The sequence below is a fragment of the Enterobacter cloacae complex sp. ESBL7 genome (genome assembly GCF_041679625.1).
Lineage (GTDB): Bacteria > Pseudomonadota > Gammaproteobacteria > Enterobacterales > Enterobacteriaceae > Enterobacter > Enterobacter asburiae_B.
In genome coordinates this window covers 1-114654 of record NZ_JBGORN010000001.1, presented here as the reverse complement: position 1 = coordinate 114654, position 114654 = coordinate 1, and the positions used below count along the sequence as shown (strand labels likewise).

The 114654-nt window shown below is 55.3% G+C and carries 109 protein-coding genes, 1 tRNA gene and 1 pseudogene (1 of these 111 only partly in view); 32 read left to right on the top strand and 79 right to left on the bottom strand.

The features are described 5' to 3' along the window. Positions 1 to 985 carry the 3' portion of a 1-deoxy-D-xylulose-5-phosphate synthase gene (gene dxs / locus ACERY3_RS00555; RefSeq protein WP_373224865.1) on the top strand. It extends 878 nt beyond the left edge of the window, so the window shows 985 of its 1863 coding nt (coding positions 879–1863); its start codon lies off the left edge, out of view; the stop codon is at positions 983 to 985. A 63-nt stretch (positions 986 to 1048) separates the two neighbouring features. Further along, positions 1049 to 2023, top strand: a complete 975-nt coding sequence (locus tag ACERY3_RS00550; protein WP_048992550.1) for an aldo/keto reductase — start codon at positions 1049 to 1051, stop codon at positions 2021 to 2023. Positions 2024 to 2085: 62 nt separating this feature from the next. Here ACERY3_RS00550 and thiL read toward each other — a convergent pair whose 3' ends face one another. The 5 genes from thiL to nrdR all read right to left on the bottom strand — a co-directional run bounded on the left by thiL (position 2086) and on the right by nrdR (position 5691). Next, positions 2086 to 3057: a thiamine-phosphate kinase gene (thiL, locus tag ACERY3_RS00545; RefSeq protein WP_221702718.1), complete on the bottom strand. Its 972-nt coding sequence runs from the start codon at positions 3055 to 3057 to the stop codon at positions 2086 to 2088. Between the two features lie 77 nt (positions 3058 to 3134). Further along, on the bottom strand, positions 3135 to 3554 hold the full coding sequence (nusB, locus tag ACERY3_RS00540; protein WP_006809908.1) for a transcription antitermination factor NusB: 420 nt from the start codon (positions 3552 to 3554) through the stop codon (positions 3135 to 3137). A gap of 21 nt (positions 3555 to 3575) precedes the next feature. Next, entirely contained in the window at positions 3576 to 4046 is a 471-nt protein-coding gene (ribE, locus tag ACERY3_RS00535; protein ID WP_006176874.1) for a 6,7-dimethyl-8-ribityllumazine synthase, read from the bottom strand. Positions 4047 to 4133: 87 nt separating this feature from the next. Further along, positions 4134 to 5237: a bifunctional diaminohydroxyphosphoribosylaminopyrimidine deaminase/5-amino-6-(5-phosphoribosylamino)uracil reductase RibD gene (ribD, locus tag ACERY3_RS00530; protein WP_373224864.1), complete on the bottom strand. Its 1104-nt coding sequence runs from the start codon at positions 5235 to 5237 to the stop codon at positions 4134 to 4136. 4 nt (positions 5238 to 5241) lie between these two features. Next, complete coding sequence (nrdR, locus tag ACERY3_RS00525) at positions 5242 to 5691, bottom strand: transcriptional regulator NrdR (RefSeq protein WP_008503337.1); 450 nt, start codon at positions 5689 to 5691, stop codon at positions 5242 to 5244. Between the two features lie 152 nt (positions 5692 to 5843). Between nrdR and ACERY3_RS00520 the strand changes: the two genes are divergently transcribed. Next, a complete protein-coding gene (locus ACERY3_RS00520; RefSeq protein ID WP_047061232.1) occupies positions 5844 to 6383 on the top strand; it encodes a DUF3251 domain-containing protein in 540 nt (179 codons plus the stop codon). Positions 6384 to 6649: 266 nt separating this feature from the next. Next, complete coding sequence (locus ACERY3_RS00515) at positions 6650 to 7513, top strand: nucleoside-specific channel-forming protein Tsx (RefSeq protein WP_033146490.1); 864 nt, start codon at positions 6650 to 6652, stop codon at positions 7511 to 7513. Positions 7514 to 7659: 146 nt separating this feature from the next. Here ACERY3_RS00515 and ACERY3_RS00510 read toward each other — a convergent pair whose 3' ends face one another. From ACERY3_RS00510 to queA, 7 genes are all read right to left on the bottom strand, one after another. Beyond that, entirely contained in the window at positions 7660 to 8340 is a 681-nt protein-coding gene (locus ACERY3_RS00510) for a YafY family protein (RefSeq protein ID WP_033144762.1), read from the bottom strand. A 14-nt stretch (positions 8341 to 8354) separates the two neighbouring features. Beyond that, positions 8355 to 8720 carry a VOC family protein gene (locus ACERY3_RS00505; protein WP_033144761.1) on the bottom strand — a complete coding sequence of 122 codons (366 nt, stop codon included), beginning with the start codon at positions 8718 to 8720 and terminating at the stop codon, positions 8355 to 8357. A 142-nt stretch (positions 8721 to 8862) separates the two neighbouring features. Then, positions 8863 to 9834, bottom strand: a complete 972-nt coding sequence (gene secF, locus ACERY3_RS00500; protein WP_033144760.1) for a protein translocase subunit SecF — start codon at positions 9832 to 9834, stop codon at positions 8863 to 8865. A gap of 10 nt (positions 9835 to 9844) precedes the next feature. After that, positions 9845 to 11692 carry a protein translocase subunit SecD gene (secD, locus tag ACERY3_RS00495; RefSeq protein ID WP_071789390.1) on the bottom strand — a complete coding sequence of 616 codons (1848 nt, stop codon included), beginning with the start codon at positions 11690 to 11692 and terminating at the stop codon, positions 9845 to 9847. 27 nt (positions 11693 to 11719) lie between these two features. Then, a complete protein-coding gene (gene yajC, locus ACERY3_RS00490) occupies positions 11720 to 12052 on the bottom strand; it encodes a preprotein translocase subunit YajC (protein WP_003859109.1) in 333 nt (110 codons plus the stop codon). A 22-nt stretch (positions 12053 to 12074) separates the two neighbouring features. Beyond that, positions 12075 to 13202, bottom strand: coding sequence for a tRNA guanosine(34) transglycosylase Tgt (gene tgt, locus ACERY3_RS00485; RefSeq protein ID WP_319875397.1), 1128 nt, complete (start codon positions 13200 to 13202; stop codon positions 12075 to 12077). 53 nt (positions 13203 to 13255) lie between these two features. Next, positions 13256 to 14326, bottom strand: coding sequence for a tRNA preQ1(34) S-adenosylmethionine ribosyltransferase-isomerase QueA (gene queA / locus ACERY3_RS00480; protein ID WP_023310550.1), 1071 nt, complete (start codon positions 14324 to 14326; stop codon positions 13256 to 13258). Positions 14327 to 14418: 92 nt separating this feature from the next. Here queA and acpH point away from each other — a divergent pair, with 92 nt between their 5' ends. After that, positions 14419 to 15000, top strand: a complete 582-nt coding sequence (acpH, locus tag ACERY3_RS00475; RefSeq protein WP_029741678.1) for an ACP phosphodiesterase — start codon at positions 14419 to 14421, stop codon at positions 14998 to 15000. A 251-nt stretch (positions 15001 to 15251) separates the two neighbouring features. Further along, positions 15252 to 15854: a peroxiredoxin gene (locus tag ACERY3_RS00470; RefSeq protein ID WP_014168840.1), complete on the top strand. Its 603-nt coding sequence runs from the start codon at positions 15252 to 15254 to the stop codon at positions 15852 to 15854. Positions 15855 to 15897: 43 nt separating this feature from the next. On the opposite strand, the gene ACERY3_RS00465 is transcribed toward ACERY3_RS00470, so the two are convergent. The 7 genes from ACERY3_RS00465 to phoB form a co-directional block, all read right to left on the bottom strand. After that, complete coding sequence (locus ACERY3_RS00465; RefSeq protein WP_319875396.1) at positions 15898 to 17283, bottom strand: DUF3999 domain-containing protein; 1386 nt, start codon at positions 17281 to 17283, stop codon at positions 15898 to 15900. Then, complete coding sequence (locus ACERY3_RS00460) at positions 17280 to 19877, bottom strand: DUF2339 domain-containing protein (RefSeq protein ID WP_319875395.1); 2598 nt, start codon at positions 19875 to 19877, stop codon at positions 17280 to 17282. Before ACERY3_RS00460 ends, ACERY3_RS00465 begins: the two co-directional genes overlap by 4 nt. A gap of 88 nt (positions 19878 to 19965) precedes the next feature. Then, complete coding sequence (gene malZ / locus ACERY3_RS00455; RefSeq protein WP_373224863.1) at positions 19966 to 21783, bottom strand: maltodextrin glucosidase; 1818 nt, start codon at positions 21781 to 21783, stop codon at positions 19966 to 19968. A gap of 139 nt (positions 21784 to 21922) precedes the next feature. After that, positions 21923 to 23296, bottom strand: coding sequence for a proline-specific permease ProY (proY, locus tag ACERY3_RS00450; protein WP_029739758.1), 1374 nt, complete (start codon positions 23294 to 23296; stop codon positions 21923 to 21925). An 81-nt stretch (positions 23297 to 23377) separates the two neighbouring features. After that, entirely contained in the window at positions 23378 to 24697 is a 1320-nt protein-coding gene (gene brnQ / locus ACERY3_RS00445; RefSeq protein WP_058841166.1) for a branched-chain amino acid transporter carrier protein BrnQ, read from the bottom strand. A gap of 409 nt (positions 24698 to 25106) precedes the next feature. Continuing rightward, complete coding sequence (gene phoR / locus ACERY3_RS00440) at positions 25107 to 26402, bottom strand: phosphate regulon sensor histidine kinase PhoR (protein WP_058841165.1); 1296 nt, start codon at positions 26400 to 26402, stop codon at positions 25107 to 25109. 21 nt (positions 26403 to 26423) lie between these two features. Beyond that, a complete protein-coding gene (phoB, locus tag ACERY3_RS00435) occupies positions 26424 to 27113 on the bottom strand; it encodes a phosphate response regulator transcription factor PhoB (RefSeq protein WP_008503265.1) in 690 nt (229 codons plus the stop codon). Positions 27114 to 27300: 187 nt separating this feature from the next. On the opposite strand from phoB, the gene sbcD reads away from it, so the two are divergent. Both sbcD and sbcC read left to right on the top strand, forming a co-directional pair. Further along, positions 27301 to 28506, top strand: coding sequence for an exonuclease subunit SbcD (sbcD, locus tag ACERY3_RS00430; RefSeq protein ID WP_373224862.1), 1206 nt, complete (start codon positions 27301 to 27303; stop codon positions 28504 to 28506). After that, positions 28503 to 31634: an exonuclease subunit SbcC gene (gene sbcC, locus ACERY3_RS00425; RefSeq protein WP_373224861.1), complete on the top strand. Its 3132-nt coding sequence runs from the start codon at positions 28503 to 28505 to the stop codon at positions 31632 to 31634. Before sbcD ends, sbcC begins: the two co-directional genes overlap by 4 nt. A 75-nt stretch (positions 31635 to 31709) precedes the next feature. Here the strand turns inward: sbcC and mak are convergent, their stop codons facing one another. After that, positions 31710 to 32615, bottom strand: coding sequence for a fructokinase (gene mak / locus ACERY3_RS00420; protein WP_023310541.1), 906 nt, complete (start codon positions 32613 to 32615; stop codon positions 31710 to 31712). A 123-nt stretch (positions 32616 to 32738) separates the two neighbouring features. Between mak and rdgC the strand changes: the two genes are divergently transcribed. After that, positions 32739 to 33653 (top strand): recombination-associated protein RdgC, encoded by a 915-nt coding sequence (gene rdgC, locus ACERY3_RS00415; protein WP_023310540.1) that lies wholly within the window; start codon positions 32739 to 32741, stop codon positions 33651 to 33653. A 48-nt stretch (positions 33654 to 33701) separates the two neighbouring features. On the opposite strand, the gene ppnP is transcribed toward rdgC, so the two are convergent. The 5 genes from ppnP to ACERY3_RS00390 all read right to left on the bottom strand — a co-directional run bounded on the left by ppnP (position 33702) and on the right by ACERY3_RS00390 (position 36338). After that, positions 33702 to 33989: a pyrimidine/purine nucleoside phosphorylase gene (gene ppnP / locus ACERY3_RS00410; RefSeq protein WP_008503270.1), complete on the bottom strand. Its 288-nt coding sequence runs from the start codon at positions 33987 to 33989 to the stop codon at positions 33702 to 33704. Between the two features lie 71 nt (positions 33990 to 34060). Continuing rightward, on the bottom strand, positions 34061 to 34738 hold the full coding sequence (locus ACERY3_RS00405) for an AroM family protein (RefSeq protein ID WP_008503271.1): 678 nt from the start codon (positions 34736 to 34738) through the stop codon (positions 34061 to 34063). 237 nt (positions 34739 to 34975) lie between these two features. Next, the gene (yaiA, locus tag ACERY3_RS00400) at positions 34976 to 35167 is read right to left on the bottom strand and encodes a protein YaiA (RefSeq protein ID WP_032638425.1); all 192 of its coding nucleotides are present in this window, start codon (positions 35165 to 35167) and stop codon (positions 34976 to 34978) included. Positions 35168 to 35211: 44 nt separating this feature from the next. Then, on the bottom strand, positions 35212 to 35736 hold the full coding sequence (gene aroL / locus ACERY3_RS00395) for a shikimate kinase AroL (RefSeq protein ID WP_039263897.1): 525 nt from the start codon (positions 35734 to 35736) through the stop codon (positions 35212 to 35214). A gap of 143 nt (positions 35737 to 35879) precedes the next feature. Then, the gene (locus ACERY3_RS00390) at positions 35880 to 36338 is read right to left on the bottom strand and encodes a YaiI/YqxD family protein (protein WP_033144747.1); all 459 of its coding nucleotides are present in this window, start codon (positions 36336 to 36338) and stop codon (positions 35880 to 35882) included. Positions 36339 to 36435: 97 nt separating this feature from the next. Between ACERY3_RS00390 and proC the strand changes: the two genes are divergently transcribed. Further along, positions 36436 to 37245 (top strand): pyrroline-5-carboxylate reductase, encoded by an 810-nt coding sequence (gene proC / locus ACERY3_RS00385; protein WP_023310536.1) that lies wholly within the window; start codon positions 36436 to 36438, stop codon positions 37243 to 37245. A gap of 14 nt (positions 37246 to 37259) precedes the next feature. Here proC and adrA read toward each other — a convergent pair whose 3' ends face one another. The 6 genes from adrA to ACERY3_RS00355 form a co-directional block, all read right to left on the bottom strand. Beyond that, a complete protein-coding gene (gene adrA, locus ACERY3_RS00380) occupies positions 37260 to 38363 on the bottom strand; it encodes a diguanylate cyclase AdrA (RefSeq protein WP_033144746.1) in 1104 nt (367 codons plus the stop codon). 102 nt (positions 38364 to 38465) lie between these two features. Beyond that, a complete protein-coding gene (gene psiF / locus ACERY3_RS00375; RefSeq protein WP_023334671.1) occupies positions 38466 to 38786 on the bottom strand; it encodes a phosphate starvation-inducible protein PsiF in 321 nt (106 codons plus the stop codon). An 89-nt stretch (positions 38787 to 38875) separates the two neighbouring features. Then, entirely contained in the window at positions 38876 to 40291 is a 1416-nt protein-coding gene (phoA, locus tag ACERY3_RS00370) for an alkaline phosphatase (protein ID WP_373224860.1), read from the bottom strand. Positions 40292 to 40390: 99 nt separating this feature from the next. Then, positions 40391 to 40651, bottom strand: coding sequence for an anti-adapter protein IraP (gene iraP / locus ACERY3_RS00365; protein ID WP_024906786.1), 261 nt, complete (start codon positions 40649 to 40651; stop codon positions 40391 to 40393). 210 nt (positions 40652 to 40861) lie between these two features. Next, a complete protein-coding gene (locus ACERY3_RS00360; RefSeq protein WP_029739748.1) occupies positions 40862 to 42076 on the bottom strand; it encodes a multidrug efflux MFS transporter in 1215 nt (404 codons plus the stop codon). A gap of 168 nt (positions 42077 to 42244) precedes the next feature. Continuing rightward, on the bottom strand, positions 42245 to 42928 hold the full coding sequence (locus ACERY3_RS00355) for an extensin family protein (protein ID WP_373224859.1): 684 nt from the start codon (positions 42926 to 42928) through the stop codon (positions 42245 to 42247). A gap of 103 nt (positions 42929 to 43031) precedes the next feature. Between ACERY3_RS00355 and ddlA the strand changes: the two genes are divergently transcribed. After that, positions 43032 to 44123 (top strand): D-alanine--D-alanine ligase, encoded by a 1092-nt coding sequence (gene ddlA, locus ACERY3_RS00350; protein ID WP_373224858.1) that lies wholly within the window; start codon positions 43032 to 43034, stop codon positions 44121 to 44123. Here the strand turns inward: ddlA and ACERY3_RS00345 are convergent. Beyond that, positions 44120 to 44347 (bottom strand): DUF2754 domain-containing protein, encoded by a 228-nt coding sequence (locus tag ACERY3_RS00345; RefSeq protein WP_033144741.1) that lies wholly within the window; start codon positions 44345 to 44347, stop codon positions 44120 to 44122. The genes ddlA and ACERY3_RS00345 overlap by 4 nt on opposite strands. A 249-nt stretch (positions 44348 to 44596) precedes the next feature. On the opposite strand from ACERY3_RS00345, the gene ACERY3_RS00340 reads away from it, so the two are divergent. Next, positions 44597 to 44896, top strand: coding sequence for a DUF2755 family protein (locus tag ACERY3_RS00340; RefSeq protein ID WP_008503287.1), 300 nt, complete (start codon positions 44597 to 44599; stop codon positions 44894 to 44896). Here the strand turns inward: ACERY3_RS00340 and ACERY3_RS00335 are convergent. The 3 genes from ACERY3_RS00335 to ACERY3_RS00325 all read right to left on the bottom strand — a co-directional run bounded on the left by ACERY3_RS00335 (position 44893) and on the right by ACERY3_RS00325 (position 47874). After that, the gene (locus tag ACERY3_RS00335; RefSeq protein WP_058841158.1) at positions 44893 to 45990 is read right to left on the bottom strand and encodes a DUF1615 domain-containing protein; all 1098 of its coding nucleotides are present in this window, start codon (positions 45988 to 45990) and stop codon (positions 44893 to 44895) included. The genes ACERY3_RS00340 and ACERY3_RS00335 overlap by 4 nt on opposite strands. 14 nt (positions 45991 to 46004) lie before the next feature. Further along, positions 46005 to 47225, bottom strand: coding sequence for a peptide antibiotic transporter SbmA (gene sbmA / locus ACERY3_RS00330; protein ID WP_033144739.1), 1221 nt, complete (start codon positions 47223 to 47225; stop codon positions 46005 to 46007). A gap of 115 nt (positions 47226 to 47340) precedes the next feature. Next, on the bottom strand, positions 47341 to 47874 hold the full coding sequence (locus ACERY3_RS00325; RefSeq protein WP_033144738.1) for an isochorismatase family protein: 534 nt from the start codon (positions 47872 to 47874) through the stop codon (positions 47341 to 47343). Positions 47875 to 48078: 204 nt separating this feature from the next. Here ACERY3_RS00325 and ampH point away from each other — a divergent pair, with 204 nt between their 5' ends. After that, positions 48079 to 49239, top strand: a complete 1161-nt coding sequence (gene ampH, locus ACERY3_RS00320) for a D-alanyl-D-alanine-carboxypeptidase/endopeptidase AmpH (protein WP_039263885.1) — start codon at positions 48079 to 48081, stop codon at positions 49237 to 49239. Between the two features lie 2 nt (positions 49240 to 49241). Here the strand turns inward: ampH and ACERY3_RS00315 are convergent, their stop codons facing one another. Then, on the bottom strand, positions 49242 to 49865 hold the full coding sequence (locus tag ACERY3_RS00315; RefSeq protein WP_033144736.1) for a helix-turn-helix domain-containing protein: 624 nt from the start codon (positions 49863 to 49865) through the stop codon (positions 49242 to 49244). Between the two features lie 95 nt (positions 49866 to 49960). Then, positions 49961 to 52735, bottom strand: coding sequence for an autotransporter outer membrane beta-barrel domain-containing protein (locus tag ACERY3_RS00310; protein ID WP_373224857.1), 2775 nt, complete (start codon positions 52733 to 52735; stop codon positions 49961 to 49963). 451 nt (positions 52736 to 53186) lie between these two features. On the opposite strand from ACERY3_RS00310, the gene hemB reads away from it, so the two are divergent. After that, positions 53187 to 54161, top strand: a complete 975-nt coding sequence (gene hemB, locus ACERY3_RS00305) for a porphobilinogen synthase (RefSeq protein WP_028017695.1) — start codon at positions 53187 to 53189, stop codon at positions 54159 to 54161. 127 nt (positions 54162 to 54288) lie between these two features. After that, complete coding sequence (locus ACERY3_RS00300) at positions 54289 to 56013, top strand: lysophospholipid acyltransferase family protein (RefSeq protein WP_033144733.1); 1725 nt, start codon at positions 54289 to 54291, stop codon at positions 56011 to 56013. A 69-nt stretch (positions 56014 to 56082) separates the two neighbouring features. On the opposite strand, the gene tauD is transcribed toward ACERY3_RS00300, so the two are convergent. The 7 genes from tauD to ACERY3_RS00265 all read right to left on the bottom strand — a co-directional run bounded on the left by tauD (position 56083) and on the right by ACERY3_RS00265 (position 63062). Beyond that, complete coding sequence (gene tauD, locus ACERY3_RS00295) at positions 56083 to 56934, bottom strand: taurine dioxygenase (RefSeq protein ID WP_373224856.1); 852 nt, start codon at positions 56932 to 56934, stop codon at positions 56083 to 56085. Further along, complete coding sequence (gene tauC / locus ACERY3_RS00290; protein ID WP_010427972.1) at positions 56931 to 57758, bottom strand: taurine ABC transporter permease TauC; 828 nt, start codon at positions 57756 to 57758, stop codon at positions 56931 to 56933. The genes tauD and tauC overlap by 4 nt, the downstream gene beginning before the upstream one ends. Beyond that, positions 57755 to 58522 (bottom strand): taurine ABC transporter ATP-binding subunit, encoded by a 768-nt coding sequence (tauB, locus tag ACERY3_RS00285; RefSeq protein ID WP_335279892.1) that lies wholly within the window; start codon positions 58520 to 58522, stop codon positions 57755 to 57757. The genes tauC and tauB overlap by 4 nt, the downstream gene beginning before the upstream one ends. A 10-nt stretch (positions 58523 to 58532) precedes the next feature. Next, positions 58533 to 59495, bottom strand: a complete 963-nt coding sequence (gene tauA / locus ACERY3_RS00280) for a taurine ABC transporter substrate-binding protein (protein ID WP_023293188.1) — start codon at positions 59493 to 59495, stop codon at positions 58533 to 58535. A gap of 610 nt (positions 59496 to 60105) precedes the next feature. Next, complete coding sequence (gene mmuM, locus ACERY3_RS00275; RefSeq protein WP_373224855.1) at positions 60106 to 61038, bottom strand: homocysteine S-methyltransferase; 933 nt, start codon at positions 61036 to 61038, stop codon at positions 60106 to 60108. After that, positions 61025 to 62425 carry an S-methylmethionine permease gene (mmuP, locus tag ACERY3_RS00270; RefSeq protein ID WP_023334652.1) on the bottom strand — a complete coding sequence of 467 codons (1401 nt, stop codon included), beginning with the start codon at positions 62423 to 62425 and terminating at the stop codon, positions 61025 to 61027. Before mmuP ends, mmuM begins: the two co-directional genes overlap by 14 nt. Positions 62426 to 62678: 253 nt before the next feature. After that, complete coding sequence (locus ACERY3_RS00265; protein WP_047061215.1) at positions 62679 to 63062, bottom strand: GFA family protein; 384 nt, start codon at positions 63060 to 63062, stop codon at positions 62679 to 62681. Between the two features lie 168 nt (positions 63063 to 63230). On the opposite strand from ACERY3_RS00265, the gene ACERY3_RS00260 reads away from it, so the two are divergent. Continuing rightward, a complete protein-coding gene (locus tag ACERY3_RS00260; protein ID WP_033144729.1) occupies positions 63231 to 64340 on the top strand; it encodes an AI-2E family transporter in 1110 nt (369 codons plus the stop codon). Between the two features lie 120 nt (positions 64341 to 64460). After that, positions 64461 to 66245: a diguanylate cyclase gene (locus ACERY3_RS00255; RefSeq protein WP_058842175.1), complete on the top strand. Its 1785-nt coding sequence runs from the start codon at positions 64461 to 64463 to the stop codon at positions 66243 to 66245. On the opposite strand, the gene ACERY3_RS00250 is transcribed toward ACERY3_RS00255, so the two are convergent. Then, on the bottom strand, positions 66242 to 66535 hold the full coding sequence (locus ACERY3_RS00250; RefSeq protein ID WP_071884809.1) for a hypothetical protein: 294 nt from the start codon (positions 66533 to 66535) through the stop codon (positions 66242 to 66244). The two genes, ACERY3_RS00255 and ACERY3_RS00250, sit on opposite strands and share 4 nt — an antisense overlap. 365 nt (positions 66536 to 66900) lie before the next feature. Here ACERY3_RS00250 and ACERY3_RS00245 point away from each other — a divergent pair, with 365 nt between their 5' ends. The 5 genes from ACERY3_RS00245 (at position 66901) to catA (ending at position 72143) form a co-directional block, all read left to right on the top strand. Then, positions 66901 to 67974 carry a catalase family peroxidase gene (locus ACERY3_RS00245; protein ID WP_047061213.1) on the top strand — a complete coding sequence of 358 codons (1074 nt, stop codon included), beginning with the start codon at positions 66901 to 66903 and terminating at the stop codon, positions 67972 to 67974. After that, on the top strand, positions 67971 to 68558 hold the full coding sequence (locus tag ACERY3_RS00240) for a cytochrome b (RefSeq protein ID WP_045143162.1): 588 nt from the start codon (positions 67971 to 67973) through the stop codon (positions 68556 to 68558). Before ACERY3_RS00245 ends, ACERY3_RS00240 begins: the two co-directional genes overlap by 4 nt. Before the next feature lie 400 nt (positions 68559 to 68958). After that, positions 68959 to 69453, top strand: coding sequence for a molybdopterin-dependent oxidoreductase (locus ACERY3_RS00235; protein ID WP_039263874.1), 495 nt, complete (start codon positions 68959 to 68961; stop codon positions 69451 to 69453). A gap of 17 nt (positions 69454 to 69470) precedes the next feature. After that, the gene (locus ACERY3_RS00230; RefSeq protein WP_373224853.1) at positions 69471 to 71402 is read left to right on the top strand and encodes a putative bifunctional diguanylate cyclase/phosphodiesterase; all 1932 of its coding nucleotides are present in this window, start codon (positions 69471 to 69473) and stop codon (positions 71400 to 71402) included. A gap of 63 nt (positions 71403 to 71465) precedes the next feature. After that, positions 71466 to 72143, top strand: a complete 678-nt coding sequence (gene catA, locus ACERY3_RS00225) for a type A chloramphenicol O-acetyltransferase (protein WP_373224852.1) — start codon at positions 71466 to 71468, stop codon at positions 72141 to 72143. A 377-nt stretch (positions 72144 to 72520) separates the two neighbouring features. Here the strand turns inward: catA and ACERY3_RS00220 are convergent, their stop codons facing one another. The 5 genes from ACERY3_RS00220 to ACERY3_RS00200 all read right to left on the bottom strand — a co-directional run bounded on the left by ACERY3_RS00220 (position 72521) and on the right by ACERY3_RS00200 (position 76848). Next, a complete protein-coding gene (locus tag ACERY3_RS00220) occupies positions 72521 to 73540 on the bottom strand; it encodes a Kiwa anti-phage protein KwaB-like domain-containing protein (RefSeq protein WP_373224851.1) in 1020 nt (339 codons plus the stop codon). After that, complete coding sequence (locus tag ACERY3_RS00215) at positions 73537 to 74160, bottom strand: hypothetical protein (protein ID WP_373224850.1); 624 nt, start codon at positions 74158 to 74160, stop codon at positions 73537 to 73539. The genes ACERY3_RS00220 and ACERY3_RS00215 overlap by 4 nt, the downstream gene beginning before the upstream one ends. A 250-nt stretch (positions 74161 to 74410) precedes the next feature. Beyond that, the gene (locus ACERY3_RS00210; protein ID WP_072139890.1) at positions 74411 to 75163 is read right to left on the bottom strand and encodes a KilA-N domain-containing protein; all 753 of its coding nucleotides are present in this window, start codon (positions 75161 to 75163) and stop codon (positions 74411 to 74413) included. 715 nt (positions 75164 to 75878) lie between these two features. Then, the gene (locus ACERY3_RS00205) at positions 75879 to 76394 is read right to left on the bottom strand and encodes a DNA-binding protein (protein ID WP_373224849.1); all 516 of its coding nucleotides are present in this window, start codon (positions 76392 to 76394) and stop codon (positions 75879 to 75881) included. Between the two features lie 34 nt (positions 76395 to 76428). Continuing rightward, positions 76429 to 76848, bottom strand: coding sequence for a hypothetical protein (locus ACERY3_RS00200; protein WP_373224848.1), 420 nt, complete (start codon positions 76846 to 76848; stop codon positions 76429 to 76431). A gap of 187 nt (positions 76849 to 77035) precedes the next feature. Between ACERY3_RS00200 and ACERY3_RS00195 the strand changes: the two are divergent. Further along, positions 77036 to 77438: pseudogene (locus tag ACERY3_RS00195) on the top strand (tyrosine-type recombinase/integrase); the annotation flags it as partial. A gap of 47 nt (positions 77439 to 77485) precedes the next feature. On the opposite strand, the gene ACERY3_RS00190 reads toward ACERY3_RS00195, so the two are convergent. The 3 genes from ACERY3_RS00190 to proB form a co-directional block, all read right to left on the bottom strand. Continuing rightward, positions 77486 to 77561: transfer RNA gene (locus ACERY3_RS00190), tRNA-Thr, on the bottom strand. 111 nt (positions 77562 to 77672) lie between these two features. Next, the gene (gene proA / locus ACERY3_RS00185) at positions 77673 to 78926 is read right to left on the bottom strand and encodes a glutamate-5-semialdehyde dehydrogenase (protein WP_039263869.1); all 1254 of its coding nucleotides are present in this window, start codon (positions 78924 to 78926) and stop codon (positions 77673 to 77675) included. A gap of 11 nt (positions 78927 to 78937) precedes the next feature. Then, positions 78938 to 80041, bottom strand: a complete 1104-nt coding sequence (proB, locus tag ACERY3_RS00180; protein WP_023310508.1) for a glutamate 5-kinase — start codon at positions 80039 to 80041, stop codon at positions 78938 to 78940. A 304-nt stretch (positions 80042 to 80345) separates the two neighbouring features. On the opposite strand from proB, the gene phoE reads away from it, so the two are divergent. After that, on the top strand, positions 80346 to 81398 hold the full coding sequence (gene phoE / locus ACERY3_RS00175; protein ID WP_033144705.1) for a phosphoporin PhoE: 1053 nt from the start codon (positions 80346 to 80348) through the stop codon (positions 81396 to 81398). A 150-nt stretch (positions 81399 to 81548) separates the two neighbouring features. Here the strand turns inward: phoE and crl are convergent, their stop codons facing one another. The 3 genes from crl to gpt all read right to left on the bottom strand — a co-directional run bounded on the left by crl (position 81549) and on the right by gpt (position 83815). After that, positions 81549 to 81950 carry a sigma factor-binding protein Crl gene (crl, locus tag ACERY3_RS00170; RefSeq protein ID WP_023310506.1) on the bottom strand — a complete coding sequence of 134 codons (402 nt, stop codon included), beginning with the start codon at positions 81948 to 81950 and terminating at the stop codon, positions 81549 to 81551. 57 nt (positions 81951 to 82007) lie between these two features. Then, positions 82008 to 83252, bottom strand: a complete 1245-nt coding sequence (frsA, locus tag ACERY3_RS00165; protein WP_048976530.1) for an esterase FrsA — start codon at positions 83250 to 83252, stop codon at positions 82008 to 82010. A 104-nt stretch (positions 83253 to 83356) separates the two neighbouring features. Next, on the bottom strand, positions 83357 to 83815 hold the full coding sequence (gpt, locus tag ACERY3_RS00160; RefSeq protein ID WP_010427903.1) for a xanthine phosphoribosyltransferase: 459 nt from the start codon (positions 83813 to 83815) through the stop codon (positions 83357 to 83359). Between the two features lie 260 nt (positions 83816 to 84075). Here gpt and pepD point away from each other — a divergent pair, with 260 nt between their 5' ends. Continuing rightward, complete coding sequence (gene pepD / locus ACERY3_RS00155) at positions 84076 to 85533, top strand: cytosol nonspecific dipeptidase (protein ID WP_318591727.1); 1458 nt, start codon at positions 84076 to 84078, stop codon at positions 85531 to 85533. A 76-nt stretch (positions 85534 to 85609) separates the two neighbouring features. Here the strand turns inward: pepD and dinB are convergent, their stop codons facing one another. The 8 genes from dinB to ACERY3_RS00115 form a co-directional block, all read right to left on the bottom strand. Then, the gene (dinB, locus tag ACERY3_RS00150) at positions 85610 to 86668 is read right to left on the bottom strand and encodes a DNA polymerase IV (protein ID WP_023310503.1); all 1059 of its coding nucleotides are present in this window, start codon (positions 86666 to 86668) and stop codon (positions 85610 to 85612) included. A 107-nt stretch (positions 86669 to 86775) separates the two neighbouring features. Then, positions 86776 to 86979 carry a (Na+)-NQR maturation NqrM gene (gene nqrM, locus ACERY3_RS00145; protein WP_023615899.1) on the bottom strand — a complete coding sequence of 68 codons (204 nt, stop codon included), beginning with the start codon at positions 86977 to 86979 and terminating at the stop codon, positions 86776 to 86778. Next, positions 86979 to 88202 carry an NADH:ubiquinone reductase (Na(+)-transporting) subunit F gene (gene nqrF, locus ACERY3_RS00140; RefSeq protein ID WP_048979301.1) on the bottom strand — a complete coding sequence of 408 codons (1224 nt, stop codon included), beginning with the start codon at positions 88200 to 88202 and terminating at the stop codon, positions 86979 to 86981. Before nqrF ends, nqrM begins: the two co-directional genes overlap by 1 nt. 10 nt (positions 88203 to 88212) lie before the next feature. Then, entirely contained in the window at positions 88213 to 88809 is a 597-nt protein-coding gene (gene nqrE, locus ACERY3_RS00135; RefSeq protein WP_008500255.1) for an NADH:ubiquinone reductase (Na(+)-transporting) subunit E, read from the bottom strand. 6 nt (positions 88810 to 88815) lie between these two features. Further along, positions 88816 to 89454, bottom strand: coding sequence for an NADH:ubiquinone reductase (Na(+)-transporting) subunit D (locus ACERY3_RS00130; RefSeq protein ID WP_033144701.1), 639 nt, complete (start codon positions 89452 to 89454; stop codon positions 88816 to 88818). Next, positions 89447 to 90241: a Na(+)-translocating NADH-quinone reductase subunit C gene (locus tag ACERY3_RS00125; RefSeq protein WP_033144700.1), complete on the bottom strand. Its 795-nt coding sequence runs from the start codon at positions 90239 to 90241 to the stop codon at positions 89447 to 89449. The genes ACERY3_RS00130 and ACERY3_RS00125 overlap by 8 nt, the downstream gene beginning before the upstream one ends. Then, a complete protein-coding gene (locus ACERY3_RS00120; RefSeq protein ID WP_048976534.1) occupies positions 90234 to 91469 on the bottom strand; it encodes an NADH:ubiquinone reductase (Na(+)-transporting) subunit B in 1236 nt (411 codons plus the stop codon). The genes ACERY3_RS00125 and ACERY3_RS00120 overlap by 8 nt, the downstream gene beginning before the upstream one ends. A 3-nt stretch (positions 91470 to 91472) precedes the next feature. After that, complete coding sequence (locus tag ACERY3_RS00115) at positions 91473 to 92816, bottom strand: Na(+)-translocating NADH-quinone reductase subunit A (RefSeq protein ID WP_319875335.1); 1344 nt, start codon at positions 92814 to 92816, stop codon at positions 91473 to 91475. 298 nt (positions 92817 to 93114) lie between these two features. On the opposite strand from ACERY3_RS00115, the gene dpaA reads away from it, so the two are divergent. Next, positions 93115 to 93855, top strand: coding sequence for a peptidoglycan meso-diaminopimelic acid protein amidase (gene dpaA / locus ACERY3_RS00110; protein ID WP_033144698.1), 741 nt, complete (start codon positions 93115 to 93117; stop codon positions 93853 to 93855). Here dpaA and ACERY3_RS00105 read toward each other — a convergent pair. Beyond that, complete coding sequence (locus ACERY3_RS00105) at positions 93826 to 94593, bottom strand: class II glutamine amidotransferase (RefSeq protein ID WP_319875333.1); 768 nt, start codon at positions 94591 to 94593, stop codon at positions 93826 to 93828. The two genes, dpaA and ACERY3_RS00105, sit on opposite strands and share 30 nt — an antisense overlap. Before the next feature lie 46 nt (positions 94594 to 94639). Continuing rightward, positions 94640 to 95218: a D-sedoheptulose 7-phosphate isomerase gene (gene lpcA, locus ACERY3_RS00100; protein ID WP_010427884.1), complete on the bottom strand. Its 579-nt coding sequence runs from the start codon at positions 95216 to 95218 to the stop codon at positions 94640 to 94642. Positions 95219 to 95457: 239 nt separating this feature from the next. Here lpcA and fadE point away from each other — a divergent pair, with 239 nt between their 5' ends. Together fadE and ACERY3_RS00090 are read left to right on the top strand one after the other, a co-directional pair. Beyond that, entirely contained in the window at positions 95458 to 97902 is a 2445-nt protein-coding gene (gene fadE, locus ACERY3_RS00095) for an acyl-CoA dehydrogenase FadE (RefSeq protein WP_029739697.1), read from the top strand. A 108-nt stretch (positions 97903 to 98010) separates the two neighbouring features. Next, positions 98011 to 98781: an amidohydrolase gene (locus ACERY3_RS00090; protein ID WP_217072203.1), complete on the top strand. Its 771-nt coding sequence runs from the start codon at positions 98011 to 98013 to the stop codon at positions 98779 to 98781. 51 nt (positions 98782 to 98832) lie between these two features. On the opposite strand, the gene ACERY3_RS00085 is transcribed toward ACERY3_RS00090, so the two are convergent. Genes ACERY3_RS00085 through ACERY3_RS00055 form a run of 7 tightly spaced genes read right to left on the bottom strand, consistent with a single transcriptional unit; the run spans position 98833 to position 106607 of the window. Beyond that, on the bottom strand, positions 98833 to 100434 hold the full coding sequence (locus tag ACERY3_RS00085) for a gamma-glutamyltransferase family protein (RefSeq protein ID WP_039263861.1): 1602 nt from the start codon (positions 100432 to 100434) through the stop codon (positions 98833 to 98835). A gap of 9 nt (positions 100435 to 100443) precedes the next feature. Continuing rightward, the gene (locus ACERY3_RS00080; protein ID WP_058842161.1) at positions 100444 to 101319 is read right to left on the bottom strand and encodes an ABC transporter permease; all 876 of its coding nucleotides are present in this window, start codon (positions 101317 to 101319) and stop codon (positions 100444 to 100446) included. A 2-nt stretch (positions 101320 to 101321) separates the two neighbouring features. Then, positions 101322 to 102263 (bottom strand): ABC transporter permease, encoded by a 942-nt coding sequence (locus ACERY3_RS00075; protein WP_058842162.1) that lies wholly within the window; start codon positions 102261 to 102263, stop codon positions 101322 to 101324. A gap of 18 nt (positions 102264 to 102281) precedes the next feature. Continuing rightward, entirely contained in the window at positions 102282 to 103796 is a 1515-nt protein-coding gene (locus tag ACERY3_RS00070) for an ABC transporter substrate-binding protein (RefSeq protein WP_373224847.1), read from the bottom strand. A gap of 2 nt (positions 103797 to 103798) precedes the next feature. After that, positions 103799 to 104881: an ABC transporter ATP-binding protein gene (locus ACERY3_RS00065; protein WP_058842163.1), complete on the bottom strand. Its 1083-nt coding sequence runs from the start codon at positions 104879 to 104881 to the stop codon at positions 103799 to 103801. Continuing rightward, on the bottom strand, positions 104878 to 105891 hold the full coding sequence (locus ACERY3_RS00060) for an ABC transporter ATP-binding protein (protein WP_023310488.1): 1014 nt from the start codon (positions 105889 to 105891) through the stop codon (positions 104878 to 104880). Before ACERY3_RS00060 ends, ACERY3_RS00065 begins: the two co-directional genes overlap by 4 nt. Further along, positions 105888 to 106607 carry a FadR/GntR family transcriptional regulator gene (locus ACERY3_RS00055; RefSeq protein WP_023334601.1) on the bottom strand — a complete coding sequence of 240 codons (720 nt, stop codon included), beginning with the start codon at positions 106605 to 106607 and terminating at the stop codon, positions 105888 to 105890. Before ACERY3_RS00055 ends, ACERY3_RS00060 begins: the two co-directional genes overlap by 4 nt. Positions 106608 to 107185: 578 nt before the next feature. Here ACERY3_RS00055 and ACERY3_RS00050 point away from each other — a divergent pair. Next, positions 107186 to 108388 carry a tyrosine-type recombinase/integrase gene (locus tag ACERY3_RS00050; RefSeq protein ID WP_373224845.1) on the top strand — a complete coding sequence of 401 codons (1203 nt, stop codon included), beginning with the start codon at positions 107186 to 107188 and terminating at the stop codon, positions 108386 to 108388. A gap of 157 nt (positions 108389 to 108545) precedes the next feature. Here the strand turns inward: ACERY3_RS00050 and ACERY3_RS00045 are convergent, their stop codons facing one another. Further along, a complete protein-coding gene (locus ACERY3_RS00045; RefSeq protein WP_262768481.1) occupies positions 108546 to 109778 on the bottom strand; it encodes a hypothetical protein in 1233 nt (410 codons plus the stop codon). A gap of 160 nt (positions 109779 to 109938) precedes the next feature. Here ACERY3_RS00045 and ACERY3_RS00040 point away from each other — a divergent pair, with 160 nt between their 5' ends. From ACERY3_RS00040 to ACERY3_RS00030, 3 genes are all read left to right on the top strand, one after another. Continuing rightward, positions 109939 to 110157 carry an AlpA family phage regulatory protein gene (locus tag ACERY3_RS00040; RefSeq protein WP_262768483.1) on the top strand — a complete coding sequence of 73 codons (219 nt, stop codon included), beginning with the start codon at positions 109939 to 109941 and terminating at the stop codon, positions 110155 to 110157. Positions 110158 to 110651: 494 nt separating this feature from the next. Next, on the top strand, positions 110652 to 111608 hold the full coding sequence (locus tag ACERY3_RS00035; protein WP_262768485.1) for a plasmid segregation protein ParM: 957 nt from the start codon (positions 110652 to 110654) through the stop codon (positions 111606 to 111608). An 11-nt stretch (positions 111609 to 111619) separates the two neighbouring features. Further along, complete coding sequence (locus ACERY3_RS00030; protein ID WP_262768487.1) at positions 111620 to 111979, top strand: plasmid partitioning/stability family protein; 360 nt, start codon at positions 111620 to 111622, stop codon at positions 111977 to 111979. Positions 111980 to 112182: 203 nt separating this feature from the next. On the opposite strand, the gene ACERY3_RS00025 is transcribed toward ACERY3_RS00030, so the two are convergent. The 5 genes from ACERY3_RS00025 to ACERY3_RS00005 all read right to left on the bottom strand — a co-directional run. Further along, complete coding sequence (locus ACERY3_RS00025; RefSeq protein ID WP_262768491.1) at positions 112183 to 112542, bottom strand: DUF2913 family protein; 360 nt, start codon at positions 112540 to 112542, stop codon at positions 112183 to 112185. Further along, positions 112439 to 112753, bottom strand: a complete 315-nt coding sequence (locus tag ACERY3_RS00020) for a Crp/Fnr family transcriptional regulator (RefSeq protein ID WP_373224844.1) — start codon at positions 112751 to 112753, stop codon at positions 112439 to 112441. The genes ACERY3_RS00025 and ACERY3_RS00020 overlap by 104 nt, the downstream gene beginning before the upstream one ends. Before the next feature lie 18 nt (positions 112754 to 112771). Further along, complete coding sequence (locus ACERY3_RS00015; RefSeq protein WP_262768493.1) at positions 112772 to 113092, bottom strand: Dabb family protein; 321 nt, start codon at positions 113090 to 113092, stop codon at positions 112772 to 112774. Then, on the bottom strand, positions 113058 to 113696 hold the full coding sequence (locus ACERY3_RS00010) for a hypothetical protein (protein WP_262768495.1): 639 nt from the start codon (positions 113694 to 113696) through the stop codon (positions 113058 to 113060). The genes ACERY3_RS00015 and ACERY3_RS00010 overlap by 35 nt, the downstream gene beginning before the upstream one ends. Positions 113697 to 114072: 376 nt before the next feature. Next, on the bottom strand, positions 114073 to 114654 hold a 582-nt coding region (locus ACERY3_RS00005; protein WP_373224843.1), incomplete at its 5' end, for a hypothetical protein.

Here is a 114654-nt window from a genome sequence, read left to right as displayed (position 1 = left end):
AGATCCGATCACCTTTCACGCGGTACCGAAATTTGACCCGTCCAGCGGCTGTCTGCCAAAAAGCAGCGGCGGCATGCCGAGCTATTCCAAAATCTTCGGCGACTGGCTGTGCGAAACCGCAGCCAAAGACAACAAGCTGATGGCGATCACCCCGGCCATGCGTGAAGGTTCCGGCATGGTGGAGTTCTCCAGAAAATACCCTGACCAGTATTTTGACGTCGCCATTGCCGAGCAGCATGCGGTGACGTTTGCAGCGGGCCTGGCGATTGGCGGCTACAAGCCCGTTGTCGCTATCTATTCCACCTTCCTGCAGCGCGCCTACGATCAGGTGATCCACGATGTGGCGATTCAGAAGCTGCCGGTACTGTTTGCTATCGATCGTGCGGGCATCGTCGGTGCCGACGGCCAGACGCACCAGGGCGCGTTTGATCTGTCGTTCCTGCGCTGTATTCCGGATATGGTTGTCATGACGCCAAGCGACGAGAACGAATGTCGTCAGATGCTGTTTACCGGCTATCACTATCAGGATGGCCCAAGCGCCGTTCGCTACCCGCGCGGCAATGCGGTAGGCGTTGAGCTGCAGCCGCTGGAAAAACTGCCGATCGGTAAAGGTCTGGTGAAGCGTCGCGGTGAGAAAGTGGCGCTCCTGAACTTCGGCACGCTGATGCCAGAGGCGGCTAAAGCGGCTGAAGCGCTGAATGCCACCCTGGTGGACATGCGCTTTGTGAAGCCCCTCGATGAATCTCTGATCCTGAGTATGGCTGAGACCCACGACGTGCTGGTCACGCTGGAAGAAAACGCCATCATGGGCGGCGCGGGCAGCGGCGTGAATGAGGTACTGATGGCGAACCGTAAAGCCGTGCCGGTGCTGAACCTCGGCCTGCCGGATCGCTTCATTCCGCAAGGTACTCAGGACGAAGCCCGTGCGGCGATTGGCCTGGACGCCGCCGGTATCGAAGCCAAAATCCGTACCTGGCTGGACTGACCCCTCCCCCTTTTCCGCTCCTGCTATGCTTAAACCCGGTGTTTAAACAGCAGGAGCGGAACCGTGCAATACACAACATTAGGAAAAACGGACCTTAAGGTTTCCCGACTTTGCCTGGGCTGCATGACCTTTGGCGAGCCCGATCGGGGAAACCACGCCTGGACGCTGCCGGAAGAGAGCAGCCGTCCGATTATCAAACGCGCCATCGAGGGCGGCATTAACTTCTTTGACACCGCCAACAGCTACTCCGACGGCAGCAGCGAGGAGATTGTCGGCCGCGCCCTGCGCGATTTTGCCCGTCGTGATGATATCGTCGTCGCCACCAAGGTCTACTACCCGGTGGGCGACCTGGCTGAGGGCCTTTCTCGCGCGCAGATCCTGCGCTCCATTGATGACAGCCTCAGACGCCTGAACATGGATTACGTCGATCTGCTGCAAATTCACCGCTGGGATTACAACACGCCAGTCGAGGAGACGCTTGAAGCACTGAACGACGTGGTCAAAGCCGGGAAAGCTCGCTACATCGGCGCGTCGTCTATGCACGCGTCGCAGTTTGCCCAGGCGCTGGATCTCCAGGCGCAGCACGGCTGGGCGCGATTTGTCACCATGCAGGATCACTACAATCTGATCTATCGTGAAGAAGAACGCGAGATGCTGCCGCTGTGCCATCAGGAGGGCGTGGCGGTGATCCCGTGGAGTCCGCTGGCGCGAGGCCGCCTGACCCGTCCATGGGGTGAAACCACGGCTCGGCTGGTATCGGATGAAGTGGGAAAAAATCTCTATGGCGGTACAGAAGCCAGCGATGCGCTGATTGCCGAACGTTTAGCCGGGATCGCCGACGATACCGGTGCAACCCGCGCTCAGGTGGCCCTGGCGTGGCTGCTGGGCAAGCGCGGGGTCGCGGCACCGATTATTGGAACGTCGCGGGAAGAACAGCTGGATGAGCTGCTGAATGCGGTGGATATCACGCTGACGCCGGAGCAGGTTGCCGAGCTGGAGACGCCGTATCAGCAGCATCCGGTGGTGGGGTTTAAGTAAGCTCCATCTTTGGTAGGCCGGGTAAGGCGAAGCCGCCACCCGGCAATACAGCGCGCACAACATCACGCGAAGTGATCGTACCCTTTCCAGTCCAGCGTAACGGGCGCACCGTCTTTTACAAACTTCAGCCCTTCGCTCTCCGGCATAATCTGACCGATGCAGGTAAATTTCGCGCCGAGATGCGCTAACGCCACGTCCAGCGTTCCACGGTTGAGCTCAGGCACCGTGAAGCACAGCTCGTAGTCTTCACCACCGGAGAGCGCCCAGCGCAGCGCCTGCTCAGGCTCTACATGGCGAAGCAGCTGCTCAGACAGCGGGAAGAGATCCAGGTCAACGCGCGCACCGACGCCGCTGGCCTTCAGGATATGCCCGAGATCCGAGATCAGCCCGTCAGAGAGATCGATAGCCGAGCTTGCCCGTTCGCGCAGCGCCTGGCCGTGCAAAATACGCGGCGTTGGCCGCAGATGGCGTTTCACCAGATATGCCGCGTCGTCAGCATCATCAACCGTTAAACGGTTCTGAAGGATCGCCAGCCCTGCCGCGCTGTCGCCCGGCGTACCGGTTACGTAGATCCAGTCGCCCGGTTTTGCACCTGAGCGCTTCAACGCGCGGCCGAGCGGCACGTAGCCGTGGATCGCCAGCGTCATCGACAGCGGACCGGCAGTCGTGTCGCCGCCAATCAGCTGCATATCGTAATAGCTAAGCTGCTCAAACAGCGCATCGCTAAAGGCTTCCAGCCAGGCTTCATCTACCTCAGGCAGGGTCAGAGCCAGCGTCAGCCACGCGGGATCGGCACCCATCGCCGCCAGATCGCTGACGTTAACCGCCAGGGCTTTATACGCCAGATCGGCAGGATCGATATCCGGTAAGAAATGACGGCCGCACACCAGGGTGTCGGTGCTGATTGCCAGCGTCTGTTTTTCGGGAATATTGAGAAGTGCACAGTCATCGCCAATGCCGGTTTCAACATCAAGACGAGAGGTTCTGACACGGTCGAAATAACGGGCAATCAGGGAGAATTCGCCGCATGCCATACGTTATGCCTCAGCAAATAAAAGAAAAAACCGGAGCCGCACTGCCCGTCAGGCAATGCAGGACTCCGGTTTGCGGATCACTTTTTGTGGGGACGGATCGCAGGTGCTGCTTTATCAAGTACGCCGTTTACAAACTTGTGGCTGTCTTCAGCGCCGAAGGTTTTCGCCAGCTCAATCGCTTCGTTGATGGCCACTTTATACGGCACATCATCACGTTTAGACAGCTCAAACAGCGCGATACGCAACACTGCTTTTTCCACCTGGCCCAGCTCTTCGAGCAGACGGGACAGGTATGGCTTCATCAGGCCATCGAGATACGCGCTATTAGTCGCCACTCCCGACAGCAGTTCGCGGAAGTACAGAACGTCAACGTCTTTTACGTCCTGTTCTGACAGGAACTGGTATTCAACATCAGCGATGTCGTTCTGGGACAACTGCCAGGAGTAAAGTGCCTGGACGGCACATTCACGGGCGCGGCGACGAGCAGCAGGTTTCACGGAATTCCCCTTACAAAAAAATCAGGCCTTGATGGCTTTCAATACATTGATCATTTCAAGCGCGGTCAGTGCAGCTTCTGCACCTTTGTTACCGGCTTTGGTGCCAGCACGTTCGATGGCTTGTTCAATACTTTCGGTGGTCAGCACGCCGAACGCGACAGGAATTTCAGCATCCTGCGCAACGTGTGCCAGACCGTTGCTTGCACCGCCCGCAACGTATTCGAAGTGCGCAGTGCCGCCACGAATAACGGTACCCAGCGCAATCACCGCGTCGTATTTACCGGTTTTCGCCAGCGCGCCCGCCGCCAGTGGCAGTTCGTAAGCGCCTGGAACCCAAACAACGGTAATGTTGTCATCTTTAACCTGGCCGATACGTTTCAGGGCGTCAATCGCACCTTCCAGCAGGCTGTCGTTGATGAAGTTGTTGAAACGCGCAATGGTGATGGCGACGCGAGCGTCCGGGGTAGCTACAGCAGCTTCAATAATGTTCATACTCTTCCTTTACGGGTTCATTTGGCCCCGCAGGGGGGCGGATTTTATCATAATACTTTGCGCACTGCTTCCCTATTTCAGGAGCAATTACGCTGTCGTTAAGTGGAGGCAGACATCCGGGCCTACCGGACGAATCTCGCTAAATTTGAGTTGCGGTGCGTCGGCCAGTTTTTCAAGGCCGGGCAGCACAAACAGGCCGCGCGCGTCATGACCTAAGAGTTTAGGCGCAACGTAAACAATCAGCTCATCCACCAGCCCGGCCTGTAAGAGCGCACCGGCGAGTGTTGGCCCCGCTTCAACCCAGATGCTGTTCACCTGCTGCTTGCCGAGCAGCATCATCAGCACCACCAGATCCAGATGACCGTTATGCTCCGGCACCATAATGCTGCGCACGCCTTCCGGCCATTCGCGCGTATCTTCTTTAGTGCGGGCAATCCAGGTTTCACCCGGCTGCTGGACGATGCGGTGCTCCGGCGTCACCCGGTTCTGGCTATCAATAATAATACGCAGCGGCTGGCGCAGGTTCTCCTGCGGGTACAGCGCCTGGGTATCGGCATTCAGCTCGTCCCAGCGCACGGTGATGGCCGGATCGTCAGCCAGAACGGTTTCACTGCTGGTGAGAATAGCATGGCTTTGCGCGCGCAGACGTTGCACATCGCGCCTTGCCTGTGGTGAGGTTACCCACTGGCTTTCGCCGTTTGCCATCGCCGTACGACCGTCCAGCGAGGCGCCCAGCTTGAGCTGAATATACGGGAACCCCGTGCGCATGCGCTTCAGAAAGCCTTTGTTGATCGCTTCCGCGTCCTGCATCATCAGCCCATGGCTGACGTCGATGCCTTCCTGCTGCAGGCGATACAGACCGCGTCCGGCAACCTGCGGATTCGGGTCCTGCATCGATGCGACCACGCGTGAAACGCCTGCCGCGATCAGCGCTTCGCAGCACGGCGGCGTACGCCCGTGATGGCTGCAGGGCTCCAGCGTGACGTAGGCTGTGGCGCCGCGCGCCTTCTCACCCGCCATGCGCAGCGCATGAACCTCGGCATGCGGCTCGCCGGCACGATAGTGAAACCCCTCCCCTACGATCTCGCCATCTTTAACGATAACGCACCCGACGTTCGGGTTGGGATGGGTGGTAAAACGACCGCGCTGCGCCAGCTTCATGGCTCGCGCCATGTAAATCTCATCCTGCATGAGCTTAATCCTGTAAGCGGGCGATCTCTTCGCCAAACTCTTTGATGTCTTCGAAGCTGCGGTAGACCGAGGCGAAGCGGATATAGGCAACCTTATCGAGCTTTTTCAGCTGCTCCATCACCAGGTTACCGATCATTTTGCTCGGCACTTCACGCTCACCCAACCCACGAAGGTAAGATTTTATGTGGTTTAACGCCATCTCAACGTCATCCGCGCTGACGGGACGTTTTTCCAGGGCCTTCAGCATCCCGCTGCGCAGTTTCTCTTCGTTAAACGGCTCTCGCACGTCGTTGCTTTTCACCACGCGAGGCATTACCAGCTCTGCAACCTCAAAGGTCGTGAAACGCTCGTTGCACACCAGACACTGCCGACGACGGCGTACGGATGACCCTTCGCCCACAAGACGAGAGTCGATGACTTTGGTATCCACAGCGGAGCAGAATGGGCAATGCATACGGTATCCCTGTTATGTGGTTAACTAATTTTCATTTTACCCTGATCTGGCCTGACAACAAAGGAAGAGCTTTTTGAGACAAAGGATCTATGTCTGACACGTCGAGGCTGGCTACCATTAAGGCGATCCGTTATTTCAAGGAAATAAACGCAATGACAAGACGTTACCTTAAAATTTTGCTGGTGGGGAGCCTCTTCACCCTTAGCGCCTGTGCACAGCAAACCGAAGTCCGCCAGATGAAACAGAGCGTGAAAACGCTCAATGCGGCGATGGACAAACTGAACAAAGAAACGGTGAAGATCACCCAGCAAAACGCGCTAAACGCCAAATCCAGCAGCGGGGTTTATCTGCTGCCGGGAGCGAATACGCCTGCGCGTCTCAATAGTCAGATTGGCACGCTAAAAATGTCTCTGGTGAATGTGGCGGCGAATGCAAATGGTACTCGCGCAACATTACGCATTCAGGGCGAGTCCAACGATCCGTTGCCCGCCTTCAGCGGCACCGTCGAATGGGGACAGATTCAGGGCACCACTGAGAGCTACCAGGAGGTGAATGTTAACAGTCAGCTGTTCACCGCACCGGCCAGCGTGCTGGCTCCGAGCGATGTTGACATCCCGCTGCAGCTTAACGGACTGACTCCGGATCGGTTAGGTTTTATCCGCATTCACGATATCCAGCCCGCCGCGCAGTAACCCCCCTTTAGCGGAGTGAAATGTCACTCCGCTAACATTTACATTTCGTATGGATTGGCAACATAAATGATTGCCGCTACAATCCCGCCCGTTTAAAGTACGCAAACGTGAACGCAATCGATTACGCGTGTGAGAGATATGTGAAACAACACATATTTTTGTGAGCAGGGATTCCTATAATAGGCACCGCAGAAACACGAAATATTTAGAAACGCAATTCGCGCATTTTTCACTCCCGGAAGGGAATTTCAATCAGTGGCATGATTATGAAAAACACATTACTCGCAGCTGGCGCTGTACTGGCACTCTCCTCTTCTTTCACTGTTAACGCAGCGGAAAACGATAAACCACAATACCTCTCCGACTGGTGGCACCAGAGCGTTAACGTGGTCGGCAGCTACCACACGCGCTTTTCTCCAAAGCTGAACAACGACGTCTACCTGGAATACGAAGCGTTTGCTAAAAAAGACTGGTTTGATTTCTACGGCTACATCGATATTCCTAAGACTTTTGACTGGGGCAACGGCAACGATAAAGGTATCTGGTCAGACGGTTCCCCAATGTTCATGGAAATCGAACCGCGTTTCTCTATCGATAAGCTGACGGGCACTGACCTGAGCTTTGGTCCATTCAAAGAATGGTACTTCGCCAACAACTATATCTACGATATGGGTGATAACAAAGGCAGCCGTCAGAGCACCTGGTACATGGGTCTGGGTACAGACATCGATACCGGTCTGCCTATGGGACTGTCCCTGAACGTGTACGCGAAATACCAGTGGCAGAACTATGGCGCTTCCAACGAAAACGAGTGGGATGGCTACCGTTTCAAAGTGAAATACTTTGTGCCAATCACTCAGGTTTGGGGTGGCCAGCTGACCTACATCGGCTTCACCAACTTCGACTGGGGCTCAGATCTGGGTGATGACAAGAACCGTACCAGCAACTCTATCGCGTCCAGCCACGTTCTGGCTCTGAACTACGATCACTGGCACTACTCCGTAGTCGCGCGTTATTTCCATAATGGCGGCCAGTGGAAAGGTGGAGATACCGTAAACTGGGGTGATGGTGACTTCACGTCAAAATCAACCGGTTGGGGTGGCTACCTGGTTGTAGGTTATAACTTCTAACCTGTTCGGGACTGTGCGGGCTGATGCCCTCACCCTGACCCTCTCCCACAGGGAGAGGGAACAAATATTAAAAACGGCAACATACGTTGCCGTTTTACTTTTACCTCGCCGCCGGGCAAAAAAAAGCCAGCTCAAGAGCTGGCTTTTTACTGCTTAACCTTCCGCAAAAAATCCGCCAGCGATCTGTCCGCACTCTCGCTAAACCGCCTCTCCGTCTGCACAATATTGAGGCATCGGTCGAGCCGGAAACAGCGATAGTCGTCGCGCCGTTCGCACCACGCCGCCAGCAGCCAGCGCTCCCCCCAGAAGAACAAGCCCAGCGGCTGAACCTCGCGCTTTGAGAGCTGTCCGGCTTCATCACGGTAATGCAGCGCCAGCACGCGCTGGGCGGAAATCGCCTGATGAATCCTGTCAAAATCGCTGCGGGAGTGGCTTTGCATGCAAAAATCCGGGGCGTAGATCCGCGTCTGCTCCGCCTTTCGACGACTCTCCTCGGACAGGATAGCCAGCACCTTCTCCTGAGCCGACTCCAGCTCGCGCGAAAGCGATTCCCCTCCCCAGGTTTTGAGCAGGCGAATCGCGACGATCAGCGCCTCTGACTCCTTATTTGTCAGCATCAGCGGCGGCAGGTCAAAACCCGACATCAGCCGATATCCGCTCCCCGCCTCACCTTCCACCGGCACGCCGGAAAGCGACAGATCGCGGATATCGCGGTAGACCGTGCGCTCGGACACGCCAAGCCGGTCCGCCAGATGCGCTGCCGTTGTCAGACGCCTGCCCCGCAGGATCTGCACAATCTGAAACAAACGGTCAGCGCGTCGGGTCATATCTTATTCCGCTCTCAGGCAGGTTGATGGAGGCCGACGCGGTTACCCTCGCTGTCGGTAAACAATGCGATAGTGCCAATGCCATGCGGCAGTTCCAGCGGGCCAAACACGCACTCGCCGCCCGCAGAGGCGATGCGATCGAGCGTGGCCGCCAGATTGTCAGTATGCAGGTAGATAATAGCGCCCTGCAAAGACGGTGTAACGCCGTCAAATTTTGCCAGCGCCCCGCCGGTATACGGATCCTCATGCGGGAAAACGGCCAGCTCCGCACAGTCCATTTTCTCGCGACGCAGCGCGAGCTGCATCACCGGCTCATAAAATTTGATGGCGCGATCCATATCCGCGACCGGAATTTCAAACCAGTTAATGACGCTTTTCATATATTCTCCTGCCTGTTGTTTGGGTTCAGAAGAAGTCTACGACAGGGCTCCTGACAGCATACTGTCAGGAGTGTTTGTCAGGAGCAGATAAAAAAAATCCCGGTCAACAGACCGGGATTTCGATAACGCGCTAAACCTCGCCTTACGGCAGAATGGACGGCTGATCCGCCCCTTCTTTCTCGACTTTCTGCTGGAGCAGGTGCTCGCGCTTCATGCCGAGTTTCAGTGCCAGAGCGGATGCGACGTAGATAGACGACGCCGTACCGATGGTGACACCGATCAGCATGGTCAGCGAGAAGCCTTCCAGTACCGGACCACCGAAGAGGAACAGCATCAGGATCACCATCAAAGTGGTACCAGATGTGATCAAGGTACGGTGCAGCGTCTGGGTCAACGACACGTTAAAGATTTCATACGGCGTACCGCGACGGATCTTACGGAAGTTTTCACGGATACGGTCAGATACCACGATACTGTCGTTCAGTGAGTAACCGATAACGGACATCAGGGATGCCACAATCGTCAGGTCAATCTCAATGTGGAACAGCGACAGTATGCCCATGGTGATCACCACGTCGTGCGCCAGAGCGATAACCACACCGGCCGCCAGTCGCCACTCAAAGCGGAAACCGACGTACACCAGGATGGAGATCAGCGCTACCAGCAGCGCCATCGCACCGGTCTGCGCCAGGTCAGCACCCACGCTTGGGCCGACGAACTCAATACGCTTGACCGCCGCGTTCTGGCTGGTTGTTTCGTTAATCACGCTAACAACCTTACTGCCCAGCTCCTGGCTGCCGTTGGCATCGTGCACCGGCGGCATACGCACCATGATGTCGCGGCTGCTGCCGAAGTTCTGCAGCAGCGGCTCTTCAAAGCCCGCTTTCTGCAGCGATTCGCGCATCTGGTCCATATCGACCGGTTTTTCCAGGGAGATCTCGATGACCGTACCACCGGTGAAATCCAGACCCCAGTTAAAGCCTTTCACGCTCATAATGCCGATGGACAGAATCAGCAGGAAACCTGAAATGCCGAAGGCCCAGTAGTCCCAGCGCATAAAGTCCCAGACTTTACGGCCGTGGTTCAATTGTTCAACAGTATATTCCTGTGCCACAACGCACTCCTCAGATAGACAGCTTTTTGACGCGCTTGCCGCCGTACAGCAGGTTCACGATGGCACGGGTGCCGACAATAGCGGTAAACATTGACGTTGCGACACCGATACCGGTTGTAATCGCAAAGCCTTTGATCGCGCCAGTACCCACTGCATACAGGATAAGAACCTTAATCAGTGTTGTTACGTTCGCATCGAAGATGGAGCTGAACGCGCCTTTATAGCCTTCGTCAATCGCCTGCTGAATAGAGCGACCGTTGCTCAACTCTTCTTTGATACGTTCGTTAATCAGTACGTTGGCGTCGACCGCCACCGCAAGGGTAAGAACGATACCAGCAATGCCCGGCATGGTCAGCGTCGCCCCCGGCAGCAGGGACATAATGCCGATGATCAGCACCAGGTTGGCGATCAGCGCGGAGGTCGCAATCAGACCAAACTTCTTGTAGAAGAAGATCATGAAGAGGATAGAGACCACCAGACCGGCCAGACACGCTTCCAGACCCTGCTGGATGTTTTGCATACCCAGAGTTGGACCAATGGTACGTTCTTCAACAATCTGAATTGGCGCAATCAGCGCACCGGCACGCAGCAGCAGGGAGAGCTGACGCGCTTCGTTCGGGTTGTTGATACCGGTAATACGGAAGCTGTTACCCAGACGAGACTGGATGTTGGCGATGTTAATCACCTCTTCCTCTTTCACCAGCACCGCACGACCGTTTGCATCTTTCTTGCCGCTGTCTTTGTACTCCACGAACAGGGTCGCCATCGGTTTACCGATGTTGTCCTTGGTGAAGTTAGACATGATGTTACCACCCGCGCTATCCAGCGAGATGTTAACCTGCGGCTGGTTGTATTCGTCCTGGCTCGAGGTGGAGTCGGTGATGTGGTCACCGGTCAGAATCACGCGTTTGTACAGCACAACTGGCTGACCTTCGCGGGTCTGTTTCACTTCGGAGTCACCCGGAATACGCCCTGCGGCGGCAGCGGACTGATCGACGTTGGAGTTCACCAGACGGAATTCCAGGGTTGCGGTCGCACCCAGAATCTCTTTCGCACGCGCGGTATCCTGGATACCCGGCAGTTCAACCACGATACGGTCAGCACCCTGACGCTGCACCAGCGGCTCAGCCACGCCCAGCTGGTTTACACGGTTACGCAGAATGTTGATGTTCTGCTGAACGGCATATTCACGCGCTTCTTTCAGACGCGCATCGGTCATCACCGCGCGCAGCTGGTTGCTGCCCTGAGAGGTGATCACCAGGTCACGGTGACGTTGGGTCAGGTAATCTACAGCCTGATCGCGCGCCGCGCTGTCGCGGAACGTGATGCTCATGCCGTAGTTATCTTCTTTACGCACGGTGGTGTAAGCGATGCCTTTATCACGCAGATCGCTGCGCAGGCTGTCGATATTCTGTTCCTGCAGCTTGCCGAGCGCGGTATCCATATCCACTTCCATCAGGAAGTGAACGCCGCCACGCAGGTCAAGACCGAGTTTCATTGGCTCTGCTTTCATCGCAGCCAGCCAACGCGGGGTTGCAGGGGCAAGGTTAAGCGCCACGACGTATTTGTCACCCAGCACGCCCATCAGCGCTTCGCGAGCGCGGAGCTGCGTGTCGGTGGTGTCGAAGCGAGCAAGAATTGCACCCTCTTCCAGAGCCACAGACTTAGCGGTAATTTTTTCTTCTTGTAACGTTTTCTGGACCTGGATCAGCGTTTGCTCACTGGCGGCGACACCGCGCGCGCCAGTGATTTGAACAGCCGGATCCTCACCATACAGGTTGGGAAGCGCGTACAGCAGGCCGACGAGAATCACGACGACCAGCATGATGTACTTCCACAAAGGATAACGGTTTAACACGGCAGTTCCCTTTGGGAAAAGTTGGGATTACAGCGCCTTCATGGTGCCTTTCGGCAGAACGGCAGCTACGAAGTCACGTTTGATGACCACTTCAGTGGTGTCGTTCAGGGCGATAGCAATGTAGCCGTTTTCAGCCACTTTGGTTACGCGACCCACCAGACCACCGTTAGTCAGTACTTCATCGCCTTTGGCAATGGAGTTCATCAGGTTTTTGTGCTCTTTGGTGCGCTTCTGCTGTGGACGCAGGATCATGAAGTAGAAGATCAGACCGAACACAACCAGCATCAGAATCAGAGACATCGGGCTGCCCTGCGCTGGAGCACCTGTTGCCGCTACCGCATCAGAAATAAAAAAGCTCATTCAAATTCCCTCATTATTAAAATTAATCAACGTTCAACGGTGGAACAACCCGCCCCTGACGTTGGTAGAAATCGGTCACGAAGCTCTCTAATTTACCCTCTTCGATAGCCTTACGTAAACCAGCCATTAAGCGCTGATAATAACGAAGATTATGAATGGTATTGAGACGCGCGCCCAAAATCTCGTTGCAACGATCGAGATGATGCAGATACGCGCGAGAATAATTGCGACAGGTATAGCAATCGCACTCGGAATCGAGCGGGCTGGTGTCACTCTTATGCTTCGCGTTACGGATTTTCACCACGCCATCGGTAACGAACAAATGGCCGTTACGCGCGTTGCGGGTTGGCATGACGCAGTCGAACATATCAATGCCGCGGCGTACGCCTTCAACCAGATCTTCTGGTTTACCCACGCCCATCAGGTATCGTGGTTTATCCGCCGGGATTTGCGGGCAGACATGCTCCAGAATGCGGTGCATGTCTTCCTTCGGCTCACCCACAGCCAAACCGCCGACAGCGTAGCCATCAAAACCTATCTCTACCAGACCTTTAACAGAGATATCGCGTAAATCTTCGTAAACGCTGCCCTGGATAATGCCGAACAGTGCATTTTTGTTCTGCAGCGAGTCAAAACGGTCACGGCTACGCTTCGCCCAGCGCAGGGACATCTCCATGGAGCGTTTTGCGTAATCCCAGTCGGCCGGATACGGCGTACATTCGTCGAAGATCATCACGATGTCAGAGCCGAGATCGTACTGAATCTCCATCGATTTTTCGGGATCGAGGAAAATCGGATCGCCGTTGATCGGGTTACGGAAGTGTACGCCCTGCTCGGTGATCTTGCGGATATCGCCCAGGCTGAAGACCTGGAAGCCGCCGGAGTCGGTCAGGATTGGGCCTTTCCACTGCATGAAATCGTGCAGGTCGCCGTGGAGCTTCATGATCTCCTGACCCGGACGCAGCCACAGGTGGAAGGTGTTGCCGAGGATAATCTGTGCGCCAGTGGCTTCTACTTCTTCCGGCGTCATCCCTTTTACGGTGCCGTACGTGCCCACAGGCATAAACGCGGGGGTTTCCACCACGCCGCGATCAAACACCAGGCGACCGCGACGCGCTCGGCCATCGGTGGTATCGAGTTCAAATTTCATTTTTTCTCCGACGTCAGAAAAACAGTCCAACGTTGTAAAACGGTGCCGCGGACTTATTCCCCGACACGCTCATTCAAAGCCAGCGGATTGTACGTGATAAACATCGCGTCCCCGTAGCTAAAAAAGCGATATTTTTGTTCTACCGCAGACTTGTAGGCCGCCATCGTATGCTGATAACCGGCAAATGCCGACACCAGCATAATCAGCGTTGATTCAGGCAGATGGAAGTTGGTCACCAGCGCGTCAATCACTTTGTACTGATAGCCCGGGTAGATAAAGATCTGCGTATCGCCAAAGAACGGCTCGATAAGATCGCTCTTCGCGGCTTGCGCGGCGCTCTCGAGTGAGCGCACGGACGTTGTACCGACCGCCACGACGCGGCTACCGCGCGCTTTCGCCGCCAGCACCGCGTCCACCACATCCTGAGGCACTTCGGCATACTCAGAGTGCATGATGTGATCTTCAATGCTGTCCACGCGCACCGGCTGGAAGGTTCCCGCGCCGACGTGCAGCGTCACGAACGCCATCTCCACGCCCTTCGCGCGCAGTTTCTCCAGCAGCGGCTCATCAAAATGCAGGCCCGCGGTCGGCGCAGCGACGGCGCCAGGCTTCTGGCTGTATACGGTCTGGTACAGCTCGCGGTCGGCCTCTTCGTCCGGACGCTCAATATACGGCGGCAGCGGCATGTGGCCGATGGCGTTCAGGATATCGAGCACCGTGCGTTCGTCATCGAACGCCACCTCAAACAGCGCATCGTGGCGCGCGGTCATGGTCGCTTTGATGCTCTCATCATCGCCCAGCAGCAGTTCAGCGCCCGGCTTCGGCGCCTTAGACGCGCGAATATGTGCCAGAATACGTTTATCATCGAGCATACGTTCGACCAGCACTTCAATCTTGCCGCCGCTGGCTTTACGGCCAAACAGGCGCGCCGGGATCACGCGGGTATTATTAAAGACCAGCAGATCGCCAGGGTTGAGCTTGTCGAGCAAATCGGTGAAAGTACCGTGCGTCAGCTCGCCCGTTGGCCCATCCAGTGACAGTAAGCGACAGCTGCTGCGCTCAGGCATGGGATAGTGAGCAATCAGGGATTCAGGTAGTTCAAAGGAGAAATCGGCGACGCGCATGACGTATACTCGTGACTTAAAAACAGGCGGCATAGTCTAGTGCTCACACCCTTTTGCTGCAACAACTAGCCGCCCCCGGACAAATAAAACGCATGAATTTTCTCGCTCACCTGCATCTCGCTCACCTCGCTGACAGCTCCCTGTCCGGCAATTTGCTGGCCGATTTCGTACGCGGCAACCCCGCTGAGGACTATTCCCCTGAGGTTGTCGACGGGATTTTCATGCACCGCCGCATCGACGTGCTGACGGATAAGCTGCCGGAAGTGACGGAAGCCAAAGCGTGGTTTCGCCCTGAAACGCGCCGCGTTGCGCCGATCACGCTCGACGTGATGTGGGATCACTTTCTGTCGCGCCACTGGGAACAGCTGTCGCCGGAGATGCCCTTGCCGGCGTTTGTGCGCTATGCCCACCAGCAGGTGTCGATCATTCTACCCGACTCGCCGCCGCGCTTTGTGAATCTGAATAACTACCTGTGGTCGGAACGCTGGCTGGAGCGCTATCGCGAGATGGATTTCATCCAGAACGTGCTGAACGGGATGGCGAGCCGCCGACCGCGACTGGATGCGCTGCGGGATTCCTGGTATGACCTGGATGAACATTACGATGCCCTGGAAGCGCGTTTCTGGCAGTTTTACCCGCGGATGATGGTACAGGCGAAAAACAAACAGCTTTAAATACACGTCATCCTTCAAGCTGCCTCTGCGTTGGCTACGTCTGCTCACCCCAGTCACTTACTTCAGTAAGTTCCCGGGGATTCCCAGACTTGCCGCCTTGATGCAACTTGAATGATTTTGTGTATAAAAATGACATTGATAGGTAAAAGCTGGCGGAACGATTGTCACCACCTCTTTGTCTTATCCATGAACACTCTCTATACTGGCTCGCGTTGCGTTCCAAATAACCTTAGTATCTACAGGAGAATCATATGGTTCTGGTAACTCGTCCGGCTCCGGATTTTACAGCTGCAGCAGTTCTGGGCAACGGTGAAATCGTTGAAAACTTCAACTTCAAACAGCACACCAACGGTAAAGCGACCGTTCTGTTCTTCTGGCCAATGGACTTCACTTTCGTTTGCCCGTCTGAACTGATCGCATTCGACAAACGTTATGAAGAATTCCAGAAGCGTGGCGTGGAAGTTGTTGGCGTCTCCTTCGACTCTGAATTTGTACACAACGCATGGCGTAACACCCCTGTCGACAAAGGCGGCATCGGTGCGGTGAAATACGCAATGGTTGCGGACATCAAACGCGAAATCCAGCAGGCTTACGGTATCGAACATCCGGACGCTGGCGTTGCGCTGCGTGGTTCCTTCCTGATCGACGCTAACGGCATCGTTCGTCACCAGGTTGTGAACGATCTGCCGCTGGGTCGTAACATCGACGAAATGCTGCGCATGGTTGACGCGCTGCAGTTCCACGAAGAGCACGGCGAAGTGTGCCCGGCTCAGTGGGAAAAAGGTAAAGAAGGCATGAACGCGTCTCCAGACGGCGTGGCTAAATACCTGTCTGAGAACGTATCCAGCCTGTAATCGGCACGGTTTACGAAAAAGGCCCGCTTATGCGGGCCTTTTTTTATGCCTTACGCTGCGTCTCTCGCCAGATGCGCCAGGCCATGCCCGCCAGCAGAATCACCCCCGCAATCAGCACGCCCCATACCAGCAGCGTGTTCATCCTGCTCTCCCGCTCGGCCGCAGAGGTAGCGGTCAGACGCCCCTCGCCGCCTAATGAGACATCATCCAGAATGTCGGCCTGCGGCAGGTTCGCCATATCATAAGTCTTGCGCAGGTCGGCCGGGATCAGCATGCCGGGCTCCACGCTGGCAGGCTTCGCGGCGCCGTTGCCCCAGGCGAGCACGTACGGCGCTTTCCCCTGCGCGTTGAACACCAGGTCATAGCGGTCGCGATGTCCCGTGACGCCCGGCAGGTATTCTGGCAGACGCGCATTCAGCGTCGTGATTTTCACGGCCTGCACCAGCCCCCCGTTAAGCGAAACCGGTGGCGACGCTTTTCCATCAAGACGGTAAAGGACCTCTTTCTTCAGAGGATGCCATGCGTCTTTTTCCGTACTCCGCCACGCGATCTCCACGGGAAGGACGCCATCGCCATTCAGTGAGATACTGATAGCACTCAGCGGCTGCGGGCGCGCCCAGTGCCATTGTGCTTCGCTTGTCGATAGCTGCTCCCCTTCGCCCTCAAGGTCGATAGCTTCCGGGGCTGCCTGCGCAGGTGCGCTGATGGCGTTTACGCCGGTCAAGGTTATCCCCTGGCTCTGCGCATTCAGCACCACCATGAGATAGCGATTCGCATCGGGAGATAAAACGGTATCGGTATCGATCCGATCGAGCTTAAGACGGTCCTGGCCGCTGACGACGTCCAGCAATGGCATATCCTCGCGCAGGGTATACCAGCGCTTAAGATCCTCGCTGTAATAGACCGACGCCGTTCCCTGCCACGGCGTCTGCGGGGTATTCCAGAGCAGCTGCAGCTGGGATATAGCGATCTCGCCCGTCGCCTGTTCCGGCAGGGTCAGCAGATAATGTTGCCCGGCTGCGGCGGCTTTTTGCCCCTCCAGCACAATCTCAACGCCGCTTCCGGAACGAAGCAGGATCTTATCGCTATCACCGGATCCTCGAGAAGCCGCTAGCGGCGAGGCGTCCAGCGGGAAAAGGCGCAGCGCGGTGGATTGCGCTGGCACCTGCGGACGCGTCGCGCTGACCAGGCTGAAGGGAACCGCCTCGCCCGACTGGTTAAAGACGCGGACATCATGCAGATCCGGCGACGTGCTTTGCTCATAGACGGCGAGCGGCAGCATCACCCGATACCACTGGGAAGGAACAGACGTATCCAGTGAAAGACCAAAGGCATAGTCCCGGGGCGATTCCGTTTGTCCCTCGTCGCAGAACGCCGGGCCGGAAAGCGCCAGCAGCGCGGTACAGGCTACCGCTTTCATCCATTTCATTTTTCATCTCCTGTTTTGGGCGGTAGCGGTGAGAAATACCCCACGATCAGAACCAGTATCGCCACGCCGATAAACGCCACCGCGCGCGACAAACCGCCTCCGCCCGCGCTGTCAACCAGCATCAGTTTAACCATCACCACGCCCAGCAGCGCGGCACCGCAGAGCCACTCCTGCCGGGAAGCCCGACGGGTGGCATGGATCATGACCACCAGCGCGCTCAGCATCCAGAACAGGGCAAAACTGGTCTGTATAAGCCGCGAATCCCACAGCGATGCCATATTCCAGGCCACGTCGCCGTACCAGGCCAGGGCGCGCATCAGCGCACCGTTAAGCCACCAGAAGCCAAACGCCATCATCGCGACGGCAGGCCACGGGCGGGCCTGCAAGAGCCACGCCGGGTAGTAGCGATCCACCGCCCGATAAAAGACCACCAGCCCCAGCAATGCGAACGCCGCGCCTTCCTCAAGCGGGTTTATCAGCGGCAGCCAGGTCTGGCGATAGACCACGCCGTCCTGGAAATTGGTCACCACCAGCAGTACCAGCAGCGCCACGACCGCGGGGATCGGTGCCAGGCAGGCGTAGAGCGCAGGCCACTCCCGGAACGGCCACCCGCGACGCCGTACGGCTGCAGAGAGCCCTATAATTACCCCGCCGCCTGCTGCCATCGCTACTCCGCTGCCCCAGGCCGCCATGCCCCACGGCAGCGATCGGGCAAACCAGTAAAGCTCCGCAGCCAGCGCCAGCAAAATCATCCAGAACAGCGACAAATGCAGCCCCATCGCGATGCGCGGCGGGAGTCTTTCACCGTCGCGCCGCAGCAGCATCAGCGCGGCAGGAAGCGCTACGCACCAGGCGAGATTTGACCAGCCGGCGGCAACGATCTGCTGGTGCCAGAGCTGATAACACACCATCAGCAGCATAACCGGCCACAGCAGCCATTTGCTGGCATCCAGCTCCCGCCACGCCAGACGAGCAGCCGCCTGCCGCCAGCCCCAGACCGACGCCGCCGTCAGCGCCAGCACGCCCGCCAGAATCGGTAATTCCTTCGTCAGCGCCAGCCGCGACGCGCCCAATAGCGCCACGAGCCAGAACAGCAGCCCGCCTGCCAGCAGCGCCCGGCTGACCGGCAGAAAGAGAGCCCGCCACAGCCAGGCCGCAGCCAGCCAGCAAAGGCTGAGGATGGTGAAGATCAGCAGCAGGCTCAGGGACGTAACGCCGTTCGTTTGCGCCCATAGCGCGCTGCCGAGCGCCAGCACCAGCAGCGCCGTCCCGCTATAGCTCATGCGACGCTGGTTCTGCTGTACGCCCAGCCAGAGGATACCCAGCCCTTCCAGCGCCCAGGCCATCGCCGTCCAGCGCGCCGACAGCGCCAGCGGAATGGCGAGCGTGGCAAATCCGCCGCCGATGGCCAGCGCCGCCATGACCAGCGGTCGTCCGAGGGAGGGATAGCGCCGCAGCGCAAGGAACGCGAGGGTAAGATAAAATGCGCCGTAGCCCAGCGCGCTCAGGGCCGGGCCATACACCCAGTGCCGGGTCATGCCGTACTGCATCCCGAAACCGATCAGCGGCGGGGCAAACAGCAACACGCCGTCGATAATCTGCTTCCCTTTCTCCTGCGCCCGCAGCGACAGCGCCACGCTCAGGACGCCGAATATCAGCGTATTGGCAATCAGGAACAGCTGGCAGATCCAATAGTCTTCAGGCTGGTAGTCATTCAGCCCCCACAGGCCGCCCACGCCGAACGTAAACAGCAGCCCGAGCAGGTTCAGCTCGCGCCAGTGCTGCCAGATGCTGATAGCGAGAATCCCGATGGAAAGCAGGAGATAGAATGAGAACAGCGCCACAAAGCTGCCGCCCCCGGTGGACAACAGCAGCGGCGCAAGATACCCGCCGAGGCTCGCCAGCATGGCCAGGCTCAGCGCTTTCTGCAACACGGCCAGCCCAACGCTCGCGGCGCAAATCACCACCAGAAGCGCAAAGGCCAGCGTCATCGGCAGCATTTGCCAGAGCCGGAATGCGCCAAACACCGTCAGGTAGAGCACGCCGGTCGCCCCGCCCTGGAGGATCAGCGCATAGACACGCTGCTTATGCCGCAGCCGCCACCCGACCGCCAGAAGCACGATGGCAAAGAGCGCCGTTGCCACGAGGCGTAGCTCAAGCGGGAACAGGGAATGTTCCACGGTATAGCGCAGCAGGAATGAAAGACCGAGGAAGAGCAGCAGGATCCCAAGCTTCGCCAGCGGATTACCCTGCATAAACCAGCGCACCAGCGACGTCAGGATGCCGCCAAAGGCAGAAGGCTGTTTTGCCGCAGGCGTCGGGGCCGGAGCGGGTTCTGCCACGGCTGCGGGAGTATCGGAACGCCAGGGGTCGACAGGCGCGGGAGCATCTTCAACCACTGGCGCGGTAGGCTGCACGGGCTCCGGCGCGCTTTCAGGTACGTCGCGCTGCTCAAGCGCCTCAATGCGCTGGCGTAGCCGGGCGATCTCCTGTCGCGCCGCCGTACTTCGGTTAAAGCCGATAACCGCAAGCACGGGCGCAACCACCAGCGCAAATACCAGGAACAAACAGCCAAGGATGTAAAGCTCGTCCATGTTTCCACCTTCACCGTAAACGATCCGTTAAGATTGACACAAATAGTTGCATTTGCGCCATCTTAAAAGGTGGAAACATTAGCAGGTCTTAACTGCCGAACCAGATCGTCGCGGATACCGCAGGCAGCGCCAGCACGCCGTCCTGTATCGTCGCCTTGCCCTCTTTACTCTTCCACGCAGCCACCTTCAGCAGCGGTGAATCATCCAGCACCACTTCGCAGGCCTCGCCCCGGTTAACGGCCACCAGCACGCGCTGCTGATTGTAGACGCGAGCAAACACCACGACGTTATCGTGGGCATAGACCACCTGACAGCCGCCGTAGCGCAGTGCGAGACTCTGCTTACGCAGCTTCGCCAGCCGCTGATACAGGCTGAACAGCACCTTGTCCTGCTTCTCTGGCTCCCACGGGAAGGTTTTGCGGCAGAACGGATCGTTGTTGCCGTCCAGCCCCACTTCGTCTCCATAATAGATGCACGGCACGCCCGGCCAGGTGAAGAGCCAGGTCACCGCCAGCGGCAGACGCGCCACATCCTTGCCGAGCAGGGATTTAAAGCGGGCGGTATCGTGGCTATCGAGCTGGTTGAACATCCGCAGCTGCTGCTGATGGGACAGACCGGCGCGATAGTTCTCCATCCACGCCATGCAGGTTTCAGCGTCGATATGATTCGGATCGTAGGAGATGTCGGTGTTAGCGAGGAATCCCCACAGCGGGAAGGTAAAGCCGCGATAGTTCATCGCCGCATCTTCAGCATCGTTCTGCAGCCACTGGCGCGCGTCGCCAAAGTGCTCGCCAAAGACGAACGCCTCCGGCTGGGCCGCTTTCGCCGAGCGCGTAATCCCGGCGACGTGCTGAAGGTTATTCCGCGCTCCGCCGGCTTCACCGAGCATATGCACCACGTCCAGCCGCCAGCCGTCCATATTCCACGGCGCCTTCAGCCAGTGACGGACGATGCTGTCTTCACCGCCGTAGATTTCATTCACGAGCGTTGGCGACTGGAAATCCAGCTTCGGCAGGCTGGCGTAGCCCAGCCAGTCCAGCGCACGGCCCTCCTCGTTAAAGCTGTACCAGTCGCGCTGCGGCGAGTCCGGGTTATGACATGCCCCGCCCATCGACTGGTTATGGCGGTCAAACCAGGCGTGCGAATCTCCGCTGTGGTTGAACACGCCGTCCAGAATCAGGCGCATGCCTTCGTTTTGAGTGTTCTTGCGCAGGCGCAGCAGCGCCTCGTCACCGCCAAACTGCGCGTCAACGTGGCGATAATCTTCGGTATCGTATTTGTGCACGCTCGGGGCTTTAAACACCGGGTTGAGATACAGCGCCGTCACGCCGAGCTTTTTCAGGTACGGCAGCTTTTCGCTGATGCCGTCGAGATCGCCGCCGTAAAAAGTGGATCCACCCGCCTGCGCGGTTAACGGCTCGTCCCACGCTTTCAGGATAATGTCGTGGCCCGCCGCATGGTGGTGATAGATCTTATCCTGGTCGGCGGTGCGTTTTTCGCTGCGCGCAAAACGGTCCGGGAAAATCTGGTAAAACACCTGATCGTTAACCCACTGCGGGCCGTTATCCGGGTAATCGACCGCAAACTGCTCCAGCCGTGCGGGCGGGAAATGGCTAAACCCCTGCGGGGTAAACCACAGCTGGCGGTTATTCCACAAAAGCTTAAAGCTGTAGCGACGGCGCGGCTGCCCGCTATTCAGGTCGATATTCGCCCGCCACGCAGTGATCCCCGGCTGCGGCTGGCTGCGCAGCCTGTGCATTTTCAGGCCGGTCTCTTCGTTATCTATTTCGGCGCGGAGCGTCACGCGTTCAGGCTGATTTTCCCCCGCCAGCCAGAGCGTAATCACAAGGTTGTCTTTGTTTTGCTTAACAAATGGGGCAACCGGAAGGTGCCAGGCGTTTAACATCACGAATCCCCTCTGATGAAATTGACGTCACCTTGCCACAGGGTGGTTAAGGATAGCTCATCACGTTCGGGATTATTGGGGGAGGAGAAAGGAGGATGAGGCAAAATTCCCTCTCCCAAGGGGAGAGGGGAAAAGGATATTACTGCGCTTCCGCCAGCTGACGGTCACGGCGGCATTTAAACACCCACCCCACCAGCAGCAGGACGATCCACGCGCAGCCCACGTACAGGGAAATGCGGGTATCCGGATGGTAGCCAATCAGGGCAATGATAAACACCAGGAAGATCAGCCCGACGACGGTCGTCGCAACGCCGCCCGGTACTTTGAACTTCAGCGCTTTCGCCTCATCCGGCGACAGACGACGGCGGAACGCAATCTGCGACAGCAGGATCATAATCCACACCCACACCGTCGCGAAGGTCGCCAGCGATGCGATCACCAGGAAGACGTTCTCCGGCATGATGTAGTTCAGGTAAACCGAGAACAGCAGCGCCACGGTCATCACCACAACGGTTACCCACGGCGTGCCGCGGCGTGAAGTTTTGGCGAACACCTTCGGCGCACTGCCCTGCTCCGCCATGCCGTGCAGCATACGGCCCACGCCAAAGACGTCACTGTTGATCGCGGAGAGTGACGCGGTGAGCACCACAAAGTTCAGAATGCTGGCCGCAAAGGCAATTCCCATATGCTGGAAGGTCAGAACAAACGGGCTACCGTTGGTGCCGACCTGATTCCACGGGTAGATGGACATAATCACGAACAGCGTGCCCACGTAGAACACCAGAATACGCATCGGCACCGAGTTGATGGCGCGCGGAATGGATTTCTCCGGATCTTTCGCTTCACCGGCGGTAATACCGATAATCTCGATGCCGCCGTAGGCGAACATCACCATCTGCAGCGACATGACCATTCCGAGCCAGCCGTTGCTGAAGAAGCCACCGTTGCTCCAGAGGTTGTGAATACCGGTCGGCTGCCCGCCGTTGCCGATTCCCCAGATGATGATGCCGAAACCGGCCACGATCATGATGATGATGGTGGCGACCTTGAAGAAGGAGAACCAGAATTCGAGCTCGCCGAACACCTTCACGCTCATCAGGTTGACGGCGCAAATGATCAGCACCACGCTCAGCACCCAAATCCAGTGCGGCACCGCCGGGAACCAGACGCCCATATAGATGCCAAACGCCGTCACGTCGGCAATCGCCACAATCAGGATTTCAAAGCAGTAGGTCCAGCCGGTGATAAACCCGGCCAGCGGGCCGAGGTTTTCCTGCGCGTAGCGGGAGAAGGAGCTGGCGGACGGGTTGTGAACCGACATTTCGCCGAGGGCGCGCATGATGATATACGCCGCCACGCCGCCGATGATGTACGCCAGCAGAACGCTGGGACCGGCCATTTTGATGGCATCTGCCGAGCCATAAAAAAGACCGGTGCCGATAGCAGAGCCCAGCGCCATAAAGCGGATGTGGCGCGTGCTCAATCCACGTTTAAGTTTGTTAGTGCTTTCCATTTAAATCTTGCCATTCAACACGAAAAAAACAAAAAACCACGGGGCCTTAAGCCCCGTGGTTAAACAGTTTGTTGCCGTTGATTAATGAGCGTTCGATGCGACCTGACGCCCTGCAGCACGATCCCAGATAATCGCCAGAACCAGTGCAACAACGGTAGGCATCAGCCAGGCCAGACCCTGCTCGGACAGCGGCAGACGCTGTGTCCATGCCGGCAGTATGTGCGCGAAAGCTGATGCTTTAATCCCGTCAAGGATACCAAAAATCAGGCTGATAAACATGGCTGGCGCAATAATTCGTGAAGAGTTGTTCCACCACGGGCGAGTAAAGCTCAGCACCACCAGCACGATACACGGCGGATAAATCGCCGTCAGCACCGGAATCGAGACCTGAATCAGGTGGCTCAGACCGAGGTTTGACACCGCCATAGAGAAGATGCCGAGGATAAACACCAGGGTGCGGTAAGAAAGCGGCAGATACTGCGCAAAGAACTCTGCGCAGGCGCAGGTCAGGCCAACCGCCGTCACCAGACACGCCAGGAAAATCAGCGCTGCCAGCAGCATACTGCCCGCACCGCCGAAGGTGTGCTGAACGTAGGCGTGCAGGATAGCCGCACCGTTGGCGTTCTGCTCAACCAGCATGGCGCTGTCGGAACCCAGACGGAACAGCGCCAGATACAGCAGCGTCAGCCCCACACCAGCCATCAGGCCAGCCCAGATGGTATAGCGGGTCAGCAGACGCGCTTCGGTCACACCGCGGGAACGCGCGGCGTTAACGATAACGATACCAAACACCATCGCGCCCAGCGTATCCATCGTCAGGTAGCCGTTCACAAAGCCGTTGGAAAACGCGGCATTTTTATAGGCGTCCATCGCGTCGCTAATCGGGCCTGCTGGCCAGATGATGGCCGCTACCGCCAGAACAATCAGCGCCACGATTTTCAGCGGAGCCAGGAAGTTACCCACGGTATCCAGCAGCTTGCCCGGATAGAGGGAAACCAGAATCACGATCGCGAAGTAGATCAGGCTGTAGATAAACAGCGGCATCGCACCGTCTCCGGTCAGGGGAGCAATACCCACTTCGAAGGACACGGTTGCCGTACGCGGGGTCGCAAACAGCGGGCCAACGGCGAGATAGCAGACGGTTGCCAGCAGAACGCCCGCCACTTTGCCAATCGGGGTGCTGAGGCTATCCACACCGCCGCCGACTTTCGCCAGCGCGACGACGGTCAGAACCGGCAGACCCACGGCAGTAATCAGGAAACCAAACGCGGCGGTCCAGACGTGTTCACCCGCCTGTAAGCCAACCATTGGAGGGAAAATGATGTTGCCTGCGCCAACGAACAGCGCAAATGTCATAAAGCCCAGCGCGATGATGTCACGCGATTTTAAGTGATGGGTCATAAAACCTTACTGCCTGTGGATGTGGTGTTGAAAACATTGAGATTTTCGATATCCCTGATGGGACGATACAGCCGAAAATTTGCTCAATTTCAGCGGGAAATGCTCCCGTCCTGGCGTGGAGAAGAATAGTTTTTCGATTTACCACGCAAATACAGTCGGTCTGACAGTATCTGGGGCGCAATTTAAACGCTTATAACGTTTAAAGGCAAGGTGGGATCGTAAAACCAGAACAATATGCCAGCATGAAAATACACCTCAGAACAATACGCTATTTATAAGAAAAACCCATGGCTAATCATGCGAACAAAAAACAGTCAGCCGTATAAAATTCATCCGCGTTTCGCTTGACTGCAAAGCAAACGGGCCAGCAGACGCTGACCCGTGGAAAGGTAAAATGACACGCCTGCCGTCAGGCGATCTTTTTGGCAATTAATCGTTCCGGAATAACGAAACTGAAGCGGGTTCCTTTACCCAGCGTACTCTGAATATCGAGACGGCTTTCATGGTGATTCACCGCGTGTTTCACAATTGCCAGCCCCAGGCCGCTTCCGCCTGTCTGCCGGGATCGCGCTTTATCTACACGGTAAAAGCGCTCGGTCAGACGCGGAATATGCTCAGGCGCAATCCCCGGCCCGTTGTCTTCCACGCTAAACTCAGCCCCCGTTGGGGCATGATGCCAGCGCACCACGATATTCGTCCCCTCCGGCGTATGATTCACCGCGTTATACACCAGGTTGGAAATGGCGCTACGCAGTTCATCTTCGCTGCCCAGCACCTTCAGCGTATTGTCGACCTCAAAGGTCAGGTGATGCTTTTTGTGGCTTAACGTCTGCGCTTCACGCTCAACGACCCGCAGCATCATCGGGACATCAATGGTGTCATTTAGCGCGAGCGACGGCGCCGCTTCAATCTTCGAGAGTGTCAGCAGCTGCTTCACCAGCCCTTCCATCCGGTGCGTTTGCTCGCGCATGGTGTGCAGCGCTTTTTCACGCGGCGCGCCTTCAAGCGTTTGCTCCTGCATCATCTCGAGGTAGCCCTGAAGCACGGTCAGCGGGGTACGCAGTTCGTGACTGACGTTGGCGAAGAAGTTGCGACGCGCCCCTTCCAGCTGGTGCATCTGGGTGACATCGCGCGCCACCATAAGCCACTGCTTATCGCTGTAGGGCATCACGCGGATTTCCAGATGGCGACCATTATTGAGCTTCAGATTGTGCGGGCGGGTAAAATCACGCTTTTTCAGATACAGCGTGAACTCGGGATAGCGCAGAAGGTTGAGGATATTCTGGCCATTGTCATCGGGCCAGCGCAGGCCCAGCAGCTGTTGCGCAAGGCCGTTACACCAGAAGATCGTCCCTTCTTCGGTCGTCAGAATAACGGCATCCGGCAGCGACTCTGCACCGCTGCGAAAACGCTTAATCAGGCTTCCCAGCTCGCGGCGACGCTTTTTATTACGCATCTGCATCTGATGCAGACCGTACAGCAGCGGCTCCCAGCTGCCGCTTCCCGGCGGCGGCGTCATACTTCGGTCAACCCACAGCCACCAGGAGAGGCGCAGCAGGTTCCAGAAATGCCAGATCAGCAGCCCGGTGACCGACGCCAGCAGAAACCACGGCAGGTGTCCAAGAAAGGCCCCCAGAAGGAAGGCCGGAATACAGCATAAGATCAGTTCAAAGACGAGCCTTTTCCATGACAGACGTTCCAGCACGCGTCACACTCCTGTCATTGTTCAGAAACGGGTAGAAAAACGATAACCCGTGCCGCGGACCGTCTGCACCATGCGATCGTGGCCGCTCAGTTCCAGTGCTTTTCGCAGGCGGCGAATATGTACGTCAACCGTCCGGTCTTCGACATACACGTTAGTTCCCCAGACGTTATTCAGCAACTGCTCGCGGCTGTAAACGCGTTCCGGGTGGGTCATAAAGAAGTGCAGGAGTTTAAATTCGGTAGGCCCCATGTCGAGGGGATTTTCACCGGTCATCACGCGGTGTGAGGTGGGGTCAAGGCTCAGTCCCTGCATCTCTATCACCTCTTCCACCGCCATCGGCGAAATACGGCGCATCACGGCTTTAATGCGGGCAACCAGCTCTTTTGGGGAGAACGGTTTAGTAATGTAATCGTCCGCGCCGGTTTCCAGACCGCGAACGCGATCCTCTTCTTCTCCGCGCGCCGTGAGCATCACAACCGGGATGTCGCGGGTCAGCGCCTCGCGCTTCAGGTGTTTGATAAACTGCAGTCCGGAGCCGCCGGGCAACATCCAGTCCAGCAGAATCAGATCGGGCCAGGGTTCATTCAGCTGGTTCACTGCGCTGTCATAATCTTCCGCTTCAACCGGCTGGAAGCCGTTTTGCTCGAGCACGAAGCACACCATTTCACGAATTGGAGCTTCATCTTCTACGACCAGAATACGTCTCGCCATACTTTGCCCTGTCTTATCTTATTTAAGTTACAAGTTTGTAATTCGGCGCCATTATGCGTCAGATTTATGACAGATTTATGAAAAACAGTACCACGATAACGGGCAAACCGTTGTTTTATTACAGCGGTTATTTTCCCGTCTCTGAACGTTTATAATCCTGCTTTCTCTTTTTTGCCACGGATCAGCTATGCGCATACTTCACACCTCGGACTGGCATCTGGGTCAAAATTTTTACAGCAAAAGCCGTGCGGCTGAACATGAAGCTTTCCTGAACTGGCTGCTGGAAACGGCCCGGACGCACGAGGTGGACGCGATTATTGTGGCGGGTGACATCTTTGATACCGGCTCGCCCCCCAGCTATGCGCGTGAACTGTACAACCGCTTCGTGGTGAATTTGCAGCAAACCGGCTGTCATCTGGTGATTGTCGCCGGCAACCATGATTCCGTCGCGACGCTCAATGAATCCCGCGACATCCTGGCATTTCTGAATACCACCGTCGTCGCCAGCGCCGGGCAGCCCCCGCAGATCCTGAAAAAACGCGACGGCACGCCGGGGGCGGTACTGTGCCCCATTCCCTTTTTACGGCCGCGCGACATCGTGCAAAGCCAGGCGGGGCTGTCGGGCGTGGAAAAACAGCAGCATCTCCTGCAGGCCATCACCGATTATTATCACCAGCAGCACGCCGATGCCTGCGCCCTGCGCGGCGACCAGCCGATTCCGGTGATTGCGACCGGGCATCTCACCACCGTCGGGGCCAGTAAAAGTGACGCCGTACGCGACATCTATATCGGCACGCTGGATGCCTTTCCGGCGCAAAACTTCCCGCCAGCCGACTACATTGCGCTCGGACATATTCACCGGGCGCAGATCGTCGGCGGCAGCGAGCACATCCGCTACTGCGGCTCGCCAATTTCGCTCAGCTTTGACGAAACGGGCAAGGCCAAATCCGTCCACCTGGTGAGCTTTTCCGAGGGAAAACTTCACGCCGTCGAGACGCTGGAGGTCCCGGTCACCCAGCCGCTGGCGGTGCTGAAGGGCGATCTTGCCGCCATTACCGCCCAGCTTGAGCAGTGGCGCGGAACAGCGCTTAACCCGCCCGTCTGGCTGGATATCGAAATCACCACCGACGACTACCTGCACGATATGCAGCGTAAAATTCAGGCGCTGACGGAAGATTTACCCGTCGAGGTCTTACTGGTACGCCGCAGCCGCGAGCAGCGCGAGAAAATTCTGTTAAGCGCTCAACGCGAAACGCTCAGTGAACTGCGGGTTGAAGAGGTGTTTGAACGCAGGCTCTCGCAGGAGGAAATTGACGACGCGAAGCGCGCAAGACTCAGCGAACTGTTCAGCCATACCCTGCATGCGCTCAATGATGAGGAAGAAAACGCATGAAAATTTTGAGCCTGCGCCTGAAAAATCTCAACTCCCTCAAGGGCGAGTGGAAAATTGACTTTACCGCGGAGCCGTTTGCCAGCAACGGGCTGTTTGCCATTACCGGCGCGACCGGGGCAGGTAAAACCACCCTGCTCGACGCCATCTGCCTGGCGCTTTATCACGAAACGCCGCGACTGCAGAAGGTCTCTCAGGCGCAAAACGACCTGATGACGCGCGACACCGCCGAGTGCCTGGCGGAAGTGGAGTTCGAGGTAAAAGGCACCGCCTATCGCGCATTCTGGAGCCAGAACCGCGCGCGCAACCAGCCGGACGGAAACCTGCAGGCGCCGCGCGTGGAGCTGGCGCGCTGCGAAGATGGCAAAATCCTGGCCGACAAAGTGACGGATAAACTGGAGCAAACCGCTGCGCTCACCGGGCTGGACTATGGCCGCTTCACCCGCTCGATGCTGCTCTCACAGGGGCAGTTTGCCGCCTTCCTTAATGCCAGGCCGAGCGATCGCGCCGAGCTGCTGGAAGAGCTGACCGGCACCGAGATCTACGGCCAGATTTCCGCCATGGTGTTTGAGAAACACAAAGCCGCCCGCAGCGTGCTTGAAAAGTGCGAGGCGCAGGCGGCGGGCGTCGTGCTGTTGAGCGAAGAGCAACAGCAGCAGTTGCAGCAAAGTTTGCAGGCGCTTACTGACGAAGAGAAAACCCTGCTGGTTCAGCAGCAAAGGCAACAGAAAGATTTTCAGTGGCTTACGCGCCATGATGAGCTCATGCTTGAGCAACAGCGCGTCACCGCGATGCAACAGCAGGCGCAACAGGCGCTGACGAACGCTGCGCCAGAGCTGGCAAAGCTCCAGCTTGCTCTGCCCGCCGCCCAGCTTCGACCGCTTTGGGAGCACCAGCAGGAGCAAACCGCGCGCCTGACGCAAACCCAGCAGCGAATTATTGAAGTAAATACTCGCTTACAAGCCAAAACCGCGCTGCGCGCGCGGATCCGTCATACCGCCCAGCGTAATCATAAGCAACTTCAGACCGAGCAGACGGCGCTGGCGCAGTGGCTGGCGGAGCACGAACGCTATCGCCTGCTGGGGCAGGAGATTGCCGGCTGGCGTGCCCAGTTCTCTCAGCTTAACCGCGACAAAACGCAGCTAGCCTCGCTTGCTGCGCGGATGGGTGAATTACGCAACAGGCTGGCAGAGATGCCGGAAAATACGCTGACGCTGACGGCGGATGAGGTCAGCGCGGCCATGGAGCAGCAGTCCCGGTCACGCACGCTGCGTCAGCGGCTAACATCGCTGCATGCCCGCTATCAGCCGCTGCAAAAGCGCCTGCGCCAGAGCGGTGAAAGCGTGCAGAGGGCCCAGGCCGAACAAAACAAACTCAATGAAACGCTGACGCTGCGTCGCCAGCAGTACAAAGAGAAACACCAGCACTATCTGGACCTCAAGGCCCTGTGCGAAACCGAAGCGACGATCAAAAAGCTGGAACATTATCGTTCGCAGCTTGAGGCCGGCAAACCCTGTCCGCTGTGCGGCTCCAGCGAGCATCCCGCCGTTGCGCAATACCAGTCGCTTGAGCTGACGGATAACCAGCGCCGCCGTGATGACCTGGAAAAAGAGGTCGCCGCCCTTAAAGAGGAAGGCCTGCTGGTGCTGGGACAGGTTAATGCCCTGACGCAGCAGATCCAGCGCGAGACAGACGAAGCGCAGACGCTCTCTCAGGAAGAGCAAGCACTCACTAAAGAGTGGATGGAGGCCTGCACTTCCCTGAACATAGCGTTGAATATTCAGGAAGATATCACGCCATGGATGAACGAGCAGGAACAGTACGAGCGCCAGCTCTATCAGCTCAGCCAGCGTCTGACCCTGCAAAACCAGCTAAACGATCAGGAAGTGCTGGAGCGACAGTATCAGCAGCAGCTGACGGCCGCGCGCCAGGCGCTGGAAAACACCCTGCTTTCGCTATCGCTTAACGTACCTGAAGACGGTAATGAAGCCGCCTGGCTGCACGCCCGCGAAGCGGAATTCGCGCAGTGGCAGGAGAAGCAAACGCAGCACGGCGCGCTTCTGGAACGCATAAACGCATTGAAGCCGCTGCTCGACACGCTTCCGGAAACGAACGGCGAAGAGGCCGAACCGGCCATTCCGGACGGCTGGCGCGACGTCCACGACGAATGCGTGTCGCTACAAAGCCAGCTCAGCGTGCAGCAGCAGCAGGAAAAGCTGGAGCAAGAGCGCCTGCTTCAGTCGCAGGCACAGTTCACCGCGGCGCTCGCAGCGAGCTGCTTTGCCGATCGGGACGCGTTCCTTGCCGCGCTGCTGGATGACGACGCTATTCGTCGCCTCGAACAGCTGAAGCAGTCGCTGGAAAGCCAGATACAGCAGGCCGCGGCCCTTTCCGGCCAGGCTAATCAGCAGCTGCAATCTCATCTGGCGCTGCGGCCGGAAGGTCTCAATGCAGATGCCCCTGCACTGCAAAGCCAGCTGCAGCAGCTGGCGCAACGGCTTCGCGAGAACACGACGCATCAGGGCGAGATCCGCCAGCAGCTTAAGCAGGACAGCGATAACCGTCAGCACCAGCTGGCGTTGATGCAGCAAATTGAAGAGGCCGCGCGCCAGGCGGACGACTGGGGTTATCTGAACGCGCTGATCGGCTCCAGCACCGGCGACAAGTTCCGTAAATTCGCGCAGGGGCTGACGCTGGATAATCTCGTCTGGCTTGCTAACCAGCAGCTTAACCGTCTGCACGGGCGTTATCTGCTGCAGCGCAAGGCCAGCGACGCGCTGGAGCTGGAAGTGGTCGATACCTGGCAGGCGGATGCGGTTCGCGATACCCGCACGCTCTCGGGCGGCGAGAGCTTCCTGGTCAGCCTGGCGCTGGCGCTGGCCCTTTCCGATCTGGTGAGTCATAAAACGCGGATCGATTCCCTGTTCCTGGATGAGGGGTTCGGCACGCTCGACAGTGAAACGCTGGATACCGCGCTGGATGCGCTCGACGCGCTGAACGCCACCGGGAAAACCATCGGCGTGATCAGCCACGTTGAGGCGATGAAAGAGCGCATTCCGGTGCAGATCAAGGTGAAGAAAATTAACGGGCTGGGTTATAGCAGGCTGGATAAGGAATTTGCGGTGGGCTGAATGGTAGGTCGGTGCGGTCTGATGCCCTCACCCTAGCCCTCTCCCACAGGGAGAGGGAATAAACATTATTTGCTTTTATTCCGGCCACAGCCACGCCGCGCCGCGCACGCCGCTGGAGTCACCGTGGACAGCTTTGCGGATCGGGGTTTCACACTCGCCGCCAAACACCCACTGTTTCACCAGATTCGGTACCGTGGCGTACAGCCGGTCAACGTTGCTCATGCCGCCGCCGAGCACAATCACGTCCGGATCGAGAATATTCACCACGTGCGCCAGGGATTTCGCCAGCCGCATTTCGTAGCGGCTAAGGGCCAGCTCGGCGACCGGATCCTGTTCTTCGACCAGACGCATGATTTCGTTGCCCTTTAGCGGCTGGCCGCTTAAGCGGTGGTAGTCGGTCGCAAAACCGGTGCCGGAGATAAACGTCTCAATACAGCCCTGCTTTCCGCAGTAGCACGGCACCTCAGCGCGGTATTTAAGCTCGTCTTCATCCATCCACGGCAGCGGGTTGTGTCCCCACTCGCCCGCGGTACCGTTACCGCCGATATGGGCGCGCCCGCCGAACGCCACGCCCGCACCGCAGCCGGTACCGACGATCACGGCAAACACGGTCTGGGCACCAGCCGCCGCGCCGTCGATGGCCTCAGAGACCGCCAGACAGTTAGCGTCGTTGGCCAGACGCACTTCCCGGTTCAGACGTTGGCTCAAATCTTTATCAAACGGCTGACCGTTGAGCCAGGTGGAGTTGGCATTTTTAACCACCCCGGTATACGGGGAGATCGACCCCGGGATCCCCATACCGACGCTGCCGGTTTGGCCTGTCGCCTGCTCTGCCATCTCAACCAGGCTGGCAATCGTCTCGATAGTCTGGTGATAATCATCGCGCGGCGTCGGCAGACGGTGGCGGAACAGCTGCTCCCCCTGCTCGCTCAGTGCGATGACTTCTGTTTTGGTACCGCCCAAATCGATCCCAATACGCACAAGACTCTCCTCATTATTTTGATTATCAACAGAGTAGAAGCACGCTTCCCGATTAGCAATGCAAGCGATGCGACAATTCGTTATCATGCCCGCTGATTTAACGACAAGGCCGTGGAAATTATCATGCTGTGGTTCAAAAATTTGATGGTTTACCGTCTCAGCCGCGACGTTTCGCTGCGTGCAGAAGAGATGGAAAAACAGTTAGCCGCTTATACCTTTTCCCCTTGCGGTAGCCAGGATATGGCGAAAACCGGCTGGGTTCCGCCAATGGGTTCACAAAGCGATGCACTGACCCACGCCAGCAGCACGGGTCAAATCATCGTCTGCGCCCGTAAAGAAGAGAAAATCCTGCCGACGCCGGTGGTTAAGCAGGCGCTCGAAGCGAAAATTTTCAAGCTGGAAGCCGAACAGGGCCGCAAGCTGAAAAAGACCGAGAAAGATTCGCTGAAAGACGAAGTGCTGCACTCGCTGCTGCCGCGCGCCTTCAGCCGCTTCAGCCAAACCATGATGTGGATCGACACCGTCAACGGGCTGATCATGGTGGACTGCGCCAGCGCCAAGAAAGCAGAAGATACGCTGGCCCTGCTGCGTAAAAGCATCGGATCTTTACCGGTCGTTCCGCTGGCGCTGGAAACGCCGATCGAGCTGACGCTGACCGAATGGGTACGCAGCGGCGCTGCGGCTCAGGGTTTCCAGATCCTTGATGAAGCCGAGCTGAAAGCCCTGCTGGAAGATGGCGGCGTGATCCGCGCGAAGAAGCAGGATCTGGTGAGCGACGAGATCGCCGTCCACATCGAAGCGGGTAAAGTGGTCACTAAACTGGCGCTCGACTGGCAGCAGCGCATTCAGTTCGTGATGTGCGACGACGGCTCCGTGAAGCGTCTGAAATTCTGCGACGAGCTGCGCGATCAGAACGAAGATATCGACAGGGAAGATTATGCCCAGCGCTTTGACGCGGACTTCATCCTGATGACCGGCGAGCTGGCCGCGTTGATTCAGAATCTGGTGGAAGGTCTCGGCGGCGAAGCGCAGAGATAACAGGCAAAACGCAGGCCGGGTAAGCGTTAGCGCCACCCGGCTTATTTTTTATTTCAGATAGCGGCACAGATAAGAGGTAGGTTCAGCGACCTGCAAATGGAACTCGCTGTGGCCAGGGACGTTGAAAACTTGCCCGGCAGCGTAAACTTTCCATTCCGTTTCACCCGGCAGTAAGACGTTCAGCGCACCGCTGACGACCGTCATTTCTTCAGCTTCCGCCGTGCCAAAGGTGTATTCCCCTTCCGCCATAACGCCGACACTGGCGCGGCCAGTGCTGCTGCTGGTAAAACCAATGGATTTCACTTTACCGGAAAAGTATTCGTTACTTTGAAGCATGAACTGGCCCTTATATTTTTAGATAAAAATTCACTATAGGGGCCATGCTCATCACCTGTCACGAAAAATCATTACATGAGGAGTTCCGAGGCCAGGCGAGCCATCAGAACGTTGGATAACAGCACGGGCACATCCAGCGCTTTTTGCAGCAGATCACGATGGTGCTGATGGAAACCGAGGCAGTCCAGAATCAAGACATCTGCTCCTCTCTCAAGCAGTTCCTTCCCGGCAGCAATAAGTTTTGCCTCACTGTCCCAGAACGGATTTGCCAGCGCATACAAGGGCACTTTTTCCAGCACGTGCCATTTTGCTTCCTGGTTATCCATGAGCTCCTCAATGGGCACAATCACCCCCACCTGATGACCATCCACGATGGAGGCCACCAGCGGTGGAATGATCCGCATCGGCTCAAGCAAAATCGCATTACGCGCCGTAAGCCCCTTAATGGGCGCGGTGCTCATCAGCAAAATAACGTCATAACCTTGATTATCGAGCACTTCTATTACGCCCTGCAGCGAGCGCTCGATTTTCTGACGCGAAACGTGCGCCAGTTTACCGTCGCTTAATAACGTCGCCAGGGGATCCTCCCCCGCCTCGACAGCGTAGTCTTCCATGACCTCTTCCCGACTCATCTTCCCCAGCAGGCTAAGATGCGTTATCTGTTGTTCAGATACATGCTCGGTTAAGAGCGGTAACACTTCGCTTACAGGGACCACACCAATGGTGAGGATCGCCAACGTTGCCTTCATCTTGATCGCCTTCCATTACTCCAACATCGTGCATACAGGTACAGGCTCACTACGCTGCACAGTTCATTTTTTCAACAAAACAGCACCAAGCGTAGCAGGTGATCCCGACATCGAAATGTAAAGATCGCCTGCCGATACCGGAGTTACTTGTAATAACTAAATATTAACTCCTGCTTAACTTTCCCGATGAGTAAAAAGTGTGATTCAGGCACGATACTGGAACGTTTAGGAAAAGGGTCAGGTTTTATCGGGATCTTCATAGCGCCGTTTCGCATCCAGCGCTTCCTGTTCAGTCTCGTGTTCACTGATCAGCGAGTCCGGCTTGGGGTGATCGGCACGCAGTTGATACCAGGTCACGGTATGACCCGTCTGGCCTTTTTCAACGGTAACAATACGTGCTTCACGCGGATAGGGAGGTCTGGTTGGCATAGCTCATCCTTTTTTTATGTCTGAGCTATAAGTATAGACGCCGGTTAGCTGGCACAAGCCAAACGCAGGGCGGTAATAATCTGAATCACAACGTCTTCGGGAGAGGCTGACGCATCCACCACGTGGTGAGCCGCTTCGCGGTATAGCGCATCGCGTTCGGCCAGCACTTCGCTCACCTCTTCGCTGAGCGGCCTGGTAGTCAGCGCAGGGCGTTGCCCCTCTTCCGGAAAGGCTTCCAGACGTCCTACCAGAGCCGACACCGGCGCGCTGAGATAAATCACAATCCCCTTTTCGCGCATAAAGTGGCGATTACACTCCGCCAGAACAATGCCACCGCCAGTGGCGATCACGGCAGACGGGGTGGTGACCGCTTTCAGCGCGGCGGTTTCGCGCGCGCGAAAGCTCTCCCATCCCTCTTGCTCAACAATCTCGGCGATGGTTTTTCCGGCCTCGGTTTGCAGCCAGTGGTCGGTATCAACAAACTGGCGATGACACACGCGTGCCAGCTCCAGGCCAACGGTGGTTTTCCCACAGCCGCGGGGGCCAACTAAAAAGATGGGTTGGGTCATGCCAGGTGTTCCCCTTGATGCCGAATGGCTGAAGAGTGTAAAGAAATAATTGCAGAAGATGTTGCGATTACTTTACTGCAAAGCGGTACGGGATGACAACCCTGTGGAGGCCACACTGTACCACAAATTGACAATAATTATCATTACGCTGTGCGGCGCTTCACTTCCAGCAGCCATTTATCCAGCTCGGCAGCGAACTGCTGGCGATCGCGCTGGGACAGGCTGTCCGGTCCACCGGTCTGCACGCCGCTGGCCCGCATCGTATCCATAAAATCGCGCATGGTGAGCTTTTCCCGAATGGTCGAAGGCGAGTAACGCTCCCCGCGCGGATTGAGCGCCGCCGCCCCTTTCTCCAGCACTTCGGCAGCCAGCGGAATATCCGCCGTGATCACCAGATCCTCCACGCTGCACAGGCGAACAATTTCGTTATCCGCCACGTCGAACCCGGCCGGCACGCGCAAGGAGCGGATGAACCGCGAAGGCGGTACGCGAATATTCTGGTTCGCCACCAGCGTCAGCGGCATCTGAACGCGCTCGGCGGCGCGAAATAAAATCTCTTTAATCACGTTCGGACACGCGTCCGCATCAACCCAAATCGCCATATTGTCTCCCCATAATGAGTCTGCCGACTATTGTCGCCTGCATTTCGTTGTTAAGCTATCAATCAGAGAAAACAACGCATAATGACGGAGAATCGTGATGGACAAGAAAATCGGGTTTATCGGCTGCGGTAACATGGGCAAAGCCATCCTGGGCGGTCTGATCGCCAGCGGGCAGGTGCTGCCGGGTCAGATTTGGGTCTATACCCCGTCACCGGACAAAGTCGCCGAGTTGCGCGATCAATATGGGATCAACGCCGCCGAAAGCGCGCAGGAAGTCGCCCAGGTCGCCGATATCGTCTTTGGCGCCGTCAAGCCGAACATCATGATCAAAGTGCTGAGCGATATCACCTCCAGCCTGAATAAAGAGACGCTGGTCGTGTCGATTGCCGCAGGCGTCACGCTCGATCAGCTGGCGCGCGCGCTGGGTCACGATCGTAAAATCGTCCGCGCCATGCCCAACACCCCCTCGCTGGTCAATGCCGGCATGACCTCCGTCACGCCTAACGCGCTGGTGACCACAGAAGAAGTGGCCGATGTGCTGAATATTTTCCGCTGCTTCGGTGAAGCAGAAGTGATTGCCGAATCGATGATCCATCCGGTGGTCGGCGTGAGTGGCTCAGCCCCTGCCTATGTGTTCATGTTTTTAGAAGCGATGGCCGACGCCGCCGTGCTTGGCGGAATGCCGCGCGCGCAGGCGTATAAGTTCGCCGCGCAGGCCGTCATGGGCTCCGCCAAAATGGTGCTGGAAACCGGCAAACACCCGGGTGAACTGAAAGATATGGTCTGCTCCCCGGGCGGTACCACCATCGAAGCGGTGCGGGTGCTGGAAGAGCGCGGATTCCGCTCGGCCGTCATTGAAGCGATGGCAAAATGCATGGAAAAATCAGAGAAGCTGAGTAAATCCTGATTTCTGACCGGGCGTCAGGCAGCCACTTCGGTGCGGCCGCGCCCGGCATTTTTCGCCCTGTACAGCGCCACGTCCGCCGCCTTCAGCCATTCCCGATAATGTCCAAACTGCGGCCCCCAGGGGGCAACGCCTACGCTGATGCGCAGCGCTTCTTTTGGCGCGCACGGTAACGTCAGTTTTTCCAGCCGCTCATGCAGTCGCGACATCACGGCGATGGCGCTTTCCGCCGCGGTCTGCGACATGATCACCGCAAACTCATCCCCGCCAAACCGACCGATCGCATCGCCTGACCGTACCGACCGCTGGAGCTGACGCGTAATAGCAATGATCGCCTCGTCGCCCACGTCGTGCCCCCAGGTGTCGTTGATGTTTTTAAAGTGGTCGATATCAATCAGCAATATCGTGGCGGTGCTGTGGTCGCGCCGACAATGCTCAAATTCATTTCGCAGCAGCATTTCCCAGTGCCGACGGTTAAAGACCCCGGTCATCCCGTCGCGGGTGCTCATCATTTCCAGCCGCTGCTTATGTTCCGCAAGCCTGACGGCGGTTCGGTGGCTGAGCCAGGCAAACAGCATGGGATACAGCACGAGCACGGGTAACGTTAAGCCCCACTCCACGAGGTCGGGGTTGAAGACGGCCACTTTCCCGACGAGTGGCAGGGTCACCAGCGCGGAGAGCAGCGTCAACGCGATCCCCGGGATAAACAGACGACAGCCGCCGGAACCCATCATATTCATCCCCACCATCATCACCAGCGCTGCGGTGGGTAATGCATTCATCCCCATCACGCCTATCCAGAGCCCGGCGATAATGGCATCGATTTTAAGATTGAAAATTTCCTGCTGATGAGGTGAAGCGGCACGGCAGGACAGCTGCCAGGCAAAATGGGGCCAGACGAACGCCCACCCCACCAGTAAAAGCCACCAGCCACCGGGTAAAAAATGGGTGACCAGCATCCCCGCAACGGGGAAAAACATCGCCGCCAGCCCGACGGCGCGCGCCAGCCGAACTCGCCGGGCAAACTGAATGCCGGCGCGGTGAGGGTCATCCTGAGAAAGGGTTAAATTCCACTCTTCCCGAATGCGCTTTTTGTTGTAATACGTTTCATCATTCATCATTTTTGGGAATATTCTGAAACATTTTCCCAAATTATAGAGAGGGGGTCTGCGGGGAAAGTATGAAATTTCGGGTGAGCCGCCGAAGCCGCTCACCCGTTTGAACTACACTTTTTTCTTCAGGCACGCGCTCATGAACTTGCTGCGGTCGTCCCCCTTCAGGGACTGTTCGGTTGCTTTCGCATTACACTCGCGCATTTTTTGCTGCTGCGGCGTCAGGCTTTTTTCAGCCGGCTTCGCGGCGCCATTTTTAAGGCAGTCGCTCATGTAGGTCTTGCGGGCGTCTCCCTTCAGACTCTGCGACGTCGCCTGTTGATTACAGGTGGTCATACGCTGTTGTTGCGGCGTTAGCGTCTTCTCTTCCGCGTTCGCCGATGCGACCAGGAACAGGCCGGAGAGCAGAGTAACCAGTAATGTTGTTTTCATTGCACCATCCTTTTGTGAACATTCCCTGTAAGTCTGGTTCGTGACAGGAAAAAAACCAGCCGACAGATGTGATTTCCGCCGGGATTTTATCATTTAAAACCCAGCGCCGCCTTCATGGTGTAGAACAGATCCGTTTGATCGGTCAGGCCTACCACGTTTGCCGCGTGCGGGCCGTAGGCCGCAATGCGCAGCTGGGTGCCGGTGTGCTCCATGGACTCTTCCTCAGAGTTGCCGTAGCTCAACACCATAACGGCGCCATCTTTGGTATTCAGCGCCTGCGTCAGGCCCGGGGCCTTAGTATCTGCCGGAATGATCTGGCTGGCATGGGCATGGTCCGCGGTGACGATCACCAGGGTGTTGCCGTCTTTTTTCGCGAACTCAAGCGCCTTCTGCACCGCTTCGTCCAGATCGACGGTTTCGCCAATCTGGCCGCACGGATTCGCCGCATGATCCTGCTTATCGATCGACGCGCCCTCAACCTGCAGGAAGAACCCTTTTTCGCTCTTGCTCAGCAGAGAGATGGCTTTATCGGTCATCGCCGCCAGCGTCGGTACGCTGTCCGTGCGTTTCGGGTTAGGCGTACAGGTTACGGCAGGTTTATCGATATTGCCGTGATAAGAGGCTTTTGGTCCTTCCCAGCGCACGGGCATGTTGCCGTCAGAGAATAGCCCCAGCAGCGGCTTGTCCTGGTTCGCCTCGGTGATGGCTGCCAGCGAACTGGTGTCACTCACCAGCTGATAGCCGCGGGCCTGCGCCTGCTCGCGCAGCGTTTTGCCCTGCCACTCGCCCGCCGTTGCGGTTTCTGCGAAGGTTTTCGCGCCGCCGCCGAGGGTCACGTCAGGACGCGCGTTCAGCAGCTGTTCCGTAATCGAGCCTTTGCCGCCTTTTTCCAGCGCGTTCGTCGGGCATTTTTCGCTGGTCACTGACGGACCGTAGCATTTACGCGAGGTCACGTGCGCCACCAGCGCCGCGGGCGTTGCATCCTGAAGTTCAGCGGTGGAGACGTTGCCGGTCGCCAGGCCCGCCGCTTTTGCCATCTCAAGAAGGGTTTGATGATCTTTTTCGTGAATATCCCCCCCCAGCGCGCCATTATAGGTTTTCACGCCGGTGGACCACGCCGTAGCAGAGGCCGCGGAGTCCGTGACGTAATCCGGTTTACCGGTTTTTTTATCCAGCGCGTAATGGGTATATTGTCCGGTCAGCGGTAATGCGTCGATGCCTTTAAAAAAGCCGCCCGCACCCTCGGCATAATTTCGCGCCGCCGTGATTTCGGAATCCCCCATTCCATCGCCAATCAGCAGAATAATATTTTTCGCTGGCTTATCATTCAGCGAAGCGCGAATAGCGGCAGTTTGATCTTCTGATAAACGGCGTGCACCGCCAGGCTGGGTGATATCCCCTTTTGCCGCGCGATTATCCAGCACGCTGGTTTGGGCAGTATCGGCATAAATGGCAGGGGTAATTAACAGGGGAAGTAATGCGATGAAAAGTGCGCTCTGTTTCAATTTATTTTCTCCATGTACAAATACATAAAAATAAAAACAGAGCGACTATAGGCATCCTGCATGACAATTCTATGACACGTCGTTACGTCCTGTGACGGTTTAGCTGCGCGGATGCCTTAACAGCTTCTTTACGTACTGGTGGAGCATCTCGGCATCCTCAACCGGAACCTGCGATTCAGGCCTGACGCTGTCCAGCGCGCCTTCCACGCTCTCAATCAACGCCTGTTGATCGGTTTTCGCCATTTGTCGCAGCAGCGCGGTGACCACAATTTCCAGCGCTTCGACCTGAGCAACCAGCTCTTTTGACTCCTCTTCCTTTTGCGCCAGCTTGACCAGCAATTCAGCAATGAGATTTTTCATCGTGCCAGTTCCTTTTTCAGTTTTGTCTGAAGTTAGCATTCTGAATCCATAATGCAAAGAGAAGAAATTTATTATGGTATGCAAAAGTGATGCAGGAATGAAAATAAAGGACCGCCGCGATGAGCGAAACGTTTTTCTATAAAGAAGCGCCGCATTTTGTTATATAAAAATGCGGCTACCATAAGAATATATAATACATCAACGAAACGATTATCTCGATGATTTCGCTTCCGCCATTTGTCTGCGGCGACGCAGCGCAATAGCCAGCTGGATAATATTGATTAAAACAACAATCGCCGTGGCGGCAAATACCCAACGAAAACCGGCCATCGCGGAAACGGATGCGCCAATAAGCGGACCGGCAACATTCCCCAGATACATAAATGACTGGTTATATCCAAAAATACGCCCCGTCACCTGGTCGCTGGAATATTTAACCAGCAGGGTCTGCACCGCAGGCAACATTGCGCCATCAGCAAACCCGAGCAGAAATCGCAATACGCCAAGCTGAAGCGGAGAGGTGACAAACGACATCGCGAAGAAGAGCACGACCGCAAAGATCAGCGTCGCCATCAGGATGCGCGCCGTGCCGATCCTGTCACCCAGTTTTCCCAGACGCGGCGCGGAAATCAGGGCGGATACGCCCGGCACGGCGGCGATCATGCCGCTCAGAAAAGCGATATTTGTACTTTCCGGCTCCATCGACTTGATAAACAGCGCCAGAATCGGACCGACCGAACCGTTACAGAGCTGGATAACCATAGTGGTCACAAACAGGCTGATCATCAGTCCAGGATAGGGCAGCGAGGCGAAAACGGCCTTGCCGCTCAGGCGTTCAGATTTACTGATAACCGGGCGGCCTCCCTCTTTGATAAGAAAGAGCGTGACCAGAAAACTGACCACCAGCAGGATCGCGGTGATGATAAATACCGCGCGCAGCCCGACGTGGTCCGCCAGAAAGCCGCCCAGCAGCGGACCGCCGATGACGCCGCTGATCTGTGCCGTGGAGAGCGTACTCAGCGCCCAGCCGCTACGCTCGCGCGGCACCTGAGAGGCGACCAGCGCCATGGCATTCGGAATGTACCCGGACGTCAGCCCCATCACCGCACGCAGGAAAAACAGCTGCCAGACGTTGGTGGCGAAGGCCTGGAGCAGAATGGCAATCGCCATCCCGAGCGAGGCGCGCAGCAGCATCAGTTTTCGGCCTTTCCGATCCGCCAGGCTGCCCCACATCGGTGACACAATGGCGGAGACCAGAAACGTGACGCTGAACGTCAGGCCGGACCACATGGAGAGCGCTTCATGCGAGGTCACCCCCAGCTGCGAGACGTACAGCGGCAGGAACGGCAGGATCTGGCTGATGGCCAGCCCGGTAAAGAAGCAGCCGAACCAGACCGAGATGAGATTAACTTTCCAGGATTCCATAAAGAAATAGTCTTCATTTTTAGGCGAATTCGCCTACAGATTAGCAAGTTACGCGTTTTGACGTCGCACCAGAGATGCGGCCCGACTGACTTTGGTGTTTTATCTTCCCAGTCATCATATTTGTGAAATAAGTCACAATTCATCCATTTTCTGGCGGAATATTATGCTTCACCGACAGAGTCCGAAACCGCGCATTCCCAGATGAAAATGGTTGGCATGCGCCGTGTTATACTCCGGCCCCAGGCCGTTTCCGTAGTAGCCGCAGCTTGCCGCCAGCATGGCCTTCAGCCATGGCTGCGTTGTTGCCGCCTTCCAGCCGTTCAGCACCGTGACGCGTTCCCCGTTCGCCAGCCGAAAGGCGGCGATATCCAGCGCCTCCGCCGTGGCATGTTCACTGCGTCGCGCGTCAGGGCGATGGTAAATATTGCGGCAGGTAAAGCTGCCGAGATGGTCGATACGCGCCAGGTCACTGCCCGTATAGCGTTTTGTCAGCGGCCGGGCCTGCTGGCTGATAAACAGCGCAGAGCTGAGCGCCAGCGGACAGCTGGCAAGAAAACTGCTGTTCAGGCCGACCGGGCCGAAGTCACGCACGCGCACGACGTTGTTAAGCGGGCACGCGCCGCCGCTGTCGGTCACCGGCTGGGTGCGGATAAGATCCCTTTGGTTGGCCTGCGAAAGCAGGCTTGCGCACGCCTCGGGACTTAAGCGCCGAAGCTTATACTGGGTGATTCGGCCCGGCGGGTCGTCAAGCGTCAGCGGCATGAAAGGGTTGTAGTAAGGCGGCAACCAGCGGTAACCCACCGTTGCAACGGCCACAATGATGAATACGGTCAGCAGCGTTTTTCCTTTCACTCTCCCCCCTCAACATTCCCCAAAACATTATGGCAGAAGGCCGCGAAACCCGCCGGGCATCGTGGTATGTTATTGGCTTTTCGTCAGACTGGAAGAGAGTGAGATGGCTAAGCAGCGCGTAGGTATTGTCTTTGGGGGAAAATCAGCGGAGCACGAAGTGTCATTGCAATCGGCCAAAAATATCGTCGATGCGATCGATAAAAGCCGTTTCGACGTGGTGCTGCTGGGCATTGATAAACAGGGGCAGTGGCACGTTAACGATGCCAGCCAGTATCTGCTGAATGCTCACGATCCGGCGCATATCGCCCTTAATCCTTCGGAAGTGAGCGTCGCCACCGTACCCGGCGTCGCGAAGGGGCAGCTCATCGATGCCGGCAACGCGCAGGCACTCGCCCAGATCGACGTTGTCTTCCCTATCGTTCACGGCACCCTGGGCGAAGATGGTTCCCTGCAGGGAATGCTGCGCATGGCCAACCTGCCGTTCGTCGGCTCGGACGTCCTCGGCTCTGCCGCGTGCATGGACAAAGACGTCACCAAACGCCTGCTGCGCGATGCCGGGCTGAATATTGCGCCATTTGTGACCCTCAACCGCGACAAGCACAGCTTCGCGCAAATTAGCGGAGAGCTGGGTCTGCCGCTGTTTGTGAAGCCGGCAAACCAGGGCTCCTCCGTGGGCGTCAGCAAAGTCACCAGCGAAGCAGAGTTCACTCAGGCTGTCCGTCTGGCGTTTGAGTTCGACCATAAAGTGGTGGTTGAGCAGGGCATCAAAGGCCGTGAAATTGAGTGCGCCGTGCTGGGTAACGATTTCCCACAGGCGAGCACCTGCGGCGAAGTGGTCTTAAACAGCGACTTCTACTCGTACGACACCAAATACATTGATGACAAAGGCGCGCAGGTTGTCGTTCCTGCGGATATCGATCCGGCGATTAACGATAAGATCCGGGCGATCGCCATTCGCGCTTATCAGACGCTCGGCTGCTGCGGCATGGCGCGCGTGGATGTGTTCCTGACGTCGGAAAACGAAGTGGTGATCAATGAAATCAACACGCTGCCGGGGTTCACTAACATCAGCATGTATCCAAAACTGTGGCAGGCCAGCGGCCTGAGCTACCCGGAACTGATCACCCGCCTGATCGAACTGGCGCTGGAGCGTCACGCCGCCGACAGCGCGCTTAAAAGTTCCGTAAACGGTTAATCGGCGCGCTTCGCCTCATCCGCTGTCGTCTCTTCAGGACGACGGCGGATAATCAACCCCGCCAGCCAGAAACTTATCACCCAGGTCACCAGCCCGACGGCATAGGTTTGCCATCCTTTTGCTTCAAACCCCAACAGGCCCACGACACCGTTAAGAATAAAGATTAGCCCGATAGCAAAGGCGTAGTAGTGCCAGTCACGGCGTAGTTTGGACGTGAGCTTCATAACAACTCCGGCAGGAAAAAAAGACATCCTCTCACAGTTTTACGGCCAGGTCTGTGGCAGATACGGAAATTCTGAAACGCGACGCAATTTCACTTAAGTGATGAAATTGTGATGTGCTGCAGAAATCGGCAATCCAGGAGGATTCCGGCGCGTAAATTACCACGATTCTGATATTGACAAATGCGATGACCTGTCAAACTCACCCCGTAAGACGCGTATTAAAACAGAGTGATACCACGGGAGGTCAACATGGCTGACTTTACATTGTCGAAACCGATTTTTGGCGGCAAACCAAAAACCTCCACGGCGGGTAATATCGCTTATGCCCTGTTTGTCCTGTTCTGCTTCTGGGCCGGTTCCCAGCTGCTCAATATGCTGGTCCATGCGCCGGGCGTTTATGAACACCTGATGCAGGTGCAGGATAACGGACGCCCGCGAGTTGAGATTGGCTTTGGCGTCAGCACCCTGTTCGGCCTGATCCCCTTCCTCGCGGGATGTATGATTCTGGGCGTTGTAGCGTTAGTTTTGCGCTTTCGCCGTCGCCGTTAAAGCCCCATACAGCGCGCCCGACGATCGTCCACGCGTTTTGCGAACCATGCGGTGGTCAGGTTACGCGTGATCTTCGGGCTTTCCAGCTGGATCCCCGGCAGGATAGCCCTCGGTAACGCTTTCCCACTCTTCTTCTCTGCAAGCGCAAACACCTTGTTGTACAGATCCGTTTTCTCAAATGCCAGGCTATCGCCTTTCTCAAGCAGATGACGAATGTCACTATTGCTCAAGCCAAGCGTGGTGGATAATTTCCGTACTGCCAGCTCGGTGCTTCCCGCCTCGCTGCTGCCGTAAGCGATGAGATCGCCGTCCAGTGCGAGCTTGACGCCGCTTGCGCGGCTGACCGCACTCTGGAATGCCGCGTTACGGCTGGCGTACCAGCCCGCGTTAAAGTCGGCAAAGCGGTACAGCGGCTCATTGTAGTTCGCCGGATAGTTCAGCAGATGATACGTGCCAAACCACAGCCCACCGCGCAGGGAGAAGACCTCCTGACGTACCGTACCGTCGATTTTCCACGGGTAGCCGTCGGTATGCTTCTCCGCGAACGCAATGCTCACCTGCATCGGGCCACCGGTATGTACCGGGTTCAGCGAGCCAAACAGCTTCTGCCCCATCGGGACCATACTGATGAAATCATCAAAGATGGCGCTGAGCTGTTTTTCGGTTTTCACCGCGTCCAGCCGTTCGCTGTAGCTTTTGCCGTTCGGCGAGGTGATTTTAAGCGCGGTATGCACGAGGAAAACCGGGATATGCATGGATTCCGCGCGGCGGTCGATCTCTTTCCAGGCGATTTTGTTCAGACCCGGCACCACCGGGTCTGACTGGTACATTGACTCCTGCTGCGCCACCGCCAGCACCGAGCAGATATTCTCCTCGGTCGGCGCGATCTTTTGGCTTTCAAAGGTTTTTGCCAGCGCATCTGCCCACGCGTTGCGATCCTTCACGCTGGCGGGCATTTTCTGCCGCACAACGCTCGCCACATCGACGGGCTTCTCCCCCTTTTTGAGCGGAGCGGCCCCTTTTTCGGCACAGCCTGCCAGCACAAAAGTGGCCAGCAAGGACAACGGTAACGCGCGCGGTACGGCAAAAGACATAGCAACTTCCTGTATTAGCTAAATGTGTTGGTGACTTCCTGCAGGTCACGATCGTCCAGCTCACGTTCAAAACTGCGCAGACGTTTGTAGATGGACATCAGTTCTACCAGGGTGGTCCAGGAGCTGATCAGGTACTGGAACGACCCGCGAACCTGACCGAAAACGTTGGTGATCTGCGTCATCAGACCGAGCGTAATCGTACCCGCAACAATCGACGGGAACAGCAGGAACAAACCGAAAACGTTATCCACCTGCAGATACAAAATACGGGCAATGTTGAAATACATATAGTGGAAGTAGAGTCGGAAGTAGTTACGACGCACGGCGCCAAACAGCTCGCGGACGGTTGGCGGCGAGGCGCGGTTGGCGTCATCTTCGCCGTAAACCAGTTCTTTACGGTAAGCGGCTTCCACGCGTTGATTTTTAAACTCCAGGCCCGGCAGTTTGATCCCCACCACCGCCAGCAGGCCCGTGCCCATCAGCGACCAGACGATCGCGGCAATCACCAGACCATAAGGAATATGGCCGACAATCGGCAGATCCGGCACGTGCGCCGAGAGCGTCACCAGCACCGGCAGGAAGGCGATTAGCGTCATGATGGCGTTGATAAAGCTGACGCCCATGTCTTCAAGGGTGGAGGCAAAACGCATGGTGTCTTCCTGCACACGCTGTGCGGCACCTTCGATATGGCGCAGGTGCTGCCAGTGCGCCATATAATGTTCGTTCATCGCGGTACGCCAGCGGAAAACGTAGTGGCTGACGAAGAAGTTGTTCATCACGCCGATAATCACCGCAATAAGGGCGATACCGAGGAAGACGCCTACTTCATGATAGAACTGGTTGATGGTCACCTTATGCGGCGAGCTCAGCGCGGTCTGGATCAGATCGTAGAATGGCGCATACCAGGCGTTAACCGCCACGCCCACCTCCACGAGGAACCAGGTGACAAAGATAATTAGCGATGTGCCGAGGATAGACCAGTACTGCCAGCGGTGCGGAGAATACATAAACCAGAACAGGGCAAACAGCCCTACGCACACCGTGTAGTAGGCGTAAAACAGCAGATAGCTGAGCGACCAGAAGCGCGCGGCGCTAATCGGCACCTCGCCCGTTGCTCCCGTGATGCGCGTCAGCCATGCGCCGCCGCCCGCCTGCCAGAAAATGACAGCGATGAGTGCCCAAATAAATGCCGACAGGAAAAAAGGCCCCGGCTTTGGGAAAAAAGACTTAAACATAATGCTTCCTTCTTGTTGTTATGGCTGTTGCTGTGCACAACACGTTACCACACGAAAAACCTGCCCGAGCCAGCCTCCCGACTCAGGCAAAAAGGTCAGACCCGAGGGTTGATTATTAGTTCGCTTTCCAGTTTTCGAGAATTGTTTCGGTGCGTTTCACCGCGAGAGGATTCGCCGGCGCGATGAAGTTACGCCAGACGTCGTTGTGGTGGTTAATCAGGATCCGCGCATCTGCCGCCGGGCGATTGGCGGTAGTATGGGCATCTTCCGCCACGGTGATGTGATAACCCCGGCTGACGCCGTTCTTGATCGTCGCATCGACGCAGTAATCGGTGGCGCAGCCGCAGATGACAAACTCGCGAATGCCCTGCTCACGCAGCAGCGCCTCAAGCACGGTGTTATAGAAGGCATCACAGGCGGTTTTGGTCACATACAGCGCGTCAGCTGGCTGATGGAGTTCAGGCAGTAGCGCAAACCCTTCACTTCCCTCTTCCAGGCCCCCTGCCTCGGTATGCTGAATAAAAATGACCTTGTCGGCTGCCTGCGTAAGCTGGTTGATCAGAGAGACACATTTTTCGCGCTGATGACGAGGGGTTTCAAATACCCCGTTCTGCATATCGACAACCATAACCACACGCTTCTCAGACATACCGTTCTCCGTAAGATTGAGTGACACTGGTGCCTATCATAAGCCCGATGTCACAAAATGGGAGATGGCTCGTAAGTAAATTGTTCATATTTACCCATGGTTACGTTTTTCTCGCTATCGTTATGCAATTCGGGGCATTGCGCGGTACCGATTAGTAGTATAAATACCCATTACTTTCTTCATTCACTTCATGGATGCTTTTCGTTGAAACGTTGTCTGCTCTCTTTTGCCGCGCTGTGTGCGGTGAGCTTTTCTACCGCCCAGGCAGCCCAACCGCTGACGGCGCCCGTTTTAGCTTCAGATATTGCCGATCGCTACGCGAACCTTATCTATTACGGCAGCGGCGCGACCGGGATGGCGATGGTCGTCATCGACGGCAACCAGCGTGTATTCCGCAGCTTTGGCGAGACGCGCCCAGGAAATAACGTTCACCCGCAGCTGGATTCCGTTATTCGCATCGCGTCCTTAACCAAGCTGATGACCAGCGAAATGCTGGTGAAACTGCTCGATCAGGGCGTGGTAAAACTCGACGACCCGCTCAGCAAATACGCGCCTCCAGGCGCCCGGGTTCCAACCTGGCAGGGTACGCCGATTCGGCTTGTGAACCTTGCCACCCACACCAGCGCCCTGCCGCGTGAGCAGCCAGGCGGGGCGGCGCACCGTGACGTATTTGTCTGGCCAACGCGCGACCAGCGCTGGAGCTACCTGAGTACCGCCACGCTGAAGGCGGCGCCGGGTTCGCAGGCCTCTTATTCAAACCTGGCCTTTGACCTGCTGGCGGACGCCCTTTCAACGGCGGCTGGCAAACCCTATACGCAGCTGTTCGAAGAGCAGATAACCCGTCCGCTGGGTATGAAAGACACCACCTTTACCCCGTCTCCGGATCAGTGCCGTCGCCTGATGGTGGCGGAGAAAGGCGCTAGTCCCTGTAATAACACGCTGGCGGCCGTGGGCAGCGGCGGGGTCTATTCCACGCCTGGCGACATGATGCGCTGGATGCAACAGTTCCTTTCCTCAGATTTCTACGCACGCAGCAGCCAGGCCGATCGCATGCAGACCCTGATTTATCAGCGCACTCAGCTGCAACGCGTCATCGGGATGGACGTGCCGGGTAAAGCCGACGCGCTCGGTATGGGCTGGGTCTATATGGCTCCGAAAAATGGCCGTCCGGGTATTATTCAGAAAACCGGCGGCGGTGGTGGATTCATCACCTATATGGCCATGATCCCGCAGTCAAACGTGGGCGCATTTGTGGTGGTCACCCGCTCCCCGCATACGCGTTTCGTCAATATGAGTGACGGGATTAATAACTTAGTGGCTGAGCTGAGCGCCAATAAAGCCCAGGTTCTCACCGCGTCTAACTAATTTTAATATTCCGTGGGCAAGCGGTTGATGCTGACCAGCTTGCCCCGGCTCATGTTGATATAGTTTCCCTGCCTCAGGGCGGCAAGCACCTCGGCAACAACGGACCGTGAAATTCGTGTGCTCTGTTGAATATGATTCATCACACCGATTTTTGAACGCAGCGTTTCATCCCATTCCGCCATATTCAGCAGCATCGAGCGGATCTGGTGATAGGAATTATTTCCCACCAGCTGCTTATCGCGTTTCTCAAGAATGTAAGTTATCCAGGATAACCAGCAGAAGGCCTCTTTCCAGAGTGAATACTGCTGGATGAGTTGACGGGTGGTTTCCGTGGGCAAATAAAAACCGGTACAGGCCGTTTTAGCAATTACCCTGTATTCGTGAGAGTGATTAATCACCACCGTAGATAGCCCGAATATAAAAGGGGCAGTCGCAATCCCCACCAGTAATTCATCAGAAGTTCGATAAACCTCAATAACGCCGGTTTGTAATACGATCGTACAAGGCTCATTCCATTCCCCTGACGTAATTAATTGCTGGGGCGCACATGTAAAAGGGGTACTGGCCGCTGTTAAATACTGTTCGAGCCGGCGTAATTCAGAAAGCGGTTTCGCATTAACGTTCATGCAGACCTCAAGTCATCCGTATTTGTCGGTTCAATATTATTTTTATTGCTTCTATAAAAAGCGGGGGAGATAACCACTCCCCCCGCTTTTATTCATTACCAGGTATATTTCACTCCCAGATTTGCGCCCCAGTTCTGATCAACGTCGCCGCCGCCCAGATAAGTGGCATCGGTGTACGCACTGAAGTTCTTCGTGAAGCTGAACTGGGTGCCCAGCCCTACCCGCACAGCGGAGCCTTTCACGCCGTTATCAATGCTGTCACCGTTAATATCGGCATTGTTATCGGCATCGTCATAGACGTAGGCCAGTTTGAAGTAAGGCGTCAGAGCCTGTTCGCCGCCGTAGTTGAAGGTGTAACCCGTATCAACACCGAGTTCATAACGCAGGCTATCGTAAGATTGCCCATCGACGCGCATGTCATTGCTCAGACGATAATCATCGCCAGACTGGAACAGGCCAGATACGGCTGCATATGGCGTAACGTAGCCAGAGAGGTTTGGCTTCCAGTCATAGCCCAGCTTCAGCCCAAAACCAACAGCATCATTCGTGGTATTGCCGTCAACATACTTACCGTTGCTCATGTTGGCAGAGAGATCGCTGTTGAAGCGGGTGTAGCTCAGGGAGCTGTCGAGGAACAGATCGTTCATGAACTTCGCTGACGCATAGATCATCGCTGTCTGGCTATCCTGATCGACCTGACCGGTACGATCGCTGGTATCACCCTTCGCGAAACCTGCCGCACCACCGACGATCCACTTCGCGTTATTACCGTCAATCTGGGTGTCCAGACCCACCATAATACCACTCACGTCCTGATCGTAGCTGATAACGCCATTGTCACCGTCGAAGTTGCCACCGAAGTAGCTCACCCACGCCCCGCCGTTATCCGCCAGGCCGTGACGGCTGTTGGTCAGACGCGTGCCGACGGTATCCTGCTGCAGATTCCAGATATTGGTATTGGCAGATGGGATGCTCAGCGCCATGTTGGCAGAGTCGGTCAGCTCTTTCTGCTGGAGTACAACGGCGTCACCCTGCTGCTGCGCCTGATAGGTGTAAGCACCTAAATCGGCTTTGTTTGCGGCAGTAAAGCTGGCTGTGGTATCCGCGTTATTGTCATAGACGCGAATAATCTCTTTGTTTTTGTAATCGGCAACGGAACCCGCACCGGTCGCATCGTCGATGCGCACCTGGTAGTTACCTGCAACGTCACCGTTTACTGACAGATGGCCATTAGAGTTAATCGCCACAACACCGTAGTCGTAATCGGCATTGTACTTATCGTTAGTGATATAGCGTGCGTTGTTCAGATCGCTGTTCAGGACGTAATCACGGCTGGCAACGTTCAGCACCCCGCCATCGGTCAGTTCCATATTGTGCGTATCAACCTGACCCAGCCCCAGCGCCAGCTCAGCACCGTTATCCACGGTGATGGTGTTGGCATACAGTTCGGCCGTTTCTTCCGTCAGTGCCGCACGGCTATAGCTGTCCAGATACAGATGGTCGGTCGCCACAGCACCGCTGTCTCCAATATTCATTGATGAAGCATTGGTCAGAGTGATGGAGTCCGCCAGCAGATCAGAGTCTTCAACGTTAACCTGAGACTGGTTGTTTACCGTCAGCGTGTCGATGTTTGAAAGCTTGCGGGTATCCCACTCAGAGCCATTATCCAGCGCGATGTTAAACAGCCCGCTCTGATACACAGCTTCACCCGTAACGTGTCCGTTGCTGTCATAAATGGAATCCGGCCAAATGCTGTTAGGGGATAAGCTACTCCAGTCTACGTTGCTGTAGCCCAGACCATACATCTGCGCTGGGCCGATAGCCTCGACGCTGGACTGTGCTGCGCCGACCCATTTGCTGCCGTTGGTCAGGGTGACATCCAGCTTATCGGTGCCATCCCAGCCGTTAGTGGTTGGGTTATAGACACCGTCTGCACTCGTATCCGTTGCCGGATCGCCGTTCGGATAGAAGTTGTTGTCGAAGGTGCTGGAGAACAGAATATCACCAGTAACGGTGGAATGATCGAACGTGGCAGTGGTCTGCATTGCGTTATCAGACGCGCTAGCGGCAACGATCAGCGCCGCATCATCTGCTGCCGTGGCATTCGTTTCACCGTAGTCGCTCGGCTTCGCGGTTTGACCGTAGAACCCGCTGGTCCCCAGATCGCGGTACGCGCCTGAGGTCAGAACGGAGTCTTTCACCACCAGCGTGTCGGTAAATACTTTGCTGCTGTTGGCTACGCCTTCCACACCGTCGTAAGGAGTGTTATCCGGCTCCTGATAACCCTGCGTCAGGGTAATACCGGCAATGTGGGAATTGTTCTGGATAACAATATCGGACTCCACATCCAGGGTAATCGCATTACCCAGATTATACGTGTCCAGATAGTGTCTTTCCGTATTTTCCCCATTCACGACGTCATACGCATAATGCTCATAGGTGTCGTTAATGGTGGAATTATCTACGGTCAGGCTTAAACGATCGTATTGAGAATGGTTGGTGCCATCGGTATCCAGGCCATCAGCACACGAGGAGGTCATACATTCAGAGGTAATCATGCCATTAATGGTGCTGTTGGAAATGCTTAACGCATTCGCCCGACCATTAATGCCATCATCCAGATAGTATGTTGAAATAACACCATTCACGGTGCTTTTATTAATCACCGGATAAATATCACCGTCATGGGTCGCGTCTGAGTAATCCCAGTCGGCATAGCCATAATACCAGGGAGTGGAAACGGTATTATCGTATCCGAATGTATTATATGTCGTACCGGAAATATCCTTCGCATTGGCCTGAGAAGCGATAGCCAGGGTGCAGGCTAATGCAAGTTGAGATACAACGAGTTTCTTTTTCCATGTTTGCATTGGGTCATCCCTCCTCAGGGACGTAAGCAAGTTTGTCCATCAATGATTTTGCAATGTTTAATTGCGGAGGGAATTATGCATTTTCATTTCGAAAAGGTTCAATGAATGTTTCCATTAAGTCCGTATCCAGACTAATAACACATCAAAACCGAGAAAGCATCTGTCACTACAGATAAATATTATAAAAACAAAGCATTAAAATACAGACAAAACAATAAGACACATATAAAAATAAATAATGAATCATTTCCAATGATGTTTTCTATTTAATATAAAAACAATATGAATAACTCATCTCCATTTCGGCGTTATACTGCCCTGCATTATATATTGATGCCAGAAAGCCAGACCCATCACATTTTACAAAAATAAAATGCCCACTTTTACCAAAACACCTGTCTTCACTTTGAGGTACACTAGCCTTCTTTGTTCCACAAACATCAGGCATACCATGACCGATTTAATTGCACGTCCCCGCCGCCTGCGCAAGTCACCTGCACTGCGCGCTATGTTTGAAGAGACAACCCTGACCTTAAACGATCTGGTGTTGCCGATTTTTGTCGAAGAAGAGATCGATGACTACAAAGCCATCGAAGCCATGCCGGGCGTAATGCGCATTCCGGAGAAATATCTGGCGCGTGAGATTGAACGCATCGCCAACGCGGGGATCCGCTCGGTGATGACCTTCGGCATCTCTCACCATACCGATGCCACCGGCAGCGACGCGTGGAAAGAAGATGGCCTCGTCGCCCGCATGTCGCGCATCTGCAAAGAGACCGTGCCGGAAATGGTGGTAATGTCAGACACCTGCTTCTGCGAATATACCTCTCACGGCCACTGCGGCGTGCTGTGCGATCACGGCGTGGACAACGATGCCACCCTGCTGAACCTCGGCAAACAGGCGGTCGTGGCTGCCGCTGCGGGTGCGGACTTCATCGCGCCCTCTGCCGCAATGGACGGACAGGTTCAGGCGATCCGTCAGGCGCTGGACGCGGCGGGCTTTACCGACACCGCCATCATGTCTTACTCCACCAAATTTGCCTCCTCCTTCTACGGTCCGTTCCGCGAAGCTGCGGGCACGGCGCTGAAGGGCGATCGTAAAACCTATCAGATGAACCCGCTGAACCGTCGGGAAGCGATTCGCGAATCCCTGCTCGATGAAGCCCAGGGCGCAGACTGCCTGATGGTGAAACCAGCGGGCGCGTACCTTGATATCCTGCGCGACATCCGCGAGCGCACCGAGCTGCCATTGGGCGCTTACCAGGTCAGCGGCGAGTACGCGATGATCAAATTCGCCGCGCTGGCCGGTGCGATTGACGAAGAGAAAGTGGTCCTCGAAAGCCTCGGCGCCATCAAACGCGCAGGCGCGGATCTGATCTTCAGCTACTTCGCGCTGGATCTGGCCGAGAAGAAAATCCTGCGTTAATCCGCTCTAGCGCCGGGTAGCGGCTTCACCTTACCCGGCCTGCTCTCTGCGCTAATCTTCACCAAACTGCAATACAACCGACATCTGCTCCTTCTACTGTCTTCGCAAGACGGCAGGAGGAGTAACCATGTTTAGCCTCGATAGCGTTCTCGACGATCTTTGGCCTCAGGCGAGGCCTGCACCCTGGCAAAAAAGTCTGTTAAAAAGACTGTTTTACGAAGACGAATTTCAGCAATTTGCCGCAGCACACCGCCACCTGAAAGGACTGGATATGGTGGAGCAAGTTCTGGAACACCTTGATATTCTCTGCACCGTTTCCGCCCGCGATCTTGAACAAATCCCCGAACATGGCCCGCTGGTCATTATTGCCAACCACCCGACGGGTACGCTGGACGGTCTGGCGCTGATGTACGCCGTCTCCCGCGTGCGACGCGACGTTAAAGTCGTGACCAACCGGATGCTAACCCACCTTGAGCCCCTCAGCTCGCTGTTTATTCCGGTGGACAATATGGGCGGCAGGACGGCGAAATCGTCGCTGGTGCAGATGGAACAGCATCTGCAAAACGCAGGCGTGCTGATCTTCTTCCCGGCCGGAGAAGTTTCCCGCCCCACGCGCAAAGGCATTCGCGACAAAAAGTGGCACTCTGGCTTTATCAAACTCGCCAGCAAGCTGCGCGCCCCGCTGCTGCCGGTGCATATTCAGGCGCATAACAGCCTGCTCTTCTATGCCAGCACGCTGGTCTCCCCGACGCTGTCGATGCTGTTGCTGATGCAGCAGATGTTCCGCCGCCGCCATAGCCAGCTGCCGATTAAAATCGGCCAGCAGATTGCCTGGCATCACTGGCACAGCGCCACCCTTTCGTCGCGTGAGATGGCCGAACAGTGCCGTCAGCATGTGATGCGTCTTGGCAAGGGATTGCCTGGCGTCTTTAAAACCCAGTGCGCCATTGCCCGTCCGGAAGACCGGGCCACCCTGAAACGCGCGCTGGCGCAGGCCGAATGTCTGGGCAATACCAGCGACGGTAAAACCATCTATCTTTGGCAGCGCAACGGTCAGGAAGACGCCCCGCTGTTGCGCGAGCTGGGCCGCCTGCGCGAGATTGCCTTTCGCGCGGTCGAGGAAGGGAGCGGCAAACGCCGTGACACCGACTGCTACGATGATGATTATCTGCACCTGATCCTGTGGGATGATGAGGATCTGGAGATCGTCGGCGCGTATCGCTTTATGCCGACCGCCAGACAGGTTGAACGTCGCGGTCTGGAAGGGTTGTACAGCTATAGCCTGTTCCACTACGACGACAAAATGCAGGACGTGCTGGAGCACGGTATTGAGCTGGGGCGCAGCTTTATTCAGCCGCGCTACTGGGGACGCCGTGGCCTGGACTATTTATGGTCCGGCATTGGGGCCTACCTGGCGCGTTATCCGAACTACCGCTACCTGTTTGGCCCGGTCTCCATTTCCGGCGGCTTACCGCCTGCCGCGCGGGATCTGCTGGTGGCCTTTTATCGCCTGTGGTTCCCGGCAACGCATCCGCTCGCCGCGTCACGTCAGCCGTATCCCGCATCGCTGCCGGACGTGCTCGCGCAGTTTGGCGGCGTGGATTACGTGGACGATCTGACAAAGCTGAAATCCCTGCTCGGCAATCTTGGGTGCGGCATTCCGCCGCTCTACAAGCAGTATTCCGAGCTTTGCGAACCCGGCGGCGTGCAGTTTATTGATTTTGGCAGCGACCCGGCGTTTAACGACTGCGTCGACGGACTGGTACTGGTGGATTTGTGTTACCTGAAGGCGAACCGGTATCAGCGGTATATTGAGGCGCATTTAATACCCTCACCCCAGCCCTCTCCCTAAAAGGGAGAGGGTGAAAACCGCACCGGGCAGTCCCCTCGCCCCTTTGGGGAGAGGGTTAGGGTGAGGGGATCAAGGCGCACGATAAAACGGCTTATCCCCCAGGATCGTCGCCCGCTGCATAACCCGGCGCTGCGGAAGATAGTCCGCATTGGCATAGTGCTGCGTCACGCGGTTATCCCAGATCGCCAGGTCATTCTCCTGCCAGCGCCAGCGCACCTGAAACTCCGGCTTAGTGACATGCGCGAACAGGAATCCCAGCAGCGCCTCACTCTCTTTCTCGGACACGTCCACAATGCGCGTCGTGAACCCTTCGTTCACGAACAGCGCCTGCTTGCCCGTGACCGGATGGGTCCGCACCACCGGGTGCAGCAGCGGAGGATGCTTCGCAACCGCCTCCTGCCAGCGCTGATGCTCCTCTTCCGTTTTACGGTACTTGTATTCCTGGAACGATTTTTTGAAGTCGTGCTCCGCCCGCAGACCGCTCAGCAGCGTCCGGAACGGCGCGGAGAGCGCCTCATACGCCGCAATGCCGCTGGTCCACAGCGTATCGCCGCCGGTTTCCGGCAGCAGCTTCGCCGCCAGAATCGCCCCAGCGGGCGGCGTCTCGATAAAGGTTACGTCGGTGTGCCAGTTGTCGTTATCCGGCGGGTTATCGTTGTGGGTGTCCAGCACGATAATCTCCTCCACGCCTTCCGCATGTGGATAGACGGGGTGGATATGCAGATCGCCAAAGCGCAGGGCCAGCGCGCGCTGCTGCTGCGGGGTGATCGCCTGTTCGCGCAGGAAAACGACCTGATGGCGCAGCACCGCGTGGTACAGCTGCTCGAACTGGTTATCGCTCAGCGGACGGGTCACATCCAGGCCCGACACCTGCGCGCCAATGTACGGCCCCAGCGGGGTAATGGTCAGACGTTCACTCATTGTATTTCTCCATGCCAGGGCGTCAGGCGGCGCTGTAACGCGCGCAGCCCCAGTTCTAATCCAAAGGCGATCGCGGCAATCACCGCGATCCCTGCCAGCACCACGTCAGTCGCCAGGAACTCTCCCGCCGACTGCACCATAAAGCCAAGGCCGCGCGTGGCCGCAATCAGCTCTGCCGCCACCAGCGTGGACCAGCCCACGCCGAGGCCGATGCGCAGCCCGGTTAAAATCTCCGGCAGCGCGCCCGGTAAAATCACGAACAGCAGCACCTGCGTGCGGCTGGCTCCCAGCGACTGCGCCGCGCGGATCCGCACCTGCTGGGCGCTCTTCACGCCCGCCAGCGCCGACATGGCAACCGGGGCGAAAATCGCCAGATAAATCAGCAGGATTTTTGACGTTTCACCGATGCCAAACCAGATAACCATCAGCGGCAGATAGGCCAGCGGCGGCACCGGGCGGTAAAGCTCAATCAGCGGGTCGAGAATACCGCGCACCGTCGGGCTCAGCCCCATCGCAATGCCCACGGGAATTCCGATGATGACGGCAGCCAGAAGCGCCACCAGAATACGCGCCAGACTGGCTCCAAGATGCTGCCAGAGCGTGGCATCCATAAAGCCCTGCGGCCCGGCGATGGTAATGAGTTTGGCCAGCACCTGGCCCGGCGGCGGCAGAAACAGCGGGCTGACCCACTGCTGGGCAGCAACCGCCCACCACACCGCCAGCAGCACCAGCAGCGTACCGACGCTCAACGTGATTTGGCGCGAGAAAGGCCAGCGCAGCGCCAGACGCGTGCGGCGCGTTTTTTCACTGAAGACGATGCTCATGAGAAAGCCTCCCGTTGTTCAAACACGCGGCTTAAGACGTATTCTCGCTGCTCGATAAACAGCGGATCGGATTTGATGCTGCGCACGGGCTCTCCCGCGACGTAGCGGCGGGCGAATTCCAGCGGCAAGCGCTCCAGCACGCGGCCCGGCCCCGGCGAGAGCAGCACCAGCTCCGTCGCCATAAACACCGCCTCTTCGATATCGTGGGTAATCAACAGCACCTGCTTGCCCGTCTCGTGCCACAGGCGCAGCAGCAGGGTTTGCATCTGCTCGCGGGTGAAGGCATCAAGCGCCCCGAACGGCTCGTCCAGCAGCAACAGCTGCGGATTCGCGGCCAGCGCGCGGGCAATACCGACGCGCTGACGCTGGCCGCCGGAAAGCTGCCAGATAAAGCGTTTTTCCGCCCCTTCCAGCCCCACTTTTTTCAGCATCGCCCGCGCCGTTTCCAGCCGCTGTTCGCGGTTGATGCCCGCAAGCTGTAGCCCAAACGCCACGTTTTCCTGCACGTTGCGCCAGGGAAGCAATCCTTCGTTCTGGAAGACCACGCCGCGCTCGGCGCCCGGGCCTTCCACCTTTTTGCCTTCCAGTTGGATGGTGCCATGCTGATAAGGGACAAACCCGGCGATCAGATTCAGCAGCGTGGTTTTTCCGCACCCGGACGGGCCCAGCACCACCAGCAGCTCACCGCTGTCCAGCGTCAGGTTGATGTCCTCCAGCGCGGGTTTCCCGCCGTAATCGGCGTACAGGTTCGTAATATTCAGCATGGCGGACTCCTTATTTCACAAAACGATCGGTCACGTACTGGCTGTAATCCGCCGCTACCGCAGGCACTTTGCCCTGCTCTTTCAGGAAGGTGGCGGTATCCACAATCGCTTTGTTCACCGGCCCGGTCAGCTGCTGCACCTGCTGCGCGGGGGTCAGATAGGTATTGCCTTTCACCAGCCCCGGCACGTCCGCTTCCGGCACGCCGCTCAGGCGGGAGAGTTTTTCCAGGTTGGCGGGCTGCTTCAGCCATTCATCCGGGTTAGAGATGTACGGCTGCTGGGCGTCAATCGCGCTTTTGGCGAAGGCTTTCACCACTTCGGGATGTTTCTCGGCAAAGTCTTTGCGCACGACCCACACGTCGAGTGTTGGCGCGCCCCACTGGCCCACTTTTTCAGAGTCGGTCAGCACGGTGCCGTCTTTTTCCAGTTCGTTCACTGCCGGAGCCCAGACGTAAGCCCCGTCAATATCCCCGCGCTGCCAGGCGGCGATAATCGCCGGCGGCTGCAGGTTGATGATTTGTACCTGACCCGGCTTGATGCCCCAGTGTTTCAGCGCCGCCAGCAGGCTGTAGTGGGTTGTTGAGATAAACGGCACGGCGATGCGTTTGCCGATCAGATCTTCCGGTTTGGTGATGTTTTTCTTCACCACCAGCGCTTCAGAGTTACCGAGCTGCGAGGCGAGCAGGAAAACCTCGATCGGCACCTGCTGGCTGGCCGCAACCGCCAGCGGGCTGGATCCGATATTGCCGATCTGCACGTCGCCGGAGGCTAACGCACGCACAACGGACGCCCCGCTGTCGAACTTGCGCCAGTCGACTTTCGCGCCGCTCTCTTTGGCAAAGGTGTTGTCCGCCTGCGCGACTTTCGCCGGTTCCGCAGAAGTTTGATACGCGACGGTGACGTCCACCGCCTGCGCCTGAAATGCCCACAGCGCCAGTGCGCCGAGAAGTGTGATTCGCGATGAAATTGCCATAGTGCCTGCTCCCCTTGTTGTTATGAGGGCAGTATTTCCGGCGCGGGAATTTTGATAAAGGAATAAAAATGAATCGCTCATAACGATTCGTTTTTAGATAAAAAGCGGGAAAGGATAGCGAATTTTGTGCGGTTCGTTTTTTTCCCTCTCCCCGTGGGCGGAGGGTTACCCAGTAATTTTTTCACCTGAAGCGATGCATGTGGTATCTGGAAAATAAATGGCTTAAAGCGATGTTTCGGTCCGGCTGTAAATCGCCGAAGCGTTTCCGTAAGGCCGGGGCGAGGCGCACGGATGCGCCGAGAGGGCGTGGCCTGCAGGGATGCAGGCTCATGCCCGACCCGATAGCCTGAAGGAATAAGCTGAGGGCACCGCGAAGCGGCGATTTACCGCCGGGAGCCCGGGTCGCCAAGGCGGCGATTGAGCCGCCCTGGCACGTTCACAGGCCATGTCGTTACAAAGTAGCAAGGAACATGAAGTGAACGGAATGACCACCACAGCTGTATGTTCCCCCTCACCCCAGCCCTCTCCCTTAAGGGAGAGGGAGCCGTCCGTGGAGGTATTATTATGCGGGGGTCCCTCAGCCCCGTGGGAGAGGGTCAGGGTGAGGGCATCAGCGCTGCGCGTTCAGCTCAGCAATGTCTTTCGGCGTGGTGCGACAGCATCCGCCAATCAGCCTAGCCCCGGCAGCCAGCCACTGCGGCAGATACCCTACCAGCGTCTCGCACGCTTCACCGTGGTGGTGCCAGGTTTTGGTTACCGCGTCATAATGCTCGCCCGAGTTCGGATAGACCACCAGCGGCAGCGACGTCAGGCTTTGCAGATGCTTCAGCGCCGCCGAAGTGTTTTCCAGGGCGATGCAGTTAATGCCCAGCGCGACAATCTGCGGAGAGTTTGCCAGCGCGCTGACCACCTCGCGCAGCGGCGTGCCGTCGCTCAGGTGTTCGCTGTCGCGCAGGGTAAAGGAGAACCACGCCCGGGCGCGGGGGTACCCGGCCAGAAGCGCCGCCAGCGCCTTGATCTCCACAAACGAAGGCAGCGTTTCGCAGGCCAGCAGGTCAGCGCCCGCATCCAGCAGCGCTTCCACGCGCCGGCGGTGGAAGGCAGTAAACTCCCCGGCGCTGCGCACGTAGTCGCCGCGATATTCTGAGCCATCCGCCAGATACGCGCCATACGGCCCAACAGATCCCGCCACCAGCAGCGTGCCCGCGTGCGGGTTTTCGGCCAGGTACGCTTCGCGCGCCTTACGCGCCAGCTCCACGCTTTTACCGATCAGCGCGCGGGACTGCGCTTCGTCCAGACCGCGCGCCGCAAACCCCGCAGGCGTGGCCTGATAGCTGGCGGTGATCGCCACCTGTGCCCCAGCCCGGTAGTAATCGAGATGCACTTCACGGATGAGTTCCGGGTTTTCCACCAGCACTTTGGCTGACCAGAGGCTGTCTGCCAGGTTACAGCCGCGCGCTTCCAGCTCCGTCGCCATCGCGCCATCAAGCACCACAAACGGCTGTTTTTCAAGGATGGCGGTAAGCGGGTTATTCTGCGACATGTTCAGGCTCCTGCGATGTCATATTTCGGGTCAGGTAGTACGCACCATAACACAGGGCGACAAACGGAAGCCCGCAATAAAGGGCAATGCGCTGGCTTGGGTCAAACCACAGGCCGACACAGGCCACCACGCAGAGGATAAAACCGAGCACCGGCACCAGCGGATACCACGGCGCGCGGTACTGCAGCGCAGAGAGCGGCTGGCCGGACTGCAGATGACGGCGACGGAAAACGAAGTGCGACGCGCAGATGCTGATCCACACCGCCACCACCGCAAAGCCAGAAATCGCGGAGAGCGCGACAAACACCGTGTCCGGGGCCACGACGCTTGAGAACAGCGCCAGCACGCCGCCGAGCATAGAAACCGAGAGCGCCGTCAGCGGCACGCCGTTTTTGTTCACGCGGGCAAAGCAGCGCGGCAGCGTTTTCTCGTTCGACAGCGACCACAGCATGCGCCCGGAAGCGTACAGTCCCGAGTTCGCCGCCGAGAGGATCGCCGTCAGGATCACGAAGTTAACGATGTCAGCCGCGTAAGGAATACCGACCTTTTCAAACACCAGCACGAACGGGCTCTTTTCCACGCCCGCCTGCTGCATCGGGATCAGCGCCGCCAGCACAAACACGGTGCCGATAAAGAAGATAATCAGGCGCGCAATGGTGGTGCGGATCGCAACCGGAATCACCTTGTGCGGATTTTCCGTTTCGCCCGCCGCGATACCGATGAGCTCCGTCCCGGAGAAGGCAAAGTTCACCGCCACCATGGTCATCAGGATCGGCAGGCCGCCGTGCGGGAACCAGCCTTCGGCGGTGATGTTGCTTAAGCCCGGCGCGGGGGAACCGTCCTGCATCGGGATAAAGCCAAAGACCGCCGCCCCGCCAAGGATAATAAAGGCGATGATGGTGATGACTTTCACCAGGGAGAACCAAAACTCGCCTTCCGCAAAAAAGCGCGTAGAGATGACGTTCAGGCCAAAAATCACCACGCAGAAGACCACGCACCAGGCCCAGACGGGCACCTGCGGGAACCAGTACTGCATGCAGAACCCCGCGGCGGTGAAGCTAGAGCCGAGCGCCACCGTCCAGGTGAGCCAGTAGAGCCACGCCACGGTATAGCCCGTCGCCGGGCCAAGATAGCGGGCGGCGTAGACGTGGAACGCGCCGGTTTCCGGCATCGCCACGGAAAGCTCGCCCAGACACTGCATCACCAGCCAGACCACCAGCGCGCCTATCAGGTACGCCAGCAGCGTGCCCGCCGCCCCGGTCGTTGAAATGATGTATCCGGTATTGAAGAATAACCCTGTCCCAATCACGCCACCCAGCGAGAGCATAATCAGGTGGCGCGTTTTCATGGTGCGCTTAAGCTGCCCATTTTCTTGTTGTGTTTGCATATTACCTTCTATACGTATGGACATCTAAACATCCAAAGAAGGTGTGTTATACCGCGATTGTTAATAAAAAGCTAGATGACCAGACGCAAACGGGCACGCCTCGCGCTGAGTCTGGGGTGGGTCGTGAGGATCACATAGAGAATCGGACGCCAGGCCATAAGCACCTCCGCAAGCAGATACTTACAGCATGGTGCGGGAAGCGGCGATCTTCGGTCAGTCGAAAGTGGTAACGATGAACCCTCGGATCATACTTTTACGCTTCCCTCATGGTATGTCGCCACCAGGCAGGCATCATGTCGTCGAAGGAGTGATTTTCCGGGGCAAACTCCGGCTGGTCCGGATCGTCAAACACGCCAGTAAATAAGGCAACGGTGGGTGAATCATCAATCGCGCCAATTGAACTGCCGCAGGTGGGGCAAAACGCCCGGCTGGAGTAGTCCGACGATCGCCATGTCGCCGGACGTCCGCCCGGACCGATCCACTGCACGTTTTCCGCCGGAAACTCAATCCATACGACGGTTTGTGCGCCGGTGTGTTTCTGACAGATATCGCACGAGCAGGTGTGCACATTGCCCCCATTCGCAGCGGTAAAGCGAACCGAGCCGCATAAGCACCCACCTGAAAAGACCTTTTCCATGCTGTCGTCCTGAGCTGTTTAAAATCTCATCAAAACATAACACATTATTGAGGTCTGTATGCCGGGTCAGACGCGAAGCCATCGCCCGGCACGCCAGCGGCAGAATTATTGGTAAATCCTCAAATCAGTTCTATAGTCGACTCTGCTTATTCGTTACCAGGAATCACTATGCGCTTTAATGGACTGACCAAAGGTTTCTTCATTTTTATTCTCGCCCTCGTCACCTGGGCCTTCTTCGACATACTGTCGCCCTACTTCTCCGCGATACTCTGGGCCGCCATTCTGACCGTCATCTTTAACCCGGTAAAAAACAGGCTGCGCGCCGCGCTGGGGGATCGCAACGGGCTTGCCTCGCTGTTGACCATTGGCATTATCTGCCTGATCGTCTTTATACCGTTGATGGTTATCCTCTCCTCGCTCGCCATTGAGCTGAACGTGGTTTACACGAAGCTTCAGGAGAACAACACCCAGTTTCCGGAAGTGGTGGCGAGCATCTTCAACCATCTGCCTGACTGGGCCAGCGGCTTCCTGGCGGATCACAACCTCACCAACGCGGCGCAGATCCAGAAAAAACTCTCTGATGTCGCCCTGCAGGGCGGGCAATATCTCGCCGGCAGCGCGTTCCTGATTGGCAAGGGCACGTTTGGCTTTGCGATTAGCTTCGGCATCATGCTTTATCTGCTGTTCTTCCTGCTGAAAGACGGCCCGTATCTGGTGCGCCAAATCCTTGACTCCCTGCCGCTGTCTGATTTCGCGAAACAGCACCTGTTCGCCAAATTCGTCGGCGTGTCGCGTGCCACGGTAAAAGGAACGGCGGCGGTGGCGGTGGTTCAGGGCATCCTCGGCGGGATTGCGTTTGCTATTGCCGGTATTGACGGCAGCGTGCTCTGGGGCGCGCTGATGGCCTTCCTCTCGCTGGTGCCCGCCATCGGCTCGGCGATTGTCTGGGTGCCCGCCGCCATCTTCCTGTTCGCCACCCATCAGCTTTGGCAAGGGCTGTTTATTGTCGGCTTCTTCGTGATTATCGTCGGGCTGGTGGACAATATCCTGCGCCCGCTGCTGGTCGGGAAAGACACCAAAATGCCGGACTACCTGATTCTGATCTCCACCCTCGGCGGCATGGAGCTGTACGGCATTAACGGCTTTGTGATTGGGCCGCTCATTGCCGCGCTGTTTATCGCCTGCTGGAACCTCTTCTCAGGGCGCGATCACGAAGGTAACGCCGAAGAGCTGGACCCCGACTTCATCGAAGAAGGAAAAAATCCTCCAGAATTGTGAGGATGTGACGATATAGACCACACCAGGCGGCGCTGTGCCGCCTTTTTTTTCGCCTTAAATCAAACGTTTTCTATAATTTGAAAGAACGCCATCCTACTCATGTCGTAAAAGGATCATCAGGTGCGAATCGCAACGATAACAAACTGGGCCTACGGTGCCACGGTCTGCCTGACCATCGCCTCCGGCATCATCATGCTGATGGCGTCCAGTGCTGATACCCTCGAGCGTCAGGCCGTTGAACAACGGCAGAAATTTGATCAGCTTACGGAAGATATCGAAACCGATATCTGGGCCCAGTCTGATTTAGCACGGCTGTACGTCATTAAAAAAGATCCTCAGGTTCTCAAGGAATATGACCAGGCGGAAAACAGCCTGAAGAGCATCGAGCTTCGGCTGGAAAAGTTGCAGGATAACGGCGCATCGGATGAAGAACTGGCCCTGCTGCATGAAGGAATAAAGATCGTCGATGAGCTGCAGGACGAACAGCAAACCGCCCTTTCCAGCCTTGAGCGAGGAGAAGACGCGCAGGCCGTTGCGCTACTCTACGGTGCGCCCTATGAGCAGGAGCTGGAGCGCGCGCAGAGCCAGCTCGATCACTTCCGCCAGATACTCGACAAACGCGTCATCGCCTCCGTTCAGGACGCGACAAAAAAATCGAAAGCGCTGCGTACGGCCTCTGAGCTGATGGTCGGCCTGACCGCCCTGCTGTTCCTGTTTGTTCTCGGCTTTATATTGAAGCGCCGCGTGCTGCGTCCCGTGGTGCGCCTGAGCGACGTGGTGCACCGTCTGGCATCCCAGGATTACGCAGTTGAAACGCCCAATTTCAACCAGATTGATGAGATTGGCGACATGGCTCAGGCCATCCGCATCTTCCGCGAAAACGGCCTGGCGCGACAGCGTCTGGAAAGAGAACGCGATGCCGACTGGGCCATCCGCGAGCTGCTGGCGCGCATGACCCAGCGGCTGCAGGGGTGTGAGAACTTTAACGATGTGATTAACGTGGCGGAGCTGTTTGCGCCTAATATCGCGCCGGGGATCGCGGGGCGACTTTACGTCCTTGACCGGGAGCCATGGCAGATGCGCTGCGTCGCACACTGGCTTTCACCGGTTGGTGAAGAGACAAGCTTCCACCCTGACGAGTGCTGGGCCGTGCGCCGCGGGCAGAGTCACCCGCCGGTAAACGGTGAGCCGGATATCGCCTGCTACCATCTTCCGGCATCGCAAGCTGAAAGCTCGCTGTGCGTGCCGCTTATCGCCCAGGGCGAGGCCATTGGCCTGCTCTCTTTCCAGAATATTACGGCGGACAACGCCCCATCCCGCGCCTATCTGGAACTGATGGCCGAAGCGCTCGGGCTGGCGCTGGCCAACCAGCGTCTGCGCGACGCGCTGCTGGAAAAAGCCTTGTTCGACCCGCTCACCGGCCTGCGTAATCGTCATCATCTGGAAGATACCCTGCAAACCCAAACGGCACAGGCGTTGCGCACCGGCGAACCATTAAGCTGCATGATGATCGACATCGATCACTTCAAGAGCATCAATGACCGCTTCGGCCATGAAGCGGGCGATCAGGTGATTAAAAGCGTGGCGTCAATTGTTCAGCGGGCCGCACATGACAACGGACTCGCATTCCGCTACGGGGGCGAGGAGTTTCTGGTCCTGCTTCCCGGTGCCGATGAACCAGAGGCGCACGCCTGCGCGCAGAAGATTTACAATAGCGTGCATGAGCTGTCGCTTCGCTACGGGCTGACCGAGATTGGGCCGGTGGATGTGTCGATTGGCATTGCCAGCTACCCGCAACATGCCCAGACTGACAACCTGCTGCGCGCCGCGGATGTGGCCTTGTACCGGGCGAAAGAGCTGGGCCGCGCGCGGATTGTGAGCTTTGGGATGCTGGAGGCGGGTTAGCTATTATTTTCACGCCACTGCTTTACCATCTCATCCGTAACTTCATTTTTATAACAAATGGGAGCATAGCCTCCCGCTTTACTCCATGCGCTGCGTCTGCCGCAGGCGCTTCCGTTTCTGGCCCGGTTAAAAGGACAGGCGCATACTCCGGGATAAGATGCGATCGACTCTGCAATAACGTTCTCTTTAACCTGTTCACTGGAAACTGAACTGTTTTTTGCCATAGCGATGTCCGCAACAAAAAAGCAGCACACAGCGCAAAGCACCATCAAGAATGGTCTTTTTTTCATTTTTTGATTCGTTTTAAGGAAGGGTATGCACACGATAAGCGGCGAATGAAAGAGATAATCTGATTTACATCAATGAATCTAATTCGTCAGGAACAACAAACCTTACACGTTCTCGCTTGAGAAATGGAAAACTTTAAATTACATATTTCGTCACTATTTCTCAGTAAGAACCTGTCCTGCCACAATTACCGTTGTGATAAGTAGCCCTCCTTTGTGACGGCGAAAAGGTTTAAACTTTTCGTGATATTCTTTCTTTACGCCCCTTAATTTTTATACTCAAGCCATATTCGCCACTGTATTAACACATGTCACGCGCAATACGTTGTGCATGACATGTGAAGATATTTTGTTATGGAAAAACGTCTATGTCGAAACTGGATTTGAGATCAAAAAAAACCTGGGGCGCGCTGGCATCGATCGCCGTTGTCGCCGGTACGCTGGCATTTGCTTTTGCATGGACGGCGGGCTGGCTTGGTTCACGCACGGTCAGCCAGGCACTGGTGGGTGAAACACCGAAACCCTTCCCGCCGGGTTTTCGCCGCGCGCATGGAAAAGGCATCTGCTTTGCTGGCACCTTTACGCCAAACGGCTCGGCAAATTCTCTTTCAACCTCCCGCCTCTTCTCACAGCAGGAAGTGCCCGTGGTGGGCCGATTCTCTATTGGTACTGGCGATCCCCATGCCCCGGATAGTACGACCAAAACCCTGAGCATGGCGCTGCTGCTGAAGACAGATGACAAGCAGCAATGGCGAATGGCGATGAACAACGAGCCTTTCTTCGCCACGCACAGTCCGGAAGGTTTTCTGGCCTTGCGAAAAGCCACGGCTGTCGATGCAGCCACTGGCAAACCGGATCCACAGCGTCTCGCAGACTTTTTGAAAGCGTACCCGGAGGCGGAGAAATACCTTAAATGGGCGGCACAAAAACCCGCGCCCGGCAGCTTCGCGGGCGCGACGTTTTACAGCATTAACGCCTTTTATCTTGTGAACTCGCAGGGAGATCGCCAGGCCGTTCGCTGGATGATGCGTCCGCACGAGCCTTTCCTTTCTATGAGCGATGAACAACGACAGAAAGCCGATGACAACTTCCTGTTCGAAAACCTGCGTCAGCGCCTGGCGCAGAAGCCACTCTATTGGGATTACGTTTTGCAGCTCGCACAGCGGGGCGATCCGGTGGATGACCCTTCCCAGCCATGGCCGGACGATCGCAAACAGATGGTTGCCGGCACGCTGGAAGTAACGCGTGTCGAAGCACAATCCGAGGGCGCGTGCCGCGACGTTAACTTTGACCCTTCGATTGTTCCTGCAGGCGTTGCAGTGTCTGATGATCCCATCTTAAACGCCCGTTCCGCTGCCTATTCCCACTCTTTCAGTCGCCGTGAGCGGGAAATCGGCTACGGCAAGGCCACCGAAGCTGTGCAAAAGCAGGAGGTAAAATGAGCTCGAATAAAGATATGCGAGAGCACGCGCCGCAGCATTTCAATATCCTGGCGCGAAGCCTGCATTGGCTGATGGCGGTGATGATCCTGGCCATGCTTTTCATCGGTGCCGCAATGATGACGTCGTTACATCACCGGATTTGGTTAATCGACCTGCACCGGCCGCTGGGTGTCGCCATTTTACTGCTGGCACTGGTGCGTCTGGTCAACCGGCTCCTCAGCCGGACGCCCCCACTTCCTGCTGATTTGCCCGTCTGGCAGGTGCTTGCAGCAAAGGCATCACACTGGATGCTGTATGGGTTAATGCTGGCAATGCCGCTGCTGGGCTGGGCGCAACTGTCGGCAGCCGGGCTGCCGATTGTGATGTTTAGTGGCGTCAACCTGCCGGCGATTGCCCCGAACAGCCCAGCACTGTATGCCTGGTGTCACGACGCCCATAGCCTTCTGGCAAAGTTGCTTTTTGCTGTGGTGCTGGTCCATATCTCTGCCGCACTCGTTCATGCGTGGATCTACCGGGACGCAGTGTTTTCCAGCATGGCGAAAGGGGGGAAGTCGGCGTCAGCCATCCAGGATGACATGAAGTAAGGCAAGCGATATGGGACACGCACCATCAGAATGGTCGTGTTCTCGCTTATCGTCGTCATCCTGAAACAACGGACACAACCGGGGTGCGTATTTAGTCTCCAGATTCGCGCCCCAAAAAGCCAAGGACATCCTAAAATTGTCGCGGAAGTTAATATCCATCAATTAAAGCGATTATTTTTTAAACAGAAGAGCATTTATGCCCGCAATTTTAGCTTTTATCAAAAAGTTAAGCGTCGCTCTAGTATCAAACACCCTGTCACCCGCAACACCTAACCCATTGATTAAAATGGGTTTATATCAACAAAAACGATAAAACCCCTTACTCCTCAACAAAATATATAAACTCGTGTGATATCTAAATTATAATTCTTATACTTATGTTCAAAAGGTGGAGGTCAAAATGCGATTAACCCTACTGCTGTTATGCTGTCTCGTACAAAGTGTAACCTGGGCTGGCGACCTGCCAAAACCAGTTGGTAAACCCATTTTAACGATTTACGGTAATATAGAAAATACCAATGAAAATGGAAAAGCAGTGTTTGATCTCGCCAGCCTTGAAAAACTCGGAGTAGTGAGTTTCGAGACGACATCTCCCTGGTATAATGGTCGTACGAAGTTTGAGGGTGTTCCAATGAACAAACTCATGGAGTATGTGGGTGCGAAGGGAACTAACGTTAATGTTATTGCGCTCAATGATTACTCTACCGTGATCCCTCTCAGCGACTTTAAAAAATACAACGCCATACTTGCCTTAAAGGTCAATGGCGAATATATGCGCATCCGCGATAAAGGCCCATCGTTCATTGTATACCCCTATGACAGTCTTCCTGAGTTGAATAATCAGATTTATTACTCACGATCAGCATGGCAGGTTAGCAAAATGAAGATTGAGTAGTCGTTCAGGAGAACATAATGAACAGGATACTGGTTGGTATCATTTTTTCTCTTTTTATCACGACAGGATATATTGCATTCCTTGTTTACGATCGACAGCAGGAATTGCAAAAACTGACTCAATACACTGAGTCCTGGTCCGTGGCACAACTGGTATCAGAGTATTACCGTTTTGAATCATGGCTTGGTCTATACGCAACCGATACCGATGACGTTACGATAGACCAGGTCCGCATGCGTCTTGAAATTATGCTAAGCCAGAGCGATTTAATGAAAGGGGGTGATTTAGGTCGCTATATTGACAGTGATAAAGCGCATCAGGAGCTCGCTTTGCGCTTAGAGAAAATACTGGCCTATCTGGATAGCCATCTTGAAAAAATGAGCCACCCAGAACTACAGGCATACCTGACAAATATGCATAATCTCGATGCGCCGCTGAGCCAGCTTTCTGCAACGGCATTGACGAAAGATATTAACACGGTTAATGAATCCAACCATAAAATACAGATTCTTTATTATATTTATTCGGTACTTTCATTATTACTGGTGATATTAAGCTTTATTCTGGGTTTCTTAATGATCTACCAGAATAAAAACATTCTCAAAGCGCACATGCAGGTTAAAAGCCTTGCTGACGAACTACAAATATCAAAAGAAACGCTGCAAATTCAGAACTCGAAGCTGGAATATGATGTTTATCATGACTCCCTCACCGGCATGAAAAACCGCCTTTTCTTCTGGGACGATCTCAACAAAATTAATCTTCAGGCAGATAAAAACCACATCCCCGTCACGGTGATGTTATTTGATTTAGACCGCTTCAAAGAGGTCAACGATACCTATGGCCATGATGCCGGAGATTTGCTGTTGAATCAGGTATCCAGACGCCTCACCTCAATGAGCAGCGCCACTGATACGTTTTACCGTTTGGGCGGAGACGAGTTCGCCCTTTTGTCCAGTGGCCTCACTGAAGCTGCCGCCGTTTCGCGTGCCAAAGAAATCAGCGAACATATCAGCCAGCCCTATACGATTAATAACCAGCTGATAAAAATCGCCACCTGTGTGGGTATCGTTTTATCTGATAATGAACGGCGCTCTGACTACCTTTATAAATTTGCCGATCTGGCGCTCTACGAAGCCAAAAAAGAGGGCTCACAGCAGATAAAAGTCTTCCGTCAGTGGATGCTGCAAAAGTTGCAGGAAAGCAGAACCCTTGAACATGATATGGCACTGGCGATCGATAACCATGAATTCGTTGTTTATTACCAGCCTATTGTCGATTCATTCAGCAATGAAATTTACGGCTATGAAGCGCTTATTCGCTGGATACACCCGGTGAAGGGGATACTGTCACCCGATTACTTTATTTCCGTCGCTGAGAAAACGGGGATGATCAACCAAATCGGCAAAACCGTGCTGGAGCTTGCCTGCCGGGAAGCGGTTTCCTGGGCGGTTCCGGCAAGGATCTCTGTGAACGTCTCACCCGTTCAGCTGGGCACGAAATCCTTTACGGCAATGGTACAGTCCATCCTGAAGGAGACTGGACTTCCGGCAAACCGTCTTGAATTAGAGGTTACGGAGTCATCGCTCTTCAGCGACAGCAACACGCCAATCACTATTCTCAAAAAGCTGAGAACGCTGGGTGTAAGAATTTCAATCGATGATTTCGGGACGGGTTATTCGTCGCTCTCACGGCTGAGTGAACTAAATTTTGATAAAATTAAAATCGACAAATCCTTTGTGAACCCGATATCCACGCAGGATGATGCCCTTAATATCGTTAAATTGATAACCGGCATGGCGAAGAGCCTCAATATGAGGGTCATTGCAGAAGGTGTTGAAACCGAAGCGCAGCTTGAACGTCTTCAGGCGCTTGGCTGCGATCTCGTCCAGGGATATCTGTTCGGAAAACCACAGGCTGAGATTGACAGGAAGATTAGATACGGTTGAAATGGTTACGCGGCTTTTTCTGGCCCTAAACCCTTTAATCGATTGATAATCAAAGGTTAAAAAATGAAAAAAACAGCCCCGGCCTATACACCTGTTGATTTATCTCGCTGGGCCAGGAAGGAACATTTTGAAGTATTCCAGTCATTTGCTGAGTGTACAATTAACCAAACGGTTCTGATCGACATCACCGCGCTGCGAAAACATATCAAAGAGGTCGGCTGGAAGTTTTACCCGACGATTATTTTCCTCCTCTCTAAAATCATGAACCGGCATCCGGAATTCCGTATGGCCATGAAGGATAATGAGCTTGTCATATGGAATGAAATTCATCCGAGCTATACCATTTTCCACCCTGAAACAGAGACCTTTTCGTCATTGTGGAGTCACTTCGACGGCAATATTCATCACTTCCAGAACACCTATGCAGAAGACATTGCGCGCTATGGCAATAACCTTTCTTACTGGCCTAAGGAAGAGTCCCGGGAAAATGTCTTTTTCGTATCGTCTATTCCCTGGGTAACGTTTACGAACTTTACGATGAATATTGCGCACATGAAGAACTTCTTTTCCCCGATGTTCACGTTTGGAAAATACTACGAGCAGGATGGGAAAGTGTTGTTGCCTATGGCGGTACAGGTACATCACTCGGTGTGCGATGGTTTCCATGTGGCAAGGATGTTTAATGAGCTGCAGGAGATGTGTGATGGTTTGCCGGAGTTGTCGGGGGAACGTAATGGCTGATGGGCCAGATTCCTCTATTTAAAAAGGCAAATGTTTTTTTATTTAAAAGCTTTTGAAAGATGCTGCGATAATAGGAACAATTAATCCAACTCAAATTAATGATTTAAAACATTTTTATTAATTTTGTTTTTTAAGATACCCCCAAAGATACCCCCAAATCATTCCCGTCCGATTGTCATCAAAACACCTTAGCCCCATCAACTATTTCAAAAATAATTTTGGTTGAACTTGATTACCTTAGATGTAGTAGTCCGCCGTGTAAAAGCGGACTGAAGTTTCAAACATATTTGGCAAGTCTTTAATATTTTAGTACTTTATTTTTGATTGCATGAAAAAAAAGTGATACGTTTTTATCGGTTTAGCCAGTAACACATATATTAATTAACTTTCTTGTCAATTATATGGCCGCTATTTGTTCCATAATACTTACCAGAGGCAACGCCCTGTTTATAAAAATCATTTAACAACCTTATTAACAACTTTGCTTCATCTACATTATTTATTACTAGCCTGCCATTTTTTTCCTCTAATATATCATCTTCAAATAATTTAAGTGTAGCTTGATATTTGCTTATTGTAGCAGTATCTAAAGATTCATGGTTTTTCTTTTGGGCTATATTGGCAACCGTTCGAAGAAGAGACTTATTAGATAAAATAACTTGCTCGAGAAGTTGCATATTATCAATTACACATGCATTAGATAATACTTGAAGTACACTTTTAGCATTCTCCATGAACTCCCTCTCGATTCCAATTATTTGTTCAAATCCTAACTTTGAAATAATATACACTTTTTTATTTATGAAAAAGAAATCTATCTTGCTATCAAAGCTTACCGTTTGCATAGGAACTACTTTCATTTTAGAAAGATTTACATCAAAAAAAGCCTGCACTCTTTGCATTTTATTTAATGGTGCATCAGTAGCTACCTTTGATTTAGTTAACTTCCTAAATAAAAGGAAGCTATCATCCTGAGTGCTTACTTTCAAACAAAAAGCCAAGATGTCATCTTTTATTTCTTTAAGATCTTTTAAAACTTCAAACTTTGTGTCTGCATTGACTCCATCTAATACATGATTGAAATCAAGATTTTCCATCCCCTCATATCCGTATACAGCATCTATACCGTCATCAGAAATTACTGAGTAATTAGAAAATTCAAGATTATTATTTTTCACTATTTTACTAATTGTATCTGATGTTCCTGTTTTGAAGAAATTGACCATATCCTTATCAAGACTGACCTTATACAGATTAAATTCGAATCTTTCTTGCGAGGATATTTCAGAGTCCTTTTTAACCTTTCTTGTAATTAAGAAACAATTCATAGAAAAAGTATTTGATTGATAAACCTTCAAAAGTGAATTTAAAATATCTTTAATATCAGTGTTATTCATTGTTTTTTCTCCTGAGCTTTAGCATAGAAAAGTTTATATCCAATTTTTTGAATTTTTATACAATCACCTTCATCTAAATATTTATTTCTGCAAATTATCATCCCTTTCTTTTTCGGCCCGTTCTCCTTTGTATATTCAATACTATAAAGGGAGTATTTTATAGCTAAGGTGGGGTTTATTAAAATCATTGATGAGTTTGAGTAAATGATAAAGGTAACCAGTAATAAAACCGCCAAAGAAAAGACACTGGTGAGATCAGAAAGGTCTTGGAAAAGGAATGGTAGTAAATATGTAAAAAGGTAGCTTATCGATTCACTATTTTTATTTTCTATATCGACTATCTTTACAAAAACCCCGTCATTATCAATACGCGAATTAATATTATTCAATAAAAAATAAAGGCCAATAAAACCAAAAAGAACAAACATCAAAATAACTGTAACAGCACCAAAATTTTCAACAAATAATAATAGTGCCTTTTTATTCATACCTCCCCAATGCAAGAAATCTTTTTTTTTGTATACCTGATTTACTGTCATTATTAAAAACAAAGGCATATAAGACACTAAGAATAGCGTCAACCTCGCCCCAATCTTTAGCTCTTCACTTGACGATGACATGGCATAAAACCTCGAAAAGATGCCCTCTCAAAAAAATCATAAAAACCTAAGCCCAACTCTTTATAATACACGCACCACTTTACTACATTTCAATTTTAAAGCAGTGTTCTCTCAAGTGAGATTTTAATCGCCTCCCTGATTTAGGATTTCAAAGTCTAAGAGGCGATTATATGAAAAAAATCAACTATTATTTAACATCGGCATCATAGATTAAAACCTAGAATAGTTGATTTGAAGACTGCCTCTAAAATTATTTAGGTGCAGGAAGTAAAAGTACTTCAAGAAATTCAAGTGCTGAAGCATCTCGTTGTTGGAAATATTCTGGTGCTTTTTGTGGCAGCCATACTTCATGGAAGTGCCTACGAAAATCCGCATAAAGTTCAACTGGATACAGCCTTGCTTGAACTTTTCTTCCATCTGTATATTCATGTTCATAACTAGGAAAATCACTTGGTTCGACCCCGCGATTTTTCCGTAACCACGAACAAAACATTCGTCCTTCCGAAATATCAGGAACCATCCTTTCTGGTAAAATATATCCTGCTGTTTCAAGAGGAGCAATCAAGCTCAACGTCATCTCATTTAACATTGAGAAATGAGTATGAGGGATCTTGTGCCTATTTTGCATGTAGCGTTTAATGTGGACAGGTGTTGCAAACTTTACTTGGCCCTGAGACCATTCATGCACCCATTGTGATACTTTGACAGCAAACTTTGCGGAAAGCCATTGTGCAAGATTAATAGCTAGTTGAGGGTGAACCCATGTCCCCTGTAACTTCGCATTCCCGCCCACAATTGAATGGATCAATTGAGCTTCCGTTAAACCACTTTGCTTACTGAGTTCCTCAATAAACTCGATTGCCTGCCGTGATGCTTTGTAGTGGGAGAATGTTTTACCTACTGATTGGCAAAGGGCAGTTGCATTAATGTAGCCATCACTTAAACGTTGAGGAATGATAGAGCCTTCCTCAACTCGTGGGATTAATTCAAATTGCTCGCTCATTAAGACTCTTCTTATTTACAGGTAGAAACTCTTACAGATCTATAATGGATGTAACTGGACATTTCAAGAGAGGGAATCCGCACGCATATATAAAACACTTAAAAATCAATCAATTATATCTATCACCGCATCAAATACTACTATAATTGATAGGTCTTAATTATTAACTCGAAACTATGACAAATTTCCTCAAGACTGTAAGCATCAATCAAAAGCAATATACCAATTACGTAAACGCCTTCATTTATCACTTGTAAAATAGTTACTGTATGAAGCAACTGTAACTTAGAGCGCGTTCTGCCAAAAATCCCCACTGACGCTGCCGGTGGGTGACAACTTTTGACAACTCAATCTGAACGCCAGCGTCCGGGCTAACCAGAACAGCGACTTGAAAGAGGCTCGAGGATGGTTGCAAAGGGGGAGTGCTTAACACCTCCCCTCCTGTGTTCCCGCACCTGAAGTTTTCTGAAGGGGGAGCGATTGTCACTTTTCCCTAGTTTTCCCTAGTAAGGCATAACAACCCATAACTGGCTGACACCTGCCCTGCTTCGCATCAGGATTAACAAAAGCTAACAGCCAAGGCTCAACAAATCTCAACGCCAGCCCTTTACACTTCTGCTGTAGCTGCTGTTCGTAGGCGTCAGGATCCGTTATGTTGGGTTGACACTTTTCCCAGTTTCTCGCGAAAAAGTGTCAAGTTTGAGGGGCTGGGGGTTTACAGTTTTTCGCCGTCCAGCAGACAGAGTGACATTAAACCAGTTTTGTTCCAGTCATCCAGCGTATCGGGGGGCATTGTGGCAACGTAAGCCAGCTCAGAACGAAGAAACCGTAAAGCGCCTGCTGCACGGTCTTTGCCATAGAAGCTGTGGGTTTCTTCATCCGGCCGGAAGAGAATCAGCAATTGTTCATCGGGCTCGTGCTGAACATCAAAACCCAGCTCAGCGGCTGCTGCCTCTATTCGCTGGCCAGCATTATTATCAGCCGGCAGCTCTTTCCCGACGTCATGCCCCCATACCCACGCGGCGGCCTGCGCCCACGTCATTGCATTGTGATGATCACCAGTACCAGCACCAGCACCAGCACCAGCACCAGCAGAATTTTGTTTAGCCTGCGATGCTTCGACATCCACTTTATCGCCTGAAATAACAATTTCACCGCGGGCTATCCAGCCATAAACAGTTTGCCGGCTGACGCCCATATGCCAGGCGTAGGCTGATTTACTTAATAGCATCGTGATGTTTCCCTCCGGGCAGAAAAAACCGCCGTCAGGCGGCCTGCTTCTCTTCTGAATGTGTCTGCCGCTGGCTGCCTTTGAGCATCGCGCTGACATGTTCGCTTAACTGATCAAGGCCGGTCATGCGGGGCAGAACTTCTGATGGATCGTCGTTCTTCCCGTAAACGAGATTGTTATACCAGGTTCGGACAGCTGTAATTTGTGCGACGTCCTTCCTTACCGCGTCGACCAGATCGGCAACCGCGCTAATTACCTGCCCGTTCTCTGATGCTATACGGGAAAAGCCGAGACGTTTTAGCTGTTCCGTATCGAGCCCCGAACACACCGCGTGCGCCCTCAGTAAGGCGTCCGCCAGCTCCTGATGCTTTCCACTGTGCATCGACAGCAGCATTTTTTCCTGGCTGCGGCGATCCAGTCGGGCGAATGCCTGGCGCATCTCGCTGTCACGCATGAATCCCTGAACATCATCAGATGCCAGTGGATTAACCGGAGCGATCTTGTTCTTCAGGTAATCGAGAATGTTTGCGGCCTGCTCGCTTACGGCTGCGACGCCGCGGGTAAAGTCTTTGAGCGTGTCCGGGTTCCGGGCTTCACCTGCCCTGCGGTTTTTTGCCTGTTCGTTCAGATCCGGATCGTTGCAGATAAGATGGTTTAAAGAGGAAGAATCGAAGCGTCTGTTTGAAGAGATAGCACGTTACTTCTTTCCGGTTGAAATATTCGCCATCACAACAGGGCTACGCCGGTCTAATGTTACGGGTCTGGAATGGTCACAGGTTGACTGAGATAAACGGATGGCATGGATGCCCCATGATGAAACGAAAACCGGCAGGTATTAACAATTTCCGCTGCCATGACCTCAGGCATACGGGGGCAAGCTGGCTGGTTCAGTCTGGCGTGTCCCTTCTTACACTTAAAGAGATGGGTGGGTGGGAAACGCTCGAAATGGTTCAGAGGTGCGCTCATCTTTCAGCCGGACACTTAAAAGAACACGCAAGCAAAATAGACTCAACTATTAGTCGAAATGTCACAAATACGGCCTAAGAGGAGAAGGTGGTTTACTTAAATCTTGGATAACTATTTGAAATGACTGGTGCCGATAATAGGAGTCGAACCTACGACCTTCGCATTACGAATGCGCTGCTCTACCAACTGAGCTATATCGGCCCTGAGAGGCCGGTTACGAGCGTAACCACGGGGCAAAAGGTTAGATCTAACCGGGTGATGCGTCAATGCCCTTTTGAATCAAACGGCTATTTTTGCATCACCCGTGATTATTTACGCACGAATCGTATCGTCGCCAAAGCCGATCCACTTGTACGTGGTCAACGCTTCCAGCCCCATCGGGCCGCGCGCGTGCAGTTTCTGCGTGCTGACCGCCACCTCAGCGCCGAGGCCGAACTGGCCACCGTCGGTGAAGCGGGTGGAGGCATTCACATATACTGCTGAAGAATCCACTTCGTTCACGAAGCGATCGGCATTGCGCAGGGTACGCGTCAGGATCGCGTCAGAATGCTGCGTGCCGTGTTCACGAATGTGCGCAATGGCGTCGTCGAGATCGGCAACGATTTTCACGTTCAGATCCAGTGACAGGAACTCGTCGTCGTACTGCTCCGCTTTTACGGGAACAACGTTAGCCGGGCCTTCCTGAAGCAGTGCGAGCGCATTGGCGTCAGCATGCAGCGTCACGCCGCTCTCTGCCATCTGTTTGCTCAGGGCCGGCAGGAAGGTGTTTGCAATATCCTGATGCACCAGCAGCGTTTCAACGGTGTTACAGGTGCTTGGACGCTGGGTTTTCGCGTTCACGATAATCTTCAACGCCGGTTCAATCTCAGCGCTGTCGTCAACAACGATATGGCACACGCCGATACCGCCGGTGATCACCGGAATCGTCGACTGCTCGCGGCACAGCTTGTGCAGGCCCGCGCCGCCGCGTGGGATCAGCATGTCGATGTATTTGTCCATGCGCAGCATTTCGTTGACCAGCGCGCGGTCCGGGCTCTCGATCGCCTGTACGGCACCCGCCGGTAAGCCACACTCTTCCAGCGCCTGCTGAATAACTTTCACCGTCGCGGCGTTGGTGCGCCAGGTCTCTTTCCCGCCGCGCAAAATAGCGGCGTTACCGGTTTTCAGGCACAGGGAGGCGACATCAACCGTCACGTTTGGACGGGCTTCATAAATAACGCCGATGACGCCGAGCGGCACGCGGCGGCGCTCCAGGCGTAAACCGCTGTCGAGCAGCCCGCCGTCGATCACCTGCCCTACCGGGTCGGCCAGATTGCAGACCTGACGCACATCGTCGGCGATGCCTTTCAGGCGTGCTGGCGTCAGCGCCAGACGGTCGAGCATCGCTTCGCTCAAGCCGTTGCGACGCGCTTCCAGCAGATCCTGCTCGTTGGCGAGCAAAATTTCCTGAGACTGGGATTCCAGATAATCAGCGATTTTTTCCAGCACGCGGTTTTTCTCGCGGCTGGAAAGGAGCGCCAGTTTGTAAGAGGCAGCCTTCGCGGCAGCGCCCATTTGTTCCAGCATGTTCTGGCTCCTTAACGAATAATCATGTCATCGCGATGCACGGCAACCGGGCCATATTCATAGCCCAGAATGGCGTCGATCTGCTGCGAGTGGTGACCCGCGATGCGGCGCAGCGCGTCGCTGTTGTAACGGCTTACGCCGTGGGCGATGTCGCGGCCTTCGAGGTTACGGATACGGATCACTTCACCACGGGAGAAGTTGCCTGTCACGCTTTTAATTCCTTTAGGAAGTAATGAACTTCCTCGTTCCAGAATCGCGGCGGTAGCCCCTTCATCGACGACGAGTTCGCCAGCAGGAGGCGCGCCAAATATCCAGCGCTTGCGGTTTTCCAGCGGGGATTCCTGGGCGTGGAAGCGTGTGCCGACGGAGATGCCTTCCATCACGTCGCCAATCACGCCGGGGCGGCTGCCCGCTGCAATGATGGTGTCGATACCGGCGCGGCACGCTACGTCAGCGGCCTGCAGCTTGGTCCCCATTCCGCCCGTTCCCAGGCCTGAAACGCTGTCACCGGCGATAGCGCGCAGCGCATCGTCGATGCCTTGAACGTCGGTAATCAGTTCGGCTTCCGGATTCGAGCGCGGGTCGGCGGTGAACAGCCCCTGCTGATCGGTCAGAAGCAGTAATTTATCGGCACCGGCCAAAATCGCGGCCAGCGCCGAGAGGTTATCGTTATCACCCACTTTGATTTCAGCGGTAGCAACGGCATCGTTTTCGTTAATGACCGGAACAATGTTGTTGTCCAGCAGCGCGCGCAGGGTATCGCGGGCGTTCAGGAAGCGCTCTCTGTCTTCCATATCCGCACGCGTCAGCAGCATCTGCCCGACGTGAATACCATAGATGGAGAACAACTGTTCCCAGAGTTGAATGAGTCGGCTTTGCCCCACGGCGGCCAGCAGCTGTTTGGAAGCGATCGTCGCGGGGAGTTCGGGGTAACCCAGGTGTTCACGCCCGGCGGCAATCGCCCCGGAGGTCACAATCACAATACGATGCCCTGCGGCATGTAGCTGAGCGCACTGACGTACAAGCTCAACAATGTGGGCGCGATTTAGGCGGCGCGATCCGCCTGTTAAAACACTGGTACCGAGTTTTACCACCAGCGTCTGGCTGTCACTCATGATTCTCTGCCGTTCAACGATAAGGGAAAGTAATGTCGAACGAACGTTTTAACAGGAGTCAGCCCCGTTGCCAACTGCCTTAGCACATCGCGAAACACTTTGTTGCGCGGGATCAGGAAGCCTAGCGGGAAATTTTGACAATTTTATTACCGAAATAATAAATCACAGTTTTTTAAAATTATTCTTAGTTTGTCATAAAAGTTTCATTCCAGAACGATAAAACCCTTCCTGTTTTTTCACGGGACTTAAGCATGAGCTTATCGTCCAGCGAATTTTTTAGCGCGTTTATAAGACAGGATCGAAAATGAAAAAGAGCACTCTGGCATTAATGGTTATGGGCGTAGTGGCTTCTGCATCCGTTCACGCAGCTGAAGTTTATAATAAAGATGGTAATAAACTGGACGTGTACGGCAAAGTGAAAGCCATGCACTACATCAGTGATGATGCCACCAAAGATGGCGATCAGACTTACGTTCGTTTCGGTTTTAAAGGCGAAACGCAGATTAACGATCAGCTGACGGGCTATGGCCGTTGGGAATCTGAATTTGCAGGTAACAAAGCCGAGAGCGACTCTACTCAGAAAACGCGTCTGGCGTTTGCGGGCCTGAAGCTGAAAAACTTTGGTTCACTGGATTACGGTCGTAACCTGGGTGCCCTGTATGACGTCGAAGCATGGACCGATATGTTCCCTGAGTTCGGCGGCGACTCTTCCGCGCAGACCGATAACTTCATGACCAAGCGCGCTACCGGCCTGGCCACCTACCGTAACACCGATTTCTTCGGCGCGGTTGACGGTCTGGACATGACGCTGCAGTACCAGGGCAAAAACGAAAACCGTGACGCCAAAAAACAGAACGGTGACGGTTTTGGTACCTCTCTGACCTATGACTTCGGCGGCAGCGATTTCGCCGTCAGCGGCGCCTACACCAACTCTGACCGCACCAATGCTCAAAACCTGCTGGCGCGTGGCCAGGGTCAGAAAGCAGAAGCCTGGGCAACCGGTCTGAAATATGATGCGAACGATATTTATCTGGCTGCAATGTATTCTGAAACCCGCAATATGACGCCAATTTCCGGCGGCTTTGCAAATAAAGCGCAGAACTTTGAAGTTGTCGCACAATATCAGTTCGACTTTGGTCTGCGCCCGTCCCTGGGCTATGTCCAGTCTAAAGGCAAAGATATCGAAGGTATTGGTGACGAAGATCTGGTGAAATATATTGACGTTGGCGCGACCTATTACTTCAACAAAAATATGTCCACCTTTGTTGATTATAAAATCAACCAGATTGACGACAAAAATAAACTGGGCGTGAGCAGCGATGACATCGTTGCTGTAGGTATGACCTACCAGTTCTGATGACGTGAAATAAAAAAACCGGCTTGATGCCGGTTTTTTTATTGTCGGGATTAATGCGGTCTGGTGCCCTCACCCCGCCCCTCTCCCACAGGGAGAGGGGGAATTTGTAGGCCGGGTAAGGCGAAGCCGCCACCCGGCGCTGTGACACCATCAGGCAGTCAGCTTCACCGCTTCGCTGGAAAAGTCATCCGCCGGTTCGAACTTGAGATCCAGGGTAGCCAGCAGTGCACGTGCCTTATCGTGAAACTCTTTTAGCGTATATTCCAGGCGGTCAATCACTTCCTGATCTTTAATTGTGGTCGCCTGCCAGTTGCCGTCTTTATTAAACAGGCCAAACTGGTAGCTATACGTAAAGCGTTTTTCCTCTGCTTCCATTTCCATCCACCAGCCCCAGAATTCACGTTTTTCGGGTGCAGGCTTCACGTTGACGCATACAGCCAGGCAGTCGAAAAAAAAGCGATTCTCTTCACACTGCTCTTCTCGAATATACGGGCCGAGAGCCATAAACTTCTTAATCAGTCTACTTTTCGGGTGTCCACTCGGTAACGTCATTGCGATCTCCTTTTGTGAAGCCACTGTTTTACCAAACCAGCGAAATTTAGCAATCTATTAACACAATCTCTGAGCGATCCAGCGCGTAATCTCTTTCAGTGATTTGTCGAAATTCTGATAGACCGGGCTGAACGGCACCTCAAGCAATTTGCCATCCGCAGATGACGAAGTGATTAATCGCGACTCTTCTTCCGGGCTGAACGGATCGTTTTTCCAGAACCCTGACAGCATTGGTGTTGGGCAGCGACGTCCCAGCAACCCCTGCGTTTTTAACGAGTAACGATTGAGCTCAACGCGCAGCGCTTCGTCTGATGCATCATGCATGCCAAGACGGCTGGCCAGCACATCAAGGTACATTTCAGGTACGCTCCCCTGGCGTGCAGGATCGCTGAGCAGAGCGTGTACGACCGGGCCGAGGCAGGCGACGGCTTTCAGACGAGAAGATTCAAGATAAGCCAGACGCACCGCGACGTTCGCGCCGAAACGGAAGCCGAATGCCGCCACGCGGGTGTGGTCAACCCACGGAATGTTTTCCAGCGCTTTGAGCGCATGCTGATGCAGCAGGCTGGAATCCTGAGTCAGTTTCCATTTGGATGAAAAACCAATTGAAGGCATATCAAGCGTCAGCATCGCGATCCCTTTTGGTGCGAAGTAACGCTCATACAGGCTGTAATAATCAATTTGCAGCGAATCCAGCCCCCCACACATCAGCACGGTCGGGAACGGACCTTCACCTTCAGGCATATGCAGGAACCCGGTAACGGACGCGCCCCCTGCAATGGTGAACTCAAGTTCACGCATCCGGCCCGGCAGACGTTGAGCCGCCTCCTGATAGGCGCGATTCGCCAGCGCCTGAGCCTGCTCTGCCAGTTCATCCCCTTTTAAATGTGGGTACGCGGCAATGCCGTAAAGATTAGCGGCGTGCAGCCAGTGCTTGCCGCTGCGCGTGGCATCCTCTTCCTGGCTGGCCTTTTGCTGCCAGAGCATCGCCTGTTTAGACCACTCGTAGATCCAGTTTCCGCCACGGTAGCCCACCACCGTATCGTAGAGTTCGCTGTCGGTACGTTCGGCTTCACTCATCACGATACGTGCCTGCACATCGAGGATTTCACGGGGGTCGATACCGCGCCAGATCCACATCAGGCGGTTAATCATGCGATACCAGTGAGGCACGTTTTTTCCGTCTAACGCGGACTGGACGGCAGGCTGGGTACCCGGATTGAAGCGACGCACCAGCGTCGACGTTTCAGGGTGTTTGAAACGGGGTTTGAAGAGAGTCTCGGTGAGATTCGCCTGCGTCATTGCGTTGCCTCCATGAATACGTCGTATAGAGATTATTGTAACGCGTGGCAGGCCAAAAAGAACAACGCCCGACATAGTCGGGCGTGTAAAGTTACGTACTGGTATTAACGGCCTGAAATAGGCGGTACGAAGACCACGCCCATATCCCATGGCTGTTCAATCCAGGTGTCCTGCGGGATATCAATCACGTAATCGTCAACCAGCGGGCGGCCAGCAGGCTTCGCGAAGATAGTGACGAAATGTGCTTTCGGATACATTTCGCGGATAGCGACCGCAGTACCACCGGTATCTACCAGGTCATCAATAACGATGAAGCCTTCACCGTCGCCTTCCGCACGTTTCAGCACGGTCAGCTCGCGCTGGTTGTCATGGTCATAGCTGGAGATGCAAACGGTATCGACATGACGAATACCCAGCTCACGTGCCAGCAGCGCCCCCGGTACCAGACCGCCACGGCTGACGGCAATAATGCCTTTCCACTGTTCGGAAGGCATCAGACGCGCAGCCAGTTTGCGTGCGTGAATCTGCAACATGTCCCAGGTGACGACGTATTTTTCGCTCATGTGAAGTGTCCCAGCCTGTTTTTATACGGCTTAAAAAGTGTTCGAGGGGGAAATAGGTTGCGCGAGATTATAGAGATCTGACGCACTAAAAACCAGTGTTTAGCGCCCTCTGCCTGAGTTTTTACATGCTTTATGCTACCAGCCAGCAGAGAAAGTGGTATTCTCAGTTTCATCTCGCAAGCCTGACTTGTGGTAACTATTAACCTGCTAACCCTGTGACCTGCAACCCTGTTTGCAGCGCCTCGACAAGGAGACTTATCGTGTCTGAACTGTCTCAATTATCTCCGCAGCCGCTGTGGGATATTTTTGCGAAAATCTGCTCCATTCCACACCCTTCCTACCATGAAGAACAGCTTGCCGAACATATTATGGGCTGGGCGAAGGAAAAAGGTCTGCATGCTGAACGTGACCAGGTCGGCAACATTCTGATCCGCAAACCGGCTACCGCAGGCATGGAAAACCGCAAACCGGTTGTGCTGCAGGCGCACCTGGACATGGTGCCACAGAAGAACAACGACACCGTTCACGACTTCACCAAAGACCCGATTCAACCGTACATCGACGGCGACTGGGTGAAAGCACGCGGCACCACGCTGGGCGCGGATAACGGCATCGGTATGGCCTCTGCGCTGGCCGTGCTGGCCGATGACAGCGTTGAGCACGGTCCGCTGGAAGTGCTGCTGACCATGACCGAAGAAGCGGGCATGGACGGCGCGTTTGGTCTGCAGGCGAACTGGCTGCAGGCGGACATCCTGATCAACACCGACTCTGAAGAAGAAGGCGAGATCTACATGGGCTGCGCGGGCGGGATTGATTTCATCTCTACCCTGCCGCTGAAGCGCGAAGCGATTCCTGCAGGCTTCCAGACCTTCAAGCTGACGCTGAAAGGGCTGAAAGGCGGCCACTCCGGCGGTGATATTCACCTGGGTCTGGGTAACGCCAACAAGCTGCTGGCGCGCTTCCTGGCAGGCCATGCGGCCGAGCTGGATTTGCGTCTGGTAGACTTCAACGGTGGTACACTGCGTAACGCGATTCCGCGCGAAGCGTTCGCCACCGTAGCGGTTCCAGCGGCAAAAGCGGACGAGCTGAAAAAACTCTCCACCGTATATCTGGATATCCTGAAAAACGAACTGTCGGCGAAAGAGAAAAACCTGACCGTGGTGCTGGAATCTGTTTCTACAGATAAAGCCGCGCTGACCGCGCAGTCTCGTGACACTTTCGTTCAGCTGCTGAACGCGACGCCAAACGGCGTGATCCGCAACTCTGACGTGGCGAAAGGCGTGGTGGAAACCTCACTGAACGTGGGCGTGGTGACCATGAGCGACGACAGCGCGGAAATCATCTGCCTGATCCGCTCTCTGATCGACAGCGGTAAAGAGTACGTGGTGAGCATGCTGGAATCTCTGGGCACGCTGGCGGGCGCGAAAACGTCTGCAAAAGGCAGCTACCCGGGCTGGCAGCCGGATGCAAGTTCTCCGGTGATGGCGCTGGTGCGTGAAACCTATCAGCGTCTGTTCAACAGCACCCCGAACATTCAGGTGATCCACGCCGGTCTGGAATGTGGCCTGTTCAAGAAACCGTATCCGGATATGGATATGGTGTCCATCGGGCCAACCATTACCGGCCCGCACTCGCCGGATGAGCAGGTTCATATCGAAAGCGTCGGTCACTACTGGACGCTGCTGACTGAACTGCTGAAAGCGATCCCTGCGAAGTAATACCCTCACCCCAGCCCTCTCCCACAGGAAGAGGGTAAAAACGTAGGCCCGGTAAGCGTAGCGCCACCGGGCTTTTTTACAATCCCAGAACCAGCTGTCGCTCTAGCTGCGGATCCAGCAGCGTGACGTGTAATCCCACCAGCCTGACCCCTCGCCCGCCCCGGCGCTCTTCCCATGCCTTTTTCGCCGTCGCGATAAGATCGTCTTTATTCAGACGCGGCCAGACGTGTTCCTGCGTGGTCTGCTGGAAGTCGTTGAATTTTAATTTGATACCCTGACGGGCAATGAGCAGGTCCGGCTTCACCTTGCTTAAGCGTCGTTCCAGCTCAGGGTAAAGCTGTTCCGTGATAATGGTTTCGCATTCGGACCAGTCATGAATATCTTCACTGAGGGTGCGCTCAACGCCGACGGATTTACGTAGCCGCTCGCTGTTCACATCGCGATCGTCAATTCCCTGGCTGCGCTCCCACAGCACGCGGCCAAACTTCCCGAAGCGCTTGAGCAGCATAGCGAGATCGCTTCGCTGCACGTCTTCGCAGGTCCGTAGCCCCATGCTTTCCAGCTTTGCGGCGGAAACTTTTCCTACCCCGGGGATTTTGCCGAGCGGCAGCGTTTTCAAAAACGCCGGCACCTCGTCAGGCGTGATGACGTACTGACCGTTGGGCTTATTTAAATCGGAGGCAATTTTGGCAAGGAATTTAACGGGCGCGACGCCCGCTGAAGCCGTCAGATTCAGCTCGTTGAAAATTGTCTGGCGGATCTCCTGCGCCATCAGCGTGGCGGAACCGTGGCAGTGCACGCTGTCGGTCACGTCCAGATAGGCTTCGTCCAGCGACAGCGGCTCTATCAAAGAAGTATAGCGGGAGAAGATTTCCCGAATATGGAGGGAAGCCTCTTTATAGGCTTCAAACCGGCCGGGCAGAAGCGTGAGATGAGGGCAAAGCTTTAAGGCCATCGCCGTCGGCATCGCGCTGCGCACGCCAAATTTGCGCGCAGGATAGTTGGCGGTGCTGATGACACCACGCTGAACGCGGCTGCCGCCAATGGCGATGGGAATATCCCGCAGCGCCGGGTTGTCACGCATCTCCACTGCGGCAAAAAAGCAGTCCATATCGACATGGATTATTTTGCGCATAGTAAGCCCTCACTTATTACTGGATAAGTATACAGTAAACAAATGAGGGTTGAGAAGTATGGGTGGGAATTGTCGGGAGGCGGCTTCGCCTTACCCGACCGACAAGACTAAATAATGCGCTGCTGTTCGCGGGCCATCCTTTTCTTCCGCGCATCGCACGGTTCCGGGCAGTCGCAAACCTTTTCCATACCAATAGAGGAAATACCGCCGCAGCTGCCCTGAATGCTTTTCCGCTTAACGATCCAGCCTAACGACATGCCGAAGATGACAAGCACAAACACCACAAAGGTTGCCAGAAACGTCAGCATCATCAGCCTCCAAAGTCATCGAGCATGATGTTCTCATCTTCGACACCGAGATCTTTCAGCATCTTAATCACGGCGGCGTTCATCATCGGCGGACCACACATATAGAACTCGCAGTCCTCAGGCGCCGGGTGCTGTTTGAGGTAGTTTTCATACAGCACGTTGTGGATGAACCCCGTATAGCCCGTCCAGTTATCTTCCGGCTGCGGATCGGAAAGCGCCACATGGAAGGTAAAGTTCGGGTTTTCACGCGCCAGCTGTTCAAACTCATCTTCATAGAACATCTCGCGCAGCGAGCGCGCCCCGTACCAGAAGCTGATCTTACGCTGGCTCCCCAGCCGCTTGAGCTGGTCAAAGATGTGCGAGCGCATCGGGGCCATACCGGCACCGCCGCCGATAAACACCATTTCCGCATCGGTATCTTTCGCGAAGAACTCCCCGAACGGGCCGGAGATCGTCACCTTATCGCCAGGCTTCAGCGACCAGATGTATGACGACATGACGCCCGGCGGTGCATCCGGCACATTCGGTGGCGGCGTGGCGATACGCACGTTGAGCATGATAATGCCCTTCTCTTCCGGATAGTTGGCCATCGAGTAGGCGCGCAGCGTCGGCTCTTTCACCTCAGATACAAAGCGGAAGAGATTGAATTTGTCCCAGTCGGCGCGGTACTCATGCGGCACGTCAAAGTCCGCATAGGCCACAGCGTGCTCCGGGCACTCGATCTGAATGTAGCCTCCGGCGCGGAACGGGACATGCTCGCCTTCCGGCACCCGCAGCTTCAGCTCTTTTATAAAGGTGGCTTTGTTATCATTAGAGATAACCTCGCACTCCCATTTTTTGACGCCGAAGATCTCTTCCGGCAGCTCAATCTTCATGTTCTGGCGCACCGCGACCTGGCAGGCCAGACGACAGCCCTCTTTTGCCTCACGCTTTGTGATATGCGCCAGTTCGGTTGGCAGAATATCGCCACCGCCCTCTTTTACCGTCACGCGGCACTGCCCGCAGGAACCGCCGCCGCCGCAGGCTGAGGAGACAAAAATGCCGTTACCGGAGAGCGTGTTGAGCAGCTTGTCTCCCGCCGGCGTGCGGATCTGATTCTGCGGCTCGTCGTTAATATCAATGACCACGTCGCCGGAATTCACCAGCTTCGCGCGCGCCGCCAGAATAAGCCCTGACAGCACCAGTACAATCAGCGTGAACATCACCACGCCAAGGATAATTTCCATCTGTTTGCCCTTATAGCTGCACACCGGAGAAGGACATAAAGCCCAGCGCCATCAGCCCGGTGGTGATAAAGGTGATCCCCAGGCCACGCAGACCCGCAGGCACGTTGGCATATTTCATTTTCTCGCGGATCCCCGCCATGGTGACAATCGCCAGCATCCAGCCGATGCCGGAACCAAAACCGTACACCACGGATTCGCTGAAGTTGTAATCACGCTGCACCATAAACGAGACGCCACCAAAGATGGCGCAGTTCACCGCGATCAGCGGCAGGAAGATCCCCAGCGCGTTGTAGAGCGACGGGAAATACTTATCGAGGATCATCTCGAGGATTTGCACCAGCGCCGCGATCACCCCGATAAAGGTGATGAAGTTCAGGAAGCTGAGATCAACCCCTTCCACCAGCGCGCCGTCCCGCAGCACAAAGTTGTACACCAGATTGTTGATCGGTACAGATAAGCCGAGCACCACGGTGACCGCGATACCGAGACCAAATGCCGTCGACACTTTTTTGGAAACCGCAAGGAACGTACACATGCCGAGGAAAAACGCGAGCGCCATGTTTTCAACAAACACCGCCCGCACAAACAAACTCAGGTAATGAGCCATCGTCGGTTACTCCTTTTCCTGCTGTTCTGGCTTCAGCGTACGAATCAGCCAGATCAACAAACCGATAATGAAAAATGCGCTAGGGGCCAGCAGGAACAGGCCGTTTGGCAGATACCAGCCGCCGTTCTGCACCGTGTCCAGCACCGTGATACCAAACAGCTTGCCGCTGCCAATCAGCTCGCGCAGGAACCCCACGGTCAGCAGGATCACGCCGTAGCCCAGGCCGTTGCCGATGCCGTCCATAAAGCTCGCCAGCGGCGGCATTTTCATGGCGTAGGCTTCCGCACGCCCCATGACGATACAGTTGGTGATAATCAGCCCGACAAATACCGAGAGCTGTTTGGAGGTTTCATAGGCAAAGGCGCGCAGCAGCTGATCGACCACGATCACCAGCGAGGCGATGATCGCCATCTGTACGATGATCCTCACGCTGTTGGGGATATGGTGGCGGATCATCGAGATAAACATGCTGGAGAACGCCGTGACCAGCGTGACCGCCAGCGTCATCACGACTGCCGTTTCCAGCTTGGTCGTCACCGCCAGAGCAGAACAGACACCCAGCACCTGGAGCGTGATCGGGTTATTGGCTAACAGTGGGCCAACGAGCACCTTTTTAACTTCTTTCAGTTCACCGGTATCAGCCATTGTTCAGCGCTCCTTCACGTACGTTTTTCAGGAAAGGACCAAAGCCCAGCTCGCCCATCCAGAAATCAAAACTGTGCTGCACGCCTTTTGAGGTGAGCGTGGCGCCGGAAAGCCCGTCAACGGCGTAGTCGTCACCGGGACGTGCCGCCCCTTTCATCACCTTCAGCGCAGGCAGGCCGTTATCGTCGAGCACTTTTTTGCCGACAAACTGTGCCCGCCAGTTAGGGTTTTCAACTTCGCCACCCAGCCCCGGCGTTTCACCCTGGTCGTAATACGTAATGCCTTTGACCGTGCGCCCATCGGTATCAAGGGCCACAAACGCGTACATCATTGACCACAGACCGTTACCGTAAACAGGCAGTACCACTTCCTGAATGCGTTTTTGGGGATCGCGAACCAGATAGATTTCGGCCAGGTTGCTGCGACGCTTAATCCCGGCGGGATCTTGCGATGCCTCCAGCGTCAGGCTCATCTGCGGATCTTTCAGCGCCAGCGCCTGGTTGAATTTTGCCGGGTCTTTATCCAGCAGTTCACCCGTTTTTAAATCCACCAGACGCGCCGAAATACGTTCAGCAAAGACGGCCGAAACGTCGTCCGCGCTCATTCCTTCCTGCATCAGCCCGGCGACGGCCAGGATGTTGCGCTGTTTATCCAGCGCACGTTGCTCCTGCTGCAGGGGTTTTAACCCCACGGCAGAACCGGCCACGACAATAGAACAGACCAGACAGAGCACCAGCACCACCAGCAGCGTTTTGCTGATGCTGTCGTTATTTTTAACCTCAGCCACGCGCCTTCCTCCGCTTGATATTGGCCCGCACCACCAGGTAATCGAAGAGCGGCGCAAACAGGTTGGCAAACAGAATGGCCAACATCATCCCTTCCGGATACGCCGGGTTGACCACGCGGATCAGGACACACATCGCGCCAATGAGCACGCCATAGCTCCATTTACCTTTGTCTGTAAACGAGGCAGAGACGGGGTCCGTCGCCATGAACATCATGCCGAACGCGAAGCCACCCAGCACCAGATGCCAGTACCAGGGCATGGAGAACATCGGATTGGTGGTCGAACCGATAACGTTGAACAGGGTGGCGGTCAGCACCATGCCGATCATCACGCCCGCAACGATCCGCCAGGAGGCCACGCGACCAAAAAGAATGATCGCGCCGCCAAGCAAAATCATCAGCGTAGAGACTTCTCCGATGGAGCCCGGAATGTTGCCAATAAAGGCATCAAACCAGGTGACTGGCTGACCCGTCGCGTTGTTAACCAGCGTTTCGCCGCCGTGTGCCGCCCACTGTGAAAGCGGCGTCGCGCCGGAAAAACCGTCTGCCGCCGTCCACACCAGGTCACCCGAGATTTGCGCCGGATAAGCAAAGAACAGAAACGCGCGTCCCGCCAGCGCCGGGTTGAGGAAGTTCCGCCCGGTGCCGCCGAAGATCTCTTTGGCAATCACCACGCCGAAGCTGATTCCAAGCGCCGCCTGCCAGAGCGGTAGCGTCGGGGGAACAATCAGGGCAAACAGAATAGAGGTCACGAAGAAGCCTTCGTTGATCTCATGTTTACGGATGATGGCAAACAGCACTTCCCAGAAGCCGCCCACGACAAATACCGTGATGTAAATCGGCAGGAAGAACACCGCGCCCAGCGTCATCATGCTCAGCCAGCCCGCGTCTGCGGTGAAGCTTACCCCTAACGACTGGGCCAGACGGTAGTGCCAGTCGGCCTGAATCACCTGCGCCAGCTGCTGTGCATCGTACATGTGGTGCAGCGCCGGAATGGTCTGCAGGCCGACGTTGTACATTCCCCAGAACATCGCCGGGAAGACCGCAAACCACACCAGGATCATCATGCGTTTCAGGTCGATGGCATCGCGAACGTGCGCCGCCCCTTTCGTCACCAGCCCCGGCGTGTAGAAAATGGTCGTCGTTGCTTCATACAGCGGGTAGTACTTTTTGAGCTTTCCTTCGGTAAAGTGCGGCTCAATTTTTTCAAAGAGGTGTTTTAAGCCCATCGGTTATCCTTCCTGCTCAATGCGGGTTAACACCTCGCGCAATACCGGTCCATATTCATATTTGCCCGGACAGACATAGGTACAGAGCGCCAGATCTTCTTCGTCAAGCTCCAGACAGCCCAGCGCCTGCGCGCCGTCGGTATCGCCAGCAAGCAGATCGCGCAGCAGCACGGTGGGCAGAATATCCAGCGGCATGACGCGCTCGTAGTTGCCAATCGGGACCATGGCGCGCTCGCCGCCGTGCGTGCTGGTTGAGAAGCTAAACAGCTTATTACGCAGGAAGTGGCCCAGCGTGGTTCGGGTGACGGAGTATTTTTCTGCGCCTGGCAGAACCCAGCCAAACAGCTCTTTCTCACGCCCTTCCTGCACAATGCTGACCTGCAAATGGAAGCGTCCCAGGTACGCGTGCGCATTGGCCGCATGGCGGCCGCTGAGGACCGAGCCGGAAATCAGGCGGTTTTCGCCCTCTTTCGTTTCCCCCACCAGCAGTTCGTTGATGTCAGCGCCCAGCAGCGTTTTCACCAGGCGCGGTTTTGCAGCCTGCGGTCCGCCGATGGCGATTATCCGTTCAGCGCAGAGTTCACCCGTAGTAAAGAGCTTACCGATGGCGATGACGTCCTGATAGTTAAGGTGCCAGACCTGTTTCGTCAGGCTGACTGGCTCAAGGAAATGGATGTGCGTCCCGACCAGCCCCGCCGGATGCGGGCCAGAAAATTCATTAAACGTGACCTGCCCCAGCGGATGCCCGCCAGGCTTGCCGCCGCCGGCCTGGCAAACGTGCACTTTTCCGGATGTGAGGCGGGTTAAAACGGTTAGACCAGCATCAAAAGCTTTTCGCTGCGCCAGGATAACCGGTTCCGGGTCCACGCTGAGCGGGTTGGTGTCGATGGCCGTGACGAAAATCGCGGCCGGTTCCGTGCCCGGAACAGGGGATTTGCTGAAGGGGCGCGTACGAAGCGCGGTCCATAAACCGGATGCCAGGAGCTGATCCTGAACGGCGTCGCGGTTCAGCGACGCGAGTTCTGCGGCGTCGTAATGGGCAAACTCACGCTTTTCATCGCCCTCAATGCGGATAACCACCGACTGCAGAACGCGCCGTTCGCCACGGTTGATGGCCACAACGGTGCCGCTCGCGGGGGCAGTGAACATCACGCCGGGATTTTTTTTGTCCTCAAAGAGCGGCTGTCCTTTGATAACGCGATCGCCCTCCTGTACCAGCATTGAAGGACGCATACCCAGGTAGTCTTCGCCCACAATGGCGACATGACGGACACTTGCGCCTGTCGAAACGTGCTGCGCTGGCACGCCTGCAATCGGCAGATCAAGTCCTTTTTTAATTTTAAACATGTGGTTAGCAGGTTTCCATGAACAACAATCCAGTGGGCGCAAAGTGTAACATTTTCCCCTTCACGCGGGCAGGGAATCCGCCGTCACGCGCGCCAAATTGCGAGCTAATGCGCAAAGTTCCTGGAGCCATCGCAATTTTGATGGTTTATAAAGTAAAACTAATTTGTAAACTCACCGCCCGGCTCTTGCGAAAATCTATAGCGGTGCTAATGTGAGCGCTCCTAACAGAATAATCTGATTTCGGGTCTCTTTTGCCGTCCTGGCAAGTTGGTCATGGTTTTATCAAGGAACTAGTAGTATGCGTAAAATCGCATTGTTCATTGCGATGCTTCTGATGCCGTGCATGTCGTTTGCCGGACTGCTCAGCAGTAATAGCTCAACGACGCCGGTCAGCAAGGAATATAAACAGCAGTTAATGGGATCGCCGGTTTATATTCAGATCTTCAAGGAAGAGCGCACTCTCGATCTGTTTGTCAAAATGGGCGAGACATATCAGCTGCTTGATAGTTACAAAATTTGTAACTACTCCGGCGGACTGGGGCCAAAACAGCGTCAGGGCGACTTCAAAAGTCCGGAAGGGTTCTACAACGTTCAGCGCAGCCAGCTCAAGCCTGACAGCCGCTTCTATAAAGCCATTAACATCGGCTTCCCGAATGCCTATGACCGTGCACACGGTTATGAAGGTAAATATCTGATGATCCACGGTGCCTGCGTGTCTATCGGCTGTTATGCGATGACCGACTCCGGCATTGATGAGATTTTCCAGTTCGTGACGGGCGCACTGGTCTTTGGTCAGCCTAACGTACAGGTCAGCATCTATCCGTTCCGCATGACGGACGCCAACATGACGCGTCACAAGTACTCATACTACGCGGATTTCTGGAAACAGCTGAAACCGGGTTACGACTACTTTGAGCAGACCCACAAGCCACCCGTGGTCTCTATCGTCGATGGCCGTTACGTGGTCAGCAAACCGCTGAGCCACGAAGTCGTCCACCCGCAGCTGGCGTCAAATTACACGGTCCCCGAGACAAAATAGCACCCACTCGCCTGGCATAATCTTTTGCCAGGTTTCGTTGCCCGTCAGCGGCTGCGTTGCGATAACAGTGACCACATCGTTCGGTGTGGTCTCCTTCTGAAAGTCTATCTCCACATCCTGATCGAGCAGCGTCGCAACGCCAAACGGCGCACGGCGGGTGATCCAGAACAGATTCGTCGAGCAGAACGCCATCACATAGCGGCCATCAGAGAGCAGCATGTTGAACACGCCTTTTTCACGCAGTTCAGACGCCAGCGTCGCGATGTATTTGAACACGGCAGTCATGTTGCCGGGCGTGCGGGGATAGCGCTCCGTCAGCTTGTGCAGCAGCCAGCAGAAGGCTTTTTCGCTGTCCGTCTCGCCGACCGGGCGGAAATTGCCCGTCTCCAGCGTCTTATAGCCCGTGAGCTGCCCGTTGTGCGCATAGGTCCAGTTACGGCCCCACAGCTCGCGGGTAAACGGATGGGTATTTTCCAGCGCCACTTCGCCACGGTTAGCCTGACGGATGTGGGCGATCACCGAGCGGGACTTGATGGGATAGTCCTGCACCAGTTTGGCAATCGGTGAGTTAAAGCTGGGCTGTGGATCTTTGAACGTGCGACACCCTTTGCCTTCGTAAAAGGTGATGCCCCAGCCGTCTTTATGCGGCCCGGTTCCTCCACCGCGCTGAACCAGCCCGGTGAAACTAAAGCAGATATCGGTTGGCACATTGGCGCTCATCCCGAGCAGTTCGCACATACGTCACCTCCACAACAGCGGGGGCAAGAGTGCCCCCAGCGAAGTCTTACTTAACCATCTCTTTTTCGATCAGCTGGATCAGGATGTGGATCACTTTGATGTGAATTTCCTGAATACGGTCAGCATAACCGAAGTGCGGAACGCGAATTTCGACATCCGCCGTACCGTCCATCTTACCGCCATCTTTACCGGTCAGGGTGATGACTTTCATCCCTTTTTCACGCGCGGCGGCGATCGCTTTGATCACGTTGCCGGAGTTGCCGGAGGTAGAAATCCCCAGCAGCACGTCGCCTTCACGGCCTACCGCTTCAACGTAGCGGGAGAAGATGTGGTCGTAACCGAAGTCGTTGCCTACGCAGGAGATGTGGCTCACGTCTGAAATCGCAATCGCCGGGTAGCCCGGACGGTTTTCGCGATAGCGTCCGGTCAGCTCTTCTGCGAAGTGCATAGCGTCGCAGTGGGAACCGCCGTTACCGCAGGAAAGCACTTTGCCACCGGCTTTGAAGCTGTCGGCCAGCAGGACCGCTGCGCGCTGAATAGCGTGAATATTGGCATCATCTTTCAGAAAGTTCGCCAGCGTTTCCGCCGCTTCATTCAGTTCGTTACGAATAAGATCCTGGTACATGAGGATAATCCTTCAGTATTGATGAAATAACACAGTGGAGTGTACCGGATAGCGGGAAAAGCGAGAAGCTAAAGCCATGCGAAACGTCCGGCGTTTTGATTTTTTGTGCCGGCTAAAACACGAACAATGTGAACCAGGTTGTAATTATTTTGTAAACACATTGCTAAAGGAATTCACATCAACTACAACCATATCATCACAAGTGGTCAGACCTCCTACAAGCAAGGGAGCTTTTCTTTATGATGATTTTGAGCATTCTCGCAACCGTTGTTCTGCTCGGTGTGTTGTTCTATCACCGCGTAAGTTTATTCCTGAGCAGCCTGATTCTTCTGGCCTGGACGGCTGCGCTTGGCGTCGCAGGTCTCTGGAATATCTGGCTTTTAGTCCCTCTTGCCATCATCCTTCTGCCGTTTAACCTGGCCCCGATGCGTAAATCAATGATCTCTGCGCCGGTGTTCAAGGGCTTTCGCAAAGTGATGCCGCCCATGTCGCGTACTGAAAAAGAAGCGATTGACGCGGGCACCACCTGGTGGGAAGGCGATCTGTTCCAGGGCAACCCGGACTGGAAAAAGCTGCATAACTATCCGCAGCCGCGTCTGACCGCTGAAGAGCAGGCCTTTATTGACGGCCCGGTGGAAGAAGCGTGCCGTATGGCAAACGACTTTGCCATCACCCATGAAATGGCCGACCTGCCGCCAGAGCTGTGGGCGTATCTGAAAGAACATCGCTTCTTCGCGATGATCATCAAGAAAGAGTACGGCGGTCTGGAATTCTCCGCTTACGCTCAGGCTCGCGTCCTGCAAAAGCTGGCGGGCGTTTCCGGGATCCTGGCCATTACCGTTGGCGTGCCTAACTCCTTAGGCCCGGGCGAACTGCTGCAGCATTACGGTACCGAAGAGCAGAAAGATCACTACCTGCCGCGTCTGGCACGCGGTCAGGAAATCCCTTGCTTCGCGCTGACCAGCCCGGAAGCAGGCTCCGATGCGGGTGCGATCCCGGATACCGGCGTGGTCTGCATGGGCGAGTGGCAGGGCGAGCAGGTGCTGGGCATGCGCCTGACCTGGAACAAGCGTTATATCACCCTGGCGCCAATCGCCACCGTGCTGGGTCTGGCCTTTAAGCTCTCTGACCCGGAAAAACTGCTGGGCGGCGAAGAAGATCTGGGCATTACCTGTGCGCTGATCCCAACCTCTACCCCAGGCGTTGAAATTGGTCGCCGTCACTTCCCGCTGAACGTGCCGTTCCAGAACGGTCCGACCCGCGGTCAGGACATCTTTGTGCCGATTGACTACATCATCGGCGGTCCGAAAATGGCCGGTCAGGGCTGGCGTATGCTGGTGGAATGTCTGTCTGTGGGCCGCGGCATTACCCTGCCGTCGAACTCAACCGGCGGTCTGAAGTCGGTCGCGATGGGGATTGGCGCTTACGCCCACATCCGCCGTCAGTTCAAAATCTCCATCGGCAAGATGGAAGGTATCGAAGAGCCGCTGGCGCGTATCGCGGGCAACGCCTACGTGATGGATGCCGCGGCTTCTCTGATTACCTACGGCATTATGCTGGGCGAAAAACCGGCCGTGCTGTCCGCGATTGTGAAGTACCACTGTACCCACCGCGCGCAGCAGTCGATCATTGACGCGATGGATATCGCAGGCGGTAAAGGCATTATGCTCGGAGAAGGCAACTTCCTGGCGCGCGGCTATCAGGGCGCACCGATTGCCATCACCGTGGAAGGGGCAAACATCCTGACCCGCAGCATGATGATCTTCGGTCAGGGCGCAATTCGCTGCCATCCGTACGTGCTGGAAGAGATGGCTGCCGCGCAGAACAACGACGTGGATGCCTTCGATAAGCTGCTATTCAAACATATCGGTCACGTGGGCAGCAACAAGGTGCGCAGCTTCTGGCTGGGCCTGACGCGCGGTCTTACCAGCGCGACGCCGACCGGCGATGCGACCAAACGTTACTACCAGCATCTGAACCGTCTGAGCGCCAACCTGGCTCTGCTGTCTGACGTCTCCATGGCGGTGCTGGGCGGCAGCCTGAAGCGTCGCGAGCGTATCTCTGCCCGTCTGGGGGATGTACTGAGCCAGATATTCCTGGCCTCTGCGGTCCTGAAGCGCTACGACGACGAAGGCCGTCAGGAAGCGGATCTGCCGCTGGTGCACTGGGGTGTTCAGGATGCGATGTATCAGGCTGAACAGGCGATTGACGACCTGCTGGCGAACTTCCCGAACCGCTTCGTGGCGGGCGCTCTGCGCGCGGTGATCTTCCCGACCGGACGTCATCACCTTGCGCCGTCCGACAAGCTGGACCACAAGGTAGCGAAGATCCTGCAGGTACCGAGCGCAACCCGCTCCCGTATCGGTCGTGGTCAGTATCTGACGCCGACGCCGCATAACCCGGTGGGACTGCTGGAAGAGGCGCTACTGGACGTGATGGCTGCCGATCCGATTCACCAGAAGATCTGTAAACAGCTGGGCAAAAACCTGCCGTTTACCCGTCTGGACGAACTGGCAAAACAGGCGCTGGCCGGCGGCATTATCAATAAAGATGAAGCTGCCCTGCTGGTGAAAGCCGAAGAGAGCCGTCTGCGCAGCATTAACGTGGATGATTTCGAACCGGACGAGCTGGCGACGCAGCCGGTAAAGCTGCCGGAGAAGCACCGCAAGCCTGAAGCGGCGTAACGCGTTTCGCTTATACAAACCCCGCCTCGCGCGGGGTTTTTTATTGCCACATTTTCTCGTAATGACGTGCTACAGTGTCAAAAAGCGGTCTTTTGAGGAGTCTGTATCGTGCCTGGTTTGAAGATTTCTATTTTGCAGCAACCTTTAGTGTGGATGGATGGCCCCGCCAACCTGCGCCACTTTGATCGTCAACTGGAAGAGATTACCGGGCGCGATGTGATTGTCCTGCCGGAGATGTTCACCACCGGCTTCGCCATGGAAGCGGCACAACAATCAATGCCGCAGGATGAGGTGGTGGTCTGGATGCATGCCAAAGCGCAGCAGACCAACGCGCTGATCGCCGGGAGCGCCGCCCTGCAAACGGATCGCGGGCCGGTGAACCGCTTCCTGCTGGTGGAGCCGGAAGGGAAAGTGCATTTTTACGATAAACGCCACCTGTTCCGCATGGCGGATGAGCATCATCACTATGAAGCGGGTCACGAGCGCGTGGTGTTCGAGTGGCGCGGCTGGCGTATTTTGCCGCTGGTCTGCTACGACCTGCGCTTCCCGGTGTGGTCGCGCAACCGCAACGATTACGACCTGGCGCTGTATGTTGCCAACTGGCCTGCACCGCGCTCCCTCCACTGGCAGTCGCTGCTGGTAGCGCGCGCGATTGAGAACCAGGCGTACGTGGTGGGCTGCAACCGCGTGGGAACCGACGGCAACGGGCATCACTACCGCGGCGACAGCCGGGTGGTGAATCCGCAGGGCGAGATCATTGCCACCGCCGAGCCGCATCAGGCGACGCGCATTGATGCGGAGCTGTCGCTGACGGCGCTGCAGGAGTATCGCGAGAAGTTTCCGGCCTGGCAGGATGCGGATCCGTTTAGCATTGGCTGAAATTTTCCCCTCACCCCGCCCCTCTCCCAACGGGAGAGGGAGGATAAAACATTAACTCACCAGCGCCTGCCCGTCTTTACGGCTTTCCGTCGCGGCCACGTAGTGCCCTTCCGGCAGGCGATAAATCACCTGCGCCCCGCCGAAGTTGTAATCCTGAAGCGGATCTTCCACCACGATCTGATGACCGCGTTCGCGCAGCGCGGCGATGGTATTGCGATCGAAGGTCGATTCAACGATCACCTCCCTGCCCTGCACCACGCGCCAGCGCGGGGCATCGATTGCCGCCTGTGGGTTTTGCCCGTGCAGCATAATGCGCAGCGCCATCTGCATGTGCCCCTGCGCCTGCATCGGCCCACCCATCACGCCGAAAGACATCAGCGGCTGGCCGCTGCCGTCCATCGCAAAGCCCGGAATGATGGTGTGGAACGGTCGCTTGCTGCCCGCCAGCGCGTTCGGGTGATTGGGATCCAGCACAAACCCGCAGCCCCGGTTTTGCAGGCTGATCCCCGTATCCGGCACCACAATGCCTGAACCAAAGCCCATGTAGTTGGACTGAATAAACGAAACCATCATCCCGCTGGCGTCGGCGGTGCTGATGTAGACCGTGCCGCTCTGCGTCGGGGAACCGTAAACGAAATCAGAGGCGTGCTCGTGATTGATAAGCGCCGCGCGCGACTTCAGATAATGGTCGCTCAGCAGCTCTTTCGCCGCGAACGCCATATGGTCTTCATCCGCCACGTAGCGGTCGAGATCCGCCAGCGCCAGCTTCATCGCCTCAATGGACAGGTGCAGGGACTGCACGGAATCCGGGTGATGCTTCTCAATGCCGCACTGCTCCAGAATGCCGAGCGCAATCAGCGTGGCGATCCCCTGGCCGTTTGGCGGCAATTCCTGCACCGAACCGCCCGCAAAGTCGCGCGACAGCAGCTCCACCCAGTCCACGCGGTGGTTTGCCAGATCTTCAGCCGTCAGGTGCGCGCCGTGTTCTTTGGCAAAAGCGGCAATTTTCTGCGCCAGCTCGCCGCGGTAAAAGGCTTCACCGTTGGTGCGGGCAATCAGCTCCAGCGAGTTCGCCTGCGCCGGGTTACGGAAGATTTCCCCCACGCGCGGGGCGCGGCCTTCCGGCGCGAAGCAGGCGCTGAAGCCCGGCTGATCTTTCAGCTTGCTATAGCCGCGCTGCCAGAGATGGCCAATCAGCGGGGAGACAGGGAAACCGTTGCGCGCGTAGTCAATGGCTGGCTGCGCCAGGGTGGTCAGCGGCAGCGTGCCGAAGCGTTCCGCCAGCGCGACCCAGCCGGATACCGCACCCGGCACGGTCACCGCGTCCCAGCCAATTTCCGGCACCGCGGTTTTACCGGCAAACAGATCCGCATGCCAGCTCGCAGGCGAACGACCGGACGCGTTGAGGCCGTGCAGCTTTTCGCCGTCCCAGACGATGGCAAAGGCGTCGCTGCCGATCCCGTTGCCGGTCGGCTCAACCACCGTCAGCGCCATCGCGGTGGCAATGGCCGCATCCACGGCGTTGCCGCCCAGCTGCAGCATTTTCATTCCCGCCTGCGCCGCCAGCGGTTGCGACGTGGCGACGGCGTTACGGCCCATCATTGGCGGGCGGCGTGAAGCGTAACCGGATGTAAAATCAAGCGCTTTGGTCATCATGACTCCTTAGTCGTGGCGCGGATCGAGCGCATCGCGCAGCCCGTCACCGAGTAAATTAAAGCCCTGCACGGCAAGGAAAATCGCCACGCCGGGGAAAACGGACATCCACGGCGCCTGCTCCAGAAACCCTTTCGCGGTGTTGAGCATAGAGCCCCAGGACGGATTGGGCGGCTGCTGCCCCAGCCCCAAAAACGACAGGCTGGCTTCGGCGATAATCGCCGAGGCAATCGCCAGCGTGGCCTGCACCAGGATCGGCGACATCACGTTCGGCAGGACGTATTTAATGATGATCCAGCGATCCGGCAGGCCAATCGCCCGCGCGCCGTCGATATACTCTTCGTTGCGAATGGCGATCACCTGGCCGCGCGTCAGGCGGGCGAAGATCGGCATCGCCGAAAGACCGATGGCGATCATGGCGTTGGTCAGGCTCGGCCCCAAAAACGCCCCCAGCGCGATCGCCATGATCAGGAACGGACAGGCCAGCAGCGCCTCGATAAACCGCGAGATCACGCCGTCCCACATCTTCTGGAAGTAACCCGCCACCAGCCCCAGCGGCACGCCGATAACCACGGCAATCACCACAGACATACAGCCCGCCATCAGCGAGGTGCGCGCCCCCCAGATAATGCGGGATAAAATGTCGCGCCCCAGCTCGTCGGTGCCGAACCAGTACATCGCCGACGGCGCTTTGCGCACCGCCAGGAAGTTGGCTTTGACCGGGTCGAACGGGGCAATCCACGGCGCCAGCAGCGCCACCAGCGCAAAGAATCCCACCACCACCGCGCCAATCACCGCGCTTTTGTTGGCGAGGAATTTCTTCAGCACCCGGTTCTGCGCGCGCGGCAGCGCGGGCGTAACGGTTTGCGTCGTCAGTTCCGCCATGGTTAACCTCGCATTTTCGGGTTGATAAGGACGTAGAGCACGTCTGCCAGCAGGTTCAGCATCAGGAAGCCGATCGCCACGATCAGCACTACGCCCTGCACCACCGCGTAGTCACGGTTAAATACCGAGTCGACGATCATCTTGCCGAAGCCCGGAATGGTGAAGACCTGCTCGGTCAGCACCGCGCCGCCCAGCAGCTCGCCGAACAGCAGCGTGGCGAGGGTGATGACCGGTACCAGCGCGTTGCGAAACGCGTGCTTCAGGATCACCGCCTTTGGCAGCAGCCCCTTAGCGCGCGCGGTGCGGATGTAATCCGCCTTCAGGACCGCAATCATCGAGGCGCGGGTATGGCGCATCAGCGTCGCCGCAAGGCCGGTTCCGAGCACGGACGCGGGCAGCAGCAGCGTGCGCAGGTTCTGGAGCGGATCTTCACTGAACGGCACGTAGCCGGACGCGGGCAGCCACTGCAGGTTCACCGAAAAGACCAGAATCAGCAGGATCCCCAGCCAGAAGTGCGGGATCGAGATCCCCGAGATCGCCACGAAATTCGCCCCGTGATCGACCCAGCTGTTTTTGTTCACCGCCGCGAGGATCCCCATGCTGATGCCAAACACCAGCGCGATAATCATCGCCAGCAGGGACAGTTCCAGCGTGACCGGCAGCTTGCTGGCGATCAGCTGCGTCACCGGTTCGTGCGTGCGTAAGGAGACGCCCAGATCGCCCTGCAGCGCCCGCGTCAGCCAGTGGAAATACTGCACGGGGATTGGCGCATCGAGGTTCAGTTCCGCACGCAGCTGGGCGATGACCGCCGGGTCGCGCTCCTCCCCGGCCATGGCGATCAGCGGGTCGCCGGGCAGCAGCTTTTGCAACCCGAACACCATCATGCTCACCAGCAGCAGGGTTGGTATAGCCAGCAGCAGACGTTTGCAAATCAGTTCCAGCATGGGTTCTCCTCGGGACCTTTATTTCGCCAGCGTCAAACCCGCCAGACGCACGATGCCGTCCGGGTACGGCTTAAAGCCCTGCACGCTTTTGTTCAGACCGAAAATGCGCGGCTCGAAGTAGAGGTAGGCAATCGGCATGTCGGTTTGCAGCTGCTTCACCACCTTGTCGTACAGCGGCTGGCGTGCGGCCTGGTCGGTGCTCTGGCGCGCCTGGGTCAGCCACTCATCGACCTGCGCGTTGCTGTAGCGGCCGTCGTTGAGCGTGCCTTTGCTGTTGATAAAGCCGTAGATGCTGCCGTCCGGATCCGGGCGTCCCGACCAGCCGGAGAAGCTCAGCTGATAGTCGCCGCTCTGCTGGCGGTCGAGCAGCGTGGCGAATTCGGTCATCTGTAGGTTCAGGTAAAATCCGGCCTCGGCGACCATCGCCTGCAATACCTGGCCCACCTGCTGCGAGGTTGGGTTGTTCGGCACCAGCAGGTTGACGGTCAGCGGCGCGGTGACGCCTGCCGCCTTCAGCAGCGCTTTGGCTTTGTCGACGTCACGCGGCGGAACCGGCAGGTTAACGTGATACGGGCTGACCGGGGAAAACGCCTGGTTTGCCGGTGTGTAAAGCCCTTCGAAGACCACCTGGTTTAACGCATCGCGGTCGATGGCCTGAGAAAACGCCTCGCGCACGCGGGCGTCCTTGAACGGATCGTTCGCCGGCACCTTGCCGTTGTTGATGTTGAAGGTGATGCCCTGATAGCCGAGACCGGTTACCTTCGCCAGCGCCAGCTTGCTGTCGGCTTCGACCGTTTTAACGTCGCTGGCGGCGATCCCTTCGGTCAGGTCAAGATCGCCCGCGCGCAGGTTCGCGAGGCGCACGGAGGCGTCCGGGATCGGCAGATAGATGATTTTGTCGAAGTGGTAGGCGTCTTTGTTCCAGTAGTTGTCGAAGCGGGTCAGCACGATGCGGTCCTGCGACACGCGGCTGTCAAACTTGTACGGGCCGGAACAGACCGGATGGGCGGCAAAGTCCGGCTTTTTCGCCGCCTCCGGGGCCATCATCGCGCCCGCACGGTCGGTGAGCTGCATCAGCAGCGCGGCATCGGGGGTCTTCAGGTGCAGCGCAATCTGCATCGGGCCGGTAACCTCGACCGATTCAACGGAGGAGATCTCGCTCTTACGCAGGGATCCTTTCAGGGTCAGGGCGCGGTCGAGGTTGTATTTTGCCGCGGCAGCATCAAATTTCTCACCGTCGTGGAAGGTGACGCCTTCGCGCAGATTGAGCGTCAGGGTTTTACCGTCATCACTCCACGCCCAGTCTTTAGCCAGGCCGGGGACGACCTTCAGGTTTTCATCCACGTCCACCAGCCTGTCGCACAGGGAGGCAAACACGAAGCGGCCATAGTAGGTGCGCGCCAGATGCGGGTCGAGCATGTCCGGGTCAGCGCCCAGGCCGATTCGCAGCACGCTTTCAGAATGGGCGGGCAGCGCCGCGCCAAGCAACATAACACTTCCCAGTACGGTCAAAAGAGAATTACGCATTGTCATTATCATGAGTTCCTTGAAGGAAGGGACGAGTGAGTGGCCGCGTGTTCAAACAGCGCGCGGCGGCGCAGAAAGGCGGCGGATGGCGGTGCGATCTGAATAACGCTGCGATCGCGGTTGATCTCCTGCCAGCGGTGGCAGGCAACCTGACGTCCGCCGTCGAGCACCTGATTGATCGGCTCAACCTGGCGGCATTCATCGGTGACGTACGGGCAGCGGGTGTGGAAACGGCAGCCGGACGGCGGGCTGGCCGGGTTGGGCAGATCCCCCTGCAGCAGCGGCGCATCTCGCTCAACGCCCGGCTGCATCTGCGGTGCCGAGGCAATCAGCGCCTGGGTGTAGGGGTGCAGCGGCGCGTCAAAAATCTCGTCGACGGTGGCAAGCTCGACGATTTGCCCGAGATACATGACCGCCACTCGGTCGCTCATATGGCGGATCACCGCCAGACCGTGGGCGACAATCACCATCGTCAGCCCCAGCTGGTGCTTCAGGCTCTCCAGCAGATTAACCACCTGCGCCTGAACGGACACATCCAGCGCGGATACCGGCTCATCGCCCAGCAGCAGCTTCGGCCCGGAAGCCAGCGCACGCGCAATGCCGATACGCTGGCGCTGCCCGCCGGAAAACTCGTGCGGATAGCGCCCGGCCCAGGCGGCAGGCAGGCCCACGGTTTTAAGCAGCTCGGCAACGCGGTACTGCCGGTCAGATTTTTTCATGTTCTGATGCAGCCACAGCGGCTCCCCGACGATTTGCTCCACCGTCATGCGCGGGTTGAGCGAGGCGAAGGGATCCTGGAAGATAATCTGCAGCTCGCGCCGGAGCTGATTGAGGCGCGCACCCGATGCATGCGTGATCTCTTCCCCCTGGTAAAACACGCGCCCTTCGCTGGCGGCCAGCAGGCGCAGCAGCAGACGACCGAGCGTAGATTTCCCGGAGCCGGACTCGCCGACGATCGCCAGCGTTTCGCCCGGCATCACGGCAAGCGAAACGCGATCGACCGCCGTGACAAACCGTGCCGGAGTAAAGAGCTTTTTGGGGCCGGGGAAAAGCTTGCTGAGGTCACGGGCTTCAAGAATGGGCGTGGTCATGCGATTTCTCCCAGGGCAATGTGCTGTTCGAGCGGCACGCGGAAGCAGGCGACCTGATGGCCCGCGCCGAGCGCGGTGAGCTGCGGTTTTTCAGCATGGCAGCGCGACTGCGCAAACGGACAGCGGGTGGCAAAACGGCAGCCTTTCGGCATGGATTCCGGGAGCGGGACCGATCCGGGAATGGTGGAGAGCTGGCCCTTGCGTGCGCCAAGAGAAGGGATCGAGCCCATCAGGCCGATGGTGTACGGGTGCTGCGGATCGGCGAATATCGCCTCCACGCTCCCCTGCTCCACCACCTGCCCGGCATACATCACGGCGACCTGCTGGGCGACTTCTGCCACCACGCCCAAATCGTGGGTGATCATCAGCACCGCCGTGCCGGTTTCCTCTTTTAAGGCGTTGAGCAAGGCGAGGATTTGCGCCTGGATGGTGACGTCGAGCGCGGTGGTCGGCTCGTCGGCAATCAGCAGTTTAGGGTGGTTAATCAGCGCCATCGCAATCATCACGCGCTGGCGCATGCCGCCGGAAAGCTGGTGGGGATATGCTTTCAGGCGCATCTCTGCCGCCGGGATCTGTACCTTCTCGAGGATCTGCAGCGCGACCTTCATCGCCTCTGCGCGCGAGACGTTCTGGTGTCGCATAACCGCCTCGCTCAGCTGATCCCCCAGCGTGAACGCCGGATTGAGCGAGGTCATCGGCTCCTGGAAAATCATCGCCAGCTCGCTGCCGCGCAGGTCGGCATATTCCCGCGGTGAGAGCTTTCGCAGATCGTGGCGGCGAAACTGCATCTCACCGCTGACAATCTGCGCGCTGGCGGGCAGTAACCCCATCAGCGCCAGGGAGGTGATACTTTTCCCGCAGCCGGACTCTCCCACCAGCGCCAGCGTTTCGCCCGCCCTGACGGTCAGCGAGATACCATCAAGCACGCTAGCCGGCGAGCCAGCAAACGTAACGTTGAGGTTTTGCACCCGCAATACGGGCGTGGCGTCCTTAAAGGGTATTGTCGTCATGGCGTGAAGTCGTCCTCAAGGTGGATCGCCTGAATCAGGGCGGTTTGCAGGCTGAGCAGGTGTTCGCGCATGGCGGCCGCGGCTTCATTAGGCTGGCGATGGATAATCGCAGACATGATCTTATGGTGGTGGTCGTTATAGCTGTCGACACGTTCGGGGGTGCGTGCCAGCTCGCGCAGATGCTGCCAGCCCGGTTCGCGCCGAACGGCATCAATGGCATCAAACAGGCCGAGCATCAGACGGTTGCCCGCCGCCTCGGCAATCGCCCGGTGAAAGGCGCTGTCCCAGAGTTCGTTGAGATCGCGGTCGTCCGGGCTGACCTTGTCGATGCGTTCCAGCATGCGCTGCATGAGCGCGAGGTTTTCCCTGGTGGCACGCAGTGCCGCAAGCCGGGCTAAGCCGGGTTCGAGCTGCAGACGAGCTTCCATCACTTCCAGAAGGTTGGTTTGCTGAACCAATCCCTGAAGGGCCAGCGGTTCAACAGGTGCCGCCGGGCCAATAAAGGTCCCTTTGCCCTGCTTACGCCAGATGCGCCCCTCTTCTTCCAGCACGTCCAGCGCACGACGTACTTCACGTCGTCCTACGCCGAGAGTGTCCGACAGCTCACGTTCCGTGGGCAGCGGTATGCCTGGTGTTGACTCATGCTGGTTGATAAGCCCGCGCAGCTGCTCAAGCGCGGTGCTGGAATTGGCCAGAAACCGTGACGGTTTTTCCATATTGGTTCGCTCGCTTTCATCATGACTTTATTTTTATTAACGATAAGTTATTGATATGGAATGAAGCTTATCGTGCTAATGATTAAGCAATAACCAAACCAATACGCAATTGGTTCGGTATATTTTTGGAAAGCAGGAGATAACCAGATGATTCTGCGTGAATTATTTTTACAGAAAGAAACATTCTGAATGAGGTGCGAAGAGAGGAGTGATGGAGAAATGCACAATTACAGTGCAAATTATGCACTGCATCCGTGCAATTGTTAATAAATTGCACTATGCATATTGACTTTTTGTTAACGATAAGAGAGAGAATGAGATTACTGAAGGCTGAAACGACGAAAGCCTGAATCATTTCTGATTCAGGCTTTCTGAATAGTGGCGGAACGGACGTCTGCTCTACATTTATCCAAAACAAGCCAAGCTCATCGTCAAACCCAAGAAAAATACCATATACCACACAACATTAACAAAATCCTCGTCCAATACAAATCAACTTAAACTTAGATAAGCGCCTGACTGATGGCATACTGAATGGCATACTGGTGGCATACCAGAAATAACAGGATTTACGGTTCATGGCATTACTTACTGATACTAAAGCCCGTCATATCAAACCTGATGACAAGCCTCTCCCACATGGGGGTGTCACTGGTTTAACTCTTCATCCATCTTCGACGAAAGGTCGTGGAAAATGGGTTCTTCGTTACGTCAGCCCTGTAACGCAAAAACGCCGCAATGCATGTCTTGGAACATATCCTGAAATCAGCATCGCCGAAGCTTCCCGCCTGGCCCAGGCTATGCGCGAACAACTGGCCTCTGGTGATGATCCCCTTGAACTCAAAAAGGCAGAAACAACAAAAGTCGTTATCCCAACTTTTGAAGAAGCGGCCAGGCAAGTTCACACTGAATTGCTTCCGGGGTGGCGTAACAAAAAACACGCCAGACAATGGATTTCCACTCTCGAACAACATGTATTCCCTTCATTAGGATCAGTGCCTCTTGATGCAATCGTTCCGGCAAACATCGCTGATGTGCTACGCCCTTCCTGGATGACAATCCCGGAGACCGCCGGACGGGTTAAGCAGCGAATCCACAAAGTCATGCAATGGGCATGGGCTCATGGATATTGCACTGCAAATCCTGTAGATGTCGTCGATCACCTTCTCCCCCAACAAGTCAGTGTCAGCATACGTACTGAGCACCAGCCAGCCATGCCATGGAAAATCATTCCTTTATATATCGCTTCCCGCGTATACAGCGATGAGCGCTACAACGTTACCCGCGCATTATTATTATTCGTCATTCTGGCAGCCTGCCGCTCCGGGGAGGCACGGGCAATGCACTGGGCCGAAGTCGATTTTAAGCGCAAAATCTGGACCATACCTCCTGAGCGCATGAAAGGCAGCCTTCGACACAGAGTTCCGCTCTCCAGTCAGGCCATTGAAATACTGGAGCAAATGAAAGGCATGCATGAAGAACTGGTGTTCCCCTCACCGAGGAATCAGACTGTACTCACTGATATGGTTTTAACTTCATTTTTGCGCAAAACCAAAGCCATTAGCGACACGGCAGGTCGTTGCGCAGTGGCTCACGGTTTCCGCTCCAGCTTTCGTGACTGGTGTAGTGAGCATCACTATTCCCACGATATTGCGGAGCGAGCCCTTGCGCACACCATCAAAAATAAATCTGAAGCCGCCTATCACCGCACAGACTTGCTGGATGAACGCCGTCCGATGATGCAGGCATGGGCTGATTACGTTTTTTCAGCGGTAAAATAAACCGGTTTCGCGCCTTTCGGGGCGCTTTTCTTTTTTTAACTTAACTGTTCATCCGCATTTGACTGGTACAGAACTACGGGTATTACCGGTTCACCATAACCACCATGAAAATCCTACTAAGGTTATATTAATAGGTAGGTTCATGAATACGTTGTGGTTATTCTCCCTCTTCAAATTTCAGAGCCATGTCGTAATAGCTGTTGTCATTTAGATGCCAGGGGATCATGCATGGCTGATTCATTAAAAGACTACAATAATATCGAACTTTAGAGTAACTATCTTTTCTTATCACTTTATGCCGTAAATATAAATTTCTTGCTGATATACTAAAGCCAGATGCCTTAAACTTTGAGCTTATTTTTTGTGAAATCGTATTTTTATTATTTATCTCGTAATAAATCGCTACCCCTGGCTCTTCCCAACGGCTGACCTCGATATCAAATGCTCCCAGCGTACCCAGCCAGCTTCCCTGCGTACCACCAAACATTCGTTTATGAAAATAAAATCGGCTCATTTTCTTAAGGAGCTGTTCAGCCTCTGTTGTTGAAACCCGGTCTTTACACTTAAAAGATGCAGAAGAATTTGGCTGTGCCTCCAGCAACCAGATATCAACAATCCTTTTGTAGTAATCGGCAATATTCTTGCGATCTGTGCGAGGCATCCTGGAGTCAAGAGCAGGAAAAACAATAGAGCCGTTCTCCTGGAGAGAAATCATTACTGCCAGTGATCTTTGTAGCATCTTCAACTCAAACAGCAAGCCTGCCCGGATGAACAACAGGGATAGATCTGAACCAGGTTCATTTACCGACGGCGGAGCCTTGTGTGAGTATTTCCTGCAAGAAACGATCTCGCGACTCGCCAGTTCCCGATAAAAACCGAGAGGTGCATCGGGATATTCCAGCGCATAGCAACATTCAGTTAGCCGGTATCTGATTAGATACGGCATGGATGATAATGCCAGCGCCTTATCATTCATCATCTCTTCTGTTGCCCCAACAAGGAATTCACTGTCCATACCATTCTCGCGAGCAAGCTTGCTCAGCATGGCAATACTAAAATTTCGAGCGTGTTCAGCAAACTGTTCATGCATAACCCTGTTATAAGGCGTACCGCCAGCATCGGTTTGTTTATGGTGCTCATCCATATTAGAAAAATAGTTGCTGTCAACAGACAGGTAAATTTCAAGAGCAGCCAGCATATAGTGCCGGGTTATCTCAGCCTGTTTTCCAGTTATCCCTGTTTTCGCAAGTAGACTGTTGATTCTGCCTAGAATGCGGGGATACCACTCTGCAAGTGGTTCTCCGTAGATGAGGCTCATTACAACCTGGCTGAAGTGAAGGCTGTCGATGGCATCAAACGCTGCTTTCTGCAGGGGGGTTGTTGCTGGCATAAATTAGTGTCAAAAAAAGTAAGTGATAACTGCCAATTTTAGACACTATTAGACCTCATTACAATCCATCGCATACCAGCCAGTTGGCTCAGGTGGCGAATAACAGCGAATAGTTATTCAACAGACAACTTAATTTCGAACAGTTGAATGAGGTAGAAAGATGATCATCCATACCCCGACCGTGAAGATTCTTCGCATGCGTGCACTTACAGCCAAACTCGGCATCGCCCGTTCGACCATTTACGACTGGCTCAATCCGAATTCACCACGCTACGATGCTACTTTTCCAAAGCAGCGGCGACTGGGGCAACAGTCTGTAGGGTGGCTGGAAGCAGAACTGGATCAATGGCTGCTGGAACGTGAAACGCCAAACATTTGAACACATTGTACCTGGCTGACTGGCTGGCATATTGCTTCTTCCCGGGAAATAAATGTTGAAATATAGTCGGGGATGAACATTAATCCAGCCAGTCATGTATAAGTCGAGGTTGTTATTTTATTCGAGGGAGAGCAATAAATCTATTGAAGTACGGTATTTAAGAATGGCTAATTTAAAAATATCCCAAACATATATTATCTGATTGAGTATTACCTTCTAATACCTAAAGAGGAAAGTAACTAATGCACCTGACTGATAACCAACATGTTCAGTTATTACCAGTTTCTACAGTTAATAAAGTTTATTCTAACAAACCAGATAAACCGATTTCTCATATTTGTCTTACTGGAAACGCTACTTTATCTCATTGAGCGCTGGCTGGTACTGATTCATCTCACTTTGCTCTCAATTTTAACGCAATAACAGCCGTACACGTTTCCGGTAACGCCGGAAGGTTCAATCTCAATTCACATTTGACTCAACTAAGGTGCAATATGCGCATTTATATCGACGATGGTTCGACCCATATCAAAATGCTGTGGGAGCAGCACGGCAGGTCTTTCACCCATCTCAGCCCCAACAGCTTCAAACGCGGATGGTCAGCCACGTTTGGCAGCGGTAAGCCGTTTAACTACACCGCAGGCAAAGAGAAATATTCGTTTGACCTGATTTCCCCCGACGCTCTTACCACCAGCAATATTGAGTGGCAGTACAGCCCGCTTAATGCCGTAGCAGTCCATCACGCGCTACAGACCAGCGGACTTACGCCGCAGTGCGTGGATATCGTGGTGACTCTACCGCTGGCGGAGTTTTATGACGAAGACGCCCAGTACCGGCTTGATAACATTGAGCGCAAGAAACAGAACCTGCTGCAACCGGTGGTGCTGAATAACGGCCACGTCTTTACCATCACCCGCGTTACCGTGCGCCCGGAGTCCATTCCTGCCGGGATTGTGCTGTGCGATCAGCTATCAGCTTCCAACTCTGTGCTGATTGTAGATCTCGGTGGAACGACACTGGATATCTCACAGGTGGCGGGCCAGATGTCTTCTGTATCACGAATCTACGGCGATCCGGTTCTCGGCGTGTCTCTGGTGACCGACGAGGTGCAGCAGGCGTTGCGTAAAGCCGGTATGGCGCTGTCCCGCTACAACGTGGACAGGTTAATTATCAAACGTTTAGACGATACGTACCTCGCGAACAATATCAACGATCCACGTGCTGTCGGTTCCATAAAGCAGGCAATCCAGAGTGGTATTGCGCGTTATCGCGCGCGGGTACTGGAAGCGATAGATCGTTTCAAAGGCTATACCCACGTCGCGGTGGTTGGCGGGGGAGCCTGTCTGCTGGCTGATGACATTCGTACTCACGTCAATCTGCGCGAAGATCGTTTCTTTGTTGCACAGGATCCGCAGTTCGCGCTGGTACATGGTTTGAAAGCTATTGGCTGATAGAGGTAGTAATGAATAGAAGAAAAGTACTGATTTATCTGCGCCCTGCAACACATGCCAGCGAGCGCTTTGCAGATGCGCGTATTGAGGCGCATCACCGGGGCGATCGCGGTGAGTTATCACGAACGGCGTTACTTGCAGGTATTGCGCTGGGAGAAATTGACAGCCGGTTGCCGTCGGTCCTGGCGGCACTGCTGGCTGACAATACGAGCCAGGAAACACTGCGTGTAATGCTGTCGTCGTTTCTGAACATTCAGCCGGGTTCGGCTCCATCTGTAACGGTGACGGCTACGGAGCTGCAACCAGAGATTGCAGGACAATCCACCAGCAGTGTTTCAGCGAAGAATCTGGCGGGTTCTCTGCCAGAATAACACGATAATAAATGTTATATTGTTACAATAGAAAAAATAACGTCATAAACCAGAACACCGGGCCTTAGTGGCCTGGCGTCCTTTTTCCGTTCTTTTTTCTTTTAGTGTATCGGGGTCTACGGATGAGAGCGAAGATGTTAACATCGACCCATTGAACTCACAGCACAAAGCAGCCAGTCGAAAATGGCTAACTGCAATCTGAATCAAGCACCAAGTTCTGGAATCAAACGTAACACCGAAAAACCATTGTCATCAGGCAACCGTTCAGCATGCAGACTACACTGCGCCAGAAGCGCAGGAATGCCGCTGGTATCGCCAGTAAGCCGCAGTTCCATTGGTTTGATGAGTTCCCCCCTGTCGGTGAACACCTGATGCAGCTCGTCTTTTGGCGTATAGATCGCACAGACATTACCCGCTAATTTGGCTTTCTCTTCCCATTCCTTTGCTGAAACCAGACAGTTAACCCAGCCCATTGTCCGAAGCGTGTCGATCATATATGTAAAGCGAAACAACGTGCTTTGCTGCGTAAGCTCGCCAGAGCTGGCAAGCCAGATGTATTCCACCTTGCTGAAAAACCGCGCCGATATACTCGCCGGGCAGATAAAAGCCGGTGATGTGTTCTTCCCCGTTGTCGTTAAAATAAAAAGTTCTGACGGTACCGAATTTAATCAGCCAGAGCCCACTGCACTTATCACCGGCACGCCACAGATACTGCTTTTTACCGTATCGCCGGGACGGTCTCTGCCTGATAGCATCCCGTAACAGATTTTTCATAGTCAGACCTGTAACAATTCACCCGACAGCCACGTTTTCAGGTGCCAGCGTAAAATCCAGCACGACAATATCCTGCAGCACCGGTATAAAAATGGATTTCAGCGTATCATGGGCTGGATGCGGCAGGTAGCGCTGACGGGCAGCCTCATCGGCGAACGTCATCAGCACACAGTGCGTAAAACCCGCACTTTTGGCTTCGGGGCTGTCGTTGACGCCCCATTCCACACGGCTCACCCCTTCCACCCGCTTCGGGATGTGCAAAAAGGCCTGCCTGACCGCGTTGATTTGCTCAGGCGAAGCATCGTCAGTGAGCGTGATAAACAGAATGTGTCGGATCATGCTTAACTCCTGTATTAACGGGGGGCAGCGTAAAGGACACGTGTTCAAGGTCGTCCGGCGTGACGCGAATGATGCCCTCGCCAGGCGTATCGATTTCCGCCACCAGGAACAGTGAAAGCGAAATCATCACGGGCAGGACCAGCAGAGAATGTCCCTGCCGCTGCTGACGCCCGGTCAGACAGCAGGCTGCCATGGCGAAGGCAATGATCACCAGCCATGCCGCATCGGGGAGCTTGCGCTGAGAGACAGCGGTCGTCTGCTGCTGCGATACTCTCAGCTCACTGTATGCCGTCAGGAGCGAGCCCATCACTGGCAGGGGACTGTGCACGGCCTCAGAGACCGCCAGTAGCCAGAGCTTTTGCTGGCTGTCCTCCGACAGCTGGTTCCAGCTTCGTCCACCCAGTAGTGAGTTATCCCTGAAAAAATGGATCCGCTGGTCGAGGTATTGACGCAGCAGTGCCTGCGCTTTCGGCTGAGCCGATGCGGGTAATAACAGACTGTACTGGCATGCTTTTTCGATGGTCTGTGCTTCCCTGACCAGGGCCTGTTTCAGGGTGGTAAATCCATTAATCGATACCGAAAAGGCGAATCCGATAAGCAGCATGATTAATGAAAGCGCTCCTGCAGTGATAATAATATCGCCACCTGTACGGGATTTATCACGGGAGTGATTCTGATAACACCCAATATATGCAGACATTATCAGTAACGATAACATCACTGCCAGCAACAAAATATCATCTGCTGCCGGTAGCATGAAATAATACGCTATCATATTTTAACCACGGGTTAAGCAGTCACACTGGAAGTAACTTATGACAATAAGATAAATTTTGTCTGACCATTATTATTCGGCAAGGTCGAAATATTCTTTTCAGTGCACCACAAAAAATAAATCGACAGACTGGAAATAAAGAATATATTTTCTCTCAGGTATCGACACAAAAAGTACATGCTTCCTGAATATGTCGTAGCTGCATTTACTTGCTGGTCGTAGCGTTTCTTTTTCTGCGGAGCAGTCGCCCCCGGGCCTTCTCCACTGACTTGTTGCTCCGGTCCGGGAATAATGTGGTCTGTTGTTCTGCAACACTCAGATGCATATTTTTCTCCAGTAGCGCCCACTCTTCATCACTCCAGGGGCGAAATCCGACTGTACTTTCACGGGATTTCTTCAGCCCCAGCCTTCTCGCCATCACCCTGATGGCAACCTCATTCCTGCCCTGCAACTGGTGCATGACTGCAGTACCTACCAACGGGTACTGTGCTTTCAGAATACGAAGTTCATCTTCACGCCAGAAGCGACCGCTCTGCACGCCTAAAATGATGGCCCGTGAAAATATCGCGCTGACGCTTCTGCCCGGCAGCAGCCGGGTCAGCTCTTCAGCCTCAACCCCCTGCGAGTAGTGATGGCGGATAATCTCCATTTCCGCTTCGCTCCAGGGGCGGCTTCTCTTGCCGCGACAGCCCAGTCTGTCGGCCATCAGTCCTACCGCCCCCGGGGTACGTTTCAGAATGGTGGCAAGCTCTGCCACGGGCATTGTGCCGTAGTTATTTTCCAGAAA

Excerpts from the sequence above, each read along its gene's own strand:
- thiL (WP_221702718.1), bottom strand. The coding sequence starts at position 3,057 with ATGGCATGCGGCGAATTCTCCCTGATTGCCCGTTATTTCGACCGTGTC.
- ribE (WP_006176874.1), bottom strand. The coding sequence starts at position 4,046 with ATGAACATTATTGAAGCTGCTGTAGCTACCCCGGACGCTCGCGTCGCC.
- ribD (WP_373224864.1), bottom strand. The coding sequence starts at position 5,237 with ATGCAGGATGAGATTTACATGGCGCGAGCCATGAAGCTGGCGCAGCGC.
- nrdR (WP_008503337.1), bottom strand. The coding sequence starts at position 5,691 with ATGCATTGCCCATTCTGCTCCGCTGTGGATACCAAAGTCATCGACTCT.
- ACERY3_RS00520 (WP_047061232.1), top strand. The coding sequence starts at position 5,844 with ATGACAAGACGTTACCTTAAAATTTTGCTGGTGGGGAGCCTCTTCACC.
- ACERY3_RS00515 (WP_033146490.1), top strand. The coding sequence starts at position 6,650 with ATGAAAAACACATTACTCGCAGCTGGCGCTGTACTGGCACTCTCCTCT.
- ACERY3_RS00510 (WP_033144762.1), bottom strand. The coding sequence starts at position 8,340 with ATGACCCGACGCGCTGACCGTTTGTTTCAGATTGTGCAGATCCTGCGG.
- ACERY3_RS00505 (WP_033144761.1), bottom strand. The coding sequence starts at position 8,720 with ATGAAAAGCGTCATTAACTGGTTTGAAATTCCGGTCGCGGATATGGAT.
- yajC (WP_003859109.1), bottom strand. The coding sequence starts at position 12,052 with ATGAGCTTTTTTATTTCTGATGCGGTAGCGGCAACAGGTGCTCCAGCG.
- tgt (WP_319875397.1), bottom strand. The coding sequence starts at position 13,202 with ATGAAATTTGAACTCGATACCACCGATGGCCGAGCGCGTCGCGGTCGC.
- queA (WP_023310550.1), bottom strand. The coding sequence starts at position 14,326 with ATGCGCGTCGCCGATTTCTCCTTTGAACTACCTGAATCCCTGATTGCT.
- acpH (WP_029741678.1), top strand. The coding sequence starts at position 14,419 with ATGAATTTTCTCGCTCACCTGCATCTCGCTCACCTCGCTGACAGCTCC.
- ACERY3_RS00470 (WP_014168840.1), top strand. The coding sequence starts at position 15,252 with ATGGTTCTGGTAACTCGTCCGGCTCCGGATTTTACAGCTGCAGCAGTT.
- ACERY3_RS00465 (WP_319875396.1), bottom strand. The coding sequence starts at position 17,283 with ATGAAATGGATGAAAGCGGTAGCCTGTACCGCGCTGCTGGCGCTTTCC.
- ACERY3_RS00460 (WP_319875395.1), bottom strand. The coding sequence starts at position 19,877 with ATGGACGAGCTTTACATCCTTGGCTGTTTGTTCCTGGTATTTGCGCTG.
- malZ (WP_373224863.1), bottom strand. The coding sequence starts at position 21,783 with ATGTTAAACGCCTGGCACCTTCCGGTTGCCCCATTTGTTAAGCAAAAC.
- proY (WP_029739758.1), bottom strand. The coding sequence starts at position 23,296 with ATGGAAAGCACTAACAAACTTAAACGTGGATTGAGCACGCGCCACATC.
- brnQ (WP_058841166.1), bottom strand. The coding sequence starts at position 24,697 with ATGACCCATCACTTAAAATCGCGTGACATCATCGCGCTGGGCTTTATG.
- phoB (WP_008503265.1), bottom strand. The coding sequence starts at position 27,113 with ATGGCGAGACGTATTCTGGTCGTAGAAGATGAAGCTCCAATTCGTGAA.
- sbcD (WP_373224862.1), top strand. The coding sequence starts at position 27,301 with ATGCGCATACTTCACACCTCGGACTGGCATCTGGGTCAAAATTTTTAC.
- sbcC (WP_373224861.1), top strand. The coding sequence starts at position 28,503 with ATGAAAATTTTGAGCCTGCGCCTGAAAAATCTCAACTCCCTCAAGGGC.
- rdgC (WP_023310540.1), top strand. The coding sequence starts at position 32,739 with ATGCTGTGGTTCAAAAATTTGATGGTTTACCGTCTCAGCCGCGACGTT.
- ppnP (WP_008503270.1), bottom strand. The coding sequence starts at position 33,989 with ATGCTTCAAAGTAACGAATACTTTTCCGGTAAAGTGAAATCCATTGGT.
- ACERY3_RS00405 (WP_008503271.1), bottom strand. The coding sequence starts at position 34,738 with ATGAAGGCAACGTTGGCGATCCTCACCATTGGTGTGGTCCCTGTAAGC.
- yaiA (WP_032638425.1), bottom strand. The coding sequence starts at position 35,167 with ATGCCAACCAGACCTCCCTATCCGCGTGAAGCACGTATTGTTACCGTT.
- aroL (WP_039263897.1), bottom strand. The coding sequence starts at position 35,736 with ATGACCCAACCCATCTTTTTAGTTGGCCCCCGCGGCTGTGGGAAAACC.
- ACERY3_RS00390 (WP_033144747.1), bottom strand. The coding sequence starts at position 36,338 with ATGGCGATTTGGGTTGATGCGGACGCGTGTCCGAACGTGATTAAAGAG.
- proC (WP_023310536.1), top strand. The coding sequence starts at position 36,436 with ATGGACAAGAAAATCGGGTTTATCGGCTGCGGTAACATGGGCAAAGCC.
- adrA (WP_033144746.1), bottom strand. The coding sequence starts at position 38,363 with ATGATGAATGATGAAACGTATTACAACAAAAAGCGCATTCGGGAAGAG.
- psiF (WP_023334671.1), bottom strand. The coding sequence starts at position 38,786 with ATGAAAACAACATTACTGGTTACTCTGCTCTCCGGCCTGTTCCTGGTC.
- iraP (WP_024906786.1), bottom strand. The coding sequence starts at position 40,651 with ATGAAAAATCTCATTGCTGAATTGCTGGTCAAGCTGGCGCAAAAGGAA.
- ACERY3_RS00360 (WP_029739748.1), bottom strand. The coding sequence starts at position 42,076 with ATGGAATCCTGGAAAGTTAATCTCATCTCGGTCTGGTTCGGCTGCTTC.
- ddlA (WP_373224858.1), top strand. The coding sequence starts at position 43,032 with ATGGCTAAGCAGCGCGTAGGTATTGTCTTTGGGGGAAAATCAGCGGAG.
- ACERY3_RS00345 (WP_033144741.1), bottom strand. The coding sequence starts at position 44,347 with ATGAAGCTCACGTCCAAACTACGCCGTGACTGGCACTACTACGCCTTT.
- ACERY3_RS00340 (WP_008503287.1), top strand. The coding sequence starts at position 44,597 with ATGGCTGACTTTACATTGTCGAAACCGATTTTTGGCGGCAAACCAAAA.
- ACERY3_RS00335 (WP_058841158.1), bottom strand. The coding sequence starts at position 45,990 with ATGTCTTTTGCCGTACCGCGCGCGTTACCGTTGTCCTTGCTGGCCACT.
- sbmA (WP_033144739.1), bottom strand. The coding sequence starts at position 47,225 with ATGTTTAAGTCTTTTTTCCCAAAGCCGGGGCCTTTTTTCCTGTCGGCA.
- ACERY3_RS00325 (WP_033144738.1), bottom strand. The coding sequence starts at position 47,874 with ATGTCTGAGAAGCGTGTGGTTATGGTTGTCGATATGCAGAACGGGGTA.
- ACERY3_RS00315 (WP_033144736.1), bottom strand. The coding sequence starts at position 49,865 with ATGAACGTTAATGCGAAACCGCTTTCTGAATTACGCCGGCTCGAACAG.
- ACERY3_RS00310 (WP_373224857.1), bottom strand. The coding sequence starts at position 52,735 with ATGCAAACATGGAAAAAGAAACTCGTTGTATCTCAACTTGCATTAGCC.
- hemB (WP_028017695.1), top strand. The coding sequence starts at position 53,187 with ATGACCGATTTAATTGCACGTCCCCGCCGCCTGCGCAAGTCACCTGCA.
- ACERY3_RS00300 (WP_033144733.1), top strand. The coding sequence starts at position 54,289 with ATGTTTAGCCTCGATAGCGTTCTCGACGATCTTTGGCCTCAGGCGAGG.
- tauD (WP_373224856.1), bottom strand. The coding sequence starts at position 56,934 with ATGAGTGAACGTCTGACCATTACCCCGCTGGGGCCGTACATTGGCGCG.
- tauC (WP_010427972.1), bottom strand. The coding sequence starts at position 57,758 with ATGAGCATCGTCTTCAGTGAAAAAACGCGCCGCACGCGTCTGGCGCTG.
- tauB (WP_335279892.1), bottom strand. The coding sequence starts at position 58,522 with ATGCTGAATATTACGAACCTGTACGCCGATTACGGCGGGAAACCCGCG.
- tauA (WP_023293188.1), bottom strand. The coding sequence starts at position 59,495 with ATGGCAATTTCATCGCGAATCACACTTCTCGGCGCACTGGCGCTGTGG.
- mmuM (WP_373224855.1), bottom strand. The coding sequence starts at position 61,038 with ATGTCGCAGAATAACCCGCTTACCGCCATCCTTGAAAAACAGCCGTTT.
- mmuP (WP_023334652.1), bottom strand. The coding sequence starts at position 62,425 with ATGCAAACACAACAAGAAAATGGGCAGCTTAAGCGCACCATGAAAACG.
- ACERY3_RS00265 (WP_047061215.1), bottom strand. The coding sequence starts at position 63,062 with ATGGAAAAGGTCTTTTCAGGTGGGTGCTTATGCGGCTCGGTTCGCTTT.
- ACERY3_RS00260 (WP_033144729.1), top strand. The coding sequence starts at position 63,231 with ATGCGCTTTAATGGACTGACCAAAGGTTTCTTCATTTTTATTCTCGCC.
- ACERY3_RS00250 (WP_071884809.1), bottom strand. The coding sequence starts at position 66,535 with ATGAAAAAAAGACCATTCTTGATGGTGCTTTGCGCTGTGTGCTGCTTT.
- ACERY3_RS00245 (WP_047061213.1), top strand. The coding sequence starts at position 66,901 with ATGTCGAAACTGGATTTGAGATCAAAAAAAACCTGGGGCGCGCTGGCA.
- ACERY3_RS00240 (WP_045143162.1), top strand. The coding sequence starts at position 67,971 with ATGAGCTCGAATAAAGATATGCGAGAGCACGCGCCGCAGCATTTCAAT.
- ACERY3_RS00235 (WP_039263874.1), top strand. The coding sequence starts at position 68,959 with ATGCGATTAACCCTACTGCTGTTATGCTGTCTCGTACAAAGTGTAACC.
- ACERY3_RS00230 (WP_373224853.1), top strand. The coding sequence starts at position 69,471 with ATGAACAGGATACTGGTTGGTATCATTTTTTCTCTTTTTATCACGACA.
- catA (WP_373224852.1), top strand. The coding sequence starts at position 71,466 with ATGAAAAAAACAGCCCCGGCCTATACACCTGTTGATTTATCTCGCTGG.
- ACERY3_RS00220 (WP_373224851.1), bottom strand. The coding sequence starts at position 73,540 with ATGAATAACACTGATATTAAAGATATTTTAAATTCACTTTTGAAGGTT.
- ACERY3_RS00215 (WP_373224850.1), bottom strand. The coding sequence starts at position 74,160 with ATGTCATCGTCAAGTGAAGAGCTAAAGATTGGGGCGAGGTTGACGCTA.
- ACERY3_RS00210 (WP_072139890.1), bottom strand. The coding sequence starts at position 75,163 with ATGAGCGAGCAATTTGAATTAATCCCACGAGTTGAGGAAGGCTCTATC.
- ACERY3_RS00205 (WP_373224849.1), bottom strand. The coding sequence starts at position 76,394 with ATGCTATTAAGTAAATCAGCCTACGCCTGGCATATGGGCGTCAGCCGG.
- ACERY3_RS00200 (WP_373224848.1), bottom strand. The coding sequence starts at position 76,848 with ATGCGTGACAGCGAGATGCGCCAGGCATTCGCCCGACTGGATCGCCGC.
- proA (WP_039263869.1), bottom strand. The coding sequence starts at position 78,926 with ATGCTGGAACAAATGGGCGCTGCCGCGAAGGCTGCCTCTTACAAACTG.
- proB (WP_023310508.1), bottom strand. The coding sequence starts at position 80,041 with ATGAGTGACAGCCAGACGCTGGTGGTAAAACTCGGTACCAGTGTTTTA.
- phoE (WP_033144705.1), top strand. The coding sequence starts at position 80,346 with ATGAAAAAGAGCACTCTGGCATTAATGGTTATGGGCGTAGTGGCTTCT.
- crl (WP_023310506.1), bottom strand. The coding sequence starts at position 81,950 with ATGACGTTACCGAGTGGACACCCGAAAAGTAGACTGATTAAGAAGTTT.
- frsA (WP_048976530.1), bottom strand. The coding sequence starts at position 83,252 with ATGACGCAGGCGAATCTCACCGAGACTCTCTTCAAACCCCGTTTCAAA.
- gpt (WP_010427903.1), bottom strand. The coding sequence starts at position 83,815 with ATGAGCGAAAAATACGTCGTCACCTGGGACATGTTGCAGATTCACGCA.
- dinB (WP_023310503.1), bottom strand. The coding sequence starts at position 86,668 with ATGCGCAAAATAATCCATGTCGATATGGACTGCTTTTTTGCCGCAGTG.
- nqrM (WP_023615899.1), bottom strand. The coding sequence starts at position 86,979 with ATGATGCTGACGTTTCTGGCAACCTTTGTGGTGTTTGTGCTTGTCATC.
- nqrF (WP_048979301.1), bottom strand. The coding sequence starts at position 88,202 with ATGGAAATTATCCTTGGCGTGGTGATGTTCACGCTGATTGTACTGGTG.
- nqrE (WP_008500255.1), bottom strand. The coding sequence starts at position 88,809 with ATGGCTCATTACCTGAGTTTGTTTGTGCGGGCGGTGTTTGTTGAAAAC.
- ACERY3_RS00130 (WP_033144701.1), bottom strand. The coding sequence starts at position 89,454 with ATGGCTGATACCGGTGAACTGAAAGAAGTTAAAAAGGTGCTCGTTGGC.
- ACERY3_RS00120 (WP_048976534.1), bottom strand. The coding sequence starts at position 91,469 with ATGGGCTTAAAACACCTCTTTGAAAAAATTGAGCCGCACTTTACCGAA.
- ACERY3_RS00115 (WP_319875335.1), bottom strand. The coding sequence starts at position 92,816 with ATGTTTAAAATTAAAAAAGGACTTGATCTGCCGATTGCAGGCGTGCCA.
- dpaA (WP_033144698.1), top strand. The coding sequence starts at position 93,115 with ATGCGTAAAATCGCATTGTTCATTGCGATGCTTCTGATGCCGTGCATG.
- ACERY3_RS00105 (WP_319875333.1), bottom strand. The coding sequence starts at position 94,593 with ATGTGCGAACTGCTCGGGATGAGCGCCAATGTGCCAACCGATATCTGC.
- lpcA (WP_010427884.1), bottom strand. The coding sequence starts at position 95,218 with ATGTACCAGGATCTTATTCGTAACGAACTGAATGAAGCGGCGGAAACG.
- fadE (WP_029739697.1), top strand. The coding sequence starts at position 95,458 with ATGATGATTTTGAGCATTCTCGCAACCGTTGTTCTGCTCGGTGTGTTG.
- ACERY3_RS00085 (WP_039263861.1), bottom strand. The coding sequence starts at position 100,434 with ATGACCAAAGCGCTTGATTTTACATCCGGTTACGCTTCACGCCGCCCG.
- ACERY3_RS00080 (WP_058842161.1), bottom strand. The coding sequence starts at position 101,319 with ATGGCGGAACTGACGACGCAAACCGTTACGCCCGCGCTGCCGCGCGCG.
- ACERY3_RS00075 (WP_058842162.1), bottom strand. The coding sequence starts at position 102,263 with ATGCTGGAACTGATTTGCAAACGTCTGCTGCTGGCTATACCAACCCTG.
- ACERY3_RS00070 (WP_373224847.1), bottom strand. The coding sequence starts at position 103,796 with ATGACAATGCGTAATTCTCTTTTGACCGTACTGGGAAGTGTTATGTTG.
- ACERY3_RS00065 (WP_058842163.1), bottom strand. The coding sequence starts at position 104,881 with ATGACCACGCCCATTCTTGAAGCCCGTGACCTCAGCAAGCTTTTCCCC.
- ACERY3_RS00060 (WP_023310488.1), bottom strand. The coding sequence starts at position 105,891 with ATGACGACAATACCCTTTAAGGACGCCACGCCCGTATTGCGGGTGCAA.
- ACERY3_RS00055 (WP_023334601.1), bottom strand. The coding sequence starts at position 106,607 with ATGGAAAAACCGTCACGGTTTCTGGCCAATTCCAGCACCGCGCTTGAG.
- ACERY3_RS00050 (WP_373224845.1), top strand. The coding sequence starts at position 107,186 with ATGGCATTACTTACTGATACTAAAGCCCGTCATATCAAACCTGATGAC.
- ACERY3_RS00045 (WP_262768481.1), bottom strand. The coding sequence starts at position 109,778 with ATGCCAGCAACAACCCCCCTGCAGAAAGCAGCGTTTGATGCCATCGAC.
- ACERY3_RS00040 (WP_262768483.1), top strand. The coding sequence starts at position 109,939 with ATGATCATCCATACCCCGACCGTGAAGATTCTTCGCATGCGTGCACTT.
- ACERY3_RS00035 (WP_262768485.1), top strand. The coding sequence starts at position 110,652 with ATGCGCATTTATATCGACGATGGTTCGACCCATATCAAAATGCTGTGG.
- ACERY3_RS00030 (WP_262768487.1), top strand. The coding sequence starts at position 111,620 with ATGAATAGAAGAAAAGTACTGATTTATCTGCGCCCTGCAACACATGCC.
- ACERY3_RS00020 (WP_373224844.1), bottom strand. The coding sequence starts at position 112,753 with ATGAAAAATCTGTTACGGGATGCTATCAGGCAGAGACCGTCCCGGCGA.
- ACERY3_RS00015 (WP_262768493.1), bottom strand. The coding sequence starts at position 113,092 with ATGATCCGACACATTCTGTTTATCACGCTCACTGACGATGCTTCGCCT.
- ACERY3_RS00010 (WP_262768495.1), bottom strand. The coding sequence starts at position 113,696 with ATGCTGCTTATCGGATTCGCCTTTTCGGTATCGATTAATGGATTTACC.